Source organism: Streptomyces sp. SP17BM10, from assembly GCF_036322405.1.
In the GTDB taxonomy this organism is placed as follows: domain Bacteria; phylum Actinomycetota; class Actinomycetes; order Streptomycetales; family Streptomycetaceae; genus Kitasatospora.
The window spans coordinates 114527-219230 of the sequence record NZ_JAQYXB010000576.1 but is presented as its reverse complement, the minus strand read 5'-3'; the positions used below and the strand labels follow the sequence as shown (position 1 = coordinate 219230).

The 104704-nt window shown below is 73.6% G+C and carries 87 protein-coding genes, 1 tRNA gene and 2 pseudogenes (1 of these 90 only partly in view); 47 read left to right on the top strand and 43 right to left on the bottom strand.

Annotated elements, in window-relative coordinates; all coding sequences use genetic code 11:
* Window positions 1–207: pseudogene (locus PUR71_RS17130) on the top strand (hypothetical protein); the annotation flags it as partial.
* 306 nt (window positions 208–513) lie between these two features.
* Here the strand turns inward: PUR71_RS17130 and PUR71_RS17125 are convergent.
* On the bottom strand, window positions 514–987 hold the full coding sequence (locus PUR71_RS17125; protein WP_329927863.1) for a MarR family winged helix-turn-helix transcriptional regulator: 474 nt from the start codon (window positions 985–987) through the stop codon (window positions 514–516).
* Between the two features lie 69 nt (window positions 988–1056).
* On the opposite strand from PUR71_RS17125, the gene PUR71_RS17120 reads away from it, so the two are divergent.
* On the top strand, window positions 1057–1461 hold the full coding sequence (locus tag PUR71_RS17120; protein ID WP_329927862.1) for a VOC family protein: 405 nt from the start codon (window positions 1057–1059) through the stop codon (window positions 1459–1461).
* 110 nt (window positions 1462–1571) lie between these two features.
* Here the strand turns inward: PUR71_RS17120 and thrS are convergent, their stop codons facing one another.
* Entirely contained in the window at window positions 1572–2876 is a 1305-nt protein-coding gene (gene thrS, locus PUR71_RS17115) for a threonine--tRNA ligase (protein WP_329927861.1), read from the bottom strand.
* Between the two features lie 227 nt (window positions 2877–3103).
* Here thrS and PUR71_RS17110 point away from each other — a divergent pair, with 227 nt between their 5' ends.
* Entirely contained in the window at window positions 3104–3676 is a 573-nt protein-coding gene (locus PUR71_RS17110) for a GNAT family N-acetyltransferase (RefSeq protein WP_329927860.1), read from the top strand.
* A gap of 3 nt (window positions 3677–3679) precedes the next feature.
* On the opposite strand, the gene PUR71_RS17105 is transcribed toward PUR71_RS17110, so the two are convergent.
* Window positions 3680–4570 carry a LysR family transcriptional regulator gene (locus PUR71_RS17105; RefSeq protein ID WP_329927859.1) on the bottom strand — a complete coding sequence of 297 codons (891 nt, stop codon included), beginning with the start codon at window positions 4568–4570 and terminating at the stop codon, window positions 3680–3682.
* A gap of 140 nt (window positions 4571–4710) precedes the next feature.
* Between PUR71_RS17105 and PUR71_RS17100 the strand changes: the two genes are divergently transcribed.
* Entirely contained in the window at window positions 4711–5097 is a 387-nt protein-coding gene (locus PUR71_RS17100) for a VOC family protein (RefSeq protein WP_329927858.1), read from the top strand.
* 262 nt (window positions 5098–5359) lie between these two features.
* Here the strand turns inward: PUR71_RS17100 and PUR71_RS17095 are convergent, their stop codons facing one another.
* Window positions 5360–6085, bottom strand: a complete 726-nt coding sequence (locus PUR71_RS17095) for a leucine-rich repeat domain-containing protein (RefSeq protein WP_329927857.1) — start codon at window positions 6083–6085, stop codon at window positions 5360–5362.
* Between the two features lie 266 nt (window positions 6086–6351).
* Here PUR71_RS17095 and PUR71_RS17090 point away from each other — a divergent pair, with 266 nt between their 5' ends.
* Window positions 6352–6927, top strand: coding sequence for a 3'-5' exonuclease (locus PUR71_RS17090; RefSeq protein WP_329927856.1), 576 nt, complete (start codon window positions 6352–6354; stop codon window positions 6925–6927).
* Between the two features lie 52 nt (window positions 6928–6979).
* Here the strand turns inward: PUR71_RS17090 and PUR71_RS17085 are convergent, their stop codons facing one another.
* Genes PUR71_RS17085 through PUR71_RS17075 form a run of 3 tightly spaced genes read right to left on the bottom strand, consistent with a single transcriptional unit; the run spans window position 6980 to window position 10784 of the window.
* Window positions 6980–8155 (bottom strand): acyl-CoA dehydrogenase family protein, encoded by a 1176-nt coding sequence (locus tag PUR71_RS17085; RefSeq protein WP_329927855.1) that lies wholly within the window; start codon window positions 8153–8155, stop codon window positions 6980–6982.
* A gap of 18 nt (window positions 8156–8173) precedes the next feature.
* Window positions 8174–9403, bottom strand: coding sequence for a cytochrome P450 family protein (locus PUR71_RS17080; protein ID WP_329927854.1), 1230 nt, complete (start codon window positions 9401–9403; stop codon window positions 8174–8176).
* Between the two features lie 49 nt (window positions 9404–9452).
* Complete coding sequence (locus tag PUR71_RS17075; RefSeq protein WP_329927853.1) at window positions 9453–10784, bottom strand: FAD-dependent oxidoreductase; 1332 nt, start codon at window positions 10782–10784, stop codon at window positions 9453–9455.
* Window positions 10785–11096: 312 nt separating this feature from the next.
* On the opposite strand from PUR71_RS17075, the gene PUR71_RS17070 reads away from it, so the two are divergent.
* The 19 genes from PUR71_RS17070 to PUR71_RS16980 all read left to right on the top strand — a co-directional run bounded on the left by PUR71_RS17070 (window position 11097) and on the right by PUR71_RS16980 (window position 40417).
* Complete coding sequence (locus PUR71_RS17070) at window positions 11097–12290, top strand: epoxide hydrolase family protein (protein WP_329927852.1); 1194 nt, start codon at window positions 11097–11099, stop codon at window positions 12288–12290.
* Between the two features lie 89 nt (window positions 12291–12379).
* Window positions 12380–13765 (top strand): condensation domain-containing protein, encoded by a 1386-nt coding sequence (locus PUR71_RS17065; protein WP_329927851.1) that lies wholly within the window; start codon window positions 12380–12382, stop codon window positions 13763–13765.
* A gap of 62 nt (window positions 13766–13827) precedes the next feature.
* Window positions 13828–14676, top strand: a complete 849-nt coding sequence (locus PUR71_RS17060; RefSeq protein ID WP_329927850.1) for a TauD/TfdA dioxygenase family protein — start codon at window positions 13828–13830, stop codon at window positions 14674–14676.
* A gap of 155 nt (window positions 14677–14831) precedes the next feature.
* Window positions 14832–15845 carry an iron-containing redox enzyme family protein gene (locus PUR71_RS17055; protein WP_329927849.1) on the top strand — a complete coding sequence of 338 codons (1014 nt, stop codon included), beginning with the start codon at window positions 14832–14834 and terminating at the stop codon, window positions 15843–15845.
* Between the two features lie 16 nt (window positions 15846–15861).
* Complete coding sequence (locus PUR71_RS17050) at window positions 15862–16470, top strand: pyridoxamine 5'-phosphate oxidase family protein (RefSeq protein ID WP_329927848.1); 609 nt, start codon at window positions 15862–15864, stop codon at window positions 16468–16470.
* 73 nt (window positions 16471–16543) lie between these two features.
* Window positions 16544–17215, top strand: coding sequence for a cyclase family protein (locus PUR71_RS17045; protein ID WP_329927847.1), 672 nt, complete (start codon window positions 16544–16546; stop codon window positions 17213–17215).
* Between the two features lie 145 nt (window positions 17216–17360).
* Complete coding sequence (locus PUR71_RS17040; RefSeq protein ID WP_329927846.1) at window positions 17361–17696, top strand: YciI family protein; 336 nt, start codon at window positions 17361–17363, stop codon at window positions 17694–17696.
* Between the two features lie 106 nt (window positions 17697–17802).
* Window positions 17803–18633, top strand: a complete 831-nt coding sequence (locus PUR71_RS17035; RefSeq protein ID WP_329927845.1) for a phytanoyl-CoA dioxygenase family protein — start codon at window positions 17803–17805, stop codon at window positions 18631–18633.
* Between the two features lie 148 nt (window positions 18634–18781).
* Window positions 18782–23686 carry a non-ribosomal peptide synthetase gene (locus PUR71_RS17030; protein WP_329927844.1) on the top strand — a complete coding sequence of 1635 codons (4905 nt, stop codon included), beginning with the start codon at window positions 18782–18784 and terminating at the stop codon, window positions 23684–23686.
* Complete coding sequence (locus tag PUR71_RS17025) at window positions 23686–27906, top strand: type I polyketide synthase (protein ID WP_329927843.1); 4221 nt, start codon at window positions 23686–23688, stop codon at window positions 27904–27906. Before PUR71_RS17030 ends, PUR71_RS17025 begins: the two co-directional genes overlap by 1 nt.
* Window positions 27903–30218, top strand: coding sequence for a lantibiotic dehydratase (locus PUR71_RS17020; protein WP_329927842.1), 2316 nt, complete (start codon window positions 27903–27905; stop codon window positions 30216–30218). Before PUR71_RS17025 ends, PUR71_RS17020 begins: the two co-directional genes overlap by 4 nt.
* A gap of 111 nt (window positions 30219–30329) precedes the next feature.
* Entirely contained in the window at window positions 30330–30728 is a 399-nt protein-coding gene (locus PUR71_RS17015) for a VOC family protein (RefSeq protein ID WP_329927841.1), read from the top strand.
* 55 nt (window positions 30729–30783) lie between these two features.
* Window positions 30784–32142, top strand: coding sequence for a hypothetical protein (locus PUR71_RS17010; RefSeq protein WP_329927840.1), 1359 nt, complete (start codon window positions 30784–30786; stop codon window positions 32140–32142).
* Window positions 32143–32182: 40 nt separating this feature from the next.
* Complete coding sequence (locus PUR71_RS17005; RefSeq protein ID WP_329927839.1) at window positions 32183–33157, top strand: NADP-dependent oxidoreductase; 975 nt, start codon at window positions 32183–32185, stop codon at window positions 33155–33157.
* A gap of 202 nt (window positions 33158–33359) precedes the next feature.
* Entirely contained in the window at window positions 33360–35282 is a 1923-nt protein-coding gene (locus PUR71_RS17000) for an ABC transporter ATP-binding protein (protein ID WP_329927838.1), read from the top strand.
* Complete coding sequence (locus PUR71_RS16995) at window positions 35279–37063, top strand: ABC transporter ATP-binding protein (protein ID WP_329927837.1); 1785 nt, start codon at window positions 35279–35281, stop codon at window positions 37061–37063. The genes PUR71_RS17000 and PUR71_RS16995 overlap by 4 nt, the downstream gene beginning before the upstream one ends.
* A 65-nt stretch (window positions 37064–37128) precedes the next feature.
* The gene (locus PUR71_RS16990; RefSeq protein ID WP_329927836.1) at window positions 37129–38604 is read left to right on the top strand and encodes a M28 family peptidase; all 1476 of its coding nucleotides are present in this window, start codon (window positions 37129–37131) and stop codon (window positions 38602–38604) included.
* A gap of 158 nt (window positions 38605–38762) precedes the next feature.
* Complete coding sequence (locus PUR71_RS16985; protein ID WP_329927835.1) at window positions 38763–39101, top strand: YciI family protein; 339 nt, start codon at window positions 38763–38765, stop codon at window positions 39099–39101.
* Between the two features lie 2 nt (window positions 39102–39103).
* On the top strand, window positions 39104–40417 hold the full coding sequence (locus tag PUR71_RS16980) for an RNA polymerase sigma factor (protein WP_329927834.1): 1314 nt from the start codon (window positions 39104–39106) through the stop codon (window positions 40415–40417).
* Window positions 40418–40552: 135 nt separating this feature from the next.
* On the opposite strand, the gene PUR71_RS16975 is transcribed toward PUR71_RS16980, so the two are convergent.
* Both PUR71_RS16975 and PUR71_RS16970 read right to left on the bottom strand, forming a co-directional pair.
* Window positions 40553–40960: an SgcJ/EcaC family oxidoreductase gene (locus PUR71_RS16975; protein WP_329927833.1), complete on the bottom strand. Its 408-nt coding sequence runs from the start codon at window positions 40958–40960 to the stop codon at window positions 40553–40555.
* A 46-nt stretch (window positions 40961–41006) separates the two neighbouring features.
* Window positions 41007–41801 (bottom strand): TIGR03084 family metal-binding protein, encoded by a 795-nt coding sequence (locus tag PUR71_RS16970; RefSeq protein WP_329927832.1) that lies wholly within the window; start codon window positions 41799–41801, stop codon window positions 41007–41009.
* A gap of 299 nt (window positions 41802–42100) precedes the next feature.
* Between PUR71_RS16970 and PUR71_RS16965 the strand changes: the two genes are divergently transcribed.
* From PUR71_RS16965 to PUR71_RS16955, 3 genes are all read left to right on the top strand, one after another.
* Window positions 42101–42646, top strand: a complete 546-nt coding sequence (locus PUR71_RS16965) for a hypothetical protein (protein ID WP_329927831.1) — start codon at window positions 42101–42103, stop codon at window positions 42644–42646.
* A gap of 74 nt (window positions 42647–42720) precedes the next feature.
* Entirely contained in the window at window positions 42721–43254 is a 534-nt protein-coding gene (locus tag PUR71_RS16960; RefSeq protein ID WP_329927830.1) for a copper resistance CopC family protein, read from the top strand.
* Between the two features lie 33 nt (window positions 43255–43287).
* Window positions 43288–44001: a TetR/AcrR family transcriptional regulator gene (locus tag PUR71_RS16955; protein ID WP_329927829.1), complete on the top strand. Its 714-nt coding sequence runs from the start codon at window positions 43288–43290 to the stop codon at window positions 43999–44001.
* An 18-nt stretch (window positions 44002–44019) separates the two neighbouring features.
* Here the strand turns inward: PUR71_RS16955 and helR are convergent, their stop codons facing one another.
* Window positions 44020–46224 (bottom strand): RNA polymerase recycling motor ATPase HelR, encoded by a 2205-nt coding sequence (gene helR, locus PUR71_RS16950; RefSeq protein WP_329927828.1) that lies wholly within the window; start codon window positions 46222–46224, stop codon window positions 44020–44022.
* 154 nt (window positions 46225–46378) lie between these two features.
* Between helR and PUR71_RS16945 the strand changes: the two genes are divergently transcribed.
* Together PUR71_RS16945 and PUR71_RS16940 are read left to right on the top strand one after the other, a co-directional pair.
* On the top strand, window positions 46379–47371 hold the full coding sequence (locus PUR71_RS16945) for an ABC transporter ATP-binding protein (protein WP_329927827.1): 993 nt from the start codon (window positions 46379–46381) through the stop codon (window positions 47369–47371).
* Complete coding sequence (locus PUR71_RS16940) at window positions 47368–48381, top strand: ABC transporter permease (protein WP_329927826.1); 1014 nt, start codon at window positions 47368–47370, stop codon at window positions 48379–48381. Before PUR71_RS16945 ends, PUR71_RS16940 begins: the two co-directional genes overlap by 4 nt.
* A gap of 437 nt (window positions 48382–48818) precedes the next feature.
* On the opposite strand, the gene PUR71_RS16935 is transcribed toward PUR71_RS16940, so the two are convergent.
* Window positions 48819–49334, bottom strand: a complete 516-nt coding sequence (locus tag PUR71_RS16935; RefSeq protein ID WP_329927825.1) for a MarR family winged helix-turn-helix transcriptional regulator — start codon at window positions 49332–49334, stop codon at window positions 48819–48821.
* 270 nt (window positions 49335–49604) lie between these two features.
* On the opposite strand from PUR71_RS16935, the gene PUR71_RS16930 reads away from it, so the two are divergent.
* The 5 genes from PUR71_RS16930 (at window position 49605) to PUR71_RS16910 (ending at window position 54202) form a co-directional block, all read left to right on the top strand.
* The gene (locus PUR71_RS16930; RefSeq protein WP_329927824.1) at window positions 49605–50675 is read left to right on the top strand and encodes an alkene reductase; all 1071 of its coding nucleotides are present in this window, start codon (window positions 49605–49607) and stop codon (window positions 50673–50675) included.
* Window positions 50676–50786: 111 nt separating this feature from the next.
* A complete protein-coding gene (locus tag PUR71_RS16925; RefSeq protein ID WP_329927823.1) occupies window positions 50787–51692 on the top strand; it encodes an NADP-dependent oxidoreductase in 906 nt (301 codons plus the stop codon).
* Window positions 51693–51831: 139 nt separating this feature from the next.
* Entirely contained in the window at window positions 51832–52173 is a 342-nt protein-coding gene (locus PUR71_RS16920; protein WP_329927822.1) for a winged helix-turn-helix transcriptional regulator, read from the top strand.
* 29 nt (window positions 52174–52202) lie between these two features.
* Window positions 52203–52997, top strand: coding sequence for an alpha/beta fold hydrolase (locus tag PUR71_RS16915; RefSeq protein ID WP_329927821.1), 795 nt, complete (start codon window positions 52203–52205; stop codon window positions 52995–52997).
* 335 nt (window positions 52998–53332) lie between these two features.
* The gene (locus tag PUR71_RS16910) at window positions 53333–54202 is read left to right on the top strand and encodes a hypothetical protein (protein WP_329927820.1); all 870 of its coding nucleotides are present in this window, start codon (window positions 53333–53335) and stop codon (window positions 54200–54202) included.
* A 39-nt stretch (window positions 54203–54241) separates the two neighbouring features.
* On the opposite strand, the gene PUR71_RS16905 is transcribed toward PUR71_RS16910, so the two are convergent.
* Together PUR71_RS16905 and PUR71_RS16900 are read right to left on the bottom strand one after the other, a co-directional pair.
* The gene (locus PUR71_RS16905) at window positions 54242–55513 is read right to left on the bottom strand and encodes an RNA polymerase sigma factor (protein ID WP_329927819.1); all 1272 of its coding nucleotides are present in this window, start codon (window positions 55511–55513) and stop codon (window positions 54242–54244) included.
* On the bottom strand, window positions 55510–55881 hold the full coding sequence (locus PUR71_RS16900; protein WP_329927818.1) for a YciI family protein: 372 nt from the start codon (window positions 55879–55881) through the stop codon (window positions 55510–55512). The genes PUR71_RS16905 and PUR71_RS16900 overlap by 4 nt, the downstream gene beginning before the upstream one ends.
* A 215-nt stretch (window positions 55882–56096) precedes the next feature.
* On the opposite strand from PUR71_RS16900, the gene PUR71_RS16895 reads away from it, so the two are divergent.
* Window positions 56097–57596: an MFS transporter gene (locus tag PUR71_RS16895; protein WP_329927817.1), complete on the top strand. Its 1500-nt coding sequence runs from the start codon at window positions 56097–56099 to the stop codon at window positions 57594–57596.
* Between the two features lie 95 nt (window positions 57597–57691).
* Here PUR71_RS16895 and PUR71_RS16890 read toward each other — a convergent pair whose 3' ends face one another.
* The 3 genes from PUR71_RS16890 to PUR71_RS16880 all read right to left on the bottom strand — a co-directional run bounded on the left by PUR71_RS16890 (window position 57692) and on the right by PUR71_RS16880 (window position 61889).
* A complete protein-coding gene (locus tag PUR71_RS16890; protein ID WP_329927816.1) occupies window positions 57692–59716 on the bottom strand; it encodes a transglycosylase domain-containing protein in 2025 nt (674 codons plus the stop codon).
* Between the two features lie 214 nt (window positions 59717–59930).
* The gene (locus tag PUR71_RS16885; RefSeq protein ID WP_329927815.1) at window positions 59931–60959 is read right to left on the bottom strand and encodes a glycosyltransferase family 2 protein; all 1029 of its coding nucleotides are present in this window, start codon (window positions 60957–60959) and stop codon (window positions 59931–59933) included.
* Between the two features lie 198 nt (window positions 60960–61157).
* On the bottom strand, window positions 61158–61889 hold the full coding sequence (locus PUR71_RS16880) for an SDR family NAD(P)-dependent oxidoreductase (RefSeq protein ID WP_329927814.1): 732 nt from the start codon (window positions 61887–61889) through the stop codon (window positions 61158–61160).
* Window positions 61890–62090: 201 nt separating this feature from the next.
* Here PUR71_RS16880 and PUR71_RS16875 point away from each other — a divergent pair, with 201 nt between their 5' ends.
* On the top strand, window positions 62091–62957 hold the full coding sequence (locus PUR71_RS16875) for a LysR family transcriptional regulator (RefSeq protein WP_329927813.1): 867 nt from the start codon (window positions 62091–62093) through the stop codon (window positions 62955–62957).
* Between the two features lie 111 nt (window positions 62958–63068).
* On the opposite strand, the gene PUR71_RS16870 is transcribed toward PUR71_RS16875, so the two are convergent.
* The 8 genes from PUR71_RS16870 to PUR71_RS16835 all read right to left on the bottom strand — a co-directional run bounded on the left by PUR71_RS16870 (window position 63069) and on the right by PUR71_RS16835 (window position 69333).
* Entirely contained in the window at window positions 63069–63914 is an 846-nt protein-coding gene (locus PUR71_RS16870) for an SAM-dependent methyltransferase (protein WP_329927812.1), read from the bottom strand.
* A gap of 96 nt (window positions 63915–64010) precedes the next feature.
* Window positions 64011–64898: a substrate-binding periplasmic protein gene (locus tag PUR71_RS16865; RefSeq protein WP_329927811.1), complete on the bottom strand. Its 888-nt coding sequence runs from the start codon at window positions 64896–64898 to the stop codon at window positions 64011–64013.
* An 11-nt stretch (window positions 64899–64909) separates the two neighbouring features.
* A complete protein-coding gene (locus PUR71_RS16860; RefSeq protein WP_329927810.1) occupies window positions 64910–65908 on the bottom strand; it encodes a hypothetical protein in 999 nt (332 codons plus the stop codon).
* Window positions 65895–66833: a trypsin-like peptidase domain-containing protein gene (locus tag PUR71_RS16855; RefSeq protein ID WP_329927809.1), complete on the bottom strand. Its 939-nt coding sequence runs from the start codon at window positions 66831–66833 to the stop codon at window positions 65895–65897. Before PUR71_RS16855 ends, PUR71_RS16860 begins: the two co-directional genes overlap by 14 nt.
* A 10-nt stretch (window positions 66834–66843) precedes the next feature.
* Window positions 66844–67227, bottom strand: coding sequence for a CU044_2847 family protein (locus PUR71_RS16850; protein ID WP_329927808.1), 384 nt, complete (start codon window positions 67225–67227; stop codon window positions 66844–66846).
* Window positions 67228–67684: 457 nt separating this feature from the next.
* A complete protein-coding gene (locus PUR71_RS16845; protein WP_329927807.1) occupies window positions 67685–68488 on the bottom strand; it encodes a class I SAM-dependent methyltransferase in 804 nt (267 codons plus the stop codon).
* Window positions 68489–68512: 24 nt separating this feature from the next.
* A complete protein-coding gene (locus PUR71_RS16840) occupies window positions 68513–68806 on the bottom strand; it encodes a hypothetical protein (protein ID WP_329927806.1) in 294 nt (97 codons plus the stop codon).
* 86 nt (window positions 68807–68892) lie between these two features.
* On the bottom strand, window positions 68893–69333 hold the full coding sequence (locus PUR71_RS16835) for a nuclear transport factor 2 family protein (protein ID WP_443077467.1): 441 nt from the start codon (window positions 69331–69333) through the stop codon (window positions 68893–68895).
* Between the two features lie 109 nt (window positions 69334–69442).
* Here PUR71_RS16835 and PUR71_RS16830 point away from each other — a divergent pair, with 109 nt between their 5' ends.
* Complete coding sequence (locus tag PUR71_RS16830; RefSeq protein WP_329927805.1) at window positions 69443–70012, top strand: PadR family transcriptional regulator; 570 nt, start codon at window positions 69443–69445, stop codon at window positions 70010–70012.
* A gap of 207 nt (window positions 70013–70219) precedes the next feature.
* On the opposite strand, the gene PUR71_RS16825 is transcribed toward PUR71_RS16830, so the two are convergent.
* Entirely contained in the window at window positions 70220–70888 is a 669-nt protein-coding gene (locus PUR71_RS16825) for a hypothetical protein (RefSeq protein ID WP_329927804.1), read from the bottom strand.
* A 107-nt stretch (window positions 70889–70995) separates the two neighbouring features.
* On the opposite strand from PUR71_RS16825, the gene PUR71_RS16820 reads away from it, so the two are divergent.
* Entirely contained in the window at window positions 70996–71622 is a 627-nt protein-coding gene (locus PUR71_RS16820; RefSeq protein ID WP_329927803.1) for a TetR/AcrR family transcriptional regulator, read from the top strand.
* Between the two features lie 133 nt (window positions 71623–71755).
* Here PUR71_RS16820 and PUR71_RS16815 read toward each other — a convergent pair.
* Window positions 71756–71827: transfer RNA gene (locus PUR71_RS16815), tRNA-Glu, on the bottom strand.
* 126 nt (window positions 71828–71953) lie between these two features.
* On the opposite strand from PUR71_RS16815, the gene PUR71_RS16810 reads away from it, so the two are divergent.
* Entirely contained in the window at window positions 71954–72991 is a 1038-nt protein-coding gene (locus PUR71_RS16810; RefSeq protein ID WP_329927802.1) for a helix-turn-helix domain-containing protein, read from the top strand.
* Between the two features lie 530 nt (window positions 72992–73521).
* Here the strand turns inward: PUR71_RS16810 and PUR71_RS16805 are convergent.
* Window positions 73522–74400, bottom strand: coding sequence for an SDR family oxidoreductase (locus PUR71_RS16805; RefSeq protein WP_329927801.1), 879 nt, complete (start codon window positions 74398–74400; stop codon window positions 73522–73524).
* A 165-nt stretch (window positions 74401–74565) separates the two neighbouring features.
* On the opposite strand from PUR71_RS16805, the gene PUR71_RS16800 reads away from it, so the two are divergent.
* The 3 genes from PUR71_RS16800 to PUR71_RS16790 all read left to right on the top strand — a co-directional run bounded on the left by PUR71_RS16800 (window position 74566) and on the right by PUR71_RS16790 (window position 76387).
* The gene (locus PUR71_RS16800) at window positions 74566–75477 is read left to right on the top strand and encodes a LysR family transcriptional regulator (protein ID WP_329927800.1); all 912 of its coding nucleotides are present in this window, start codon (window positions 74566–74568) and stop codon (window positions 75475–75477) included.
* 65 nt (window positions 75478–75542) lie between these two features.
* The gene (locus tag PUR71_RS16795; RefSeq protein WP_329927799.1) at window positions 75543–75959 is read left to right on the top strand and encodes an SRPBCC family protein; all 417 of its coding nucleotides are present in this window, start codon (window positions 75543–75545) and stop codon (window positions 75957–75959) included.
* Complete coding sequence (locus PUR71_RS16790; protein WP_329927798.1) at window positions 75959–76387, top strand: MarR family winged helix-turn-helix transcriptional regulator; 429 nt, start codon at window positions 75959–75961, stop codon at window positions 76385–76387. Before PUR71_RS16795 ends, PUR71_RS16790 begins: the two co-directional genes overlap by 1 nt.
* 134 nt (window positions 76388–76521) lie before the next feature.
* Here PUR71_RS16790 and PUR71_RS16785 read toward each other — a convergent pair whose 3' ends face one another.
* From PUR71_RS16785 to PUR71_RS16750, 8 genes and pseudogenes are all read right to left on the bottom strand, one after another.
* Window positions 76522–77709: a CaiB/BaiF CoA transferase family protein gene (locus PUR71_RS16785; RefSeq protein ID WP_329927797.1), complete on the bottom strand. Its 1188-nt coding sequence runs from the start codon at window positions 77707–77709 to the stop codon at window positions 76522–76524.
* A 69-nt stretch (window positions 77710–77778) separates the two neighbouring features.
* Entirely contained in the window at window positions 77779–78651 is an 873-nt protein-coding gene (locus tag PUR71_RS16780) for an ABC transporter permease (protein ID WP_329927796.1), read from the bottom strand.
* A pseudogene (locus tag PUR71_RS16775) lies at window positions 78611–79386 on the bottom strand (ABC transporter ATP-binding protein). The gene PUR71_RS16780 and the pseudogene PUR71_RS16775 overlap by 41 nt, the downstream one beginning before the upstream one ends.
* Entirely contained in the window at window positions 79383–79787 is a 405-nt protein-coding gene (locus PUR71_RS16770; protein WP_329927870.1) for a MarR family winged helix-turn-helix transcriptional regulator, read from the bottom strand. Before PUR71_RS16770 ends, PUR71_RS16775 begins: the two are co-directional and overlap by 4 nt.
* Window positions 79788–79965: 178 nt before the next feature.
* Complete coding sequence (locus PUR71_RS16765) at window positions 79966–81036, bottom strand: NAD-dependent epimerase/dehydratase family protein (protein ID WP_329927795.1); 1071 nt, start codon at window positions 81034–81036, stop codon at window positions 79966–79968.
* Between the two features lie 10 nt (window positions 81037–81046).
* On the bottom strand, window positions 81047–81532 hold the full coding sequence (locus PUR71_RS16760) for a flavin reductase family protein (RefSeq protein ID WP_443077466.1): 486 nt from the start codon (window positions 81530–81532) through the stop codon (window positions 81047–81049).
* Window positions 81529–82005 carry an acyl-CoA thioesterase gene (locus PUR71_RS16755; protein ID WP_329927794.1) on the bottom strand — a complete coding sequence of 159 codons (477 nt, stop codon included), beginning with the start codon at window positions 82003–82005 and terminating at the stop codon, window positions 81529–81531. The genes PUR71_RS16760 and PUR71_RS16755 overlap by 4 nt, the downstream gene beginning before the upstream one ends.
* A complete protein-coding gene (locus PUR71_RS16750) occupies window positions 82005–87824 on the bottom strand; it encodes a type I polyketide synthase (RefSeq protein ID WP_329927793.1) in 5820 nt (1939 codons plus the stop codon). Before PUR71_RS16750 ends, PUR71_RS16755 begins: the two co-directional genes overlap by 1 nt.
* A gap of 381 nt (window positions 87825–88205) precedes the next feature.
* Here PUR71_RS16750 and cyaB point away from each other — a divergent pair, with 381 nt between their 5' ends.
* Window positions 88206–88760: a class IV adenylate cyclase gene (cyaB, locus tag PUR71_RS16745; RefSeq protein WP_329927792.1), complete on the top strand. Its 555-nt coding sequence runs from the start codon at window positions 88206–88208 to the stop codon at window positions 88758–88760.
* Window positions 88761–88851: 91 nt separating this feature from the next.
* Here the strand turns inward: cyaB and PUR71_RS16740 are convergent, their stop codons facing one another.
* From PUR71_RS16740 to PUR71_RS16730, 3 genes are read right to left on the bottom strand one after another with little or no spacing between them, the layout of a single operon-like run.
* Window positions 88852–89805: a carboxymuconolactone decarboxylase family protein gene (locus PUR71_RS16740; RefSeq protein WP_329927791.1), complete on the bottom strand. Its 954-nt coding sequence runs from the start codon at window positions 89803–89805 to the stop codon at window positions 88852–88854.
* Between the two features lie 2 nt (window positions 89806–89807).
* Entirely contained in the window at window positions 89808–91466 is a 1659-nt protein-coding gene (locus tag PUR71_RS16735; protein WP_329927790.1) for a GMC family oxidoreductase, read from the bottom strand.
* Window positions 91463–91993 (bottom strand): DUF5987 family protein, encoded by a 531-nt coding sequence (locus tag PUR71_RS16730; protein WP_329927789.1) that lies wholly within the window; start codon window positions 91991–91993, stop codon window positions 91463–91465. The genes PUR71_RS16735 and PUR71_RS16730 overlap by 4 nt, the downstream gene beginning before the upstream one ends.
* Before the next feature lie 642 nt (window positions 91994–92635).
* On the opposite strand from PUR71_RS16730, the gene PUR71_RS16725 reads away from it, so the two are divergent.
* Window positions 92636–93358: a helix-turn-helix transcriptional regulator gene (locus PUR71_RS16725; RefSeq protein WP_329927788.1), complete on the top strand. Its 723-nt coding sequence runs from the start codon at window positions 92636–92638 to the stop codon at window positions 93356–93358.
* Between the two features lie 152 nt (window positions 93359–93510).
* On the opposite strand, the gene PUR71_RS16720 is transcribed toward PUR71_RS16725, so the two are convergent.
* The 5 genes from PUR71_RS16720 to PUR71_RS16700 form a co-directional block, all read right to left on the bottom strand.
* Entirely contained in the window at window positions 93511–94923 is a 1413-nt protein-coding gene (locus PUR71_RS16720) for a cytochrome P450 (protein ID WP_443077465.1), read from the bottom strand.
* On the bottom strand, window positions 94920–95936 hold the full coding sequence (locus PUR71_RS16715; protein ID WP_329927787.1) for an enediyne biosynthesis protein: 1017 nt from the start codon (window positions 95934–95936) through the stop codon (window positions 94920–94922). Before PUR71_RS16715 ends, PUR71_RS16720 begins: the two co-directional genes overlap by 4 nt.
* Before the next feature lie 5 nt (window positions 95937–95941).
* Window positions 95942–97792 (bottom strand): CRTAC1 family protein, encoded by a 1851-nt coding sequence (locus PUR71_RS16710; protein ID WP_329927867.1) that lies wholly within the window; start codon window positions 97790–97792, stop codon window positions 95942–95944.
* A 123-nt stretch (window positions 97793–97915) separates the two neighbouring features.
* The gene (locus tag PUR71_RS16705) at window positions 97916–98890 is read right to left on the bottom strand and encodes a DUF1702 family protein (RefSeq protein WP_443077464.1); all 975 of its coding nucleotides are present in this window, start codon (window positions 98888–98890) and stop codon (window positions 97916–97918) included.
* A 109-nt stretch (window positions 98891–98999) separates the two neighbouring features.
* Window positions 99000–99992 carry a DUF1702 family protein gene (locus PUR71_RS16700; protein WP_329927786.1) on the bottom strand — a complete coding sequence of 331 codons (993 nt, stop codon included), beginning with the start codon at window positions 99990–99992 and terminating at the stop codon, window positions 99000–99002.
* 237 nt (window positions 99993–100229) lie between these two features.
* Here PUR71_RS16700 and PUR71_RS16695 point away from each other — a divergent pair, with 237 nt between their 5' ends.
* The 3 genes in view from PUR71_RS16695 to PUR71_RS16685 are tightly spaced (at most 23 nt apart) and all read left to right on the top strand, a layout consistent with a single transcriptional unit that may run on beyond the window.
* Window positions 100230–102002, top strand: coding sequence for a hypothetical protein (locus PUR71_RS16695; protein WP_329927785.1), 1773 nt, complete (start codon window positions 100230–100232; stop codon window positions 102000–102002).
* Between the two features lie 23 nt (window positions 102003–102025).
* The gene (locus PUR71_RS16690) at window positions 102026–103216 is read left to right on the top strand and encodes a hypothetical protein (RefSeq protein WP_329927784.1); all 1191 of its coding nucleotides are present in this window, start codon (window positions 102026–102028) and stop codon (window positions 103214–103216) included.
* A protein-coding gene (locus PUR71_RS16685) for a hypothetical protein (protein WP_329927783.1) crosses the window boundary here: on the top strand, window positions 103213–104704 show its 5' portion. The gene runs 1214 nt beyond the window's last position; the window shows 1492 of its 2706 coding nt (coding positions 1–1492); the start codon lies at window positions 103213–103215; its stop codon lies off the right edge, out of view. Before PUR71_RS16690 ends, PUR71_RS16685 begins: the two co-directional genes overlap by 4 nt.

Sequence of the window (104704 nt, the reverse complement as noted above, 5' to 3'; positions counted from 1 at the left end):
GCCAAGGTCACCATCAGCTACGGCGACGACCCGACCCAGTACCCGGCCGTCATGGCGGGCGGCGCGTTCGTCTACACGGCGGCCATCTCCACTGCCAACGACGCGAAGTCCTTCCCCCCGGACCCCTACGTCCACGCCTACAACGCAGACGGCAAGGAGATCTACAACCAGAAGACGCAGCCCACCGTCAAGGGCGCCCACCAGTAGGCGTCACCCCGGACGCGCACCGACGGGACGGCCCCGGCCCGGAGTGGGTCGGGCGGGCCTGGAGCGGGGAGGCCCACTCCAGGCCGCTGACCCCGACCTGACCCCACAGCGGTTCGGGCGGCATAACGACAGAACGGGGCGAGACCCCGGTGATCACTGAGCGTAAGAACGCCGTGATCACCTGGGTTCGCGCCCGTTCTCCTTCGGGGCACCCGCCAGGCCGCCGCCCGACACGCCGACCGCCGGGCGCTCTTGTGTGTCTCGGCGGCCCGGTGCAGCCGCTGATCGCGGAGGGGCCCTGGCGCCTCACAGGCCGAGCCGCCCCGCCGTCAGTCCGCCGTGGACGCGCAGCAGCAGCCCCTGGAGGACCTCCCGCTCCCGCGCGTCCAGCGGAGCGAGCACCTCGTCCTGCACCGACCGCGCCTCGGCGTCGAGTTCGGCGAGGAGCGCCCGCCCCGCGTCCGTCACGGACACCGACACCCGCCGCCGGTCGGCGCCGTCCCGGGCCCGTTCGACGTAGCCGCCGGCGGCGAGTCGGTCGGCGATCTTGGCGAGGTCGCTCGGGTCCAGGGCGAGCCGCGCGCAGAGGTCGCGCTGGGCGTGCGGCCCGAAGTCGGCGAGGGCGGCCAGCACGGCCATGTCCCACAACCGCAGCCCCCGCCCGGCCAGTCGCTCGCCGAGGCGGGCCCGCGCGGTGCGGCCGATCCGGGAAAGGAGGTAGGTGCTGAGGTCGAGCAGGCTCGGCGGCATGCCGCCCTCGGGGGACGCGGATGGGGTCATGGCCGGATTCTAAGGTCTCTTCCTATAGTGGGTCTGCACCTACTAATATTCGAAGCCACGGAGGCTCCGATGGACGCCCTGTACCCCCGCCTGCTCGTCACGCGCTTCGCCGAGTGCTTCGGCTTCTACCGCGCGGTCCTGCCGCCCCTCACCGGCGCCGTCCTGGTCAAGGGCGCCCCCGAGGGCCCGTACGCCAACTGGGACGTCGACGAGCAGGCCGTCCTCGTGCTCTACGACCGTGCCGCCATGGCCGCCACCGTCGGCAGCACCGACCTGCCCGTCCGGTCCGCCGCCCAGGACTCCGCGATGCTCGTCTTCCGCGTCGACGACGTCGACGAGGCGCTCGCCCTCTGCCTCGCCCACGGCGGCACCCTCGCCGTGCCGGCCACCGACCGCCCGGAGTGGGGCCCGAACCTGCGCAGCGCCCACCTGCGGGACCCGGACGGGCGCCTGATCGAGCTTCAGTCGTACTGACACCCCTCCGGCGGCCGGGGACTCGGCCGCCGCGCCCATTCGGCGGGTGGCCGGGTCCTCTTGACGATCCGGCACACCGCTGGCCGGCCGCCCGTGCGCATGCCGCCGGATCAGCGGGCGGGCTCGCTCTCCCACAGCTCCCCGCTGCACGCGGCCACCAGCGCGCCGATCCGGGCGAGCGCCTCCTCGACCGGCACCGGGTCGAGCCGCCGCCCGTCCCGCAGGCGCAGCGCGACGCTCCCGTCCGCCGCCTCCCGAGCGCCGATCACCGCCTGGTACGGCGCCAGGCGCGCCTCCCGGATGCGCGCCCCGAGGCTCCCGCGCTCCGGCCCGGCGATCTCGGCCCGCAGCCCGAGGTCGAGGCAGCGCCCGCGCAGCCGCTCGGCCTGCGGGACCTCGGCCTCCGAGATGGGCACCAGCACGATCTGGGCCGGCGCGAGCCACGCCGGGAACGCGCCGCCGTACAGCTCGATCAGGTGGGCGACCACCCGCTCGACGCTGCCGATCACGCTGCGGTGGACCATCACCGGCCGGTGCTTGGCTCCGTCCGGGCCGATGTAGTGCAGGTCGAACCGCTCGGGCTGGTGGAAGTCGATCTGGACGGTGGAGAGGGTGAACTCGCGCCCGGCGCCGTCGGCGATCTGGACGTCGATCTTGGGCCCGTAGAACGCGGCCTCGCCCTGCGCCGCCTCGAACGGCACGCCGGAGCGCTCCAGCACCTCGGTGAGCAGCGCGACCGCCCGCTCCCAGAGGACCGGGTCGGCCACGTACTTGCCGCCCGCGCCGGGCAGCGAGAGGCGGTAGCGGACGGGCGCGACGCCGAGCGCGCGGTGCGCCTCGCGGATCAGTTCCAGTGCGGCGAGGGCCTCGTCGGCGGCCTGCTCCGGGGTGCAGAAGACGTGGGCGTCGTTCAGCTGGATCGCCCGGACGCGGGTGAGGCCGCCCAGCACGCCGGACAGTTCGGAGCGGTACATGCCACCCAACTCGGCCATCCGCAGGGGAAGTTCGCGGTAGCTGTGCGGGCGGGAGCGGTAGATCAGCGCGTGGTGGGGGCAGAGGCTGGGGCGCAGCACCATCTCCTCCGAACCGACGTGCATGGGCGGGTACATGTCGTCGCGGTAGTGCGCCCAGTGGCCGGAGATCTCGTACAGCTCGCGCTTGCCGAGGACGGGCGAGTACACGTGCCGGTAGCCTGCGCGGCGTTCGCGGCCGCGGATGTACTCCTCCAGGGCGTGCCGGAGGGCGGCGCCGTCGGGCAGCCAGTAGGGCAGGCCCGCGCCCATCAGGGGGTCGGTGTCGAAGAGGTCCAGCTCGCGGCCGAGCCTGCGGTGGTCGTGCGCGGCAATGTGGTCGTGCGCGTCGGCGGCGGTGTGGACGTCGGCAGCGTGGACGTCGGCGGGGGCGTGAACGTTCATGGGGTGGTCTCCACTCGGGGGGCGGGGCGAGTGGATCCGGAAACGGCGAAGCCCCGGGGCACTCGCCCCGGGGCTTCGGACTAGGTCAGCAGTCAGCGCACCGGGACTCTCTCCGGCGTCGTCGTGGCGAGTGCAGCGCGCTTCATGGGGTCCACCATAGCGGTGGATCGGCCCGGCGTGATCTTTTTTTCGAACTCCCGGCCGCAGGCGCCGGGTAGGTTGATCCCATGACCTTGTCGACACGCAAAGCCACCGCCGCCGACCGCGCCACCGTGCTCGCCCTGATCGACGCCGCCCGCGGCGACGGACTCTCCCCGCAGGAGCGCGCGGAGCGGGGTTTCGTGCAGGGCCGCTTCGACGAGGACAAGCTCGCCGCGACGGAGGCCACCACCGGCGTCTACGTCGCCGAGGAGGACGGACGGATCGCGGGCGCCGCGCTCACCGCGCCCGCCTCCCCGGCGCTCGACGAGGGGCCGCCGCGGCGGACCTGGGAGGCCGCGCTGCACGCCGGGCTCGCACAGGACCGCTTCTACCTGTACGGGCCGGTGGTCGTGGATCCGGACTTCCGCGGGCGCGGGGTCGTGCGGAGCCTGTTGCGCGCGGTCGACGCGAACCTCCGCGACCGCTTCGACCACGGCGTCCTGTTCGTCGAGAAGTCCAACCACAAGTCGCTCGCGGTCCACCGGCACCTGGGCATGCGCGAAGCGGCGGAGTTCACCGTGGGCGAGCGCGCGTACGCGGTGTTCGTCTTCGCGTCCGGCACCTTCTGCGACCGCCCGGCGGCGACGCACGCAGTCTGATCCCTACCGCGCCGAGGCGGCCACCTCGGCCGCCGCCCGGACGAACTCGCGGACCCGCTCGGTGGTGTTGCCCTTCAGCCAGACCGGGCCGCGCTCGATCGGCGGGGCGTCGTGGATCGGGACGTAGGCGAGGTCGGGACGCGGGTAGTACTGGCGGCAGTGCTCGCCGACCGGCAGGACGCCGCGGCCCAGCGCGACCAGGCTGAGCATCTCGGAGAACGTCCCGCCGGACGGCCCCTTGGGCACGGGACGGCCGGACGGCGTGCGGTCGGGTGTGCGGTCCCGCTTGAACCCGATCGAGGTCACCGCCGGGTACTGCACCACCGGGTGGTCCGCGAGAGCTTCGAGCGACACCGACTCCTGCGCCGCCAGCGGGTGCCCGGCCGGCACCGCCAGGACGCGCCGCTCGGTCAGCAGCACCGGCCCGGTGGCCATGCCGTCGAAGGGGAAGGAGGCCACCAGGACGTCGACCGAGCCGTCCTCCAGGACCGACCGCGAGGTGGCGAGCTGCGCCTCCCGGACGTCCACCCGGCAGTCGGGGTGCCGCTCCCCGAACAGCGCGACCGCCCGGAGCAGCACCGGTGCCGTCCACTCCCCCATGAACGCGACCCGCAGTTCGCCCGTCACCCCCCGGCCGGCGTCCACCGCGCGGCGCACCGCCTCCTCCATCGCGGCCACCACCGGGCCGAGGTCCTCGGCCAGTCGCCGCCCCACCGGAGTGAGCCGGACGGACCGGCTGGTGCGCTCGAACAGCGGCGCGCCGATCCGGCGCTCCAGCTTCGCGACCACCTGGCTGACCCGCCCGGTGCTGAGGTTCAGCAGCTCGGCGGTCCGGCCGAAGTGCAGTTCCCCGGCGAGCCCGAGGAAGACCTCGATCTCCAGCCGCTCCAGCATGCCGCCCCCTCGTCGCCGCCTCCGGCATCGTTGACTTCCGCTCAACGATCATATGACGATCTGGCATTGATGATCACTGCCGGGCAGAGCATCGTTGATCCCGTCACCAGCGGAAACGACACTCCCGGAGCGGGCCACCCATGCGCGTCATCGCCTTCGACCACCTCGTCCTCAACGTCGCCGACATCGAGCGCTCCCTCGCCTTCTACGCCGGCCTCCTCGGCCTGGAGCCCGTCCGGGTCGACGAGTGGCGGGCGGGCAAGGTGTCCTTCCCGTCCGTCCGGGTCACCGCCGAGACCATCATCGACCTGGTCCACCGCCCCCGGCACGAGTCCAACGTCGACCACATCTGCCTCACCGTCGAGCCCCTCGACTGGCAGGAGGTCATCGACTCGGGCGTCTTCACCGTGCTGGAGGGCCCCGTCCCCCGCTACGGCGCCCGCGGCACCGCCACCTCCGTCTACGTCCAGGACCCGGACGGCAACACCGTCGAACTCCGTTGGTACCCGCAGGACGCCACCGCCTGAGCCGAGGGTCCCGCCCCGGACCCACGGGGGTGGACCGGGGCGGGACCCTCGGGAACGCGACTCGGCCCGCGGCGCCGGACGGACGACGGCCCGGGGTCCTGAAGGTCGTGGAACGGGAGCGGCCGGTGCCGGGCCCGGGCCGCCGCGGCCGGTCACGCGTTCGCCGTCGCGTCCTTCGCGGTGTTCGCCATCGCGGTCGTGGCCGCGGTCACCGTCTTCCTCCTGCGAAGCGGTCGGCGGGCCAGGGCTGACCCGGCCGCGCTCAGTACAGGACCTGGCAGCCCCGGGCCGTGAGGGCGTCGAGCAGGGCGGCGGCGGGGCTGACGGGGTTCCAGCGGAGGTCGAGCTTCTCCAGGGCGGGGAGGTCGGGGAGCCAGGACGGGAGGGCCGTGATCCGGTTGCTGCGCAGGTCGAGACGGCGCAGCACGGGGAGGGCGGCCAGGGGTGGCGGGACTTCGGTGAGGGCGTTCTCGCGGAGTTCGAGTTCGCGTAGTCCGGTCAGGCCCGCGACGGACGGTGGCAGCGTGCTCAACCGGTTGCCGCGCAGCCAGAGTTCGCGCAGGGCGTCGAGGCGGCCGATGGAGTCGGGGAGCGCGGCGAGCCGGTTGTTCTGGGCGCGCAGTTCCACCAGCGATGCCATGTCGCCGATCGTGGAGGGGAGTTCGCTCAACCGGTTGTCGCCGACGTTGAGGTAGCGCAGCGCGGTGAGGCGGCCGAGGGTGTCGGGGAGGGCGGTGAGCGCGTTGTCGTGCAGGTAGAGGAAGTCGCGCAGGCCCGTCAGATCGCCCACCTCGGCCGGCAGGGTGGTGATTCGGTTGTGGCCGAGGTCGAGGGTGCGTAGGCGCTGCAACGCGGCCACCGTGGGCGGCACGTGGGTGAGGCCGGTCTCGGCGAGGATCAGGACCGTCACGTCGGTGCGGTCCCACACGTCCGCCGGCACCTCCCCCACGGGGCTCCGCCAGAGGTTGAGGACGATGTCGGCCGTCACCGCGCCTCCCCGGCGAGCCCGGTCAGGGTGTCGGGTCCGCCCAGGGGGTGGTCGTCCGGCGTCGCAGGCGTGTCGATCACCGGGTCAGGTTGCCAGCGGTGCACCCGCCGCCGCAACTGCCCGCAGCCCGTTCACCGCCTCGCGGCGGGCGTGGCGGCGGCGCTGCGACCCTGCCCGGTGAGCCGGCCGACCGGGCAGCACCATGCCCGACGGGCGCGGCCGATAACCGATTGACCGCACCGGCGGCCGCTGCCCATGATCCCCGCATGGACGCGCGATTGCTGAACGTGGTGGACGTCGAGGCCACCTGCTGGGACGACCGGGTGCCGCCCGGGGCGGTCAACGAGATCATCGAGATCGGGCTGACCGTGGTCGACCTCGAAGCCCGCGAGCGCGTCGGGCGCCACCGGATCCTGGTGCGGCCGCAGCGCTCGGCCGTCAGCGCGTTCTGCACCGAGCTGACCGGGCTGACGCAGGGGGAGGTCGAGACCGGTCTGCCGTTCGCCGACGCCTGCGCGCTGCTCGTCGCCGAGCACGGCGGCCGGGAACGGGCCTGGGCCAGCTGGGGCGACTACGACCGCAAGCAGTTCATCCGCCAGTGCCGGGACGCCCGGGTGGCGTACCCCTTCGGTGAGGGGCACACCAACGCCAAGGCGGTCTTCGCGGACGCGTACGGGCTGCGCAAGCGCCCCGGCATGGCGCAGGCCCTGGAGCTCGCCGGCCTGCCCTTGCAGGGGCGCCACCACCGGGGTGAGGACGACGCCTGGAACATCGCGGCGCTGATCCTGGAGCTCGTCCGGGTGGACCGCTGGCCGGGGGACACACAGGACGCGTCGGCTTGAGCCACGACAGCACGCTGTCCCCGGGAAGCCTCCCGGGGACAGCGGAACGCGGTTACAGGTACATGGTGTTGGGCGCCAGCCCGCACAGCACGCGGCCGTAGAGCTCGGTGTTGGTCGCGGAGTGCATCAGGGCGTGCAGGCTCAGCGCGTGGAGGTCGCGGACGGTGCGCTGGAGCGAGCCGGTGAGGTAGAGGGAGCCGCCGCCGCTCGCGTCGCCGAGGGTGCGGGCGGTGCGGGTGGCGCGGTCGAAGACGCGGCCGAGGTAGGCGCGGGCGTGCACCCGCTCCTCCGGCGTCCACGGCTCGCCGGCCGCGCCCTTGGCGTCCACCAGGGCCGCCAGCCGCGCGGCGTGGCCCTCGGCCTCCTCGATCCGCAGCGCCGCCTCGGCGACCTGGAGGTGGGTGACGGGCGCCTCGCGCCGGGAGGCGTACTCGGTGTAGGTGATCTTCTTGTCGAGCTGCTCCAGGTACGTCGCGAGCGCCGACTTCGCGAGGCCGATCGCCGTGCCGGTGAAGGTCGTGCAGCCGGTCGCGATGAGCGGGGCGCGGTAGAGCGCCGACTCCGGGTTGAGCTTGGAGGCGGACTGCTCCTGGAGCACGAGGGCGAGCGGCAGCAGGCGGTCCTGCGGCACGAACACGTTCTCGGCGACGGTGGTGACGCTGCCGGTGCCGCGCAGGCCGGTGGTGTCCCAGTCGTCGACGATCGTCAGGTCGGACAGCGGGATCAGCGCCATCAGCGGCCACTGCGCCTGTCCGTCCGGCGTCGGTCCCATCGCGAGGGCGACCTGCCACGCGCTGTGGTGCGCGCCGCTGATGAACTGCCAGGCGCCGTTGACCACCATGCCGTCGGCGGCCGGGACGGCGGAGGCGCTCGGGCTGAGCACGCCGCACACCCGGACGTCCTCGCCGAACACCTCGTCCTGGACGTGGTCGGGGAACTGGCAGGCCATCCAGGCCGAGATCGACCACGCGGAGACGTTCCACGCCGCCGAGCCGTCGCCCCGGGCGAGTTCGGTCATCACCTCGACGAAGGTCGCGGCGTCGGTCTCGTAGCCGCCGTAGCGGGCCGGCACCCGCATCCTGAACAGCCCGGCGTCGGTGAGCGCCGCCAGGGACTCCTCGTGCAGCCGCCGGTGCTCGTCCCCCCACGGGGCGTTGGCGCGCAGGACGGGGGCGACTTCGGCCGCGCGGCGGACCAGCTCCGCGCGGGCCGGTGCGTTCGCGTTCATGGGGCTCCTTCGAGGTGGTCAGGAAGCGGGCGTCAGGCGGATGGGCAGCGTGGCGGTGCCGTTGAGCAGGAAGGTGCCCTGCGGCTGGACCTCCTCGGCCGGGACGGCGAGGGCCAGGTCGGGGAAGCGCTCGAACAGCGCGGGCAGCCCGATCGCGGCCTCCATGCGGGCCAGCGGCGCGCCGAGGCAGTGGTGGACGCCGTAGCCGAAGGACAGGTGCTCCTTGTCCGGGCGCGTGATGTCGAAGCGGTCGGCGTCCTCGCCGTGCCGGCCGCGGTCGCGCCCGGAGGCGGCGAAGCCGATCAGCACCGGGTCGCCCTTGGGGATCCGCACGCCCGCGATCTCCACCTCCTCGGTGGTGAAGCGGAACGGCAGCTGGGCGATCGGGGACTCGACCCGCAGGGTCTCCTCGATGACGTCCCGCCACGGCACCTTCCCGTCGCGGACCAGCGCGAACTGCTCGGGGTGGGTGAGCAGCGCCACGACGGCCTTGCTGAGCAGGTTGGTGGTCGTCTCGGAGCCGGCGCCGAGCATCAGGTGCAGGGTGCCCGCGAGTTCGGACTGGTTGAGCCGGGAGCCGTTGTCCCTGGCCTCGATGAGCATGCTCAGGAGGTCGTCGTCGGGCTCCTTGCGCTTCATCTCGATGAGCTCGTACATCGCGTTGTGCCAGGACTCGACGTTGGCGACGGCCTCCTCGTGGTTGATCGTCGTCTCGGTGTTGACCTCGCCGCCGCGCATCACGTCCCGGCGCATGTGCTCGGGGACGCCGAACAGCTCGCAGATCACCTTGGTGGGCAGCGGGTAGGCGTAGCGGTCCTTGAGGTCGACGACCTCGCCGGGCGCGGCGGTGGCGAGGTCGTCGAGGAGCTCGCCCACGATGCGCTCGACGCGCGGGCGCATGGCCTCGGTGCGGCGCATGGTGAACGCCTTGGCGGTGAGGTTGCGCAGCCGGGCGTGGGCGGCGCCGTCGCTGGTGGTCATGTTGTCCATGAGCACCCAGCCGATCAGCGGGAAGTCCTCGCTGATCTCGCCGTTCACGAAGGCCGGCCAGTGCTCGTGGGCGTTCTTGGCGAAGCGCTCGTCGTTGAGCACCTGGCGCACGGTGTCGTAGCCGACGACCGACCAGGCGCGGACGTCTCCGGGCAGGGTGACCTGCGCCACCGGGCCCTGGGCGCGCAGGCGTTCGGCCTCGGCGTGGACGTCCCGGCCGGTGGGGTCGAGCACGATGGGCTCTGGGTGGGCTGTCACGGGGAACCTCCGGTAGTTCCGTGTGCGGGTGGGTTCGTCAGAACGCGCGTCAGAGCGGGGGCCTGCGGGGCGCGCGCAGCACCCGGGTGACCACCGAGGGCCGCATGAGCGCCTGCGGCGGGTCGACCAGGCCGGCGGCGCGCAGGAACGCGGTGGAGAGGGTGCCGTCGTGGGCGGCGGCGGCCTGCAGGCGCGGCATGTAGAGGTTGGCCATCCGCACGGCGAGGGTGCGCCGGCCCCGGACCTCGGGGAAGCCGAGGTCGCCGCCGACGGCCATGTCCCAGGGGGCGTCGATGACGGCCGCGAGGTCGCGGAAGTACTCGCGCGGGCGGGGCGGGACGCCGCGTTCCAGGTGGCCGCGGAGCACGGTGGCGCCGATCGCGGCGACGGTCATGCCCTGGGCGTAGATGGGGTTGAACACGCAGGCGGCGTCGCCGATCGCGAGCAGGCCGTCGGGCAGGCGCTCGACGCGCTCGTAGTGGTGGCGGACGTTGGCGGGGAAGTGCATGGAGACCGGCTCGGTGATCATCCGGGCGTGTTCGACGGCCGCGTGGATCTCGGGGACGGGCATCGTCTTCGCGAAGGCGAGGAAGCCCTCCGGGTCGGTCGGCGGGCGCTCGCCGAGCAGGCCGTACAGGGCGAGGGCGTAGCGGTCGCGCAGGCGCACCAGCGTGGCGCCGCGCGGCCGGCCGGGGCCGGCGACGCAGACCAGGCCGGCGCCGTCGCCGATCGGGTCGACGGGCAGCGGGGCGGCGAACTCGGCGGTGGTGTAGGTGAGGTCGATCTTGACCCGCTCCTGGGGCACCTGCGGGTAGCCGAGCTCCCTGAGCCAGCGCGGGGTGCGCGACCCGCGGCCGGTGGCGTCGACGACGAGGTCGGCGGCGAGGACCTCCTCGGCGCCGTCGAGGGGCTGGACGCGCACGCCGGTGACGCGGCCGCGGTCCGGCGAGGAGTCGAGGCCGTTGATGTCGTGGCGGTCGAGGAGGCGGACGTTGGAGAGGGCGAGGACGCGCTCGCGCACCCGGGCCTCCAGCAGCGGGCGCTCCGCGGAGACGCAGATCAGCCCGGTCTCGGCCTTGCGGATCGGGCGGCCGGCGAAGTACCAGGTCAGTCCGGTGCCGAAGTCGCAGACGGGGACGCCGAGTCCGGCGAGCTCCTTGGTGAGGCCCGGGAACAGCTCCTCCAGCACCTGCTGGCCGCGGGCGAGCAGGCCGTGGACGTGCCGGCCCTGCGGCGCGCTGCGGCGGGGGGCGGCGGACGTGAGCGCGTCGCGGTCCACGACCGTGACCTCGCGGTAGGCGTCGGCCAGCAGGCGGGCCGCGAGCAGCCCGGCCACGCTCGCGCCCAGCACCACGGCCCGGTCACCGATTCGAGTAGCCACCGTGCTCCCCTCTTTGGAACGTCCGACGGCGGAAGGAGCAGAAGAAGCGGAAAAAGCGAACGGGAGCGCACTTCCGGAAAAACGGGAATCGACGGCGCACGGGAACGACTCGTCGAAACGGCGGCCCGAACCGGCACGCCCGGCCGACGGCACCATCATTGACGGCCCGCGAATGCGCCTCTACTTCCAGATTGCTCTGTCGCCGGGCGGTGCCCCGGTGATCCCTGTTTACCGCCGGAGCGCGCTGGTAGCGTCCCCGGGCGGCAGGGACGAAGGGCGGCGTGCCGCCCGCCGAATTGAGGAGGCCCGGAAATGCAGCCGTTCCGAATCGCCGTTCCGCAGGAGGACCTGGACGACCTCCACCGCCGCCTGGCCGCGGTGCGCTGGCCGGCCGAGGTGCCCGGGGCGGGCTGGGCCCGCGGGGTGCCGCTGGAGTACCTGAAGGAGCTCGCCGAGTACTGGCGCACGGAGTTCGACTGGCGGGCCGCGGAGGAGCGGCTGAACCGCTTCCCGCAGTTCCGCACCGAGATCGACGGCGCCACCGTGCACTTCCTGCACGTGCGCTCCCCCGAGCCGGACGCCACGCCGCTGATCCTCACCCACGGCTGGCCGGGGTCCGTCGCCGAGTACCTGGACGTCATCGAGCTGCTGACGGACCCGCGCGGCCACGGCGGCGACCCGGCGGACGCGTTCCACGTCGTCATCCCCTCGCCGCCCGGCTTCGGCTTCTCCGGCCCCGCGCCCGAGGCCGGCTGGGACGTCCCGCGGATCGCGCGGGCCTGGACGGAGCTGATGCGCCGGCTCGGCTACGGCCGCTACCTCGCCCACGGCGGCGACCTCGGCGTGTGGATCTCGCTGACCGCCGCCGCGCTCGACCCCGAGCACCTGGCGGGCGCGCACGTGACGTTCCTGCTGACGCCGCCCACCGGCCCGGAGGACCTGGAGGGCCTCGACGAGGCGGACCAGGCGCGGCTCGCCCACCTGGCCGCGTTCGAGACCACCGGCCGGGCCGGCTACATGAAGATCCAGAGCACCCGACCGCAGACCCTCGCCTACGGCCTCACCGACTCCCCGGTCGGCCAACTGGCCTGGATCGCCGAGAAGTTCCGGGACTGGACGAGCGGCGACTCGATCAGCCGGGACCAGCTCCTGACCAACGTCACGCTCTACTGGCTGACGGCGACGGCCGGTTCGTCCGCGCAGCTGTACTACGAGATGGCCGACATGCTCCCCGACGCCGCCCGCCGGCCCGTCGCCGGGCCGCCGCAGCCGGTGCCGCTGGCCGTCGCCGCCTTCGCGCACGACGGGAGCCTGCCGGTGCGGCGCATCGCCGAGCGGCGCTTCCCGAACATCGTCCAGTGGAGCGAGTTCGCCGAGGGCGGGCACTTCCCGGCCCTGGAGGTGCCCGAGCTCCTCGCGGGCGACCTGCGCTCCTTCGCCCGCGCCGTCCGGGCCCACGAGGCCGCCGCCGAGCAGCCCAAGCCGGCGCCCGACGAAAACGTCTGAAGTTTTTTCGCCGCCGTCGTCCAAACCGCGGTCCTCCCGTTCGTCGGAGTGTCGAACCCGCACTCCGACAGCCGAGCCGAGGAGACGACGTGCCGCACACCGAGGACGCAGCGCCGGTCCCGCCCGCCGGGCACCCCGGGGACGGGACCGGCCGCCACCCCCTCTCCAGCCAGCAGGAGCACTGGTGCGCCAACGCGGGCTCCGGCTCGTTCGGGCCCCGGTTCACGGTCTCCAAGGCGCTGCGCGTCACCGGACCGATCGACGTGGCCGCGCTCCAGGGTGCGCTGGACGACGTGGTGGCGCGGCACGAGGTGCTGCGCACGGTGATCGTGCGCGACGCCGAACCGCCGTACCAGCAGGTGCGCCCGGCCGGCCGGGTGCCGCTGCACGTGCGGGACCTGCCGGTGGCCTGGGCGCGGCGCGACGCGGCGGCGCAGCAACTGCTCGCCGAGGCCGAGTCGACGGCGCTTCCGGTCGAACGGCTGCCGCTGCTGCGGGCGTTCCTCACCCGCTTCGACGACCGGGACGCGGTGCTCGGCCTGGTCAGCCACCACACGGCGTGCGACGGCTGGGCGCTCCAGCTGATCCACCGCGACCTCGCCGCGTGCTATGCCGCCCGGACGACGGGCCGCGAGCCGGCCCTGCCGGCGCTGCGCCAGTACGGCGAGTACACGCGGTGGCAGGCGGAGAACCAGTCCGGCGACGCGGCGGCCGAGAACCTCGCGTACTGGCGCAAACGGCTGGACGGCGCGCCGTTCTTCACCCTGCCGACCGACCGACCGATCCCGGCCGAGCACACCGAGCTGTACGTCGCGCACCCCTTCCGCTTCGACGCGGCGACGACGGGCGCGGTGGCGGCGCTCGCCAAGGCCGCCCGCTGCTCGCGCTTCATGGTGATGCTGGGGGCGTTCGCCGTGCTGGCCGGCCGGATCTCCGGGGCGGACGACCCGGTCGTCAACACGATCGTGCACGGGCGGGGCCGGCCCGAGTACCAGGACACCGTGGGCCCCTTCCTCAACTTCCTGGCGCTGCGCACCGATCTCGCGGACGCGCGCACCTTCCGCGAGCTCCTGCCGGCGGTGCGCAACACCTGCCTGGAGGCGTACCACCACGAGGTGCCGATCCACTGGGTCGAGCAGGCCGTGCCGTCGCTGATGGCGCCGATGGCCGACCCGCGCAACTGCGACTTCATCTTCGGCTTCTCCGAGACGCTGGCCGCCTCGGCCGGGGGCGGGGACCCGTTCCTCATCTCCGAGGGGACGGTGCCGGTCGCCAAGGGCGAGAACGCGAGCGAGCAGATCCCGGGCGGCGCCGCCTGGAACATGGGCGTCGCGCCGTCGGGGGAGATCAGCGGGATGGTCCAGTACAACCCCGAGGAGTTCGACGAGGCGACGGTGGCCGGCTGGGTGGCCGCCTACCGCCGGATCGTCCTCGCCGTCCTCGCCGACCCGGAGCGCGACTGGCGCACCCTCTGACTCGCCGAGGGACCCGACAGAGGAACCCCGTTTGCGGAACCCCCACACGAGAGGTGCTTCCCGTGACGTCCTACACACTCGAACCGCTGGGCCCCGTCTTCGGCGCCCGCATCACCGGCCTCGACCTGCGCGAGGAGGTCGGCCGGGAGACGGCCGACCGGATCCTCGACGACCTCGTCCGCCACCGGGTCCTCGTCCTGCCGGACCAGGAGCTGAGCCACGCCGACCACGTCCGCTTCAGCCGGCTGTTCGGCCCGCTGGACGTCTACCCCGTCGCCCGGTACGTCGTGCCGGAGCACCCCGAGGTGCTGAAGATCAGCAACATCTTCGAGAACGGCGAGCCGATCGGTCTCTACGACGGGGACGACCAGGAGGAGTGGCACACCGACTACTCCTGGCGCGAGGTCATGAGCCGCGCGTCGCTGCTCTACTCGGCGATCGCCCCGGAGGAGGGCGGCGACACGATCTTCGCGGACAGCACGACGGCCTACGACGAGCTGCCCGCCGAGGTGCGGGAGCGGATCGACGCCCTGAGGGCCGTCCACTCCATGGCCCACCTCGTCGACCAGGAGCTCCTCACCAACCCGCACAAGAAGCCGCTCTCCGCCGAGGAGCGCGAGCGCACCCCGGACGTGGCGCAGCCGATCGTGCGCCGCCACCCGGTGACCGGCCGCCGCTCGCTCCTGCTCGGAAGCATGATCATCAGCGGGGTCGTGGGGCTGGACGAGAAGGAGGGCGCCGAGCTGCTGGACGACCTGCACGCGCACGCCACCAAGGAGCGCTACCTCTACCGCCACCACTGGAACGTCGGCGACCTCGTCATCTGGGACAACGACGCGACCATGCACACCCGCACCCCCTGCGACAGCCGCCACCACCACCGGCTGCTCTACCGCACCACGGTGATGTAACGGCCCGTCCGCCGTCGAGAAGCCGCACGTCCGTTTCCGCCCGATCCGCGCGGAACGAACCCTGCTCGAACGAACCGCAACCGCATTCTGGAAGATGCGGTCAGGCCGACCTGCCCCGGGATAATTCCCGGGGAGGGAAAACCCAGGAGGAATGCATGTCCGGGGCCATTTCTGAGAGCATCGCGCCGCCGCGCGCCGGGACCGGTACGGACGCCCAGTCCGGAAAGGAAAGGCGGCCGGTCGCGGAGGACCACACCGGCGCGGAAATCGCCGCCGCTTTTCCGGCGGCCGGCACCGAGCCGGACACCGCCGTCCGCCTCGCCCTGATGGAGCGGCTGCACCGCCACTACACCGGCTACCTCGGCGGCGCCGAAACGTTCCTGTCGGTGCCGCGCCTCAACGCCGACCCCGTCATCGTCGCCACCGAGGACGCCTGGCTGCGCTGGGAGGACGAGCGGGTCGACGAGGCGCTGCTGCCGCGCACCGCGCAGGGCCTCGCCGACTGGTTCGCCGACCTGCGCTCCCGGCACGTCCAGCCGGCGTTCTGCCGCTACCTCGCCGACGAGGCCACGATCGAGGAGATCGCACTGTTCTTCCTCGCCGAGGAGCTGGTCGACAGCCGCTTCGACGACCTCGTCGCCCTCGCCCAGCTCGGCGCGACCGGCACCAGCAAGCTCACCATGGCCGAGAACTACTGGGACGAGATGGGCGAGGGCAAGCTGGAGCAGATGCACACCCGCCTGTTCGAGCACTCGGCCACGTACATGCGCGGCCGGCTCGAACTCGGCGGCGTCGACGTCTCCGGCCTCGGCGGCAGGGAGGTGTTCGAGAACGCCAACCTGGTGCTCATGTACGGCGTCCACCGCCACCTGACGCCGCGCCTGCTGGCCGCGATGGGGCTCATGGAGTACACCGCACCGGTGCGCTTCCAGGCGATGGTCGACGGCTGCGCGCGCCTCGGCGTGCCGGACGACGTCATCCTCTACCAGCGCATCCACGTCCACGTGGACGCCGACCACGGCGCCGAGTGGCTGGAGAACGTGCTCACCCCGCTGGCCCACCACTCCCCCGAGGTGCTGCGCGAGATCGGCATGGGCGCGCTCACCCGCGAGCGCGTGGCCAACGCGTACTACACCCGGGTCTGGCAGCAGATGCGGGCGCTGCGGTGACGGTGGGGACGGCGCGGTGAAACCCGGGGAGTTCTACCACGACGGCAGCCGTGACCTCCAACGCCGTTTCGGCAGCGAGCAGTTGGCGGACCACCTGGCGCACAAGTACGTGCTGGCCGAGTTGGAGGAGGGCCACGCCGAGTGGATCCGCGGGGCCGACACCGTGTACGTCGCGACGATCGACCCCGACGGCTTCCCCGAGTGCTCCTACAAGGGCGGTCTGCCGGGCTTCGTCCGCGTGCCGGACCTGCGGACACTGGAGATCCCCAGCTACGACGGCAACGGCATGTACCGCACGCTCGGCAACGCCGCCGCCGTACGGCGCGTGGGCCTGCTGTTCCTCTTCCCGGCGCTGCGCGCCAAGCTGCGGGTCAACGGCACCTGCGAGGTGCTGACCGACCGCGACGCGCTGCACCCGCACCACGGCGCCGAGGCCGTGCTGCGGGTCGGCGTGACCGCGGTGTTCGAGAACTGCCCGCGCTACCTGCACGACCCGGTGACCGGTGAGCACTCCACGCACTGCCCGCGCCCCGGCCACCGCCCGCCCGACCCCGACTGGAAGCTCAAGCCCGAGTACGACGGGCTGCTGCCGGTCCACGACGAACCAGGAGCCGCCACCCCATGAGTGAGCGAAGCGAGCGAGTCGATGAGAGGTGCGCGTGGGCGAATGCCCCTGCCGAGCGAAGCGAGGTGGGCGCATGAGTGTGACCCGACGCACGGTCATCGACCTCTCCCACCCGATCGAAGCCGGCATGACCACCTACCCCGGCCTGCCCGGGCCGGTCATCTCCGACCACATGTCCCGCGCCGACTCCCGGCCCCGCTACACCCCCGGCACCGAGTTCCAGATCGGGCGCATCGAGATGGTCGCCAACACCGGCACCTACCTGGACACCCCGTTCCACCGCTACCCGGACGGCGCCGACCTCGCCGGCCTGGACCTCGCGCTGCTCGCCGACGTCCCGGGCGTCCTGGTCGACGCCACCGGCGCCGGCCGGGCCGTCGGCCCCGAGGCACTGGAGCGCCACGAGGTCGCCGGGCGGGCCGTGCTGGTGCGCACCGGCTGGGACCGGCACTGGGGGACGGACAAGTACGGCGACCCCGAACACCCCTTCCTCACCGTCGACGCCGTGCAGTGGCTGATCGCCGAGGGCGCCGCGCTGGTCGGCATCGACTCGGTCAACATCGACGACATGGCCGACCTCGACCGCCCCGCCCACACCCGCCTGCTCGGCGCCCGGATCCCGATCGTCGAGCACCTCGGCGGCCTGGACCGGCTGCCGGCGAGCGGCTTCCGCCTCCACGCCGCCCCGCCCCCGGTGGTCGGCATGGGCAGCTTCCCGATCCGCGCGTACGCCGTCCTCGACTGACACCCGCGGGTTGTCCGCCCTCGGATTGTCCATCCGCCGCCGGCCCGTTCGTCGGGTTCCCGGAGGGATCCGACAGCGGGTCCCGCACCCCGCGGCGCCGACGGACACCGGCGGCGGCGGACGACCCCGAGCGAGGAGACGGACCATGAAGTACCTGCTGCTGATCTGCGCCGACCAGGACGCCGAGGTCACCCCCGAGGACGACGCGGGCATGGCGGTCGGTACCGCCGACTGGGTGACCGAGATGGACGGGCGCGGCGTGCGGCTGGACGGCAACCGGCTGCGCCCGGCCGGGGACGCCACCTCGGTGCGCGTGCGCGGCGGCGAGGTCGTCGTCGACGACGGCCCGTTCGCCGACGCCGAGGGCCGGATCGCCGGCTACGACGTCATCGAGTGCGCCGACCTGGACGAGGCGATCGAGGTGGCCGGCAAGCACCCGGTGGCCCGTTTCGGCACCATCGACGTCCGCCCGGTCTGGTAGCCGCCGCAGCGTCCGGCCCGGCGGCCGCCGCACCGTCCGGCACGGACCGGACCGGCGGCGGCACGGCCGCGGCACGCACCCGAACCGAACGAGAAAGGCCTGAGCCATGACGCACGACACGGCCGGCACGGCCGCCGCACCGCTCGCCCCCGAACTCGTCGCGCGCTACCACCGGGACGGCTACGTGCTCCTGCCGCCCGGCTCGCTGGCCGGGGACCTGCTCGACGTGGCGCTCGACGAGCTCCCGTCGATCCTCGCCGCCGACGACCCCGGGCGGGTCCTGGAGCGCGACGGGCGGACCGTCCGCTCGGTCTACGGGCTGCACCGCACGAACCCGGCGATCGCCGCGCTCACCCGCCGCCCGGCGCTGCTCGGCGCCGTCCGCGGCCTGCTCGACGACGACGTGTACGTGCACCAGTCGAAGGTGAACATCAAGGCGCCGTTCGCCGGCGACCAGTGGGAGTGGCACCAGGACTACGTCTACTGGCTCACCGGCGACGGCATCCGGCGCCCCGACCTGGTCAACGTCGCCGTGTTCCTGGACGAGGTGACGGAGTTCAACGGCCCGCTCACCTTCGTCCCCGGCTCGCACACGGCCGGGCTGCTCGCCAGCATCGACGCCGACGGCATGCCGCTCGGCTACGAGGACGCGCCGGCCTGGGTGGCGACGCTCACCGCCGACGAGAAGTTCCGGGTGCGCCACGGCGTCATCGAGGAACTCGCCCGCGCCAACGGACTGGTGAGCCCCAAGGGGCCGGCCGGGTCGGTGCTGGTGTTCCACCCGAACATCCTGCACTGCTCGGCGGCGAACATCTCGCCGTTCCGCCGCTCGATGCTGATGTTCGTCTACAACAGCGTCGCCAACCGTCCCGAGGTCACCGGCCTGCGGCCGGACTTCCTCGCCGAACCGGAGCCGGTCGCACTCCAGCCGATCTGACGGACCATCAGCACATCGACTCACGGCGCAGTTGGGGGAACCATGCGGGACGCGGCCGAGCGGGTGACGGCTTGAGCGGGCGCAGCGAGCGAATCGTCGACGGGTGCGCGTTTCGCCGAGCGGCCGCCGAGCGCAGTGAGGTGGGCGCATGAGCGGCGGGGCCTCGGTGCTCCGCGGACCGCGGGTGCCCCACCGGGCGCCGTACGGGGTCCCGGGGCTGGTCCGCGACCAGCGGACGCGCACTCCGGACGCCGTCGCCTGCTCCGATCCCGGGCGGACCCTCACCTACGCCGAGCTGGACCTCCTCAGCGACGCGTGCGCGGCCGCCGTGCTGGGCGCCACCGGCGGGCGCCGGGGGCCGGTGGCCGTGCGGATGCCCCGGCAGGCCGACCTGCTGGTCGCGCTGCTCGGGGTGCTCAAGGCCGGCTGCCACTACGTGCCGGTCGCGGCCGACGAGCCCGCCGCGCGGGTCGCGGCCATGACCGGCGCCGTCCGGCCGCTGTGCACGGTCGTGGCGTCCGGGCACGAGAGCCTCGCCCCGGGCGGGGTGCCGGCCGTCACCGTGCCGCGCACGGCGCCCGCCGGATACGCGCCGCTGCGCGAGTGCGGGCCCGAGGACCCGGTCTACGCGCTGTTCACCTCGGGCTCGACGGGCACCCCGAAGGCCGTCCTGGTCGGCGCCGCCGCCCTCGCCAACCGCCTGTTGTGGATGGCGGGGCGATTCGGCCTCGACGGGCGCGACCGCGTCCTCCAGAAGACGCCGAGCACCTTCGACGTCGCCGGCTGGGAGTTCTTCCTGCCCGTGATCACGGGCGCCCGCTGCGTCTTCCCGCCGGCCGACGCCCACTACGACCCCCACCTCCTCGCCCGCGCCCTGGCCGACGAGCGCATCACCGTCTGCCACTTCGTGCCGACGATGCTGGAGGCCCAGCTGCGCCTGGCGCCCGTCGAACTCCCGTCGCTGAGGCTGGTGTTCTGCAGCGGCGAGGCGCTGGCGCCCGCGCTCGCCGCGCGGTTCGCGCAGTGGTCGGGCGCCGACCTGCACAACCTGTACGGGCCGACCGAGGCCGCGATAGACGTCACCCACTGGCCGGTGCCACGCGGGCTCGCCCCGGACGGGGACGTGTTCATCGGGGCGCCGATCGACAACGTCGACCTGCGGATCGCCGGGACGGACGGTTCCCCCGTCCAGGACGGCGAGCCGGGCGAGCTGTGGATCGGCGGCGTCCAGGTGGCGCTCGGCTACGTGGGCCGGCCCGACCTGACGGAGGCGGCGTTCCCCGTCGTCGACGGCCAACGCTGGTACCGCACGGGGGACTTGGCGTCGCTGGAGGACGGCCGGGTGCGCTACCTCGGCCGGATCGACGCGCAGCTCAAGATCCGCGGCGTCCGGATCGAACCGGCCGAGGTCGAGGCCGCGCTCACCGCTCACCCCGCGGTCGCCGCCGCCACCGTCGTCGCCCTCCGGCCCCCGGACGGCCTCGCCGCGGAGCTCGTCGCCGTGGCCGTGCGCGCCGAGGGCCGCGCGGACGCGGACCACGAGATCCTCTCCCACGTCGCCGAGCGGCTGCCCCGGGCCTTCGTGCCGCACGCCCTGCGCTGGGTCGACCGGCTGCCCCTCACCGCGTCCGGCAAGGCCGACCGCCGGCGCATCGCCGAGGAGACCGAGCAGTGGTGGGAGCCGGCGGCGACCGTCGAGGAGTCGGACGAACTCTCCGCCCTCTGGTGGGAGTCGCTCCCCGTCCCGGCCGACCAGCGGCGCGAGGACCTCGGCTTCCCGAGCCTCGGCGGACACTCCCTCACCGCCCTCGCACTGATCGCCCGGATCGCCGAACTGCGCGGCGTCGAACTGCCGTTGCCGCTGTTCCTGCGCGACGGCCTCACACTGGCCGACCTCCGGAAGGCCGTGGCCACCGCGCCCCGCAGCGAGCGCCCGCAGGCCGCCGAGGGCCCCGCCGACCACAGCCCGCTCACCCCCGTGCAGGAGCCGCTGTGGCTCCTCAACCGAGCCCTGGCCGACGACTCCGGCAACAACGTCGTCGGCACGCTGAGGATCCCCGTCGCCGTCGACGACGCCACCCTCCGCGCCGCCGCCCGGGACGTGCTCGGGCGCCACGACCTCCTGCGCGCGTCCGTCGACGTCACCGACGGCGTCCCCCGGTGGACGTACGCGCCCCACGCCGAACCGCGGCTCAGCGTCCGGGAGAGCGCCGACCCGCTCGACGAGCCGGCGGAGCGCGCCTTCGTCGCCGGGATCGCGCGGACGGCCATCCCGCTGGACCGCCCGCCGCTGCTCACCGTCGGCCTGCTGCGCGGCAAGGGCGAGGCCCTCCTCGTGCTCTCCCTCCACCACCTGGTGGCCGACCAACACGCCCTCGAACTCGTCGCCAGGGACCTCGCCACCGCCTACACCGCCCGCAGCCGCGGCCTCGCGCCGCAGTGGCCGCCCGCGCCCGCCTTCGCCGCCTTCGCCCACCGGCGCGCCGCCGCCGTCGGCTCGGACCGCTGGCACGAGGACCTCGCGTACTGGGAGGCGCTCCTGCCCGACGCCCCCGCGCACACGCCGCTGCCGTTCCGCCTCACCGGCCCGGTCGGCCCCACGCTCGACGGCCGCCGCACGGTGGCCGCGCTCGGCCCGGAGCTCACCGCCGCCGTCGACACCCTCCTCGCCCGCACCGGGCACACCCGGGCCACGTACGTCGTCGCGTGCGTCGCGACCGTCCTCGCCGCGTGGGCGGGCGAGCGGTCCGTCGCCGTGGGCGTGCCGGTCAGCCGGCGGCTCGGCCCCGGGGAGCAGGAGCTCGTCGGGCCCGTGCTCAGCACCGTGCCGCTGTGGCTCGACGTCGGGGGCCGGACCGGGCGCGACGACCTGCTCGCCCACGTGCGCGACCGCTCGCTGGAGGCGCTCGACCACCTCGCGCCGACGTTCCAGGCCGTCGTGCACCGGCTGGGGCTGCCGCCCTCGCCCCGGGACAACCCGCTGTTCCAGGTGTGGGTCAACGACCTCAGCCGGATCGGGCCCGCCCCCGCCTTCGCCGACGCGCCCGCGCGATGGGTGGACGCGTCGCCGCCCTACGCGCTGTTCGACCTCAACTTCTACCTCCGGCACGACCAGGAGGACGGGCTTCGGCTCGAACTCGTGGGGCGGGCAGGCCTGTTCGAGGATGCGGTGGTCGACGAGCTGCTGCGTCAGGTGGTCGGCGTCGCGGCGGCGTTCGCGGCGGACCGCGCGCCGTTCGACGGCCCTCGTCCCGTTGCGCCGAAGGCGTCCGACCAGGACCCGCCCGATCTCCTCGCGCGGATCCGTGCGGTCGCCCTCCGGGCCCCCGACGCCGTCGCCCTTCACTCGCCCCAGCTCGACCTGACCTACGCCGAGTTGCTCCACCGGTGCGACGAGGTGGCCGCCGCCGTCACCGCCGCGGGCGTCGCCCCCGGGGACGTCCTGGAACTGCGCGCCGACCGCTCCCCCGGCCTCGCCGCCGCCTTCCTCGGCGCCCGGCAGGCGGGCGCGGCCGTCGCCGTCACGGACGCCCACCTGCCCGCCGCCGCGCTCGCCGAACGCCAGGACCTCCTGCGCCCCAAGGCCGTCCTGACCCCCGACGGCGCCATCCGCCCCGGCGCCGGGGAACCGCGCCACCTTCCCGGCACCAGCCACGTCCTCTTCACGTCCGGCACCTCCGGCCGCCCGGCCGCCGTCGCGGTGCCCCCGGCCGCACTCGCCGGGACGCTCGACTGGTACCTGCGTGCCTTCGGCCTCGGCCCGGCGGACCGGATCGCCCTGCTGGGCACCATCGGCCACGACCCGCTGCTGCGCGACCTCCTGGCGCCCCTGCTCGCGGGCGGCACCGTCGTCGTTCCGCCCGAGTCCGTCTTCACCGCCCCCGACCGGCTGTTCGCGCTGCTGGACGACGAGCGCGTCACCGTCCTGCACGCCACCCCGGCCCTCCTCGAACTCCTGCTGTCCGGCCGGTCCGACTCAGGCCACCCCGGCACCGGCCGCCTGCCGCACCTGCGCCTGGTCGTCAGCGGCGGCGCGCCGCTCACCGCGGGCATGGTCCGCGCGCTGCGCGCCGTCACGGAAGCCACCGTCGTGAACGCCTACGGCGCCACCGAGACGCCCCAACTCGCCTCCGTCTGGCGGATCGACGCCGGCCAGGAGCCGCCCGCCGGGCTGCCGGACACGGCCGAACTGCCGGTCGGCACCGGCGCGGGAGCCGCCGAGCTCCTCGTCCTGCGACCCGACGGCGCGCCCGCCCCGGTCGGTCACACCGGGGAGGTCGTCGTCCGCTCCCCGCACCTCGCCGCGGGCTACCTCGACGGCACCGGCAGGGGCGACCGCTTCGACCCCGCCGCCGGCACCTACCGCACCGGCGACCGCGGCCGCCGCCACCCGTCCGGCGCGATCGTGCTGCACGGCCGGCTCGACCGCCAGCTGTCCGTCGACGGCTACCGACTCGACCCCGAACAGGTCGAACGCGCCGCCCTCGACCACCCCGCCGTCCGGCACGCCGTCGCCGCCCTGACCGCGACCGCCGCCGGCCACCTGCTGTCGCTCACCGTCCGCACCGCGCCCGGCGCCGCCGCCCCGGACCCGGCCGACCTCCGCTCGCACCTGCGCCGCCGCCTGCCGCGCTACGCGGTGCCCACCGAGATCCTGTTCGCCGACGGCCCGCGCGAGCGCGCCGCCAAGACCGCCGGGGCGCCGGTCACGGACGGCCCCGGCGGGGACGACCGGGCCGCCGCCGGACTGGCCGCCCTGGTCCGGGAGGCCATCGGCATCGACCTCCGGCCCGCCGACAACTTCTTCGACGCCGGGCTCAACTCGATGGCCGTCGTGCGCCTGCACGCCCTGCTGGGCGAGCGGCTGGCCACCGCCTTCCCGGTGACGGCGATGTTCGAGCACCCGAACCTCCTCGCGCTGGCCCGCTTCCTCTCCGGCCGCGCTCCGGCCGCGCCGCTCCGGGACGGTCCCCCCGCGCCCCGGTCGGCCCCACCGGCCGAGCAGCGGCGGCAGTTGCGCCGACGCATCCGACACGACCTCCAGGGGAACTGATGACCGACCAGCGCACGACCGACCAGAGCAGGTACGAACCCATCGCCGTCGTCGGGATGGCCGCCCGCTTCCCCGGGGCCCTCGACCTCGGCGCATTCTGGGCCAACCTCCGCGACGGCGTCGGCTCCATCCGCCGCGCCACCGACGAGGAGCTCGCCGCGGCCGGGGTGCCCGCCCGCGCGCTCGCCGACCCGCAGTACGTCAAGGCCGTCGCGCCGGTGCCCGAGATCGACGGCTTCGACGCCGGGTTCTTCGGACTCACCCCCCGCGAGGCCCGCATCTGCGACCCGCAGATCCGGCTCTTCCTGGAGTGCGCCCACGCCGCCCTGGAGGACGCCGGCTACGACCCCGAACAGCTCGCCGACGTCGGCGTGTTCGGCTCCGCCGGGCGCGGCCGCTACCTCGACCTGGTGCGCCGCAGCGAGGGCCGCGCCGGCCACGGCGGCAGCGGCGGCGACGGCGTCGGCGTCGGCCTCTCGCTGAGCACCTGGAACTCGACCGACTCGCTCGCCCCGCTGGTCTCCTACAAGCTCGGCCTGAACGGCCCGAGCCTCGGCATCGCGACGGCCTGCGCGAGCCCGCTGGTGGGCCTGCACCTGGCCGCCGCCTCGCTGCGCGCGGGCGAGTGCGAGCTGGCGCTCGTCGGCGGCGCGGAGGTCGAACTGCCGCTGGAGCACGGCTACTGGTGGGAGCCCGGCGGAAAGATCAGCCGCGACGGGCACTGCCGGCCCTTCGACGCCGGGGCGACCGGCACGGTCTTCGGCTCGGGCGCCGGAGTGGTCGCGGTCAAGCGGCTCTCCGACGCGATCGCCGACCGGGACCACATCCGCGCCGTGATCCGCGGCACGGCCGTCAACAACGACGGCTCCGCCAAGGCCGGGTTCGCCGCGCCGAGCGTCTCCGGCCAGTCGGCGGCGATCGCGGAGGCGATGCTGACGGCCGGGGTCGGGCCGGGCGACGTCGGCCTGGTGGAGGCGCACGCCTCGGGCACCGTCCTCGGCGACCCGATCGAGGTGGCCGCGCTCACCGCCGCCTACCGGTACCTCGGCGCCACGGGCAGCGGCGCCACGGTCCTCACCTCCGTCAAGGGCAACATCGGGCACCTCGGCCACGCCTCCGGGATCGCCTCGCTGATCAAGGTCGTGCTGACGCTGGAGCACGGGAGCATCCCGCGCACCCTCGGCCTGCGCACCGCCAACCCCGAACTCGCCATCGAGCAATCGCCGTTCGTGCTGCCGACCGCCGCGGTGCCGTGGCAGCGCCGGGCGGACCGGCCCCGGGTGGCGGCCGTCAACACGTACGGCGTCGGCGGCACCAACGCGCACGTCGTGCTGGAGGAGGCCCCGGCGCGCCCTGCGCCCCCCGCCGCGCCGGAGCGCCCGCGGATCGTCGTCTGGTCGGCGCGCACGCCCGCGGCCGCCGAGCGCTACCGGACCCGGCTCGCCGATCACTTCGCCTCCGCGGGACCGGACTTCGCCGCGAGCGTCGCCACCCTCCAGCAGGGCCGCACGACGCACCCGTACCGCGGCGCGGTGGTGGCCACCGGCGCCCGCGAGGCGGCCGACCTCCTGACGGCGGCGAGCGGTCCCGCCACCGGACCCGCCGGCAGCCGCATCGCGCTGCTGTTCCCCGGCATGGGCACCCAGCACCCGGGCATGGCCCTCGACCTCTACGAGCGCTCCCCCGCCTACGCCCGGGCCTTCGACGCCTGCCTGGACCTCTTCGAGGCCGAGGACGTGCCGCTGCGCGACCTGTGGCGGGACGCCGACGCCGGCCGGATCGCCGATCCGGACGTCGCCCAGCCGCTGCTGTTCGCCGTCGAGCATGCGCTGGCGCGGGCCTGGCACGCGTGGGGCGTGCGGCCGGGCGCCGTCCTGGGGCACAGCCTCGGCGAACTCGCGGCGGCCGCGGCCGCCGGGGTGCTCACCCCCGAGGACGCCGTGCGGGCCGTCGTCGCGCGCTCGCGGGCGCTCGCCGCCACGCCGCCCGGCGCCATGCTCGCCGTCGCGGCGGCGGAGGCGGACGTCGCGCCGCTGCTGCCGGCCGACGTGCACGTGTCGGTGGTCAACAGCCCGCGCATGGTGGTGGTCGCCGGGCCCGCGGACGCCGTCGCGCGAGCGGGCGCGGAGCTGCGGGGCGCCGGGATGAACGTCCGTCCGGTCCCGTTCAGCCGCGCCTCGCACGTGCCGCTCGCCGCCCCGGCCGCGAAGGCCTTCGAGGAGGCGCTGCGGGGGCTGCGGTTCGCCGCACCCGCCGTCGACCTGTACTCCTGCGCGACCGGCGGGCTGGTGAGCGACGCCGAGGCCACGGATCCGGCCTTCTGGGCGGGGCAGTTGGTGCGTCCGGTGCGGTTCGCGGACGCGGTGGCCGCGCTCGTGGGCACCGACGGGCGGCAGCTGCTGATCGAGTGCGGCCCCGGCCGCGCGCTCACCTCGGCCCTGCGCCAGCACCCCGCCGTGGACCCCGCACGCCACCGGGTGCTGCCGACGCTCGCCCAGCGCAGGACCGAACCGCTCGCCGACGTGCAGTCGGCACTGACCGCCGTCGCCGCCGTCTGGACGGAGGGGCACGCGATCGACTGGACGGCCGTCGAGGACCTGTCCGAGGCGGGCCGCGCGCCCGTGCCCGGGTACCCGTACGAACGGCAGCGGTACTGGGTCGACGTGGCGCTCGAGGAGGAAACCCAGCCGACTTCCGTCGACTCCCCCTTCACGCTCCCCAGTTGGCACGAACAGCCCCGAGCCGCGCACCGCCCCGAGCCGGCCGCCCGCACGGCCGTCACCGCCCTCCCCGCGGACGAGACGGCCGCCCACCGGGTCACCTCGGCGCTGCGCGAGGCCGGGTTGCGGGTCGTCCCGCTCACACCGGGCGACGCGTACGAGGACCGCGAGGTCGGCTTCGTCGTCCGCGAGGGCGAACCCCAGGACCTCGCCCGCGCCTTCCGCACCCTGCGCGAACGCGGCGTGACGCCCGGCCTGCTGGTCCACGCCGGCACCCTCGGACGGCCCGAAGACGCCGACCTGGCCGAGCAGTTGGCGGCCGGGCACACCGCCGCCACCGAACTGCTGCGCCAGGCCGCCGAGGCCGGGGCACCCGAACTCGTCGTCCTCACCGAGCACGCGGTGGACGTCAGCGGGCACGACCGGCTGCGCCCGGGCCACGCGGCGCTCACCGCGCTCACCCCGCTCGTCCCGCTCACCGGCGATGGCGGACAGGCCGGGGTCCGCCTGATCGACCTGGGCGGTTCCGTCCCCGACCGCGTCCTAGCCGCCGAGCTCCGCTCAGGCGGGGAGGGCGTGGTGGCACTCCGCGGCACCCGCCGCTGGGTCCCCACCGAACACCCGCTCGCCGTGACCCCGCCGGAGGGCCCCGCCCTCCGGCCCGCCGGCACCTACCTGATCACCGGCGGCACCGGCCGCCTCGGCGCCCGGGTGGCCCGCGGGCTGGCCGCGACCGGACTGCACCCGACGCTCGTGCTCGCCGGCCTCAAGGCGGCCGAACGGCCCGACCTGGTGGCCGAACTGGAGTCCCTGGGCGCCACCGTCGAGTCCGCCGCGTGCGACGTCACCGACCACGCGGCGCTCACCGCCCTCCTCGACGACATCACCGACCGCCACGGCCCCGTCCACGTCGTCCTGCACCTGGCCGGCCCGGCCGCCGACGCGGCCGAGGGCGACGCCTTCGGGCCGCGGGCGTTCGGCCTCGCGGCCCTCACCCGCGCCTTCGTCGGCCGTCCGGCGCTCGACCTGTTCGCGACCGTCACGCGGAGCCGCCCCGACGCCGCCGACGCCGTCCTCACCGCCCTCGCGGCCACCAGCGCCCCGCCGGCAGCCCGTACGCTCGTCGTCTCCACGCCCCTCCCCGCCGACCCGGCACTCCTCCTGGAGCTGCTGCAGTCGCACACACCGACGCACGTGACGATACGTCAGCTCACCGATGAGCCGCAGGCCGAGGCCGAAGCGGCGCCCACCACGGCCGTCCAGTCCGAGCGGGACACCACGACCACCCGCCTGCGCGAGCTGTGGACGGGCCTGCTGGGCTGGCCCGAGATCGCCGACGGCGCGGACTTCTTCGACATCGGCGGCAACTCCCTCACCGCGGTCGAGCTGGTCTCCCACATCCACGACGAGTTCGGCGTGGACCTCGGCATCGCCGCCCTCTTCGACTACCCCACCCTGGACGCCCTCGCGGCCCAGATCGAACGGAAGCAGGCGGCATGACCGGGTCCGACGGGCAGCACCTCGTCCCACTGAGAGCCACCGGCTGGTCCGTGTGGCGCGATGTCGTCCTGCGCAGCACCGGCTTCCCGGCCGACACCGTGCGCCCGCTCACCGACCCCGCGCTCGCGGCTGCCGCGGACGCCGACGACGCGGACGCCTACCGCGCCGAGTACGAGCGGGCCACCGCGCGGCTGTCCGCCGCCGTGCGCGGGGCGTCGACGACGCCGCGCTTCCGGGAGGCCGTCGCCTGGCAGAACCCGAAGCTGCTCAAGCTGTGCCTGGACAAGCTCGCGGCCGGCGAGCCGCGCAACGTCCGGGGGCGCAACCACGAGCTGGCGGTGGCGGGTTACCTCCAGCGGTACGCGCTGAAGAACGACACCATCGGCTTCGTCGGCCCGGTCGGCTGGGCCCGGTGGACGGACGACGGCGCGCCGCTCGCGTCACGCGTCGGGCCGGACTTCCTCGCCCGGCGCACGGTGTACTTCGAGATCTGGGCGGTCGACGCCGTCGCCAAGGCCCTTTCGGACGACCCTCGCGTGCGCCCGTGGCTGGCGCCGCGCCGGTTCGCCGCGCACCACCTCGCCGGCTCGACGCTGCTCGCTCCCGGCCGCCCGCCCGTACAACTCACGGCCGCCGAAGCGGAGTTGCTTTCGCTCGTCGACGGAGTCCGCCCGCTGCCCGAGCTCGCGGACGAGCTGGCGTGGTCCGAGTTCCCCGAACTCGGCGATCCGGCCGCGCTCCTGGCCGTCGTCGAGGACCTCGTCGCCCGCCGGCTGATCCGGCACGACGTCGTCGGCACGATCGAGGCGTACCCCGAGCGCTCGCTGGTCGCCCGCCTGGAGCGGATCGCCGACCCGGCGGCCCGGGCGCACGCGCTCGGCGTCGTGGCGCGGTTCACCGCCGCCCGGGACGCGGTCGCGGCCGCGGCGGGCGACGACGTCGCGCTGGAGGCCGCGATGGCCGGCCTCGGCACGTGCTTCGAGGAGATCACCGGCGTGGCCGGCGAGCGCCGCGCGGGCCAGACGTACGCCGGGCGGACGCTCGTCTACGAGGACACCGTCCGCGACGTGCGGGTCGACCTCGGCCCGGTGCTGCGCGACGCCCTCGCCGGGCCGCTGGCACTGCTGCTGGACAGCGCTCGGTGGCTGGTCGCCGAGGTGGGCCAGGAGTTCGACCGCTACCTCACCGACATCTACGAGCGCCGGGTCGCCCAGAACGGCGACCCGGAGGTGCCGCTGGCGGCGATCCTGAGCCTGGCGACGCCGCAGCTGTACTTCAACATCCGCGGACTGTCCAAGCCGGCCCGCCGCGCCGTCGACGAGTTCCAGCGCCGCTGGGCGGACGTGCTGCGGCTGCCGCCGGACGCCGAGCGCGTCGAGCTGCGCAGCGAGGACATCGCCGCTCGGGTGGCCGAGCTGTTCCCCGCGCGTCCGCTGCCGTGGCCGACGGCGGTGCACCACTCGCCGGACTTCATGCTCGCCGCCGCGGACGAGGAGGCGGTCGGGCGCGGGGAGTTCCTGCTCGTGCTCGGCGAACTGCACCTGTCGTTCAACACCATGGAGAGCCGGGTCTTCGTCGAGCAGCACGACGACCCGCCGGCGATGCTGGCGGCGGCCGAGGCGGACATGCGCGGCAGCCGGATCTACGGGATCATGAACCGGGACGTGCCGGGCGTGAGTTCGCGGGTGTCGCCGCCGTCGGCGCTGCTGTCGCCCGAGTACACGTACTGGACGATGCACCCCGAGGCGGTGACGCCGCCGGGCCCGATCATGCCGGCCGCCGCGCTGTTCGTGCGCCGGGAGGGCGAGCGGCTGGTCGTGCGCTCGCGCGCCGGCTCGTTCGCGGCCCCGTTGGCGCACGTGGTGGGCGAGCCGCTCGCGGCGGCGGCGATCAACGCGTTCAAGCCGGTGGCCAAGGCCCGCCACAACCCGCGCATCACCGTCGACCGCATGGTGGTGGCCCGGGAGTCGTGGAGCTTCCCGGCGGGCGAACTCGCCTGGGCCGCGGTGAAGTCCGAGCCGGAGCGCTTCCGGGCCGCCCGCCGCTGGCGGCTCGAACAGGGCCTGCCCGAGCGGGCGTTCTACAAGGTCCCGGTGGAGGACAAGCCCGCGTTCGTCGACTTCACCAGCCTGGTGCTGGTCAACATCCTGGCCAAGGCGGTGCGCCGGTCCGTGGAGGAGGAGAACGGCTCCGTCACGCTGACCGAGATGCTGCCGGACGCGGACGGGCTGTGGCTCCGGGACGCGCAGGGGGCGCGGTACACCTCGGAGTTCCGCATCCTCGCCGTCGACGGGGCCGCCCGCGATCTGTAGCCGGCGGGGTGTCCATCCGGGCCGCCCGCGTTCGTCGTGGGGGTGGCCCGCCGGGAGCGGACGGGCACCCGCACCACGCACGAGCGACACGAGAGACCTGAGGAGCACCACATGATCAAGGCCCTGAACGAGATCGAGGTCATCACCCTCTTCGTGGAGGACCTCCCCGCCACGAAGAAGTTCTACCTCGACGTCTTCGGCCTGGAGGTGGTCTACGAGGACGGCGAGTCCGCCGTCCTGAAGATGCGCAACCTGATGATCAACCTGCTGGAGGTCGGCGAGGCGCACGGCCTGGTCGCGCCCGCCCCGGTCGGCGGCCCGGAGACCGGCGCCCGCGCGCTGCTCACGATCAACGTCGCCGACGCCGAGGCCGTCTGCGCCGAGCTGGCCGAGCACGGCGTGGAGCTGCTCAACGGCCCGGTGGACCAGCCGTGGGGCCGGCGCACGGCGACCTTCGCCGACCCCGCCGGGAACGTCTGGGAGATCGCCCAGGAGCTGACCCAGCCCTGACCGGCCCGCCCGACGCCGGTCTCCAGCAGCCGACTTCTGAGAGAGGACCCCGTAGATGTCGAAAGTCGTCGAGCTCATCGTCCCCAACAGTGCCGAGTACCACCTGCGCAACCCCGCCCTGAACCTCACCGGTGAGGAGCGCGAGCGGGTGGTGCGGTTCAGCGGCACGTACGAGTGCGAGCACTCGGTCTTCTGGAGCACCGCCCCCCGGGTCCTGGTGCTCCCCCTCGGCTGGAGCCGGCAGTGGTTCGACGACATCCACCGGACGCTGGGCCTGGACCCGGTGCCGGTGGTGTCGCCGGCCCGGCGCACCGGGCTGCTGGTGGAGGACTTCCTGAAGGACGGCGACGCGCAGGCGCGGCTGCGCGAACTGCTGGATCCGTACGAGGTGGTGAGGCTCCAGATCGTCGGCCCGACCGACGGGACGTACCTGCTGGCGGCGCTGGTGCGCGGCTGGGGCAAGGCGGTGGAGCTGGACCACGTCGACGAGGACGCCTACTGGGCGAGCCTCTACCTGGACTCCAAGATCAGTCCGCTGGACCTGGCCCGCGAGCTGCCCGGCATCAACGTCGCCCCGGGCATGGTCGCGGGCAACTGGGTCGAGCTGCGCGGCGGCCTCAAGGCGATGACGGCCCGGTACGGCACGGTGATCGCCCGCACGCTGTTCGGCGTGGCCGGCGACGGCTCCGGCGTGGTCCGCGACGCGCCCGGCGCCGTCGAGGAGTTCCTGGACAACGCGGCCCGGGACTCGTTCTTCGCGTTCCCGATCCTGATCCAGCGCTTCCAGGAACACGCCGAGGGCGTCGGTTGCCCGGCCGCGGACATCCTGATCGGCGAGGACGGCGTCGAGGACGTCGTGTGGTGCGCGCTGACCGTCGAGCACGGCTACTCCTTCCGCAGCGTGGACGTCGGCGTCGGCGCGCTGCCGCCGGAGTGGGGCGAGCGGCTCACCCAGGCCGCGCACGAGGTCGGCGCGGCCGCGCACAAGCTGGGCTACCGCGGCTGGATGTGCATCGACTGCGTCGCCGGCTCCGACGACCGGCTGTACATCACCGAGATCAACGCGCGGCGCAGCGGCTCGCTGCACGCGGGCGGCCTGCTGCGGATGTGGGGCGCGGAGAAGGAGCTGACGCTCTCCGCGCACTTCATGCTGCAGGTCGCGGAGGGCACGACGTACGAGGACCACATCCGGCCGGTCTTCGAGAAGCTGTGGGCGGACGGGGTGAAGGCGTACCCGACGAGCGTTCGGGCGCTGCCCTGGCCGGACCCGATCGTCGCGGTCATCGCGGCGGCGCCGACGGCCGCGCAGGCGCAGGCGATCGTCGCCGGGATCAAGGAGGGGATCGACGCGCGGACGGCCGCGGACGGCCTGACGGCCGCCGCCGACTCCGCGTACGGGCCGGGCAGAGCGTGAGACCGCGGGCGGGTCGCCCGCCGTACAGGGGGAGGTTCTCGTGAGGCTCGGTCGTGAGGTGCACCTGGTGTCCCGGCCCGCGGGCCGGTTCCCGCAGGCGGGGGACACCAGGGTGGTGGAGGTCCCGGTCCCGGAACCGGGACCCGGCCAGGTGCTCGTCCGCAACCTGTTCATGTCGGTCGATCCCGGGCTGGTCCTGCGGATGAACGACCTGAGCGAGCTCGACATCCCCGACTTCGCGGTCGGGGCGCCGATGTGGAGCGACGCGATCGGCGAGGTCGTCGAGACCGCCGACGAACGGCTGAGCCCCGGGGACATCGTCTGGCACCGGTTCGGCTTCCGCGACTACGCGGTCGCGGAGGCCGGCGAGTTCCGCCGGGTCGACCCGGACGCCTACCCCTCGCTCACCCACCACCTGTGCTTCGGGCTGACGGCCTACGTCGGCACCGAGGTGGCGCAGATCCGGCCGGGCGACACGTTCTTCGTGTCCAGCGCGGCCGGCGCGGTGGGCAGCATGGCGGGCCAGCTGGCCCGGCTGCGGGGGGCGACCCGGGTGATCGGCTCGGCGGGCACGCCGCAGAAGGTCCGCTACCTCAGGGAGAGCCTCGGCTTCGACGAGGCCTTCGACTACCACGAGGGCGTGCGGCCTCGGCTGCCGGAGCTGGACGTGTACTACGACAACGTCGGCGGCGCCCACCTGGAGGCGGCGATCGACGCGATGCGCCCGCGCGGGCGGATCGTCATGGGCGGGCGCAACGAGGAGATCCGCACCGGTTCCTCGGAGGGCCCGCGCAACATGATGGCCGTCATCGGCAAGCGGCTCGAACTCCTCGGCTACTACACCTTCGACCACCCCGAGCTGTTCCCGGTCTTCGACGAGCGGTTCCCGAAGTGGGTGCGCTCGGGGGAGATCGTCGTCGCCGAGACGATCGTGGACGGCCTGGAGAACGGCGTGAGCGCCGCCGTCAACCTGATGCACGGCGCGTACGTCGGGAAGGTCGTGCTCCGCCTCTGACGGCACGGGCGGGCCCCACCGGAGCGGCACTCCCCGATCGGCGCGGGTGTCCATCCGGCGGGGCCCGGTTCGTCGCAGTGGCGGCAGTGGCAGCGGTGGCGGCGTGACCGGAACGCTCCCGCGCGACGGCCGAGACACCCCACCGGAGACACGGAGGAGCGATGGCGAAGGTTCTGGAACGCGGCGCCCGGGAGCGTGCGCGGTGAGCGCCCCGCAGTCGGCGGGCGCTCGGAGCACGGCGGCCCGCCTGGTGCGCGAGCGGCTGGAGATCTCGGCGCTGACCCGCCGCGCGGGCGCCGGGCTGATCGCCCTCGACGTGCTCGTCAATGTGCTGCTGGGCGCGCTGCCGGTGGTGTTCGTCGTCGCGACGGCGGTGGTGCTGGGCAAGGTGCCCGCGGCGATGGCCGGCGGCCTGGACTCGCCCGCGTGGGACTCGCTGCTCGGCGCGTTCTTCGTGGCGGCGGCGGCGTTCATCGGACAACAGGTCGTGGCGCCGGTGCGCGAGTCGGTCGGCGAGCTGGTGGCCCGACGGATCGACGGCGAGGTGATCGACGACGTGATCGCCGCCGCGACCGGTACGACGAGCGTGGGCCCGCTGGAGGACCCGCAGGTCGTGGAGGACCTGCGCACCGCCGCGCGCGAGCTGGAGACCTGGGTGCAGAGCCCGGGTCAGGCCTGCGCCGGTCAGCTCGCGCTGATCGGCCGCTACACCCAACTCGCGGGCTACGCCGGGGTGGTGGGCGCCGTCTTCTCCTGGCTGGCCGCGGCCGGGCTGGTCGTCGCCGTGATGCTGTTCCGCTACGGGCTGCGCGGCGGGCTGCGCAAGTACGCCGACGTCCGCTTCGAACTCGACGGCGCCGAGCTGAAGAACGACTACCTGCGCGAGCTCGCGATCTCCTCCGGCGCCGCCAAGGAGATCCGCGTCTTCGGCCTGAACGGCTGGCTGCGCGGCTTCTGGGGCTCCTCCTACCGGGAGTGGCTGGTGCCGCTGTGGGCGGCCCGGCGCCGCATCTACCTGTGGCCGTTCGTGTGGTTCACCGCCTGGGGCATGGCGGTGACCGCGACGGTGATGGCGCTCGTGGGGCGCGGCGCGGCCGGTCCGGGCGCCGACCTCACCCTCACCGACTTCGCCCTGGTCGTCACGGCGGCGCTCAGCGCGCTCAACCTCGGCGAGTTCTACCGCGAGTCGGACCTGCCGACGGCCGTCGGCATGCACGCCTACGGCGCCACCAAGAGCTTCCTGGGCCGCCTCGCCGCGGAGGAGCCCGTTAAGGCCGCGGCCGTCGCGGTGCCGGAACCGGCGCACACCATCACCTTCGAGAACGTCTCCTTCCACTACCCCGGCGAGGACCGCGTGATCCTCGACGGCCTGGACCTCACGCTCACCGTCGGGCGGTGCACCGCGCTCGTCGGCCTCAACGGCGCCGGCAAGACGACGCTCGTCAAGCTCCTCGCCCGCCTCTACGAGCCCACGTCCGGCACCATCAGGCTGGACGGCGTCGACATCCGCAGCTACCCCGTCGAGGCGTGGCGCGCCAAACTCGGCGTCATCTTCCAGGACTTCGCGCGGTACGAGGTCTCCGCCGCCGACAACGTCGCCTTCGGGTCCGTCGCCCACCGCGACGACCGCGCCGGCGTGGAGGCCGTCATCGACGCCGTCGGCCTGCGCGAGGCCCTGGACGGGCTGCCGCGCGGCCTCGACACCCCGCTCGCCCGCCACCTCGACGGCGGCGGCGACCTCTCCGGCGGGCAGTGGCAGCGCGTCGCCCTCGCCCGCGCCCTGTTCGCGCTGCGGCACGGCTCGCCGGTCCTCGTCCTCGACGAGCCCACCGCGAGCCTGGACGTCCGCGCCGAGGCCGGGTTCTTCCGGCAGTTCACCGAACTCTCGCGCGGGGCCACGACGCTGCTGATCTCGCACCGCTTCTCCACCGTCCGCCAGGCCGACCACATCGTGGTGCTGGAGGGCGGCCGGGTCACCGAGCAGGGCAGCCACGACGAGCTCCTCGCCGCCGAGGGCCGCTACGCCGCCCTCTTCCGCCTCCAGGCGGACCGCTTCACCGACGCCGACGGCACCACCAGCGACGACGAGACCGCGAGCACCGAAGCAGCCGGGAGCACACGATGAAGGAGACCCTGTCCGGCACCTGGCGGCTGCTCTCGATCGCCTGGAAGGTCGACTGGCGCAAGACCCTCACCGCGACCGTCCTGATGATGGCCGGCGCCGTCGCCGCCCCCCTGCTCGCCGCCTTCCTCGGCCTCATGACCGACGCCGTCGTCGAGGGCCACGGCGCCACCGCGGGCGGCTACGGGATCGTCGTCGCGGTCCTCGCCGTCGTCACGCTGTCCTTCGGCAACTTCGCCCACGTCGCCTACTTCGAACTCGCCGAACTCGCCGAACAGCACTTCGTCGAGGACCTGATCACCCTGTCCAACGGCTCCGAGGGCATCGAGCACCACGAACGCTCCGACTACGCCGACCTGGTGACCGTCCTCCAGCCCGAGAGCCGGCGCTTCCCGAACGCCTTCCAGGCCCTGTTCAGCCTGTTCGGGCTGATCCTCGCCGTGGTGTTCACCGCCGTCCTGCTCGCCCGGCTCAACCCGCTGCTCCTGCTGCTGCCGCTGGCCGCCGTCCCGCCGCTGATCGCCGGCCGCAAGGCCGAGGCCGTCACCGACCGCGCCAGGACCGCCACCGCCGAACCCACCCGCATCGCGCTCAACCTCTTCCGTCTCTCCGCCAACGCCCGCTACGCAGGCGAACTGCGGGTCTTCCGGATGAGCGGCGAACTGCGCCGCCGCCACGCCGAACTGTGGGACACCACCAGCCGCGGCCTGTGGCGCGCCAACACCCGCGCCGCCGCCGTCCGCGCCGGCGGCCAGAGCGTCTTCGGCCTCGCCTACATGGGCGCCATGATCCTGGTGATCCGCGAGGCCGTCTCCGGGCGCCACGGCGTGGGCGACGTCGTCCTCGTCATCTCGCTCGCCACCCAGGTCAACCGGCAGGTCGCCGCGGCCGTCAACCTCCTCGGCGACCTCCAGCGGATGACCGGCACGCTGCGCCGCATGGACACCATGCGCGACCTCGTCGCCCCCGCCGACACCCCCGCCGCGCGGCAGGCGCCCCCGGAGCGCTTCACCCGCGGCATCCGGCTGGACGACGTCGACTTCGCCTACCCCGGCACCGACGCCCCGGCGCTGACCGGCGTCTCGCTCGCCCTGCCGGCCGGCTCCACCGTCGCCGTCATCGGCGAGAACGGCGCCGGCAAGAGCACCCTCGTCAAGCTCCTGTGCGGCCTCTACCGCCCCACCCGCGGCCGCATCCTGCTCGACGGCACCGACCTGCGCGAACTGCCCACCGAGGAGTGGCGCGAGCGGATCGCCGCCGGCTTCCAGGACTTCGTCCGCTTCGAGCTGCCCGCCCGCCACACGGTCGGCGTCGGCGACCTGCCCCGGCTCGACGACGACGCGGCCGTCCGCGAGGCGCTCGACAAGGCCCACGCCACCGACGTCGTCGGCCAGTTGTCCGACGGCCTGGACACCCAGCTCGGCACCAGCTGGACCGAGGGCGCCGAACTCTCCGGCGGCCAGTGGCAGAAGCTCGCCCTCGGCCGGGCCCTGATGCGCGAGGCCCCGCTGCTCCTGGTCCTCGACGAACCCACCTCCGCGCTCGACCCCGAGGCCGAGCACCACCTCTTCGAGCGCTACGCGACCCAGGCCCGCACCCTCGGCGCGTCCACCGGCGCGATCACGCTCCTCGTCTCGCACCGCTTCTCCACCGTGCGCATGGCGGACCTGATCGTCGTCGTCCGCGACGGCCGCGTCGTCGAGACCGGCGACCACGCCTCCCTCATGAAGGCCGACGGCCTGTACGCGGAACTCTTCGAACTCCAGGCGCTCGCCTACAAGTAGCCGATCGCGAACGAGTCGGCGCGCCTGGCGACCTCTCCCACACACCCGTTCCCAGGAGGAACCCCTTGCGAAGATGGACCGCCCTGCTCACCACCCTGTTGACGGCGATGGCGCTCGCGGGCGCGGCCACGCCCGCGAGCGCCGACGACGGCGGCGACCCTCCCGACCTGGCCCTCGCCAAGGGCGTCACGACGCGCGGCATCATGACCCACGTCCGCGCCCTCCAGCGAATAGCCGACCACAACGCCGGCCTGCGCGCCTCGGGCACCGCCGGGTACGACGCCGCCGCCGACTACGTGGAGCGCACCCTGCGCCACTCCGGCTACGACGTCCAGGAACAGCGGTTCACCATCCCGTACTACCGGGAACTGGGCCCCGCCGCACTGACCGAGGTCTCACCCAACGCCGTCACCATCAAGGCCGACACGTTCGTCTACTCGGGCAGCGCGGACGTGACGGGCACCGTGGTGCCGACGACCAACGTGGTCGTCCCGCCGACGCCCCAGCCGAGTTCGGCCTCCGGCTGCGCCCCCGGGGACTTCCCCCCGGTGCCCGCCGGAGCCGTCCGGATCGCGCTGATCCAGCGCGGCGGCTGCGGCTTCGCGCCGAAGACGGCCAACGCGCAGGCGGCCGGCTACAAGGCCGTGATGATGTTCAACGAGGGCCAGCCCGGCCGTGACGGCCCGCTGACCGGCACGATCGGCGGGCCCACCGGCATCCCGGTGGTGGGCCTCGACTACGCGAGCGGACTCGCCCTCTACCAGGCGGCCACGTCGAGCACCGGCGCGACCGTCCACCTGGTGACCAGGACCGAGCAGAACCCCGACGCGCCGACCCGCAACATCATCGCGGAGACGCGCGGCGGCGACCCGAACCACGTCGTGCTCGTGCACGCCGAGCTCGACGCCCTGCCCAGCGGCCCCGGGATCAACGAGAACGGCACCGGCGTGGCGGCGGCCCTGGAGATCGCGCGGCAGCTCGCGCACCTGCGCGTGCCGCCGCACTACAAGGTCCGCTTCGCGTTCTTCGGCGCCGAGGAGACCCGCGCCTTCCGCGACGCCAGCGGCGCGGTCGGGCTCCAGGGCTCGCTCCACTACGTCGACACGATCGGCCCGGCCGGGGTGGCCAAGATCCTCGCGGCCGTCCACCTGGACTCGATCGGCTCGCCGAACTACACCCGCTACGTCTTCGACGGCACCGGGCCGGCCGGGTCCGACAAGATCACGAAGCTGTTCACCGACGCGTTCGCCGCGCGCGGCATGGCCACCGACCCGCACCCGCCCACGACGTTCGACGGCGACGCCGACTACGGGCCGCTGATGAACGCCGGCGTCCCCACCAGCGGCCTGTTCGGCGGCGCGGCCGAGGTCAAGACCGCGGACCAGGCCACCAAGTACGGCGGCACGGCGGGCCAGGAGAACGACCCGTGCTTCCACCAGGCCTGCGACACGATCAAGAACGTCAACCGCACCGCGGTCGGCGACTTCGGCGCCGCGGCCTGGACGGTGGTGCGCGAGCTCGCCACCAAGGGCCTGAGCTGAACGCGGTTCCCCCCTGTCCAGAACCGCTCCCCCTGTTCGTCGTGGGAGTGCGGTGACGGACGGTCCGTTCCGGCCGCCCGGTCCGATCACCGGGCGGCCGGTACCGGTTCCACCCTAGAATCGGTTTGCCGCGCATCCGTCAACTGGGAGTTGGAGCCATGAAGTTCATGCTCTTCGTCTGTGTCGACAAGGCCGCCTACGAGGGCGAGCCGCAGAAGCCGGTCGAGCCCGACGAGCCGATGCCCTGGGCCGACGAGCTCGACGCGGCCGGCATCCGCCTGCACGGCGACGAGCTGAGCCCCTACCACGCCGCCACCACCGTCCGCCTGCGCGGCGGCGAGGTCGTGCTCGGCGACGGCCCCTTCGCGGAGACCAAGGAGGTCATCGCGGGCTACGACATCATCGACTGCGCGGACCTCGACGAGGCCGTCGAGATCGCCGCCCGCCACCCCGTGGCCGAGTACGGCGTGATCGAGATCCGCCCCTTCCGCGGCTGAGCGTGGACGTCGAGTCCGCCGTCGCGGCCACCTTCCGGGCCGAATGGGCCCGGGTGGTCGCGACGCTGATCCGCACCACCGGCGACTGGGACCTCGCCGAGGAATGCGCCCAGGAGGCCTTCGCCCAGGCCCTCGCCCGCTGGCCGCAGGACGGCGTGCCCGCCCGGCCCGGCGCCTGGATCGTCACCACCGCGCGCAACCGCGCCATCGACCGGCTGCGCCGCCGCAAGGTCGAGGCCGTCAAGCTCCAGCAGATCGCCGTCGACCTGCGCCACGAGGAGGAACGGGCCCCCGCCGAGCCCAACGACATCACCGACGACCGCCTGCGGCTCATCTTCACCTGCTGCCACCCGGCGCTGCCGCTCGTCTCCCGCGTCGCCCTCACCCTGCGCACCCTCGCCGGCCTCACCACCGCCGAGATCGCCCGCGCCTGCCTGGTCTCCGAACAGACCATGGCCAAGCGACTCGTGCGCGGCAAGGAGAAGATCCGCCACTCCGGCATCCCCTACCAGGTGCCCGGCAAGGAACTCCTCCCGCAGCGCCTGCCCGGCGTCCTCGCCGTCCTCTACCTGCTCTTCAACGAGGGCTACGCCGCCTCCACCGGCGCCGACCTGCTGCGCCCCGACCTCTGCGGCGAGGCGATCCGACTCGTCCGCCTCCTCGCCCGCCTGATGCCCGACCAGCCCGAGGTGCTGGGCCTCGGCGCCCTCATGCTGCTCCACCACGCCCGCCGGGACACCCGGGTGAACCCCGACGGGGAACTCGTCCCGCTCGCCGACCAGGACCGCTCCCGCTGGCGCCGCGAGGAGATCGACGAGGGCGTCGCCCTGCTGGAGTCGGCCCTGGACCTCGGCGAGGTCGGCCACTACCAGCTCCAGGCCACCATCGCCGCCTGCCACGCCACCGCCGCCTCCGACGCGGACACCGACTGGTCCGCGATCGCCCACCTCTACGCCCGCCTCGCGAGCCTCGCCGCGTCCCCCGTCGTCGAGCTCAACCGTGCCGTGGCCGTCGCGATGGCCGAGGGCCCCGCGGCCGGCCTGGCCCTGGTCGACGAGCTCGCCGCCGGCCGCGAGCTCAGCGGCTACCACCTCCTGCCGGCCGTCCGCGCCGACCTCCTGCGCCGCCTCGAACGCTGGGACGAGGCCGCCCACGCCTACCGCCTCGCCCACGACCTGGCCACCACCGACACCGAACGCAAGTACCTGGCCCGCCGCCTGGAGGAGGTCGCCGCCTGCACGGGCCGACCGTCACGGAGCGGCGCGTCTCCCTTTCGTCCCGCTCAGCCGCGTCCCGCGGCGCCGACCTCCTGGTGATGCCCGGCTCGGGGAACGCACGGTGGAGATGCGCGCCGACCGTCCTGGCCGTTCCGGCCGCCCCGGGCGGCCGACAAACGCAGGACGGTCCGCCGACTTCCCGTCGGCGGACCGTCCAGAGCCGTTCCGGTGCCGCTAGCCCGCGTGGATCGGGGTGTTCTGGTACCCGGCGACGCGCCACTCGCCGCCGTCCTCGCGGGCCAGCATCCACGTCGCGCGGATCGCGCGCTCGCGGGCGACCTCGGTCTCGCCCGGGGCGAGGACGCCGCCCTGGGTGACCACGAGGGCGAAGTCGGGTCCGTGGAACTTGGCGGCCAGCGGATCTCCGGTCACCCGGGTGCCCTTGAACGGGCCCGCGTAGGCCTGGGCCATGAACGTGCGGATGGCCTCGCGGCCCTGCAGGAAGACGTCCCCCGCGAGGATCAGGTGGGCGTCCTCGGTGAAGAGGTCGGCGAAGGCGTCGTGGTCGTGTTCGGCCCACGCGGCGACGATGCGCTGCGGGACCTCGACGGCGGCGGCCTGGTCGGAGGTGAGCTCGGGCATGGCGGATCTCCTCGGTGGTCGGTACGGAGTGGGGGCCGGCGGCGCCCTACCTGGCGAACTGTCCCGGGGTGCGGCCCTCGCCGGCCGGGCCGCGGTAGGCCTGGGCGATCTCGAGCCACGCCTCGGCGTCGGCGCCGCTGGCGGTCACCGCCAGGTCGTCGGGGTGGCGGCGGCGGGTGACCAGCAGGCAGAAGTCCTCGGCGGGCCCGCTCACCCGGTCCGTCGCGTCGACCGGGCCGTACGCCCAGAGCGCGCCGGAGGGCGCCGTGATCTCGAAGCGGAACTCCTGGTCCGGCGTCGGCAGCTTCCGCGCCTGGTACCCGAAGTCCCATACCCGGACGGCGAATTCGACCAGCGGCCGGAGCCGGTCGGTGCGCGGGCGGTCCACGCCGAGCGCGTCCGCGATGTCCTGCCCGTGCCCGAACAGCTCCATCATCCCCGCCGCCGCCAGCACCGGGGCCGGGATCGGCCGCACCAGCCACGGCACCAGCTCCCCGGCCGGCACCTCCGCCAACGCCTTCTCGGCGGCGGCCCGTTCGGCCTGCCACAGCGCGTACAGCCGCTCCGGCGGCTCCGCGAGGTACGGCAGCAGCGCGGTCTGCACCGCCCCGTCGAAGTCCCCGCCGATCCGCGACACGATCGCCCGGAACGCGTCCGGCGCCGCGGCCGCGGTCCCGGCCATCTTGAAGGTCGCCGCCAGGTGGGCCACCTGGTGGGCGATCGTCCACCCGGGCGCCGGCGTCGGCAACCGCCACTGCTCCTCGTCCAGGTCCGCGACGAGTCGGTCGATCTCGCCGCCCTCGGCGCTCAGCGCCGCGATCACGTCCTGCGGGTCCGCCATCCTGTGTCCGTCCGTCCTGGTCTCGTCACCGGGGCGCCGGCAATCCGACGTACCGCCGGAGCCACGCCGCACCGAACCGTGCGATCAACGAACTTCAGTATGTCCCGGCCGAGTTGCCCCGCCTTCTCCGATCGTGCGGTGCCCCGGGGCGCGCCCCGCGGCGCCCCCGCACGCCAAGTGCGCAAGCTCGAAGACGGATGCGGATCCCGGCATTTGGCAGGGTGGTGTACCGGCGTGGCACAGGCCCCGCCGCACGACGGTAACCCCGCCCCTACGCATCCGCCCCACCGGGAGGACCCATGAGGACGAAAGTGGTCCAGCACCACCGGGCCCTGCTCAACCTGTTCCTGATCGTCGTCATCGGCCACTGGACGGAACACCTCGTCCAGGCCTACCAGATCTGGGGCCTCGGCCGACCCGTCCCGAAGGCCCGCGGGGTCCTCGGGGAGTTCTACCCGTGGCTGATCACCTCGGAATGGCTGCACTACGGCTACGCGATCGTCATGCTGATCGGCCTGTTCCTCCTGCGCCCCGGCTTCGTCGGGCGGGCGCGGACCTGGTGGAACATCTCCCTGGGCATCCAGTTCTGGCACCACATCGAGCACCTGTTGCTGCTCCTCCAGGCCCAGACCGGCCACTTCCTCTTCGGCCGCGCCGCGCCGACGAGTATCCTCCAACTGGTCTTCGCCCGAGTCGAGTTGCACCTCTTCTACAACACGATCGTGTTCATCCCGATGGTCGTGGCGATGTACCTCCACCTGCGGCCCAGCCCGGAGGAGGCGCACGAGATGACGTGCAGCTGCCACGCCGTCGAGCACCGGCCGCTGGCCCCGACGGGCGCATGACGCTCGCCCAGCACTCCCTGGGGAGAGCACGGAGGACCCGGAAGCCGAGCGCGACGCGCGCGTTCCAGCGGCGGATGGCCGCCGGCCTCGCCGTCCTGGTGCTGCTGCTCCTGGCCGTCGCCTGGCTGAGCTCCTCCAAACCGCTGCGGCTCGACACGGTCACGCCCGCCGACGGCACCAGCGTGGGTTCCCCGCCCGCCGAGGTGGTGCTGGCGTTCGGCGACGAGCTCCGCACGAAGTCCGTCTTCGTGCGGGTGACCGACACCGACGGCACGGCCGTCGACAGCGGCACACCGCGGCTCGACGGGCAGCGCGTGATCACACCCGTCACGATCTCCCGGCCGGGCGCCTACGTCGTCACCTACCGGCTCGCCCTGACTTCGGGCGAGGAGACCTCGGGCGTCACCGGTTTCTCCGTCGGCGCCCCCGCCACCGGCCCGCAGGGCGACACCGGGGCCGCGTCCGGCCACGCGCACGACATCGACGGCGTCTGGAACGCCGCCCTGCTCGTCGTCGACGCCGTCCTGCTGCCGGCGGCCGTCCTGCTGATGATCCGCCGCCCCCGGGTGCGCCGCAGAGCCCGCCCGGCCCCCTCCGCAGAGCCCTGAGGCCTGAGGACGACCCCTGGAGACCACACGCCGATGAGCCCCCGCCGCCGCGATCCCGCCGCCCGTCCGGCCCTGCTCGACATCGCCGCCCGCCTCCTCACCGAGGAGGGTCCGAAGGCGCTGTCGGCCCGGCGGATCGCCGCCGAGGCGGGGAGCTCGACGATGGCCCTCTACACGCACTTCGGCGGGATGAACGGCCTGGTGCGCGCGACCGTCCACGAGGGATTCGCCCGGCTGCAGCGGCACTTCGACCGGGTCCACCGCACGGCGGACCCGGTCGCCGACCTCGCCGTCCTCGGCTTCGCCTACCGCTGCAACGCGCTCGACAACCCGCACCTGTACGGGGTGATGTTCGGCGGGGCGCTGCTGGGCGGGTTCTCGGTGGGCGAGGAGGACCGGCGGCACGGCCGCTACACGCTGACGGGCGTGGTGGAGAGCGCCGCCCGCTGCATCGAGGCGGGCCGGTTCCGGGCGACGGACCCCGGGCTCGTCGCCCACCAGATGTGGTCCGCCGTGCACGGCCTGGTCACCCTCGAACTGGGCGGCTACCTCCTGTCCCCGTGGAACGCCGAGAGCTGTCTGCTCGCCCAGCTGACGGCGCTGATGGTCGGCGTCGGTGACAGCCCGTCGGACGCCGCGGCCTCGATGGCCTCCGCGCTGCTGCGGATGCCGACCGAGGTCGCGTCGCACGACGACGGGCCGCGGCAGGACGTCCCGGTCGATCCCGCGGACGTCGGCAGCTCGTGAGCGGGACGTGAGGAGGAGTCAGGAGCTCGTCAGCACCACCAGCCGCTGCGTCGCCCGCGTCATCGCGACGTAGCGGTCGACGGCGCCCTCGATCCCGTCCCCGAACGCCTGCGGGTCGACGAGGACGACCAGGTCGAACTCCAGCCCCTTCGACAGCTCCGGCGTCAACGACCGCACCCGCGGCCGCTCCTCGAACGAGGGATCCCCGATCACGCACGCGACGCCCTCGGCGTGCTCGGTCAGCCAGGCCTCGAGGACGGACTCCAGCTCCCCGACGCCCCCGTGCACGACGGGGATCCCGCTGCTGCGGATGGACGTCGGCACGTTGGCGTCCGGCAGCGCCGCCCGGATCACCGGCTCGGCCTCGGCCATGACCTCTTCCGGCGTCCGGTAGTTGACGCCGAGCGAGGCCACCTCGATCCGGTCGAGCCCGGCGCGCTCCAGCCGTTCGCGCCACGGCTCGGTGAAGCCGTGCCGGGCCTGGGCGCGGTCGCCGACGATCGTGAAGCTGCGGGACGGGCAGCGCAGGAGCAGCATCTGCCACTCGGCGTCGGTGAGTTCCTGCGCCTCGTCGACGACGATGTGCGCGAACGGGCCGGCGTACGGCTCCGGGTCGGCGACGGGCTCGGCGGCGTCGACGTCGACGAGGCTGTCGCGCAGGTCCTGCCCGCGCAGCATGGTGACGGCGCCCTCGCCGTCCTCGTCGGCTTCGAGGATGTGGTCGATGACGTCGGCCATGCGCGCGCGTTCGGCGGCGAGCGCGGCCTCGTGGCGGCGCCGGCGGCCGGCGGCCTCGCGGTCGCCGAGACGCCGGCGGGCGGCGTCGAGGAGCGGGAGGTCGGAGACCGTCCAGGCCTGGGCGTCGGCGCGCCGGAGCCGTTTCACGTCCTCCGGGGCGAGCCAGGGCGCACACAGGCGCAGGTAGGCGGGCACGGTCCAGAGGTCGCCGACGAGGTCGGTGGCGTCGAGCATCGGCCAGGCGCGGTTGAGGGCGGTGACGAGGTCCTTGTTCTGGCGCAGCGAGCGGCGGAACACCGCCGGGGAGAACCCGGCCTCGTCCTCGTCGTCCTCCGTGGCGTCCGTCTTGTCGAGGAGGATCCGGACGAGTTCCTCCCAGATCTGCTCGCGCGCCTCGTTGTGCGGGGTGCCGGGTTCGGGCGCGGCGAAGGCCTCGGCCCAGTCGTCGGCGCTCAGCCAGAGGTCGTCCCAGTAGGTCTCGACCGTCATGCCCTCGGTGGGCGGCTCCTCGTAGATCGCGACGGCCTTCTCGACGGCCTTGACCAGGTCCGCCGACGACTTGAGGCGGGCGACCTCGGGGTCCGGCTCGGTGCCGGCCGCGGCGCCCTCGGGCACGAGGTCGCGCAGGGTGCACGTCCGCACGCCCTCTTCGCCGAGGCTCGGGAGCACGTCGGAGACGTACGCCAGGTACGGCTGGTGCGGGCCGACGAACAGCACGCCGCCGCGCCGGTGCCCGAGGCGCGGGTCGGAGTACAGCAGGTAGGCGGAGCGGTGCAGGGCGACGACGGTCTTGCCGGTGCCGGGGCCGCCGTCGACGACGAGGGCGCCGCGGGATCCGGCGCGGATGATGGCGTCCTGGTCGGCCTGGATGGTGGCGAGGACGTCGCGCATGCGCTCCGAACGGTTGCTGGCGAGGCTCGCGATGAAGGCGGACTGGTCGTCGAGCGCGGCGCGTCCGTCGAGGCCGTCGGCGGTGAACACCTCGTCCCAGTAGTCGCCGATCCGCCCGCGCGTCCAGCGGTAGCGGCGGCGGCTGGCGAGGCCCATCGGGTTGGCGTGGGTGGCGGCGAAGAACGGTTCGGCGGCCGGGGCGCGCCAGTCCAGGAGCAGGCGGCGGCCGTCGCTGTCGGTCAGGCCGAGGCGCCCGATGTACACGGGCTCGCCGTCGTCGGCGCCGACGACGTGCCCGAGGCACAGGTCCGCGCCGAAGCGGCGCAGCGCGCGGAGCCGGCCGGTGAGCCGGTGGACCTCGGTGTCCCGGTCCAGCGCGCCCCGGCCGAGGCCGCCGGGCGCGCGGCGCACCGCTTCGAGGCGCTCGGTCAGTTCGGCGATCGTCTGCTCCAGGCTCTCCGCGATGGCGGCGAAGTGCGCCTCGTCGCGGGCGATCAGCGCCGGGTCGGCCTTGTGGGCGAGCCGTTCGGGAAGGTCGAAAACGCCGCCGGACAGGGGGTAGGTGGCATCGGTGGAGGACAAACGCGCACGCACTTCGTGAATCTCCCGTTTCCGCAGTTCTCGGCGTTGAGGCGGTAAGTCTGCGGGAGGAGGGGGGCCTTGCCGCAAGGCCCCCCTTGCGCTATACGTTGAGAGTGGCAAGAGGTGGGTGTTCGTGCGCGCCTGCCCGTAACCGCTTTGGTTGAGCATGGGTACTTCGACCGGCACCGGCGATCCCGTCATCACCGTCTCCGGCCTCCGCATGCGCTACGACTCCTTCGAGGCCGTGCGCGGCATCGACCTGGAGGTCCGACGCGGCGAGGTGTTCGCGTTCCTCGGCCCGAACGGCGCCGGGAAGACCACGACCGTCGAGATCCTCGAAGGCTACCGCCGCCGCACCGGCGGCGACGTGACCGTCCTCGGCGAGGACCCGGCGCACGCCGGGCCACCGTGGCGGGCCAGGATCGGCGTCGTCCTCCAGGAGTCGCGGCCCGAGCGGGACCTCACCGTCGCCGAGTGCCTCCGGCTCTACGCCGGCTACTACCCGTCACCGCGCGGGATCGACGAGACGATGGAGCTGGTCGGCCTGGCCGGTCAGGCCGACGCCACCGCCACCCGCCTCTCCGGCGGCCAGCGGCGCCGCCTGGACGTGGCACTCTCGCTCATCGGCGACCCGGAACTCCTGTTCCTGGACGAACCCACCACCGGCTTCGACCCGTCCGCCCGCCGCGCCGCCTGGGACATGATCGCCGGACTCCGCTCACTGGGCGTAACCGTCTTCCTCACCACCCACTTCATGGACGAGGCCGAGCACCTCGCCGACCACGTCATGGTGATCTCCGAGGGCCGGATCGTCGCCTCCGGCCCGCCCGGCACCCTCGGCGGACGCCAGCGGGCCGCCGCCGAGATCAGCTTCACGCTGCCGCCGGGGGCCTCCGTGGCCGCACTGCCGGGGCCCGTGCGGGATGCCCTCGTGGCCGTCCGTGCGGACGGCACCGGCGGCGCCGACCACACCCTCCTGCGCTCCGCCCGTCCGCTCGCCGTGCTCGGGCCGCTGATCGCCTGGGCCGAGCACGAAGGCCACGACCTGCCCGACCTGGAGGTCCGCCGCCCGAGCCTCGAAGACGTCTACCTGGCGCTCACCGAACCGGGAACGGACGCACTGCACCCCGAGGCGCCACGGCATTCGGAGGCCACATGATGGCCGCCACCCGGGCCCGCAGCTCCGCCCGCGACGCCGTACGCCTCGCGCTGCACCAATTCCCGTACGACCTGCGCGCGTTCCTCCGCAACCCGCAGTCGCGGTTCTTCACGCTCGCGCTCCCGGTGCTCTTCCTGATCATCTTCGCCTCGGTGTTCGGCCGTCAGAACAACACCGTCCAGGTCTCCGGCGGCGCCATCGACACCTCGGTGTACTACGTCCCGGGCATCATCACCCTCGGCATCATCGCCGCGTCCTTCGTCAACCTGGTCATCTCGGTGACCGCCCAGCGCGAGTCCGGCGTCCTCAAACGCCGCCGCGCCACCCCCGTCCCGGCCGCCGCCGTCATCGCCGGCCGCACGCTCACCGCGATCGTCGTGTCGATCGGCATCACCGTCCTGCTGCTGGTGATCGGCTGGGCCGCGTACGGCGCCCACGTGCCCGCGCGCACCGCGCCCGCCCTCGCGGTGGCCGTCATCGTCGGCACCGTCTCGTTCTGCTGCCTCGGCTACGCGCTGACGTCCGTCATCCGCAACGAGGACGCCGCCCAGCCCATCACCCAGGCCGTGATGCTGCCGCTGTACTTCATCTCCGGCGTCTTCATCGCGACGTCGATCCTCCCACTGGCTGACCGTCGTCGGCGACGTCTTCCCCGTCCACCACCTCGTCGAAGCGCTGCTCACCGCCTACAACCCGCACACCACCGGCGCGGGCTTCGCCGGCACCGACCTGCTGATCGTCGCCGCCTGGGGAGCCGCCGGCCTCGTGGTGGCGCTGCGCCGGTTCAGCTGGCTGCCGCGCGGCACGTAGGAGCCCGCACCCGGGAGCACGCCATGCCTACCGAAACCCAGACCCGGCAGGGCCGTTGCCCCACCCACGGAACGGTGGAGGCCACCAGGGACCTGCCCACCGTCACCTTCCCCTGGATCGTCAACTGGATCCGCCGCACCCTCGCCGAACGCCACCCGTACCGCTGCCCCGAGTGCGGCGCCACCGTCGCGGTGCCGTAGCCGCAGCCGGAAAGGTCGCGCCCGTTGTCACAATGCCCACCAACTCGCTCTGACCTGGCTCTGACCTGGCCCAACACCGTCCAGGTGTTCAGGTCGCCGCCCGCACCGTCCCTGCGCCGCCGCCAGGGCGTGCTCGGCGATGACGAGGCAGTGGCGGTGTGAGTGGGGCGAAGAAGCCGGGCCTGCTGTACGCCGGGTAGGCATCAGACCCGATCGACGTCGACGGGCAGGTGCCGGTCGGCGCCAGCCTCCGCGACCGTGGCGCAGGCGGCGAACGCCTCCTCGGGCTGCTTCCACGGGTCGGGGACGTCCTGGCCGTCGAGGTACAGCCGCAGCTTCGCCCGCTCGCGCCGTCGCCGACCGACGGTTTGCCCAGCGGTCGGCGGCCGGCCTCCTGCGGGAGTGGGGGTCGGTCGGCTCTTCGCCGTGGTGCGCCGTCAGGTTCCGAGCTGTGCGGCGGTGCGGGTGAGTCGCTTCTCGATGTCTTCCAGGGCGCGCAGGACCGCGGCCTGTTCCTCGTCGGTGGTGTCGCCGGTGGTGGCGTCTTCGAGCTGGCGCCACAGCTGTTCGACTTCCTTGCGCAGCGCATGGCTGGCGGCGGTGGCCTCGATGACGGAGGCGCGTTTGTCGTCGGGGCAGGGTGAGCGGCGGACGAAGCCGGCGTGTTCGAGGCGGCGGATGGTGCGGGTCATGGTGGCGGCGTCGGAGTCGAGCAGACGGACGAGGTCGACCTGCCGCTGTGGGCCGAGTTCCCACAGCTGCATCATCACCAGCTCCTGGCCGGGGTGCAGGCCCACGCGGCGCAGGAGGTGTCCGGCGATCATGCGGTGGGTGCGGGCCACCCGGAAGATCGCGTGACTGATGGGTCCTCCGCTGGCTGCTGAGGGCAGGGGGATGGTGGCGTCGGCCGAGGCCGGGGAGTGGCCCTCGCTGCTGGTTGCGGACTCCGCCATGGTCTCTGACACTCCTGCCTCGCGATGAAGGTTGCTCAAACAAGATACCTCTTCCGGTCCAGGATCTCCCGATTCGCTCTCTCGCCCTCCATGCACAAGCCGCCCCTTACAAGGGGATCGCAGGCTGCTGTGATGCGCATCACATCCTTTGCGGAATGCTGCTGGGGCGTTTTACTGTTCGAACAGGTAAATCGGTCGGGTCGCATCGGACCCCACCAACCGAGGCCGCCACCGGCCGCTGCAGCACCCACAGCTCGAAGGGCTTTGATCATGACCACCGCTTTCGATCCGATCGTCCTGGGCGACCGCCGCCTGGCCAGCCGCGTCGCGATGGCGCCGATGACCCGCAGCCGCGCCTACAGGCCCGGCGCCGAACCCACCGAACTGATGGCGACGTACTACGCGCAGCGCGCCACCGCCGGCCTGATCATCACCGAGGGCATCCAGCCCTCGGCGGTCGGCCAGGGCTACCCGAACACCCCCGGGCTGCATTCAGCCGGGCAGGTGGCGGCGTGGCGGACGGTGACCGATGCGGTGCACCGCGAGGGCGGGGTGATCTTCGCGCAGCTGATGCACACCGGCCGGATCGGCCACCCCAGCCTGCTGCCCGACGGCGTGGTCCCGGTCGCGCCGTCCGCGGTGGCCGCCAAGGGGCAGGTCTTCACCCACGAGGGGCCGAAGGACTTCGTCACGCCCAAGGAGCTGAGCGAGGCGGAGATCCGGCAGACGATCGCCGACTTCGCGAACGCGGCGCACAACGCCATCGAGGCCGGGTTCGACGGCGTGGAGCTCCACGGCGCCAACGGATACCTGATCCACCAGTTCCTCGCCCCGAACACCAACCGGCGCACCGACGCCTGGGGCGGCGAGGTCGAGGGCCGGATCCGCTTCGCCGTCGAGGTCGCAACGGCCGTGGCCGAGACGATCGGCGGCCACCGGGTCGGACTGCGGATCTCGCCCGGCAACCCCTACAACGACATGGCCGAGGACAACCCGGCCGAGACCTACCAGGCACTGATCGAGCGGATCGCGGGCCTGGACCTGGCCTACCTGCACCTGATGGAGGGCCCGGACCGCGACCTGACCGCGCGGCTGCGCAAGGCCTGGCCCGGCACGTTCCTCCTCAACCCCTTCACCCACCCCGACGTCACCGGGCCCGAGGCACTGAAGCTGATCGAGGACGGGACTGCGGACATGATCGCCTACGGGGCGCTGTTCCTGGCCAACCCCGACCTTCCCGCCCGCCTGGCGGCCGGCGGCCCGTTCAACACCCCGGACCCGAGCACCTTCTACGGCGGCGACCACCGCGGGTACACCGACTACCCCGCTCTCGCCGGCTGACCGCGCAGCCCGGGGCCCGCGACCCGCTGCTGCCGGGCGTTCCACCCTCCCCGACCCCACTCTTGTGATGTGGATCACTTCGCATCCGCGTCCTCTCCCCTGGAGCCTTCGATGTCCAAAGCGATCACTTTCTCCGAGTACGGCGCGCCCGAGGTGCTACGGCTGTCGGAGGTCACCCCGCCGGAGCCGGGCCCCGGCCAGGTCCGGATCAAGGTCAAGGCCGCCTCCGTGAACCCGCTCGACATGAAGATCCGGTCCGGCCTGATGGCCCGCATGGTCCCGGCCGACTTCCCGGTGATCCCCGGCCTGGACGCGGCCGGTGTCGTCGACACCGTCGGCGCGGGAGCCGACGCGACGGTGGGGGACGAGGTCCTCGGCGCCACCGTGGGCGGCAGCTACGCCGAGTACGCCCTGCTGGAGCGGCCGGTGGCCAAGCCGGAGTCCCTGTCCTGGGAGGTCGCCGCCTCGCTGGTCACGGTCGGCCAGACCGCGGCCCGGGTCCTGGACCAGTTGGGCGTGCAGGCGGGCCAGACCCTGCTCATCCACGGCGCCGCCGGCAGCGTGGGCGTCATCGCGGTGCAGCTGGCCGCCGCTCGCGGCATCGCCGTCATCGGCACCGCCGCCGAGCGCGACCTGGAGCGTGTCATCGCCCTCGGCGCCACCGCCGTCCTCTACGGCGACGGCTGGGCGGAGCGCGTGAAGTCCGCGGCCCCGGGCGGCGTGGACTTCGTGTTCGACACCTCCGGCGCCGGCCTGCTCGCCGACTCCGTCGCCCTGACCGGCGACGCGGGCAAGGTCATCACCATCGCCGACATGACCGCCGCGCAGCACGGCGTGCGCTTCAGCGCCGGCACCTCCGGGCAGGGCGGGGAGTCCCTGCCCGAGCTGGTGCAGCTGGCCGCCGCCGGGAAGCTCACCGTGCCCGTCTGGCGCACCTACCCCCTGGCGGAGGCGGCCGAGGCGCAAGCCGACCTGGAAGCCCACCGCAACCAGGGCAAGGCCGTCCTGATGCCCTGACCTCCATGCCGCCGCCTCGCGTCGCTGGAACGGGCGAGACGGCTCCGGGGCCGCAGCCGGCATCCCCCGGCCGACTGCGGCCCACCCGACCCCCAACGCCCTGGCATCAGCTGCACCGACACGACGGAAGGCCGAACCGATGGCCCTGGCCAACCTCCCCGTACCGACGGCGGATGTGGACCTGGCCTCCGCATTCGCGGTGCTGGGCCAGAAGTGGAACGGGATCATCCTGCACACTCTGGCCACCCGCCCCGCCCGGTTCGGAGAACTGCACGCGGCGATCGGCTCGATCAGCAGCAAGATGCTCGCCGACCGGCTGCGCGAACTGGTTGACGCCGGGCTCGTCACCCACGCCCAGCTCCCGCCCGGCCCCGCCACCTACACCCTCACCGCGGACGGCCGCGCCCTGCTGCCCTCACTCGAACAGATCCGCCGCTGGTGGCAGCAGCGCACTCGGGCCACCGCCGCCGACCCCCGTTGATCACCACCACTCGGAAGGACCGATCACTCATGTCCGCACGCAACCTCCCCGAAGCGACCTTCGCCCGCACCCGCCTGGGCTCCGGCCCCGGCCTTGTCCTGGCCCACGGCGCCGGCAGCAGCGTCGCTGGCACCTACGGCCCGATCCTGGAGGGCCTGGCCGCCCACCACACGGTGGTCGGCGTCGACTACCCGGGCAGCGGCGACACCCCCCGCGCCACCGCCCCCCTCGACATCGACGAGATCGCCGACCAGCTCGTCGCTGCCGCCGTCGCCGAGGGCCTGGACACCTTCGCCCTGCACGGCTACTCCCTCGGTGGCCCGGTCGCCATCCGCGCCGCCGCCCGCCACCCCGAGCGCGTCACCGCCCTCGTCCTGACCGCCACCATGGCCCACCCCAACAACCAGCAGGCACTGACCCTCAGGGTTTGGGGCAAGCTCGCCGCCACCGGCGACCGCCGCCTGGTCAGCGAGTTCCTCTTCCCCCACGCCCTCAGCCCCCAGGCCATCGAGGCCATGCCAGCCGAGCAGCTGGAGCAGGTCATCACCTACGCCGCCGCCGACATCGCCGACGGCACCGTCGAGCAGGCCGACCTCGCCGCCCGGATCGACGTCCGCGACGACCTCGCCGGTATCCGCGTCCCCACCCTGGTCATCTCCACCACCGCCGACCACCTCGTCCCGCCCGTCCTGCACCGCGAGCTTGCCGAGAACATCCCCGGCGCCCAGCTCGCCGAGATCCCCACCGGCCACCTGCCCATGGTCGAGCGCCCCGAGGAATGGCAGAACCTCATCACCGACTTCCTCGCCAAGCACAGCAGCTGACCAGGCACCAGCCCCTGCGCGAACACCAAGGCCCGCTCGCAAGAGCTGAGGGGGCTGCCGGCCTTCAGACCCGGCAGCCCCCTCAGCACCCCAGCCCGACCGCCGTCGGCAACCGCGGCACCAGGGCGACACGCCTTTCAGCCCCACCGCGCACGCGGCCCCCGTCCCCGGAACCAGACCGCCCGCCGTCGAGGTCCACAAGAAATCCCCCGGAACCGGCCCTACCGTCGGCCCGCGCGGAACCGCGCATCACCGCATGCCGCCACCACTCTGTCGCCTGGCCACTCCACGCGCGTCGGCGCAGCCGCCACCACCCAGACCTGGATGGAACCCGAATGCCCAGGACAAGAACCCACCACGCTCAGGCCGGGCGAACCATCGCCGCGGCGCTCGGCGCCCTGCTGCTCACCGCGTGCGGCGCCCAGCCCCCGCTCCAGAGCACCACCGGCACTCACACGCCATCAGCGTCAGTCGCCAGCCCCACCCGTGGGGGATTCACGGTCTACGACACGACCTTCTACGCCAACCTCGACCTCGAGCAGATCGGTGTCGTCAAGGCCGACATCATCTACGGATCCGCCGTCGCCGCCCTGTCCGGACAGCCTGATCCGGGCGGGACACACAGCGGCCCGAAAGCCGAACTCGCCCTTCCCGCGAAGGACGCCTACCAGCAACTGATCCGCCAACACCTCGGCGCCCCGGGGCCACTCGTGCTCGACTACGAAACGCTCTACCTCAAGGGCACACCCGAGGAGGCTCAGCGGCACTTCCAGAAGCTCTCGACCCTGCTGCAATGGACCCACGAGGCCGCGCCCGGCAAGCAGATCGGCTTCTGGGGCCTGCTCGGTAACACCCAACCGGTGTACTACCCGCTGGCGCGCACCCTCGCCGACCACGAGGACGCTTTCTTCCCCGATCTCTACACCTTCTCCCCCGACTCAGACAGCTGGCAGCGCAGGCTCGACCGCGACCTCTCCGAAGCCAAGCAGATCGCCCCGGACAAGCCCGTCTACCCGTTCCTGTGGCCCGAGTACCCGGAACACACCCAGAACGCAGACCAATACCTACCGGCGGACCTCTGGGCATATGAACTGACGACATGCGCCAAGACAGCCGACGGAATCGTGCTATGGGGAGGGGGCGCCAACGGCAACCACGACCAGGCGTGGATCGACACCACGAAGCAGTTCCTGTCACACCTGTGATGGCTCCAGTCCAAGAAACGGGCGATACCGCCCGCGGAGCTACGGCCGCAGCCGGGCCGCCCGCGACTCCAGGTAGCGCTGTTCGGCGGTGCTCGCCGTGGCCCTGGCCGCGCGGCGGTAGTGCTCGTGGGCCGCTGTCGTGTCGCCGATGCGTTCCAGGAGGTGGGCGCGGACGGAGAGGAGACGGTGGTGGGCGGCCATCCTCGGGTCGGCGTCGAGGGTGGCGAGGAGGGCCAGGCCCGCCTCGGGGCCTTCGGTCTCGGCGAGGGCGATCGCGCGGTTGAGGGTGACCATCGGGTTGGGGGCGATGCGTTCGAGGATCAGGTAGAGCGCGTACACCTGGTGCCAGTCGGTCTCCTCGGCCGTCGCGGCGGCCGCGTGCGTCGCGGCGATCGCGGACTGGAGCTGGTACGGGCCGAGGGCGGGGCCGGCCAGGGATGCCTTGGCGCGGGCGAGGCCCTCGTCGAGCAGGGTGCGGTCCCAGGCCGTCCGGTCCTGGTCGGCGAGGGGGACCAGGTCACCGGCGGACGTCGTACGGGCCTCGCGGCGGGCGTGGGTGAGGAGCATCAGGGCGAGCAGGCCGGTGACCTCGGGGTCGCCGGGCAGCTGGGCGTGCACCGTGCGGGTCAGGCGGATCGCCTCGCGGGCGAGGTCGGGGCGGACGAGGTCGGCGCCCGAAGAGGCGGTGTAGCCCTCGTTGAAGATCAGGTAGAGGACGTGCAGGACCACCCGCAGCCGCTCCTCGCGCTCCTCGCCCTCGGGGAGCGCGAAGGAACTGCCGGCGGCCTTGATGCGCTGCTTGGCCCGGCTGATCCTGGCCGCGAGCGTGGCCTCCGGGACCAGGAACGCGCGGGCGATCTCGGCGGTGGTCAGGCCGCCGACCGCGCGCAGGGTCAGGGCGGTCTGGGAGGCCGCGGTGAGGGTCGGGTGGCAGCACAGGAACAGCAGGACGAGCGTGTCGTCGGTGTCCGGAACGTCCTCGGCCCGCACCTCGAACGCCGTCGCCGCCTCGCGTTCGCGGCGCGCGTGGTCGCTGCGCATCCAGTCGACGAGGCGGCGGGAGGCGACCGTCACCAGCCAGCCGCGGGGGTTGTCCGGCACGCCCTCGTCGGGCCACTGCACGGCGGCGGCGAGGACGGCCTCCTGCACGGCGTCCTCGCAGCCCTCGAACTGTCCGTGCCGCCGCACCAGCGTGCCGAGGACCTGCGGCGCGAGTTCACGCAGCAGGTCCTCGAACTCGTGCACCGCAGTGCCGTGCGGACGGTCGGGGGTCGTTCCGGGGGTCGTTCCCCGCGTCTTGCCGTGGGTCATGCCTCCAAGTGTCCGTCGGAGAACATGACCTGGCGCACCTCGACCCCCAGTCCCGGGATCGCGGCGTCGGGGATCTGCGCCGCGAGTTCGATCGCGCGCTCCTTGTCCTCGCAGTCGATGAGGTAGAAGCCCCCGAGGAACTCCTTGGCCTCCAGGAACGGGCCGTCGGTCACCACCGGCTGCCCGTCCCGGACGGTCACCACGGCCGCCTGGGACGGGTCCACCAGCGCCTGGGTGACGATCAGCTCGCCGGACTCCTTCAGCGCCTCGATGAACCGGCCGTGGCCGGCGCCGATCGCCGCCTTCTCCTCGTCGGTCAGCGCGTCCAGCACGGCCGGGTTGATGTGCAGGCCGATCACGAACTTCATCGCGTGCTCCTCGTGGTGCGCGGACCCCGGCGGGGCCCTCTCGACCGGTTGGTCGGAGCCGCCGGCGCCGTCTTGACATCGTTCGGGACGTTCCCCGGAGAAATTTCCCACGACTTTTTTCCCGCCGCACGGCCCACGGGCGTCGACGGGCGTCAAGAACGCTCCCCCGGCTCCGACCAGCCTGCGCAACGTACGGAGATCCGGAGGTTACGAAGATGCGAGTCGAACGGGCATGGCCGGCCCTGGCCGTCCTGATGCTGCCCACCCTGCTGGTCGCGATGGACGTGACGGCGCTGCTGCTCGCCCTCCCGCGGCTGAGCGCGGACCTGGGTGCCACCAACGTCCAGCAGCTGTGGATCAGTGACGGCTACGGGCTCACGGTGGCCGCCCTGGTCATCACGATGGGCACCCTCGGTGACCGGATCGGCCGCCGGCGGCTGCTGCTCACCGGCGCCGCGGCGTTCGCGGTGCTGTCGGTCGTGGCGGCCTTCGCCACGGACCCGCTGGTGCTGATCGTCGTCCGGGCGCTGCTCGGCGTCGCCGGGGCGACGCTGGCGCCGTCCACGCTCGCGCTGATCACCAACCTGTTCCGGGACGGGCGGCAGCGCGGGCGGGCCATCGCGGTGTGGGCGACCTGCCAGTTCGCCGGGGGCGCGCTCGGGCCGGTGCTCGCCGGGTTCCTGCTCCAGCACTTCTGGTGGGGATCGGTGTTCCTGGCCGCCGTGCCGGCGATGGCGGTGCTGCTGCTGACCGGGCCGTTCCTGCTGCCGGAGTTCCGCGGCGACCGGTCGGGGCGGCTGGACCTCACCAGCGTGGGGCTGTCGCTGGTGGCGGTGCTCCTGGTGGTCTACGGGCTCAAGCAGCTGGCGGCCGGGAGCGCGCCCGCCGTGCCGTCTGCGGCCCTGGCCGTGGGCGCGGCGATCGGCACACTGTTCGTACGGCGCCAACTGCGCCTGGACACACCACTGTTGGACCTCCGCCTGCTGCGCAGCCGCCCGTTCACGGCCATCCTCGTCGCACTGGTGTTCGCCGGCGTCGCCATGGCCGGGACGGGCCTGCTGGTGACGCAGTACCTTCAGAGCGTCCTCGGCCACTCGCCGCTCGCGTCCGCCGTGCTGTTCGCCCCGATGGGCCTGGCCGTGGCAGTGGGCACGATGGCCTCGCCGCTCCTGGCCCGGCGGGTGAGCCAGCCGACCGCGATCGCCGGCGGGCTGGCGCTCTCCGCGCTCGGCGGGCTGCTGCTGACGGCCGTGGACGGCCCCGGCAGCCTGCCGCTGGTCGTCACCGGCGTCGCCGTCCTGGCGCTCGGCACCGGCCCTCTGTTCGCGCTCGGTACCGGGCTCGTCATGGGCTCCGTCCCGCCGGAGCGCGCCGGATCGGCCGCGGCGATGTCGGAGACCGGCAACTACTTCGGCGGCTCGCTGGGCTTCGCGCTCCTCGGCGCGCTGGCCGCGGCGGTCTACCACGCCCGGACACACGGCACGTCCGACTCCCTCGCAGGCGCGGTCGCCGCCGCCGAGCACCTTCCGGCCGGCCAAGCCACGGACCTCCTGCACACCGCGCGGGAGGCGTTCACCACAGCGCTGCACGTCACCGGTGCCGTCGCGGCAGGGATCTTCGCCGGCCTGGCCGTCCTGACGTACGCGTTGCGCCCGAAGGTACCGGAACCCCAGGCCGCCGCAGCAGCCCCCGACTACGAGGCCACCCACGCGTAACAAACGGAAAGGCCCCGCCGCTCCCCCGGTACGGGTGAGCGGCGGGGCCGCGACAATCCGTCGCCGCGACAATCCGTTGCCGCAGCAGTCCGCCGTTACGGCAGCGGCACCGTCGTCAGCGTGCCCGCCGGCACGCCACTCAGCGCGCCGTCCATGGCACCGCTCCAGATCGGCCCGGCCAGGGTGCCGCCGAAGGCCTGGTCGACGGTCTTGCCGCCGATCCGCTGCCCGTCCAGCGGCTTCTGGACGGCCGTGTCACTGACGACCGTCGCGCCCGCCATCTCGGGGGTGTACCCCACGAACCACACCTGGCGGCTGCCGTTCGTGGTGCCCGTCTTGCCCGCGCTGTCACGGCCGTCGAGACCGGCCGGCTTGCCGGTGCCGTCCTCGACCACGCCCTTGAGCATCGTGGTGACGGTGTCGGCCGTGTCGGAGGACATCACCGAGGTGCAGTTCGCGCCCGGCACCGCCAGCTGCTTGCCGTCCGGGCCGGTCACCGAGGTGATCGCGGTCGGCTTGCAGTAGGTGCCGTGCGCGGCGAACGTCGCGTACACGTTCGCCATCTCCAGCGGGGTCAGGGAGTTGCTGCCCAGCGTCATCGACGGCACGACCTGGAGCTTCTCGCCACCGGCCTGCGCCGTGATGCCCAGCTTGTTGGTCATCTGGGCGACGGAGCACAGCCCGGCGTCGGCCTCCAGCTTCGCGAAGTAGGTGTTGACCGACTGCGCCATCGCCGTCTTCATGTCGAACTGGCCCTTGAGGTTCGGGCTGTCGTTGTGCAGCGTCTCGGTCGACGGGAACTTGCCGCCGTTGCAGTCCTTCATCGCCGGCCACGGGATGCTGTAGTCCGTCGTGTAGCTCTGGTTCGGCGCGATGCCGGCCTCCAGGGCCGCCGCCGCGACGATCGGCTTGAACGTCGACCCGGTCTGGAAACCGGACCCGCCGCCCATCGACTTCTCGACGTTGTAGTTGATCTGCGTCTCGTGCTTGGAGTCGTCGACGCCGTACGGGCGGCTCTGGCCCATCGCGAGGATCTTGCCGGTGCCCGGCTGGACGATGCTCATCGCCGTCGCCGCCAGGTCACCCGGGTTCACGTGGCTCGTCACCGAGTCGTTGAGCGCCGCCTGGGCCTTGGGGTCGAGCGTCGTGTGGATCTGCAGGCCGCCGCGGTTCCACAGCGCCTTGCGCTCGGCCGCGTTCTTCCCGAACGCCGGGTCGGTCAGCACCACCTGGCGCGCGTAGTCGCAGAAGAAGCCCTCACCCTGCTTGGCCGTGATGCAGCCCTGCGGCGACGCCTGGATGTTCAGCCCCAGCGGGCTCGCGATCGCCTGCTGCTCCTGGTCCTTGGTGATGTGCCCGAACTCGGCCATCTTCTTCAGCACGGTGTCGCGCCGGGTCTTGGCGTCGTCCGGGTGGGCCACCGGGTCGTAGCCGCTCGGCGACTGCTCCAGGCCCGCCAGCAGCGCGGCCTGCGGCAGGGTGAGGTCCTTCGCGTGGACGCCGAAGTAGCGGTGGGCCGCCGCCTCGACGCCGTAGGCGTGCTGCCCGAAGTACGTGATGTTCAGGTAGTTGGTGAGGATCTGGTCCTTGCTGAGGGTCTCCTCGACCTTGATCGCGTACTTCAGCTCCTGGATCTTGCGGCCGACCGTCTGCCGCTGCGCCTCCTGGACCTTCGCCGGATCGTCGCCCGCCTCCTCCACGAAGACGTTCTTCACGTACTGCTGCGTGAGCGTCGATGCGCCCTGGCTGCTGCCCGTGGCGGCGTTCTTGTTCAGGGCCCGGAGGACGCCCTTGAGGTCGATCGCGCCGTGCTCGAAGTAGCGGTTGTCCTCGATGTCCACGAGGGCCGTCTTCACCAGCGGGGAGATCTGGTCCCCCGGGACGATCGTGCGGTCGCGGTCGTAGACGGTGGCGATGACGCCGCCCTGCGCGTCGTAGATCGTCGAGGCCTGGGAGAGCGGCGGGGTCTTGAAGTCGTCCGGGAGGTTCTGGAAGTCGTCCGCCGCGGACTGCGCCCCGAGCCCGACCGCCCCCACGGCCGGCAGGGCTATGCCCGCCACGACCACCCCGGCTATGCCGCTCACACCGAGCAGCTTCACACCGGCCCCGAGCTTGTTCACACCTGTTCCCCGCCGCTTCTCTCGCATGCCGCGACCATACGTGCACGACATGAGAGAACCGAACAGAAGTCCGCGCAGCACTGTCACCTGTTTGTCACAGCCTTGCTACGAGGCGGAATGCGGGCCTCCCCGGGCCGGGAGCCCTCAACGCAGGCCTCACCACCCACGGCCACCGCACCGGCTGGGGCGTCCTCGCCCCGCGGGCGAGCCCGGGTCAGCGGCGGGCGGCCTGGCGGGTGCGGCGGACGATGCGGTGGAGGCGCTGGAGCGCCACGAAGCGTCGCATCCGGTCGGCGAGGGTCAGGCTGTACTTGAGGCGCAGCTGGGCGTTCAGGCCGGCCAGTTGCTCCGTGCCGATGGCGCCGAGCAGGCGGCTGACGTGCCGCTGGTAGACCTCCCAGTACGGGCGGTCGCCGTCCGGGAGGGACCAGAAGAACATCGGGATCTCCTCGACCAGGCAGTTCCGGTCGTAGGCGCGCAGGTACTCGGCGTACTCCGGCTCGGGGCGGGCCGCCAGCCACTCGCGGACGAGTTCCATGGAGCGGACCCGGTCCATCAGGCCGCGCGGGTCGGTCTTGCGCTGGGTGATGGACAGCGCGCCGTCCTCCCGCACCCGCCAGTGGTAGATCGGCTCGGAGATGACGTCGACCCGCTCGGCGAGGAAGTGGTGCGGCACGCTGACCGGTGCGTCCTCGTACAGGAGGCCCTCGGGGTAGAGGATGCCCGCGCCGTCGAAGAAGGAGCGCCGGTAGACCTTGTTCCAGGCGGTGCGGTCGGTGACGAGCGCGGGCAGTTCGCTGATGTGGGTGCGCAGCCGGGTCTCGCGGAAGGCCCGGCGGTGGCCGTGCGAGGGCGTGAGGCCGCTGGTGCGCAGCCGCATGGCGTTGCCGGTGGCGAAGTCGGACCCGGTGTCGTCCAGCGTGCGGATCATGAGCTGGTACGCGTGCGGCGGCAGGGTGTCGTCACTGTCGACGAAGGTCAGGTACTCGGTGCCGGGGGTGAGGTGGCGCCAGCCGGTGTTGCGGGCGGCGCCGAGGCCCTTGTTCGTCTGCTGGACGAGCCGGAAGCGCGGGTCCTGTTCGGCGTAGGCCTTGGCGAGGACGGCGCTGTCGTCGGTCGAGCCGTCGTCGACCATGACGCACTCGAAGTCCTCGAAGGACTGGCTCGCGATCGAGTCGAGGCACTCCTCGAGGTAGCGCTCGACGTTGTAGACCGGGACGACGACGGACAGACGCGGGGCCATGGGGCGGCCTTTCGCTCAGAGGCGGACGGGCCGGGCAGGGCCGGCGATTCCATCACCTACAGTGATCTGCGGTGGCTCCAGTGTAGGGAACACGCACGATCGTTGGGCCAACAGCGGACGGATTGCAGTTTGCGTTCCGGTGCTGCCGCCGTGTCCGCGGCCGACCGGGGTCGGGCCGCGGAGCCACTGCGCCGGCGCTCACCAGGGCACGACCTGCCCCTGGTGGTCGACGAAGTGCAGACCGGTCCTGCCCCGGTGCCGTTCGATCGTCTCCGCCACTCCGGGGACGCTCTCCTCGACGCTGAGATCGGCTTCGGGGCCGCCGAGTTCGGTCCGCACCCAGCCCGGGTCCATCAGGATCAGGGTCCGGCCGCCCGCGGCGTGCCGGGCAGCATAGCAGCGCATGAGCTGGTTGAGCGCGGACTTGCTGGCCCGGTAGAGATCCTGGCCGCCGTCGGTGTTGAGGGTGAGGCTGCCCTGGTCGGAGGACATGACGCCGATGGTCCCGGCCGGCGCGACCAGGGGGCCGAGCACGTCGACGACGCGCATCGGGGCGAGCGCGTTGGTCACCATGACCTCGGTGAACATGTCCGTCGGGACGTGCCCGATCGGAAGGTCGCCGCGGGTGATCGCGGCGTTGACGAAGAGCAGGTCGAGGGTGCGCCCGGCCGCCGCCAGCCGGTCACGCAGGGCAGCGATCAGGTCGGGATCGGTCATTTCCAGGGATTCGACGGTCAGACGTCCTCCGGACGCGTCGGCCAGGTCGTGGAGGCCGGTCCGGCGCTCGCCGCGGACGGTGCCGATGACGTCCCAGCCGCGGCGGAGGAGTTCGGCGGCGAGGCCGAGGCCGAGGGTGCGGGAGGCGCCGATGACGAGGGCGGTGCTTCGGGTGTCGGTGCTTCGGGTGTCGGTGCTTCGGATGGCGGTCATGATCCGAGTCTCCGGGGCCGCCCCGGCGGCCGTCCAATGCCCTTTCGAGCGCATTGATGCCGTGCGGGCATCGGTGCCCGGCGGCCGTGAATCGACACGGATCGGACGCGAGTCGGGCGCGAGTCGGGCGCGAGTCGGACACTGCTCGGATGCGGATCAGGTGTTGATCGGGCATTGATCGGGCCTTGGTAGCGTGCGGACATGGACCTCGACCTGCGCAAGCTCCGCTACTTCACCGCGGTCGCCGAGCACGGGCAGTTCGGCCGGGCGGCCCGGGAGCTGTTCATCACCCAACCCGTGCTCAGCCGGCAGATCCGGGCGTTCGAGCAGGAGTTGGGCTGCGAACTGTTCACCCGGACCACGCGCAGCGTCGAGCTGACGGCGGCCGGGCGGCAGCTGTACCAGGAGGCGCAGCGGATCACGACGGCGGTGGACGCCGCCGTCCGCCGCGTCCAGGAGGCCGCGCGGGGCGAACGGCGGCTCGTCGTCGCGTTCTCCCCCGGCCTGCACGTGTCCGAGGCGATACGGGAGTTCAGCGCGCGCCACCCGCACGTGACGGTCGACGTCCTCCCGCTGCGCTGGTGGGAACAGGACGCGCCCCTGCGCGACGGCCGCGCACACGTCGGCTACCTGCGCCACCCCTTCGACGCCACCGGTCTGCGGACCGTCCCGATCGGCCGCGAGACCAAGGTCGCCTGCCTGCCCGCGACCCACCGGCTCGCCGACCGCGCGAGCCTCACCACCGCCGACCTCGCCGGCGAACCGGTCCTCGACGCCCGGACGCGGCGCACCTCCTCCCTGGACGAGAAGTTCGAACTCATCGCCTCCGGCCAGGGCATCGCCCTCGTCCCCGTGAGCATCACCGGCTCCTACTCCCGGCCCGACCTGCGCTACCTCCCCGTCACGGACTCCGCACCGGTCGAAACCTGCCTGGCGGTCCCGCAGGGCGAGCAGACGGACCCCGTACCGGAGTTCCTGTCCATCGCCACGACGGCGCTGCGCCGCGCCGGATCACCCACCGGTCACGGCTGCCGGCTTGAGCATCCTCGTACGGGTCCGGCGACCTGACGCCTGGCCTGACCGACGAGCACTGACCCGCCTCCGAGCCCCGGATGCCCCGGGCCGCTTCCCTCGCCCAGGGGCTGGTTGCAAGCCGGCGCCGGTCGCGGGCCCGGACGGTCAGTCGCGGCGGGCGTGGAAGATGCCCCAGGCCAGGTCGCCCGCTCGGCAGGCGGCCACCCACAGGGGGAGGTTCTCCAGCAGGCCCTCCAGGTAGGCCGGGCCGACGAGGCCGCGCAGGGTCTCGGCCTGGCGGCGGGTCTCCTCGTCCAGCCGGACGTAGTGGGTGAGCAGTTGTTCGGTGCGGTCGTCGAAGTCCACGCCGTTCAGGCCGACTTCGGGCAGTCGCTTCTCGTAGTAGCCCGGGGTGGCGAGGCTCTCCACCCGCAGGCGCGCGACCACGTCGTACAGCGACTCCGGGGCGACGTCGTCCGCCGCCATGACGTCGGTGAAGACGAGGTCGCCGTCCGGCCGCAGGACGCGGGCCACCTCGCTCAGCAGGCGGTCGCGGTCGGGGCTGTGGCAGAACGCCTCCTGCGACCACACGACGTCGAAGTGCCCGTCGGGGAACGGGACGTCCTGGAACGAGCCGGTCACGACGTCGATCAGGCCGCCGAGCCCGCGCTCCGCGTTCGTGCGGCGGTGGCGCTCGTTCTGCGGCTCGCTGATGTTGAGCGCGGTCACCCGGCAGCCGTACGTCCCGGCCAGGAAGCGGGTCGGCCCGCCGTACCCGGAGCCGAGGTCCAGCACCGTGACCCCCGGGGTCCGCAGGCGGTGCGCGACCTTCGCCGCCGCCCGTTCGCAGGTCCGCCGGGAGGCCGTCCCGACCGGCTCGTGGGCGTCGAGGTAGATGCCGGTGTGGATGTCCTCCCCGCCCCACACGGCGGAGTAGAACCCGTCGACCTCGCTGCTCCCGTAGTACCGCCGCGCCGTCTCCACCGCGTCCGCGATGCTCTCCTCGGCCATGCCGCCGCACCCTCCTCGCGCCGTTCCGCTACCTCTTGGTCACTTTACGTGACGTGAACGGCGGATCGCAGGCGAACCGGCGGGACGCTCCCCGCGTCATTTCGCGCAGAGGTTGTCCGAGACACTGATCAGCGGCTGGAACTCCTGGCGCAGGTTGTCGTCCGTCACGTCGGCGCCGAAGTTGAAGTTGCTGCGCAGTTCCGTCACCCACGCCTGGCTCTTGACGTACGCGTCGAGCCGGCCCCGCAGCCACTGGCAGGCCGAGGTGTGCCCCGGGGGCAGCGCGGCCACCAGCGTCTGCACCCGGCCGAACCTGCCCTCCGCCATGACGTAGGGGGTCTGGCCGTTCACCTTGACGTTGACGGCCATGCCGCGCAGGACGAGGTAGTCGGAGACGAAGACGTCGGCGGTGCCGTCGTCCAGCGCCTTCAGGCAGTCGTCGGGGACGAGGGCGTCGACCGACACCTTCGGCTTGACCTCGTTGTCGATCAGGGCGCGGGCGGTGGTCCTCGCGATGGTGCAGACGCGCAGCCCGGACAGGTCCTCCTGGCGCTGCACCTTGATCGTGGAGGCGGCGGCCGGCAGGAGGGCGCCCAGCGGCGTCTTCAGGTACGGCCCGGCGAGGTCGAACTTCTGCTCGCGGTCGGCGGTGTCGGAGATGTCCGCCACGACGACGTCGACCCCGTTGTGGTTGGTGTTGCCGTCCAGCAGGGCGTCCTGCCAGGTCTGGGCGGAGAGCGGGACGGAGGAGTAGTTCACGCCCGCGTCGCCCAGCACCTTGGCGACCAGCCTGGGCTCGAAGCCCCGGAAGATGCCGTTCGGGTCCTGCACGGACATGCCCGGGGCCGCCGTCTTGAACCCGACCCGGACCGTCCCGTCGAAGGGCGCCGGCCGGACCGGTCCGGACGAGCAGGCGACGAGCACCAGCGGCAGGACGACGGCGACGGCGACGGCGAGCATGCGCAAACGGCGAACGGCGATCACGGCGGAACCCCTCAGCCCTTGAAGTCGACGGTGCCGGTGTTGATGAGCAACTTGCAGTGGTCGGGAGTGTTCAGTGTGAGCTTCAGCGTCAGGCTCGTCCGGCCCTTCGGCACGCTCGTCTGGACGACGTAGTCCAACGGCAGGTCGGGCAACGTCTGATCCCCGATCGTCACGTCCACCGTCGTCTTGGGGCAGGCACCGCCGCCCGGGTTCGGGTCGCTCAGGTTCAGCGCAAGCACCAGGCGGGTGCTTCCGGCGGGTACGTCGACGGTGGCCGCCGCGACCTTCTTGCCGTCGCCGCTGTCCAGCGAGAGCATCGCCGTGTCCCAGGGCACCTGCTCTGACACCGTCGGCCGATCGTCACCAGCCGGGACGACGGCCCAGATCACCGCCGCGAGGACGGCAGCGGCGGCAACTCCCCCGACCAGCCACCACCTGCGGCGGCTCCCCGTCGCCGGTTCCTCGTGTTCCCGCTCCGCAGGCTGCTCGCCGCCGGCCGGCGCAATGACGACCGTGATGGAGCCCGGAAGCCCGGGGATGCCGTCGCAGAACTCCCGGATCTGTGCCTGCGACCCGCCGACCACCAGCCACGTGAACTCGCTCAGCGGATCCGGGATCCCGGGAGCCGTGCTGCTCCCCCAGCCCTGCGTCAGCAGCAGACCGCCGTTCTCCAGCAGCCATTCCTTGAAGGCGTCCGTGTGCCGCGAATCGAGCACGGCGTTGAAGAACCGCAGCCAGGAGACCGCCCGTTGGCCGCCCGCGAGGCGTCGCGCCTCCTCGTAGAGCGCCCGGCGCGCCGCGGGTGCGTTGCTGTGCTGGATGCACGAGCGGGTGATCCGGGTGAGGTGGGTGTGCGTCGCGTTGTCGAACGTGACCTCGAACTCCACGACGCCCGGCGCCTCCCGGATGCTGTGCACCAGGTCGGCGCGCCGGTCCCCGTTCTCCAGCAGCGGGATCTCCTTCAGCGCCGCCGCCAGGACGTGCACCGCGCGTTCGTCAAGCTGCCGCATGTGTGCCGCCTCCACAGCTCCCCGCGAGCAGGGCCTCCAGGTCGCCGACCGCCCGGTGCCCGCCGGCCAGCCGCCGGACCGCCGCGACCAGGGCGCGGAGGGCGACGCAGGGGGCGAGGTTGTCGAGGCAGGCGCCGGCGATCAGCTCCAGGTGGGGCAGGGCGAGCGAGTCGCCGCGCGGGCGGATGCCCTGGTCAGGGGGCAGTGCGTCGTTGATCCGGCGGACGAGGTCGTGGCGTGCCCGCTCGTCGTCGAACGCGGGTATCCGGAACAGCGCGTCGGCCCACTCCTGACGGTCGGCCGGCGGACGCGCGGCAGTCGGGACCGCGGGAGTCGCCGGCAGGTCCAGCAACGCCCGCAGCTGCCCGACCGGGGTCATCCACCCTCCCACCGGGTCGCCGTCGTCCTCGGTCCCCTTGACCACGCCGACCACCTGCCCGGCGCCGGGGGCGACCACCATGCTCCCGCTGAGCCCCTTGCGGATCCACCCGTTCACGAGCCGGACGAAGCCGCCCGACAGCCCGGCCACCGTCAGCCGCGCGCTGTCCGGCTGCACGCCGTCCGCGGGGGTGGCCGTGGTGAAGCCGTGCGCGGAGAGCTCGGTGCCGGCCGGCGCCTCCGTCGTGGCGAGGACGGCGACCGGACGTCCCTCGCGGACGGGTGTGCGCAGCACGGCGAGATCGGGCGCGGGGTAGTAGGCGCTGCCGGCGGGCCGGGCGGGCGGCCACAGCTCGACGGAGAGCACCTCCTCCGCGCCGAGCACGCCGTGCACGGTGACCGGCCCGCTCACCTGTCCGGTGTGGACGACGTGGGCGCAGGTCACGACGAGTCCGGGGGCGACGAAGAACCCGCTGCCCAGGAACGTCGTGGCGCCGTCGGCGAGCCAGACGGCGGGGTCGTGCGGGCCGCCGGCTCTCAGGACCATGCGGGCCGCCCTACGCGGTGGCGGCCGTGCCGGCGGTGGCGTGGTCCCAGGTGAGCCGGACGTTCAGGCTCGCCTCGCCGCCCGCCTCGGCCAGCACGCCGATGAGCCGCCCGGCCTGGACGGAGAGCGTGACTCCGAACTCCACCTCGAACGAGGACGGGTCGCCGCACTTGACGGCGGTGTCCCTGGCCCACTGGCCGACGGCCTGCACGGTCTCGCGCACCTGGTCGAAGGTGTGCCGCACGGCGGTGGAGACGGCGCCGGCGTCCCCGGCGTCGCGTCCCGCCCGGCCGTCCCGGACGGCGGCGTAGACGGTCGTGCCGTCGCCGAGGTGGACCTCGATCGTCTCGGAGGTGGAGCCGGTGGAGCCCGCGGAGCCGGTGGAGTCAGCCATGCACGTCACGTCCCTAAGAGGTCGAATTGCGGTGCACATGCGCCTGGTCCGGTCGCGTCCGATCAGAAGTGTGGCTGATGAGGCGTCAGATCCGTAGGCGGCTAGTCAGATTAGCGCATCCAATTGCCCGCCCCAGCACGCACCCTGCACCCCTGTCACCGGATCGTTACCGCCGACGGACATTGCGGCCGGTTCGCGGACGAAGTCCTCGGCCGACCGCCGCCACATCGCCTCCGGCCGGGGTGTTGGCGAGGAACAGTTCGCGGCTGCGGGCCTCGCTCCAGGGCACCTGCCCCTCACCGTCGTACCGGGAGGCGAGGCGGTGGGCGTGGGCCCGGAGCGTCAGCTGCCGGTAGAGCGGGCCGCGGGCCTTGCCGATGGCCCGCGCCAGGCCTTTCCACGGCTTGGAGTCGACCGGGTTGGCCGCGAACCCGCCGGAGAGGACCCTGACAGGTGGTCAGACGCGGCGGCCCCAGGCCGAGACCAACGGAGCGGTGGCCAGGTCGAGCTTTCCGCTCTCGACGGCGGCGAGGTGGCGGTCGATCTCCTCGTCCGTCGCGAGGCCCTTCTCGACCAGGAGGGCCCGGACGTGCCGCACCGTCGAGGCCTCCAGCACGGCGCACGCGGGCGAGGTGATCGGGAAGTACGCGTCGGCCCGCACGTCGGCGAGCCCGGCCTCGCGCAGCACGCGCGGCAGGGTGCGCCCGTAGGCGAGGTCGGCGCCGCGGGCGGCCATCAGCTCGCGGAAGCCGTTGCGCAGCCGGTTGGCGAGCCGCTGCTCGGGGCCGGACTCGTCGGGGCAGATCAGGGGCATGAGCGCGGGGTCGGCGTCCTCCAGGAGGAGCCAGCCGCCGGGGCGCAGCGCGCCCACCATGCGGCGCAGCGCCTCGGCGCGGTCGGGCACGTGGACGAGGACGAGCCGGGCGTGCACGAGGTCGAACCCGCCGGGCGGCGGCGGGTCGGCGACGACGTCGTGGGTGAGCACCTCGATCGGGCCGCCGGCGATGCCGCTCGTCCACGACACGTCGATGTCGGTGGCGACCACCGTCCCGGTCGGGCCGACGCGCTGCGCCATCCCGAGCGGGAGGGACGGGCCGCCGGCGCCGACCTCCCAGACCCGCATGCCCGCGCCGAGTCCGAGCCGGTCGACGTGCCGGAACGTCACCGGGTCGAAGATCTCGGCGAGGGCGCCGAAGCGGACGCCGGCCTCCTCCCGCCGGTTGTCGAGGAGGTAGCCGGTGTCTTCGTCTCGATCAGCCATGCGCCGATTCTCGCAGAGGCCGTTTCACAGGCCGCGGATCGCATCCCCCAAGTCGGGGCCGTAGGGCGCCCAGCAGTGGATGGAGCCGTCGGAGGCCAGGTCCCCCATGTACCAGTCGTCGCCGGCCTTCACGAGGCAGAGGCCGTGGAAGGAGATGATGATGCTCGGCCGGAGGGCCTCGCACCCGGCGCTGCCGTACACCTCGACGACGACGAGCCGGGCGAGGGACAGCAGTTCGGCTTCGGAGTCCCCCGAGGCGGTGCGGATGCGCTCGATCGTCCAGCCCTCGGGCAGTCCGTCCTGGTCCTCGTTCGTCACCGCGCGATCGTACCGGGGTCCGCTCACGGCCGGCCGGCCGTGATGAGGCCGAGGTGGCCGTCGAAGCGGCGGTAACGCAGCCACCGTCACTGCGCGGGCGCCGGGACGAGTCCGTCGGCGACGAGGCCCGCGAAGACCGCCTGCCCGAGCGCCTGGACGGCCGACTGCGGGCGGACCATCACCGTGAACTCCTTGATCCGGCCGTCGTCCGCGAAGTGCAGCAGGTCGATGCCGTGGATCTGCTTGCCGGCGGCCGTGGCCCGGAAGAGCAGCACGGACGTGTCGGCCTCCGTCCCGTCGGCGCTGGTCTCCGCGGTGCCGGTGTGGTGGCCGACGTAGCGGAAGTCCTCGAACGTGCGCAGCAGGACCCCGAACAGACCCATCACCATCGGCTTCCCCTCGAACGGGGTGAACTTCACCGGGCTGTAGAAGCGGATGTCATCGGTGAACAGGTCGTCCATGGCGGCGAGGTCGCGGTTCTCGACGGCGGCGCGGAAACGGTCGGCGGTCGTGGCCGTGGCGGTCACGGTGCACTCTCCTGGCGGGCTAGAGGTACTCATGAATGTGACTAGTCAGTTTCATGAGTACCATGGACGGCGTGTCCGGCAACAGGGGCGAGTGAAGGGAACCCGGGCGATGGCACTACGGCACGCCGTGCTGGCCGCGCTGCTCGACGGCGAGACCAGCGGCTACGAACTGGCCAAGACCTTCGACCTCGGCGTGGCGAACTTCTGGTACGCCCAGCCCCAGCAGCTCTACGCCGAGCTGACCCGCCTGGAGAAGGACGGCCTGATCACCGGCCGCGAGATCGTCCAGGACAACCGCCCCACCAAGCGGGTCTTCCGCGTCACCGACCGCGGCCTCGCCGAACTCGACGACTTCGCCGCCGCGTCCGCCAAGCCCTCGTTCGTCCGCGACGACCTGATGGTCAAGGTCCGCACCGCCGACCACGTCGACCCCGCGACCCTCATCGCCCGGCTCGTGGAGCGGGCCGCCTTCGCCCAGGCCAAGGTCGACCTGTTCGAACGCCTGCTGAGCACCATGCGCGGCGACCGCACCGAGGACGACTTCCTGCGCGACGGCGAACGCATCGGCCCCTACCTCACCTGCCTGCGCGGCCTCGCCTTCGAACGCGGCAACCGCGACTGGTGCCACAGCACGATCGCCACCCTCCGCATCCGCGAGGCCGCCCGCGCCCGCCGCTGACGGCCTGGGCGACGGCCACACCGGGGACTCGGCCACGCGCCGACGCCCCCGGGCCTGGCGCCGGCGGGGCGGCCCCGGGTGCGGGGCTCCCGTACCGGAAGGGTCATCGCCCGCCCTGCCGGATCGGCCGCGGCACCTCGTTCGTCACAAGCCGACGGCGGCGGGTGCCCCGGGCACCCGCCGCCGCTCCGCGCTTCGGTTTCCGGGTCAGGCCGCCCGCTCGGCCGCCGGGCGGACCAGCCGGCTCCGGACCGCCCACGCCACCGCCCCGAGGACGAAGCCGTAGACGGACACCAGCCCGTGGCCGTTCTCCTGGGCGATCCACATCGCCAGGCCCAGCGCCGGGACGCCGGCCGCCAGGGCGATCTCCTTCGGCACGCGGGTGCGGGTGAGGAAGGCGATGGCCAGGGTGGCGCCGAGGAAGTAGGTGGCGCCGGAGCTGCCGGCGAAGTTGCGGGGGTCGGTGCTGGGGCCGTCGCCGAGGCCGAGCAGGTCGTCGCTCCGGCCGGGCAGCAGGATGCCGGCGAGGAAGAAGCCGAGCGTGAGCGTGCCGCCCCAGTACCAGTGGGCGAGCGCGGCGACGGCGGCGAGGGTGACGAGGTTCCACAGGCCGCCGAAGAGGCCGCCGTTCTGCATGAACACCGAGGTGAACTCGCGCCACCAGCCCGACTTGGCGGGGTCCGCGTCCAGCGCGTCCATGGCGCCCGACCAGACCAGCTGGAGCACGACGCCGCCGACCGCGAGCGCCGTCAGGACGATCGCCGCCCACGGCAGCGGCCGCCCCCGCAGGGTGTCCCGGCCGACCACCCCGAGCCCGCAGTTGACCATCATGACCATCAGCGCGGCCGTGGTCACGTTGAACAGGATCGCCCCCATGCCCGCCCTCCCCCCGGTTCGGCGCTTTCCAACGCCGTTCGAAAACGTGTGGCGCAAACCTAGCACAGCTTTCGAACGGTGTTGGAAAACGCGGTACCGTGGGCCGCATGAAGCTCACCAAGGAGCGCATCGTCGACGCGGGCATGGCCGTCTTCGCCGAGGTCGGCTATCAGAACCTGTCCATGCGCCAGGTCGCCGACCGTCTGGACGCCCACGCCGGCAGTCTCTACTACCACGTGCGCGGCAAGGACGAGTTGCTCGCCCTGATGGCCGACCGGGTCTGCCGCGCGGCCTACGACGCGGGCACCGAAGCCCTGGCCGCCCTCCCCGCCGACGCCTCCTGGCAGGACCGCGTCGAGGCGCAGGCCACCACGCTGCGCCGGAGCATCAAGCGGCACCCCGGCGGAGCCCACCTCCTCGCCGAGAGCCCCGGCATGCTCAGCTCCGGCGCCCTCTCCCTGATGGAACGCCTGCTCCGCACCCTCCTCGACGGCGGCCTCCCCGCCGACCACTGCGGCATCGCCGCCGACACCCTCCTCAGCCACGCGACCGGCTTCGTCCTCCAGGAACAGGACCAGCCGTCGGCACCCCCGCCCGTCACCGCCGAGCTCCACACCGACCTGTGCGAGCGCTTCCCCCTGGTCATGGGCCCGTTGATCCCGCGCGTCAGCCAGGACGAGAAGTACACCCGGAGCATCCGGCTCCTGTGCACGGGCTTCGCGGCGCTCTCCTGACCGCGGCCCGGCTCGGGAGCCCGGCGAGCGCCGGGTCGATCGGGCAACGGCCGCGACAACTGGCCGGTCGAAAGCCGCAGGGGCGGAAACGGCGCAGGGGCGGGAGCCGAAACCGACTCCCGCCCCTGCGAGTTGGAGCGCCGGGCCCGAATCGAACGAACCCTTCCCGCTGAAAGCGGGCGTGCTACCACTGCACCACCGACGCCTGACCGACCGGCTCCCGTTCGCTTCCGCGACCGCGTCCCGTCGACGAATAAGAAGTTACCAGCTCATGATCGGAAGAGGAAAATCGTGAGGCGACGGGGACGGGAACGAGGGAAGGGAGCGGGGATTGACCGGGAGTACGGGGACCGTGTTCCGGGGCGACGACCTGCCTGCGGAGGACCGTTTCGACTGCTGGCGGGAACTGGTCGGGCGGACCAGGGACAGCGAGATGACCAGCGCGCACGCCCACGACTTCGAGGCGGAGATGCGGCGGTTGGAGCTGGGGCCGGTGACGCTCCTCAAGTCGTCGTTCCCGCCGGCCCGGTTCCGGCGGTCCGCACGGCGGGTGCGCCAGTCCGACCGCGAGGTGTGCCACCTGACGCTGGTGCTCGGCGGATCCCTGTCGCTGACCCGCGACCCCCGGGCCGGGACGAACGTGTTCGAGCCCGGCGAGCTGACGGTGCTCGACAGCTCGCACCCGTACGACGTGCGGGCGATCGCCGGCCGCGCCACCGAGGGCGCCGGCCCGCAGGCGCCCCGGACCGACGCCCTGGGCATCGACTTCCCCATGTCCATGTTGCCCCTCCCCCGGGACCGGGTGCGCGACCTGATGGGCCGGGGGTACTCCGGGCACCAGGGCACGTGCGCGCTGCTCGCCGACTTCCTGGTCGGGCTCGACCGCCAGGCCGCCCTCCTCGGACCGGCCGAGGCGCCCCGGCTGGGCGCCGTCGTGATCGACCTCGTCGCCGCCTGGCTGGCCAGGGAACTGGACGCCGAGGCCGCGCTGCCGGACGACGGCCGGCAGCGGGCCCTGGTGGAGAACGTCCGGACGTACATCGGCCGGAACCTGCACGATCCCGAGCTCTCGCCGCCCGTGATCGCCGCCGCGCACCACATCTCCGTCAGCTACCTGCACCGCGTCTTCACGCAGCAGTCGGAGGGTGAGACGGTCGCCGCGTGGATCCGCCGCCAACGGCTGGAGAGGGCCCGCCAGGAGCTGGCCGATCCCGCGCTGCGCGCCCTGCCCGTCCAGGCCGTCGCCGCCCGCTGGGGCCTTCCCCGCGCCTCCGACTTCAGCCGGGCCTTCCGGGCCGCGTACGGGGTCTCCCCGAGCGAGCACCGGCGCACCGCTGCTGCGGGGAAGGCGAGGGACGCGGGCGAGTAGACGCAAAGCGCAGGAAGTGTCGACGCAGTGCCAACACGGCAGGTCCGCGACCTGGCAGCCTCGTCCCCGGGGAAAACGGCGCAGCGTCGCCGTCCACCCGGCGCCGGGCTCGATCCCACCCGGCGCAGCCAGACGGGCCGGCGGCCCGGTACGCCACAGGGGAGCGTGCCGGGCCGCCGTGCTGCGTCGGCCGACGGGAACGTGATGCCGGCTCAGGCCCTCGGCAGCGCGCCCGGCGCGTGGACGCCCCGGCGGCCGCCCTGGTGGACGGCGGTGGCGTCGGCGGCCCGGTAGATGCCGGTGCGTTCGTTGCCGGTGCGCTTCGGCTCGTCCTGCCAGCGGAGGTGACCCGTCGCCAGGTCGTGGGCGCAGCCGCGGTCGTTCGTCCCGATGTAGACGGTGTCGGTGGTGGCCGTGACGGCGTTGCCCCCGAGGCCGAGGCCGCGGGGGACGGCGGCGGTCCAGCGGCACTGGCCGGTTTTCGCGGTCTGGTTCCCCGACGGCCGGTTCGGTCGAGGTCGTGGCCCTGGTCAGTCGAAGTAGTGGCCCTGGTCGAGGTCCTCGACGAGGCCGGGCTCGACGGGCTGCCACCCGAGGAGGTCGCGGGTCAGGGCGGCGGACGCCGACTGGTCGACACCGAGGAGGGCGCCCAGGAAGCCGAACTCCTCCGGCGGGAGCGGGCCCGTCGGCACGCCCAGGCGGCGGCCGATCACCGTGGCCAGCTCGCGGATCGGCACGCCCTCGTCGCCCACCGCGTGCAGGACCGATCCGGCCGGGGCCTCCTCCAGCGCGAGGCGGTAGAGGCGGGCGGCGTCCCGGACGTGGACGGCGGGCCAGCGGGTGGAGCCGTCCCCGACGTACCCGGAGACGCCCTTCTCCCGGGCCAGGCGGATCAGGGTCGGGACGAACGCGTGGTCGCCCTCGCCGTGCACGCTGCGCGGCAGCCGGACGACGGACGGGCGCACGCCCCGGGCCGCGGTGTCGAGCGCCGCGCGGGCGTTGGCGTCCCGGCCGGCGGCCGGGGAACCGGGGGCGGCGCAGTCGTGCTCGGTCGCGGCGCGGCCGGGTACCCCGGGTGTTCCGGAGCTGACGACGAAGGGCTTGCCGGTGCCCTCCAGCGCGGCGCCCAGCGCGGCGATGGCGCGCCCGTCGACGCGGACCGACTCCTCGAAGCGGCTGAAATCGTGGATGAACGCCAGGTGGACGACGCCGTCGGCGGCCGCCGCGCCGGCACCCAGGCTCCCGGGGTCGTCGAGCGCACCGCGGTGCACCCCGGCCCCGGCCGCCTCCAGGGCCGCCGCGGACCGCTCGGAGCGGGCGAGCCCGACGACCGCGTGGCCTGCGGCCAGCAGTTCGCGGACGACGGCACCGCCGATGAAGCCGGTGGCGCCGGTGACGAACACGCGCATGATGCATTCACTCCTCGTGGGAAGGGCTCGGTGCCTCCAGCGTCGGCCGGTGGGCCGCCCGCCGTCCAAGTCCCGTTCCGGATCACGCAATACGGATCAGGCATCACCGCAGGTCGAAGCGGTGGTCGGCGGCTGCCCCCGGAAGCCGGGGCGTACGCTGGGGGCATGGCCGACCCCGTCCCGCCGGACCTCGACCTCCGCCTGGTGCGCTACTTCACCGTGGTCGCCGACCACCGCAACTTCGGCCGCGCCGCCGCCGAGCTGCGCGTCGCCCAGCCCTCGCTCAGCCGGCAGATCCGCCGCCTGGAGCAGCAGCTCGGCGCGCGGCTGCTCGACCGCACCCCGCAGGGCAGCCGGCTCACCGAGGCGGGCGAGGTGTTCCTGCCCCGCGCCAAGGCGCTGCTGCGCTCGGCCGCGCAGGCCGCCGCCCACACCCGGGCCGCCGCCGAGCCGAGCCGGATCACCGTCGGCTACACGGCCAACCTCATCGTCACGCCCGCCGTGCGCGAGCTGCGCCGGCGCCACCCGGACGCGGACGTGCACACCCGGCACCTGGCCTGGAACGACGCCCGCCAGGCCCTGCTGGACCACCGGGCCGACGCGGTCGTCACCCGCCTGCCGCTCACGACGGACGGGCTGCACGTGACCGTCCTCCACGACGAGCCCCGGGCCCTCGTGGTGCCGGTCGGGCACCGCCTCGCGGGCCGGGCGTCCGTCACCCTCGACGACATCGCCGACGAGCCGCTCCCCCGGGGCTCCGACCCCGCGTGGAACGCCTTCTGGCGGATCGACCCCCGCCCGGACGGCCGCCGGGCGCCTGACGGGCCGCTCGTGGCGGCGAACGAGGACAAATTCGAACTCGTCGCCGACGGCCGGGCGGTGGCCCTCGTCCCGATCGGCCCCGGGCGCTCCGCGCCGCGCCCGGACCTGGTCGTCGTCCCGATGGAGGGCGTCGAGCCGAGCCACGTCGTCCTGGCGGTGCGGGCCGGGGAGCGCGGCCGCCTGGTCGCCGCGTTCCGCAAGGCGGCGGAGGCGCTGCTGACGGGCGACCCTGCGGGTGGCGCCCTGGAGGTATAGACTACGCACAGATAATCTACGGACAGATTACTGGACGGATCGACTCTTCCTTTCGGAGGCGCCCCATGTGGACGTACGAGCACAGCGTCGAGACCGATGCCACCCCCGAGGCCATCTGGCGCCTGTGGGCCGACGTCGACCACTGGGGCGCGTGGAACGCCGACATCGTCAGCGTCCGGATCGACGGCCCGTTCGAGGCCGGCACCGGCATCGTCATGACCCCCTGCGGGCAGGACCCCGTCCACCTGCGCATCGCCGAGGCCACCACCGGCGAACTCTTCGTCGACGAGGCCAGGATCGACGGCCTCGTCCTGCGCACCACCCACCGGCTCGACCGCGGTGAGCGGCTGCGCACCAGGGTCACCTACCGTCTGGAGATCACCGGCGAGACCGTCGACCTGACGGGCCCGCAGCTCGGCCCCGCCGTCACCGCCGACTGGCCCGCGACCATGGCCGCCCTCGTCGCCCTGGCGCGCGGCTGATGCCGGCCGGCCCCGGCGACAGTCCCGGGTTCCTGCTCTGGCACGCCACGCTGCGCTGGCAGCGCGACATCGCCGCCGCGCTCGGCCCGCTCGACCTCACCCACGTCCAGTTCGTCCTGCTCGCCTGCACCTGGTGGCTCAACTCCCGGGGCGAGCACCCCAACCAGCTCGCCCTCGCCCGCCAGGCCGGCACCGACGTCAAGATGACCTCCCAGGTCCTGCGCGCGCTCGAGACCAAGGGCCTGATCGAGCGCGAGGTCGACCCCGCCGACACCCGCGCCAAGCGCCTGCGCATCACGGCGACCGGCGCCGACCTCGCCCCGCGCGCGATCGCCGCCGTCGAGGCCGTGGACGAGGAGTTCTTCCGCCCGGTGCCCCGCGAGGACACCCTGACGCTGCTCCGCCGCCTGGCCACCCCCGAGGCGTGACTCCTTCCAGGCCTTGGTGCGCCGGAAGGCGGCGCCTCGTCGGGCGGGCAGGCGGGGCAGGTCCTCACGGCCGATCCCGATGACCCGGCCGAGCCCCGCCGGCGCCGAGCCGGCGAACCTCTGCGGTCACTGCATCAGCCGCCCAGGACCCCGCTCGCGCGCAGTGCGGCGATTCGCTCGTCCGGGTAGCCGAGGGAGCGCAGGGCCGTGTCCGTGTGGGCGCCCACGGCGGGGACCGGGCCCATGGGGAGTTCGGTGTCGGCGAAGGTGAACGGGGGGAGCAGGCCGCGGACGTCGCCGACGGGGGTGGCCACAGGGCGCCAGCGGTCGCGGGCGGCGAGTTGGGGGTGGTGGAGGAGGTCGGCGACGTCGTTGAGGCGGGCGGAGGCGATGGCGAGGGTGTCCAGGAGTTCGATCGCCTCGTCGGCCGTCATGGTCGCCGTCCGGCCGCCCACCAGGGCGTCGACGAGCCGGCGGCGGCGCACGCGGGCCACGTTGGTGGCCCACTCGGGATCGTCGGCGAGGTCGGGACGGTCCAGGAAGCCGGTGGCGAAGCGGGCCCACTCGCGGTCGTTCTGGATGCCGATCATGACCTCGCGGCCGTCGGCCGTCGGGTAGGCGTCGTACGGCGCGATCGCCGGGTGGGACAGGCCCGCGCGGCCCGGGGAGTGTCCGGCGCCCTGGGTGTAGTGGAGTTGGTGGCCCAGCCACTCGGCGGTCGCCTCGAACATCGACACCTCGACGGCGGTGCCCCGCCCGGTGCCGGCCCGGCCGACCAGGGCGGCGAGCGTCGCGGTCAGCGCGTACATCCCGGCGGCGATGTCCGAGCTCGGCACGCCGGTCTTGGCGGGCCGCTCGGGCGGGCCCGTCACCGAGGCGAGGCCGGACTCGCACTGGATCAGCATGTCGTAGGCGCGTTTGTCCTGATAGGGACCGCCGGAGCCGTAGCCGGAGAGGTCGACGGTGATCAACCGGGGGTGCCGGGCCCGCAGTTCGGCGGAGCCGAAGCCCAGACGGGCGGCGGCTCCGGGGGCGAGGTTCTGCAGGAAGACGTCGGCGCCGGCCACCAGGTCGGCCAGCACGGCGCGGCCCTCCGGCGCCTTCAGGTCGAGGGCGACCGACTCCTTGCCGCGGTTGAGCCAGACGAAGTGGCTGGCCAGCCCGTCGACGCTGTGGTCGTAGCCGCGGGCGAAGTCACCGCCGTCCGGCCGCTCGATCTTCACCACCCTGGCCCCGAGGTCGGCCAGGTGCCTGGTCGCGAGCGGCGCGGCCACCGCCTGTTCCACCGCGATCACCGTGACACCCGCCAGCGGCAGTGACACCCGGACTCCCTCCGTCGAGAACGGATCAGGACCTACCCGGGTGCGGCGGGGTTCAGTCTCCGACGGGGTTCAGCGCGCGAGGCGGCCGAGGAGGGAGGACGCGGCGGCGATGCCGAGGAGCGTCGCGAGCGTCAGCACCGCGAAGTCGAGCGGGAGGTGGGACGGGGTGCCGATCAGCAGGCCGCGCAGGGCGTCGACCTGGTAGCTGAGCGGGTTGGCCTTGCTGACCGCCTGGAGCCAGCCGGGCATCAGGTCGACGGGGTAGAGGGCGTTGGAGCCGAAGAACAGCGGCATCGTGATGGCCTGGCCGATGCCCATCAGGCGGTCGCGGGTCAGGACGATGCCGGCGATGGCCATCGAAAGGCACGAGAAGAACGCCGAACCGAGCAGCACCGCGACGACGACGCCGAGCAGGCGCAGCGGGTTCCACGTCATGGCGACGCCGAGCGCGGCGGCGATCAGGACGACCACGGCGGCCTGGAGGACCGCCTTCACCCCGGCGGCGAAGGCCTTGCCGGTGACGAGGGCGGCCCGTGGGGTCGGCGTCACCAGGAGCTTGGTGAGGACGCCGGAATCCCGCTCCCAGATGATCATGATGCCGTAGAAGATCGCGATGAACATCGCGGACTGGGCGATGATGCCCGGCGCGAGGTAGTCCAGGTAGGGGATGCCGCCGGTCGGGATGGCCTTCAGGCGGGTGAAGGTCTCGCCGAAGATCAGCAGCCAGAGCGCGGGCTGGATCGCCCGGGTGTAGAGCTCGGTGCGATCGTGGCGCAGCTTCTGCAGTTCGACGGCGCACATCGCGACCACCCGGGCCGGCACGACGCGCCAGCCGGTGCGGGCGCGTGGGGGCACGAGCAGCAGGCCGAGGTCGGGGCCCGCAGGGGCCGGTCCGACGGGCTCAGCCGACGCGGCCGGCTGTGCGGCGGGTACGGCGGACATCGCTGAAGTCTCCTTCCGCGTTCTCGGCGCGGGTGAGGTCACGGCCCGCGAAGTGGCGGAACACGTCGTCGAGGGTGGGGTCGGACTGCGCCGCGTCCTGTTCGCGGAGCTGTGCCTTGAGCTCGTCGGGGGTGCCGAGGGCGCGGATGCGGCCGCGGTCCATGAGGGCGATGCGGTCGCAGTGGCGCTCCGCCTCGTCCATGGCTCGTCGAGGACCAGCAGGCGCGGGGCGCTGACCAGGGCCTGGGCGAGTTCGAGGCGGCGCACCATGCCGCCGGAGTAGGTGGCGGCCATGCGGTCGGCGACCTCGGCGAGGTCGACGGCGGCCAGCGCCTGGGCGACCCGCGCGGCGAGTTCGGCGCGCGGCACGTCGAAGACGCGGGCGAACAGGGCGACGTTCTCCCGCCCGGTCAGCCCGGACTCGGCGGACAGCTGCTGTGGCACGTAGCCGAGCGTGCGGCGCACCTCCATGCGGCGCCTGGTCGCGTCGTTGCCGAAGACCCGCACCATGCCGGCGGCCACCGGGAGCAGCGTGGTGATCGCGCGGATCGTCGTGGTCTTGCCCGCGCCGTTGGGGCCGAGCAGGCCGAACACCTCCCCGGTGCGCACGGTGAGGTCGATGCCGTCGACGGCCTTGGTGGCGTGGGCCTTCCCGCGGCCGTGGTGGAACGTGTACTCCAGGCCGCGGCACACCACCGCGTCCTCCGTCGAGCCGGTCGTCGTCGCGTCGGTCATCGCCCGTCCTCCCCCGGCAGGGTGCGCAGTCCCTCCGCGACGCCGCGCAGAGCGGGAAGTGCGGCGGCCAGCGACGCCCGGTCCGTGGCGGGCAGGGCCGCCACCAGGTGCTCCATGAGGGCCGTGCGGCGGGCGCGCCAGGCGGCGATCCGTTCGACGGCCTCCTCGGTCACGTAGAGCAGGGCGGCCCGGCGGTCGGCCGGGTCGACCTCGCGGCGCAGCAGGCCCAGGCCGACGAGCTGGTTGACCAGCGTCGAGACCGAGTTGCCGGCCAGGCCGAGCTCCTTGGCCGCGTCGGACACCCGCATCCCGGGGGCATGGGTGGCCAGGCGCAGCAGTTCGACCTGGGCGCCGCGCAGGCGTGGTTCGGTGAGGCCGTCGCGCAGGCGGCGGCGGACCATGCGCTGGATGCCGACGAGGAGGGTCGAGAACTCGTCGGCCAGCGTGGCGTCGAGCGGGTCGAGGGGTTCGGCGTCGAGTGGTTCCAGGGCTCTCGCACTCACGTCTTCATTTTATCTCTCAATGAGAGCTATCTGTCGAGAGTGGCGCCGCAGGCCGGTCGACCGGCCGCCGGAGCCCCTACCGGGTGTCGACCGCCGGCCGCCCGTCCAGCTGGTGGGCGCCCAGGGCGCGGCCGGCCTGGCGTGCCGTCAGCAGGCCGCGGTCGTGGAGCCAGCGGATGGTGTCCCTCATCGTCTCGGCCGTCGGGCGCGGGGCGAGGCCCGCGGTGCTCGCGGTCGGGGTGACCGGGCGGGCGTGGGCGCAGGTGTAGATGGCGCCGTACTCGGCCGGGATGTGCCAGGGCCACAGTCGCTGGGCGGCCGTCGCGAGGGCGCCGACGGGGAGCATCGGGGCGGCCGGGAGGTGGAGGGCGGGGAGGGCGCGGCCGGTGACCTCGCGGAGGGTGCGCAGGTAGGTGCGGGTGGGGAGGTGGCGGCCGGGGGCGAAGTGCCGGTTGGCGGCGGGGGTTTCGGCGATCGGGTGGGTGGTGAGCAGGTCGGCGTGCAGGCGGGCGGTGTCGCGGACGTCGCCGACCGGGAAGCCGCCGAGGGGCCACAGGGGCATCAGGCCGCGCAGGGTGTTGCGCAGCCGGGTGTTCTGGTCGCCCGGGCCGGGGTCGTTCGGGCCGAGGAGCGCGGGTGGGTAGGAGACGAGGACGGGGGCGCCGTCGGCCTGGTGGCGGCGGGCGATGCGTTCGGCCGCGGCCTTGCTGGCCATGTAGGCCTCGCGCGGCCGGCCGACGGGGCTGTCCGCGTGCAGCGGGCCGCTCCCGGCGGGCAGCAGGGCGACGACGCTGGAGACGTGGACGACGCGAGCGGCGCCGGCCCGGCGCGCGGCACCGAGGACGAGCTCGGTGCCGCGCGCGTTGGTGGCGCGCATCGCCGCGTGGTGACGGCTGTCGAAGGAGTAGACGGATGCGGCGTGCAGGACGGCGTCGGCGCCCGCGACCGCCCGGCGGACGTCGCGCTCGACGGTGACGTCGCCCGCCACCAGGCCGACGGCGGACGGGTCGACGGCGAGCGCCGTCAGACCGCGCTCGGCGGTGCCCGGGTCGCGGGCGAGGATCCGCACCCGGTGGCCGCGGCGGACGAGCTCCGCGACGGAGTGGACGCCGACGAACCCGGTGCCGCCGGTCACGCACACCAACATCCCTGTCTCCTCAGTCGGTTCGGTGGAAGCGGCCGCCGTAGAACAGCAGCGCCCGCTCGTCGGGGGCCCGGTCGGTGGCGAGCACCTCGCCGAGGAAGATGGAGTGGTCACCGCCCTCGTGGACCTCGGCGAGCTTGCACTCCAGCCAGGCGAGCGAGCCGGCCAGCAGCGGCGCGCCCGTGAACGGGCCCGGCCGCCAGTCGACCTCGCGGAACTGGGCGGCCCCGAGCGGGCGGGCCCGGTCGGCGAAGTACCGTGCCAGGCCCTCCTGTTCGGCGCTGAGCACGGAGACCGCGAAGGAGCGGACGGCGGTGATGGCCTCGTGCATGACCGCCGTGCGGGACACGCAGCACAGGACCATCGGCGGCTCCAGCGACACCGAGGTGAAGGAGTTCGCCGTCATCCCGTGCACACTGCCGCCGCCCGTGGTGAGGACGGTGACGCCGGTCGCGAAGCCGGCCATGGTGGCGCGCAGGTCCGCGCCGGCCCCGATCACCGCGACCGCCCCGCTCCGGACGTGCCCGCCGGCGCGGCCGCTCGCGACTGGTCGGCGTACGGGGCGAGCGCCAGGCGCAACTCCGGCGGCACGAGCGCGGGGACCGTGTGCGTGTTGGGGCCGCGCATGCACGCGATCCGCTGGCGGCCGCGGGCGACGAGGAGTTCCTCGACGCCGGCCAGGCGCACGTAGTCGAAGCTGAACTGGAGCTGGGTCTGGGTGACCTCCTCCAGCCGCATGCGGACCGAGAGTTCGTCGAACGCGGTGATCTCGGCGAAGAACTCGCACTCCACTTTGAGCGTGAACAGCTTGAGGTCGTCCTGGAGTTCGGCGAGCACCCCGGGGGCCTTCTCCTTGAGGAACATCTCCCGGCACCGACCCTGCCAGCGCAGGTAGTTGACGTAATAGACGTTCCCGACGAGGTTGGTCTCCTCGAAGCCGACGGTGTGCCGGATCTCGTAGTAGGCGGACATCACTCCCCCTTCCCGGCGAGGACGGCGAGGACGACGGGTTCGTCGCGGTCGGTCACGGTGGTCGCCCAGGTGGCGATGGACGCGTCGCCGGCCGACAGGACCACCCAGCCGGAGCCCTCGATCCGGTCGAGGGTGAGGGCCTGGCCGGTGGCGGCGGACTTGCGCAGGCACTCCAGCGCGCACCAGACCCGGGTGGCGGCGAGGTCCGGCGGGCAGCCGGCCTCGGCCACCAGCAGGTCGCGCAGCGGGAGTTGGGCATCGCCGAGGAGGGCGGCCCAGTCCTCCTCGGTGCGTGGCAGGACCGTCTCGACGTCGCAGGCCAGCCGGGCACCGCCGGCGCCGACGACCGCGAGCGTCAGCCCGCCGCTGTGCGAGGCGGACACCGCGTGACCGTCCAACTCCGGCTTCCCGTCCGGCCGGTGGATCAACTCGGCGGGGGCGCCGAGCGCCCGGGAGACGGCGACGGCCGTGCGGGTTCGCCGGTCGGGTTCGTCCCCCGCGGCCTCGACGACGACGGCGCGGCTGCCGCCGAGCACGCTCTCCAGCCGGCGTTCGAGGTAGGAGCCGAGCATGGCGGGCACCCACGGGCCGGCGCCGTCGCGCTTGCGGACGGCGACGAGGGTCAGGCCCTCCCAGCGCTCGACCACCCGGCCGTCGGGGGTGCGGACGTCGAGGTCGTAGACGTAGGTGTCGCCGTCCTGGCTGCGTTCGCGGGCGTCGAGGACGACGAACTCGGTGTCCTGGTCGGAGGGTTCGGCGAGCCAGAGGCGTTCGATGCCGCGCGGCAGGAGGGTGGCGTCGGGGACGCAGCACTGGAGGGCGTGCATCATCGCGTCGCGGGTGCCGGGGTCGGCGAGGACGTGGTCCTGCGGGAGGTAGGCCGCGAACCAGGGGGCGGGCGTGGTGGTGGAGACCTCGGCGACGGCGTGCCGGGCGCTCGCGCGGCGGTAGTCCAGGAGGCGCTGGAAGCGCTTGCCCTGGAACAGGACGCAGCCGTAGAGCTCGGTGACCGGGTCGACGGGGACGGCGGGCAGGTCGAAGGCGGCGGAGCGCGGGCCGGCCGGCACGGCGGTCCGGGGGTAGCGCAGCCGGGCGCGGAAGTGGTCGGCGGCGAAGCCGGTGTCGGCGGTGCGCAGGACGACGTCGACGGTGCCGGCGTCCTGGACGAGGGCGGCGACGCGCAGCGTGGTGGAGCCGCCGGGGCGCACCGCGATGGGCCGCAGGAACTCGACGTCCTCCAGCACCGGCGGTCCGGCGTGTCCGCCGACGGCGCCCGCGACCTGGGCCATCGCCTCCATGCCGAGGACGGCGGGGAAGAGGAGGTCGCCGTCGAGCTGGTGGTCGAGGAGGTAGGGGTCGCTGCCCTCGGTGAGTTCGGCCTCGGTGACGAGCTCGACGCCCGGGTAGTGCGCGAGGACGCGCTCGACGAAGCGGCCGAGCGGCAGTTCGGGCCGGTCGAGGGCGAGGGTGGGCAGACCCGCGGCGCGTCCGCTGACGACGACGGCGGGCCCGGCGGCCGGGTCGGCGAGCAGTTCGCGCAGGACGCGGATGCCCTCGTCGGTGGAGATCGGGGTGATGCCCTCGCGCATCAGCGACTCGACGACGCCCAGGCGTTCGCCCATGCCGGCGCCGGACCACACGGACCACTCCACGGCGAGGGCGCGGGCCCGCGGGTGCTGTTCGCCGAAGCGCAGGGTGAGTTCGGTCATCCAGTCGTTGGCGGTGGCGTAGTGCGCCTCACCGCGCAGGCCGGCGCGGCCGATGATGGAACCGAAGGTGACCAGGAGTTTGAGCCGGTCGGGCACGACGGCGGCCAGGACGGCGGACAGGCCGCCGGTCTTCGGGGCGAGGGTGCGGCGGAAGTCGTCGGCGGTCAGGGCGGTGAGGGCGGCGGGCTCGTTGCGGCCCGCGCCGTGCAGGACGGCGGTGACCGGGCCGAGGGCGCGTTCCAGGCGGTCGACGGCGGCGGTGACCTGCGCGGCGTCGGTGACGTCGGCGCGCTCGTAGCGCAGGCGCAGTCCGGCGGCGGTCATCCGGGCGAGGTTGGCGGCGAGTTCGGGGTCGGCGCCCGGGTCGGCGCGGCCGACGAGGGCGAGGGCGGCGCCGGAGTCCCGGGCCATGGCCAGGGCGCACTCGGCGGTGATGCCCTTGCCGCCGCCGGTGACGAGCAGGACGTCGTCGCCGTCGAGCGGGGTCGTCAACGGCCCGTCCGGTGGCGTCAGCGGGCGCAGCACGGGCACCGTACGGGTGCCGTCGGCCCGGTAGCGGACCTCGCGGAAGCCGGTGGTGGCGGCGGTCTCCGCGACGACCAGGGCAACGGCCTCCGGCGCGAGGGGGTCGGGGAGTTCGACGACGGTGGTGGGGACGGACGGGTGCTCCAGGTGGAGCGTCTTGGCGAGGCCGGTGGCGCCGAGGCGGTGCTGGACGACGACCAGGCGGGTGCCGGCCGGTGCGGTGGCGGCGGCCCGGCCCGCGGCGAGGAACAGTTCGACGTCGTCGGGGCCCGCCTCGAGGGGCAGGCACAGGAGCACGCCGTCGCCGAGGCCGGCCCCGGCGAGGGCGGTGCGCAGCGGCTCGGCGAGCGGATGGCCGGGTGTGCCGAAGGCCGTCCAGCGGCCCGTCGCCCCCGTGGCGGCGGTCGCGGGCAGCGGCGCTTCGACGTGCTCGACGACGAACGGGCGGACCCACGGCGCGACGCCCGGGACCTCGGCCGCCGGCGCGGCGCCGTCCTCGGCGGTGCGCGCCAAGCCGTCGATGAGGTCGGCGAGTTCGCCGAGGCGAACGGTCGCGTAGCCGGTGGTGGCCTCCAGGGCGGGCAGGCCGAGCGCGCGGGTGACGTCGTTGACGATCTGGCCGACGGTGATCGAGCTGAGGTGCAGGTCGTCCATGGGGTGGGTCGAGGAGGTGACGGACTCCAGCGGCAGCTCGACGCGGTCGGCGGCGAGGCGGCGCAGGAGGTCCAGCGTGGACTCACCGGTGGCCTCGACGGGCGTGGCCTCGGCGGGCGCCTCCGTCGAGGGGAGCAGCGCGGCGTCGATGGCCGGGGCGGACTCGCAGGGGCTCGCGAGGAAGGTCATGGCGCCGTCCGCGGGCAGCGGGCGGATCAGCCGGCCGGCGAACAGCGCGTCGGTCCGCACGGGCGCGCCGAGCACGTGGGCGGCGGCGACGACCCGCAGCAGCGGGCCGAGGGAGGGGCTGTCGGTGTCGACGGCGAGGACCGGGCGCTCCGGAGCGATCTCGGCGAGCAGGCCGGACAGCACCCGGCCGGGCCCGACCTCGACGACCAGGTCGGCGTCGGCCGCGGCGACGGCTGCGGCCTCGTGGAAGCGCACCGGAAGGGACACCTGGTCGCGCAGCAGCGTCCGGAGGTCGGTGTCCGGGTCGAGCAGGTCGCCGGTGACGGTGGAGGCGTACGGGCGGGCGGGCCGGGCGAAGTCGACCTCGCGCAGCCGCTCGGCCATCGCGCGGGCGGCGGGGGCGACCAGCGGGGAGTGGAAGGCGTGCGAGACGTTGAGCCGGGTCGCGGTGACGCCCTCGGCGGCGGCCCGCCGGCAGACCTCGTCGACGGCGTCGGCCGGGCCGGAGACGACCGTCTGCCGGGGGCCGTTGTAGCCGGCGACGACGACGTCCAGGCCCGCGGAGAGGCGCTCCACGTCGTCGGGGGTCGCGGCCAGTCCGGCCATCGCGCCGCCGCCCCGGCTCGCCTCGGCCATCACCCTGCCGCGCACGGTGGCCAGGCGCAGCACCTGCTCCTCGGTGAGCGCGCCGGCCCAGTGCAGCGCCGTGAGTTCGCCGAGGCTGTGGCCCACTGCGGTGGCGGCGCGGACGCCGAGCGCGTCGAGGACGCGTAGCGCGGCGAGCGAGCCGGCGACGATGCGGGGCTGGGCGACGCGGGTGTCGACGTGGTCGGCGCCCGGCGGGAGGCCGGCCAGGCGGTAGACCTCGTCGGCGGCGGCGAAGCGGCGGCGCAGCGCGCCGACGGCGCCGCGGCCGGAGCCCTGGCCGGGGAACAGGTAGGCGATCCTCGGCGGGGTGCCGGTGGAGGCGCCGAGGAACACGCCTTCGCTGGGCAGGAACGTGGGCAGGGACGTGGGCAGGGACGTGGCTGGGGACCTGGGCAGGGACCCTTCTTCAGCGCCCGCGTCGAGCAGGGCCACGAGCCGCTCCAGCGCGCGGACGGCGTCGTCCGGCGAGGTCACGACGAGCGCCGCCCGCACCTGCGCCCCGGTCAGGCGCGTTGCCGATCCGGCGGCCAGGTCGGCGAGTTCGGCCTGGGCCAGTTTGGCGACGATGCCCAGCAGGCGCCGCGCCTCCTCGCGCAGGCCGTCGCGGTCGCGGGCCTCCAGGAGCAGCAGTTCGGCGTCCTGACGGCCGGCCACCAGCCGCCCGGTGTCGGCGTCGACGGCGGTGCGGCGGTGGGCGCCGGGGACGGCGGCCACCGCGATGTGGGTGTTGATGCCCCCGAAACCCATCGCCGAGACGCCCGCCCGGACGGGCTGGTCCTCGGGCCACAGCTCGGCGGCGCCCGGCACGTACAGCGCGGCGCCGTCGCCGAGCAGGCCCGGGTGCGGGTCGTGGTGGCCGGTGCCCGGCGGGATCACCTGGTGGTGCACCGCGAGCGCGGCCTTGATCAGGCCCGCGACGCCGGCGGCGGCCTTGGTGTGCCCGAAGTTGCCCTTGACGGTGCCGAGCGCGGCCGGGCGGGCCCCGGGGGCGGCGGCGCGGCGGGCTGAGGACAGCGCCTCGATCTCGGTGGCGTCGCCGAGGGCCGTGCCGGTGCCGTGCCCCTCGAAGTAGGAGACGGTCTCGACGCCGTAGCCCGCCTGCTCGTAGGCGCGGGCGATGGCGAGCCGGTGGCCGCCCGCCTCGGGGCGGGTGATGCCGCCCTTGCCGTCGGAGGAGACGCCCCAGCCGGCGATCGTCGCGTAGATCCGGCGGCCGGCCGCGAGCGCGTCGTCCTCGCGCATGAGCACGAGCATGCCGGAGCCCTCGCCGGGCCAGAAGCCGTTGGAGTCGCGGTCGTAGACCTTCATCTCGCCGGTGGCCAGCGCGCCCGTCTTGGCGAAGCCGATCACTTCGAACGGGTCGATGGACAGGTCGACGCCCCCGGCGATCGCCACGTCGAGGTCGCCGTCGGCGAGCGAGCGGGCGGCGGTGATGACGGACAGCAGCGAGGAGGAGCAGGCGCCGTCCACGGTGTACCCGCCGCCGCGCAGGTCGAAGTGGTTGCAGATCCGGCCCGCGATGGTGTTCGCCAGGCCGCCCGCGAGGGAATCCTCGTCGATCGGCGGGAAAGGCGCCTTGTAGGCCGGTTCCAGTTCCGCCAGGAACTCGGCCGCCGCCTCTTCGGACCAGCCTTTCCCGGTGAGCGCCGCGGCGACCGTCCGGCGCACGTAGGGCCAGCGCAGGCGCATGATGTTGGCCCGCGAGAATTCCCCGGTGAGGCTGTTTCCGACGACGACTCCGGTGGATTCGACGGGGAGTCCCTCGCCACCCGGGAATCCCGCGTCGGCGAGCGCCCTGGCGGCCGTGTCGAGGGCCAGCCAGTGCGTCAGGTCCGTGGAGCGGTACGTGCTCCCGGCGACGCTGTAGGCGACCCGGTCGAACGTGAAATCGCGGAGCACCGCGGCCTTGCTCGCGTAGAATCGGTCCGGCGCGGTCCGGTCGGCCGACCAGTAGTCGGCGTGGTTCATCCGCTCGTCCGGCAACCGCCGAAATGCCCGGCGCCCGCCCAGGACGTTCTCCCAGAGTTCGTTCGGGGAATTCGCGTCCGGGTACCTGAGCCCGATTCCCACGATGGCGACCCGCTGGCTGCTCACGTATTCACCGCCCCTTGGATCCGAATTGACGACCCGCCGCCCGCACCGGGACCGGCCTGCCGTATCCGAATCAAGGCTGCCCGGCCGGGGCCCGGGTGTCTACTTCGAGCGTGCTTTGCCGCTGCTCCGCGGCGGGTTATTGCATAACAGCATTGCATAACGGCATTGCATAACGGCGTCATCCGTTGTTCCATAACGGCGTCATCAAATTCGAGGGCCTGCGGGGCTTTTCGGCCAACTTTGCGACGGCCCTTGAGTGGTCCGCCGTTCAGGTGAACTGCGCGCTTTGGCCGACGTGCTCGCGGCCAAGCCGCGATCATCTCTGTCCGACGCACCATCAGCACGCCACCGGCAGCCGCCCGCACGGACAGGGGAACGCGAGTGAAGTACATCGAGGTCGAGCAGAAGTACCGGCTCCTCAGCCCGCCCGACGACCTGCGGGCCGCCCTCGCCGGGCGCGGCGGCAAGCCCGGCGAGCCGTCCCGGCAGGTCGACACCTACTACAACGCCCCCCACCGGGACTTCCTCGCCGGCGAGGTGGTCTCCGAGTGGCTGCGGATCCGCGAGGGGGACGACGGGGCCTCGGTCAACTTCAAGCTGTTCCACCCGGTCGGGGCGGCGGTGACGACCCACTGCGACGAGTACGAGAGCGCCGTCGAGGACGCCGAGGCCCTCCGCCGGATCCTGGCCGCGCTCGGCTTCACCCACCTCACCGTGGTCGACAAGGTCCGCGAGGAGTGGACGGCCGACGGGATCGCCGTCGCCTTCGACACCGTGGCCGGCCTGGGCGACTTCGTGGAGTTCGAGTTCAAGGGCGAGGCGGGCGGCGTCGCCGAGGCCACCGCGCGGATCGAGGAGTTCATCGCGGACCTCGGCGTCCGCCTCGGCGACCGCATCCTCATCGGGTACCCGCACATGACCCTCGGCCTCGCCTGAGCGGCGCCGGAACGGACCCGGACGCGGCGAAAGCCCCCGTCCGCCGGACGGGGGAGCGTCCGGGCGGGCGGGGGCTTCCGTCAGCGGCGGGTCAGGGAACCAGGCGGGCCGCCAGCAGGCGGGCGGTGGTGAGGGACGTCCAGGCGGTCAGTTCGATCAGCTGGGCGTCGGTGTGACGGGCTGCCGCGATGACGGCGTCGTCCACCTGGTACGCGGCCTTCGCCGTCAGGAGGGCGAGCCGCCCCGCCGCCCGGTGTTCGGGGGGCAGGGACGAGAGCGCGGGTTCGAGCCAGGCCCTGCTCAGGCCCGGCGGGGTGCCGTCCCACGCGGCCAGTTCGGCGGTGACCAGTTCCCGGACGGGGGCCGGGACCGCCCGCTCCCCGCCCTCGTCGATCACCGCCGCCGCCCGCGCGAAGGCGCCCGCGATGCTCGGGGTGCCGGCCGCCCACCGCAGGTCCTCGGGCAGCCGGGCAGCGGGGAGCAGGTCGAGCGACCCCCCGGGCGAGGGCGCGGCGTCGGCGCCCTGCCGGGCCAGCCGGCCGAGCACCGCCCGCGCCGCCCGGCGGGCCGCCGCCGGGGCCCCGGGCGGCATCGGACTGTCGCCCAGGAACAGGCTCACCATCCGGTTGAGGTAGTGGAAGGTGGCGGCCACCCCCACCAACTCCGGTACCAGCGAAGGGGACAACGGCTCCATCGCACTCTCCCCCGCGGAGCCGCCCAGCGCCTCGATCGCCGTCGTGTGCACCTCGACGCAGTACGGGCACGCGTTGGCCCGCGAGACGGCCGCGGCCACCGCCTCCTTCTGCGCCCGGTCCGCCCGGCCCGCCGCGACGAGCGTCTCGCGCAGCATCGTCCACGCCGCCGCCAGCACCTCCGGGGAGGGCGCGTGCAGGGCGACGGGCGGTGCGAGCACCCCGAACTCCCGCTCCACCTCGGCGTAGACGCGCGCCACCGGGGCCCCCGCCCGCGCGGGGCGGACGGGGGCGACGTGGCGGACCTGGCCGAGGGCTCCCCTCAGGGCGACACGGAGAAGTGGCGCTGCCACGGCTACTCGCCCAGCAGGCCGGGCAGCTGGGACTTCACCCCGCGCCGCCCGGCGGTCTCGCCACCCGGGCCGGGCGCGCCGTACTCGACGTCCACGCCGCGTTCCCGGGCGGCCCGCACGATGCCGGGGACCGCGCGCTCGGCGAGGGCCGAGATGGTGAGCGCCGGGTTGACCGTCAGGGCGGCCGGTACGGCGGAGCCGTCGGTGACGAAGATGCCGGGGTGGCCGCGGAGTTCGTGCCCGTCGTCGAGGGCGGAGGTCTCCGGGTCGTCGCCGATGCGGCAGGAGGCGAGCGGGTGGACGGTGTAGGCGCCGACGACGTCGTTGGTCCAGGGCATCACGCGGGCCAGGCCGTCGCGTTCGAGGATGTCCTTGACGGCGGCGTCCGACTCGGCCCAGCCGCGCAGGGTGCTCTCGGTGGGCACGTAGCCGATGGACCCCCGGCCGAGCATCTGCTGGGAGATGCGGACGGCGTTGCCGGTGGGTGGCGGCGGGCCGAAGACGCCCTCGTTGTCGTCCTCGACCATGGTGAAGATGGTCAGCCAGGACTGCCACTGCCGGACGAGCTCCTTCTTCTCCCGTCCGAACCAGCTGGGGCCGGTGGCGTCCGGCACCTGGGCGAGGATGGTGCCGAAGCCGGGCGGGAAGTAGAGCTGTTCGAGCGAGTAGCGGGAGCCGACCGGCCGGGAGCCGTCGAGGGTGTCCCAGCTGGCGACGACCGGGCCCTTGCCGATCTGGTTGGCGCCGTAGGGGGCGAGGCCCTCGCCGCGGCCGAGGCCGAGCAGGTCGCGGGCCTTGTCCTCGTCGACGACCGCGGTGTTGAGGCGCTCGCCGTTGCCGGAGAAGTAGCGGCCGACGGCGTGCGGCATCCGGCCGAGGTCCGGCTCGGAGCGCTGGAGGATGACGGGGGTGGCGCCGGCGCCCGCCGCCAGGACGACGATCTTCGCCTCGATGACACCGCTCTCGTGGTGGACGCGGTAGTCGACGTCGTCGATGACGTTGTAGTGGACGCGGTAGCCGCCGTCCTCGGTGCGGGTGAGCTTCTGGACCTCGTGCAGCGGCCGGATCTCGGCTCCGTGGGCGAGGGCGGCGGGCAGGTAGTTGAGGAGCAGCGAGCGCTTGGCGTCGAAGCGGCAACCGGCCATCATCCAGTTGCAGTTGGTGCACTTGGCGCGGTCGACGGCGGCGGGCACCGGGTTCGCGGTGCGGCCGGCGTGCGCGCAGGCGGCCGCGAACAGGCCGCCCGCGTAGGTGACGTCGTTCCAGTCCTGCTGGGTGATCGGCAGCGCCTCGGCGACGCGGTCGTACCACGGTTCGAGGACCTCGCGGCTGACGGCCTTCGGCCACAACCGTGCGCCGGCGGCGTCGACGCGGTCGAAGACGAAGCGCGGAGCGCGCGGCATCGCGGCGAAGTAGACGACGCTGCCGCCGCCGACGCAGTTGCCGCCGAGCAGGCTCATCCCGTCGCCGACGACGAAGTCGAAGATCCGGGTGTAGGAGGAGCCGAGCAGGAAGTCGTGCTCGAAGTCGCCGGCCGTCAGCCAGGGGCCGCGCTCCAGGACGGTGACCTTCGCGCCGCCCGCGGCCAGGTGGTAGGCCGCGATCGCACCGCCGAAACCGCTGCCGACGACGAGGACGTCGGTCTTCTCCGTGGACGTCATGCCGGGCTCCCTGTCGCCGTCGTGTCAGGGTGGATCTCGGCCAGTGGGCGGCCGTAGGAGAAGTCGGGGAACCGCCACAGGGCGTCCTCGCCGGGCTGGAAGAAGCCCATCGCGAGGAGGCCCGGGTGACCGGCCGCCATGGCGTCGGTGGTGTGCAGGTGGGCCGCGGTGTCGAAGGCCATGTTGCTGAACAGGGTCAGCAGCACCCACAGCTCCTTCTCGGGGTGCCGGGGCGACGTCAGCTCCCGGGCCAGCGCCGTGCGGTCGTCGAAGCCGAGCGCGACGAACGGCGGGACGTCGTCGTCGAGCGCGAGGCCCCGCCCGTCCGCGAAGGCGCGGGCGTGGCGGTTGAGCGCCTCGGCGTAGTCGTCCAGGGCGGTGGAGATCCCGGTGGCGGGCGTCTCCAGGAGCTCGATCGCCCCGGCCGCCACGGCGCCGCCGCCGGCCGAGACCCCGGCCACCGCCCGGTCGTCGGGTGACCTCTTCTCGCCGGGGACGATGGTGTCCGCGAATGCCTCCAGGGTCATCGTTCGAGCCCGGTACTCATCCGATATGTCGGAGCGCACTGGCGTCTCCTCGGGTTCGTGGGTGGGAAAGCCGGGGGCCGGGACCGGTGCACCCCGTTCGGAAACCGGAGCAGGGGCACCGCCGCCCCCCGTTTCGCAGGCGCGACGGCAGTATCGTGCATGCGAACCACGCGCCCGCGCATCTTCGGCGTTGCTGCTCCGACGGTCCGTCAGTTGTACGGACTTGCCGCGTACTTGCCATGTCCGCTTCTTCCGTGTTGCTACCTCGATGGCAATACGCCGGAGTAGGTATTCCGCCACTGGCCGAGGGCATGCCATGAATATGACGGGCTCTTGTTGCGCCTGACATGCACTGCTACGGTCTTCATTCATCACGGACGCGCAACTTCCGATCATGGCGGTCCCAGGGCGACCGAGACCGCCCGCCAACCCGCGGTGAAGAACCGCTGAACGTTCCCGGGCGGAGGGGGGTGGGTTGAACATGGGCACTGACGCTGCCGAGGGGGGGACCAGACGACAGCGGTTATTGCTGGTCAGGTCGGCGCCAGGGCATCACAACTGTCGAACCGAAAGCGGCTCCTAGAATCTGGGGTAGCAATGAAGCCGGCTATCGAACAGGCCGTGACTCGCGCCATCGAGACCATGCAGGAAAACATTGGTGAGATACTCACCATTGACGACATGGCGCGCGCCGCGATGTACAGCAAATTCCACTTCTCGCGAGAATTCCAGCGCGTCACGGGGGTGTCACCCCGGCGGTTCCTCTCCGCGATCCGGATACAGGAGGCCAAACGTCTCCTGCTGGAAACGACGTTCACCGTCACCGAGATCAGCCACCACGTCGGGTACAACAGCGTCGGGACGTTCAGTTCCCGCTTCGCGGCCAGTGTCGGCATCTCCCCCACCATGTTCCGCCAACTCGGCGGCTACACCCCCGGGATCGGCGTCGAGGGCCACGCGGCCGACGAGACGTCCTCCGTACGGGGTGAAGTCCGCAGCGCCGTCGCCGGGTTACTCGGACAGGTGTTCCTCGGCCTCTTCCCCACCCGCATTCCCCAGGGCCGTCCGGCCGGCTGCGTCGTCCTGCCCGGCCCCGGGCGGTACCGGATCGACGGCGTTCCCCCGGGGACGTGGTACCTGCTGGCGCACTCGGTGCCGGCCGCCTTCGACGAGGTCCTGCTCGGCGAGCAGGAGGTGTTCGTCGGCTCGGTCGGGCCGATCGAGGTGCGCGCGGACGTCCCGGTGATCCCGGCCGACCTGGTGATGCGGCCCAAGCACACGGTCGACCCGCCGGTCCTGCTGGCCCTGATGGACGTCCGGACGGCCGCCGTGCGCGCCGGCCTGGCGCGAGCCGGCACCGGCTGACAGGTCTTCGCGCCGCCGTCGCCGGGCAGCGGACGGCGGGAGGGACCGGCAGCCGACGGGACGACCGCGCACGACAGAGGGGCCCACCGAGCACGATGGGCCCCTCGTCGGTTCCCCGGGACTCCCCGGAGTGCGGCTACCCCGCGGGCCGCTCAGCCCCGGACACGGTGCACCGTCATCGGCAGCCCGCCGCCCACGCGCAGCGACAGCATCGGCTCGGGCACCACGCGGTGGCCCGGCACCTTCGCGAGCCGCAGCTCGCGCACCAGGACGGCGATCGTGAACGTCGCCTCCAGCAGCCCGAGGTGGCTTCCCACGCAGAACCGCGGGCCCGCGCCGAACGGCAGGTAGGCGTAGCGCGGTCGCTCCGGCCCCGCGCCCTCCGGGCGGGGCCGGTCGGGGTCGAAGCGGTCCGGGTCGAACTGCTCGGGGGCGTCCCAGAACGCCGGGTGGCGGTGCAGGGTGTACGGGCAGATCAGGACGTCCGAGCCGGCGGGCACGTGGTACCCACCGATCTCGTCGTCGGCCTGGGCCTGCCGGGGCAGGATCCAGACCGGCGGGTAGAGGCGCATGACCTCCTCCACCACGCGGGAGGTGTACCGCAGCCGGTGCAGGTCCTCGTACTCCGGCGGGCGGTCGCCGAGGACCTCCACGGCCTCGGCGTGGAGCCGGTCGAACACCTCGGGGTGGCGGTCCACCAGGTAGAACGTCCAGCCGAGGGTGCTCGCGGTGGTCTCGTGCCCGGCGAGGAGCAGGGTGACGATCTCGTCGCGCAGCCGCCGGCGCCCGACCGCGGGGTCGGGCTCGCCGCGGGCCGAGTCGATGATCAGCGACAGCGCGTCGTCGCCGGCCGCGCCGCCGTCGCGGGCGCCCCGCTCGGCGACCAGCGCGTCGACGACGCGCTGGAGTTCGGCCCGTGCCCCGCGGAACCGCCGCTGCGTGGGCAGCGGGATCCAGCCGGGCACGGCGCCGAGCGTCACCATGTCGAACATGGCCTGGTCCTGCACGGCCTCGAACTCGTGGCCGATCGACTCGAAGGCGCCGAGGTCGGTGTCGAGCAGGGTGCGGCCGAGCACGCCGAGGGTGAGCCCGGTGAGCTCCTGGACGAGGTCGACCGGCCGGCCGCCCTCGAACGCCCGCAGGCGGGCGAGGAGTTTGCCGGCCTCCTCGGCGACGGCGGCGGCCTGCCGGCTGATCCGCTTGTGCTGGAACACCGGCTGGATCGCGCGGCGCTGCTCGCGCCACAGCTCGCCCTCGCTGGTGAGCAGTCCGTCGCCGAGGGCCCGGCGGGCCTGGATCAGCCCGATGCCCTTGTGGTAGTTGGCGGCGTTGTCGGCCAGGACGTGCTTGGCGTGGTCGGGGTGGTTGAAGAAGTAGAGGGTCTTCGGGCCGATGGAGATGCGGACCGCGTCCCCGTACTCGGTGGCGGCCGCCCGCATCAGGGCGAGGCGGTCGCCGGCGAGGCGGCGCAGCAGGGTGGGGGCCGCCCGGCGCGGAGGGCCGGGCGGCACCCGCCGGGAGGCCTCGTCCCGCCTCTCGACGGTTCGCTCGCTTCGTCCGCTCACGCCGCGACCTTTCCGGCCACCGCCGTCTTGCCGGTCGCGCTCGCCCGCAGCCGGGTCGCCCGCTGCTCCTCCTGCCCGCGGTCGCGGAAGTGGACGTACCAGAGGTAGAGGCCGCGGATCAGGCAGGTGAGCGCGGTGGCGAAGAAGATGCCGTACGCGATGTGGGCGATCATGAACAGGGCGTAGATCAGGGCGACTCCGGCGCCGAAGGCCATCTGGTTGGCGGGCTTGGAGGGCGTGGTGCCGGGGTCGGTGATCATGTAGTTGGTGAAGAGGACGAACGCGACGCCCGTCATCATCGCGAGGCCGCCCTGGATCGACGTGCCGAAGATGAGCCCGCGCAGCACGGCCTGGAGGGCGAAGGCCGACAGCCACGCGAGGATGAGCCACATCCGGCCGGTGAGCTTGGCGTTGAGGATGGTGCCGGACATCAGGATTCCGAGCACGATCAGCCAGCCGAACGGGGTGTTGACGTGCTCGGTGAAGTGGTACGGCGGGGCGATGCTGGCCCACGGGAAGAGCACGAGGATCGCGGCGATGCCGAAGTTCGACGGGTTCATGTAGTGCCGCAGCCGGCCGCGCACCGGCACCCGCAGGACCCACTTGGCGCTGACCGCGAAGACGACGCCGAACATCATGACGAAGACCCGGTCGTTGACGTAGGTCAGCATGTTGAGCGCGAGGCCGGTGATGTGCGAGGGGTAGAGGAACTCCAGCACCCCGGGCAGGCCGTTGCCGAGGAAGCGCGGACGCCGGCCCTCGACCTTGGCGCCGACGAGCTCCAGCGCGATCTCGGTCGTGTAGGCGGTGGCGAGGGCGATCAGCGGCCAGGTCCAGGGCTGTTCGAAGCCGAGGACCGTGTAGCCGAGGATGTTGAAGACCGTGATCGAGATCGCGAAGCGGCGCAGCGCGATGACGACCTTGGGCTCGTGCCGGGAGGCGGTGGCCGCCTTGCCGGTGGCCGCCGGCGCCGTGGTGGCCGCGGGCGCCGTGGTGGGGACTGTGTCGGTCATGTCGGTCACTTCTCCTTGGCCTGGCTGCCGAGCTGGAGCGAGTGCCACCCCGGGGCGAGCGTCACGGTCTGCTGGTGCACCTGGCCGTCACGGTCGCGCCACTGGAGCTTGACCGGCATCGGACCGGTGACGCCCTTGCCGAGGCCGATGTGCACGTAGTGGCTGCGCTTGCCGGAGTGGCCGCTGCCGCCGTCGACGCGGTCGACGAGCTTGCGCCCGTCGGGGGTGGTGACCTCCACCCCGGCGCCGATCGCCGGGGATCCGGGGGCGGGCATCGGCCCGGCGGCGCCGGGGGTGTCGTAGGTGAGCCGCAGGCCGAGGTAGGAGCCGGTGTCGGGGCTGTCGTTGCGGTAGAACACCGGGGCGTCCCACTGGCGGGCCACCGCGAAGTCGAGCTTGCCGTTGCCGTAGGCGTCGCCGGTGGCGATGCCGCGGGTGGGCACGGGCACGGCGAGGCCCAGGCGGCCGGCGAGGTTGCTGTAGTGGCCGTCGGCGCCCTTGACGAAGAAGCGCAGGGTCTGGTCGCCGCCGATGTCGTCGCCCGCCTTGACGTTGGGCCACCACCACGGGTTGTCGAGCAGGGCGTCGTTGGCGGTCGCGAGCTCCTGCAGCTGCGGCCAGCGGTTGGTCTCGCCCTTGACGAAGCCGGTGGCCTGGACGATCGAGAGCTGCCCGCTGTTGTCGAAGTCGCCCAGCTTCACGTCCCAGCCCCAGCCGGACCACGCGGTGCCGTCCTCGGCGCTGCGGTCGACGAACGGGGCGGTGCCGTTGGAGAGCTGGGCGCGCAGGTCGGCCTGGTCCCGTGCGGTGTTCATGAACTGGAAGTTGCTCTCCTCGATGCCGAAGGAGGTGGTGATGTTGCTGACGAACAGGTCGTAGAGGCCCTTCCTGCCGGACAGGTCGCCGAAGTCGACGCCCATGCCCTTGAAGGAGTCGTTGCCGAGGATCTTGGACTTGGGCGTGGAGCCGTCGCGCGCGCCGGTGACGAGGTCGAACTTCGGGTGCCCGGGGGTGGAGACGTTGTGCAGCAGGCGGTCGTTGCCGAAGTCGTTGGCGACGTAGAGCTCGGGCAGTTGGTCGCCGTCGAGGTCGATCGAGCTGGAGGCGAGCGACCAGCCGTGCTTGGCCTCCGTGGGGAAGGCGTCGTCGGAGCACTGGAACGCGGCGGCGGACCTGTCGGCCGTGGTGCCGCCGGTCCAGCGGCAGACGTACTTGCCGCCGCTGTTCTGCGCGTGGGACATGGAGTGGTTCATGACCACGCCGCCGCTGACCCGGTCGTCGAGGACGGGCCCGTCGGGGAAGTAGTTGCCGATGAAGAGGTCCTGGTGGCCGTCCCCGTCGAAGTCCGCGACGGTCGCGGTGTTGGTGTTCCACTGCGCGCCGGTGTACGTGCCGTCGGTCGCGTTGGGGCCGGGCACGAGCTCGGTCGGCTCGAAGGCGTGCGCGTCGAGCGTGGTGGCGTCGGGCTTGGCGAGGTACAGGATCGGGGTGCGGCCCCAGTAGTAGACCAGCAGGTCGGTGCGGCCGTCCTCGTTGAAGTCGCCCGCCGCGCAGCCCATAGGCGCGATGTAGTCGTTCATCGGCAGCGGGGACGGGTCCAGCGCGAACGGCGCGTAGTGCGTGCCGTCGGAGCCGGGCACCGGCGTGACGTCGACCTGGTCGGTGCGGGTGTCGACCAGGCACAGGTCGCCGGACTTGCCGGTGCCGCGCAGGTCCGTCATGGTGATGGCCGCGCCGACGGAGGAGATCCAGGCGCGGATGTGCTCGTAGTCCTGGTTGACGGTGCGGATCGTCTGCTGCTTCTTCGCGGGCGGCAGTTCGATCGGCAGCGGTGTGAAGTGGAAGCGGCTCGCCATGGTGTCCTGCTCGGCGGCCGACGTCGTCGGCGGCAGCACCAGGAAGTAGCCGGCGACGACCGCCAGCACGGCGATGATGCCGGGCAGTTGCAGGCGGACCCGGCCAAGGAGGGTGGGCACCGGTCAGTTCCTTCCCGTGGTGGCGAACGTGTCGGCGATGGCCCGGCGCCAGGTCTCGAAGGACGGCACCGGGCCGTTCGCACGGCCGGTGGGGCGCAGGTCCTGGGTGATCTTGGCGGCCGCGGCGGCGGAGGTGCCGCAGAGCACCTCGGCGGCGAGCTCGGTGTGCGGGCCGAGCAGCCCCGCGTGGATGCGGGCCTCGCAGGCGAACGCGGCGCCCTGGGCGACGATCGCGCGGTGCGCGCCGGCCCGCTCGCGGAAGTCCCGCAACTCCGCCTCGTCCACGCCGCCCGCGTAGGCCGCGGCCAGGCCGGCGCCGCCGTACAGGTCGGAGTGCCGGGACTCGTGGAACCGCTCGATCAGCCCGGCGACGACACGCGGGTCGGTGCCGCCGACGAACCACAGCGCCCGGCCGATCCCCTGATCGATCGCCCGGTTCACGTACCCGGGCGAGTCGTCGGCCGGCCACGGGAACGCGCGCTCCCGGAAACGGCCGTGGACGTAGCGGTCGGTCGCGAAGTACGCCTGGTGGAATCCGTAGCCGTCGAGCACCAGCCAGCGCAGCAGGGGGTCCAGTGCGGTGATGTCCGGCCAGCGGAAACGCGGCAGCCGCGCCATCGCCCAGCCGATTCCGACGTACACCATGTAGTGGTGGTCGGCCCCCCGCCCGGCGAGGAATCCCCCCACCCAGCCGCGGCCCTGCAACGGCAACCCGTCCAGCATGGCGAATCCCATGCCGGCCCCCTCGTAGGCGAAACCTCGGAATCGGTCCGGGACGGTTTCCAGCCGGTGCTCCGCCTCGGCGGGCGCACCGGACTCCACCGCGTACGCATAGCCTTCGAGGAAGCGGCTCCCGACGGTTTCGAGGAGTTCCCGGGCCTCCGGCGACTTCTCGTGGAAACCCCGCTTGGCCAGCTTGGTCTCGGCGGTGTTCGGCGTCAGCACGCGCCGCCGTAATGTCCGCAACGGGCTTGGCACTCTGCTCTCCTTTCCGTGGTACGGAGATTGACGAGCCTTACCCTGGATAATTCCCGTTCCGGCGGACGGCCGCTTCTTCGCGAATGCTCTGGTCCTTCTCCTGAAATGCTCAGCCGGCGCCTTGGCCGGGCCCTGCGAACCGCTTGCGCACGTTCGCCCGCCACGCCTCGTAGGCGGGCGGGTCGGCGGGCGAGGCCGCGTCGGCGAACACCGCGCACTCGTCGCCCAGCGCCGCCGCGTCCGCGACCGACAGGCCGGTGAGCGCCAGCGACGCCTCCTCGCCGTGCTCGGGGACGAAGCCCGCGTACGCCCGCGCCTTCGAGGCGAACACCGACCCCTGCGCCAGCTCCGCCCGGTGCTCGCCGGCTTCCTCGCCCAGCTCCGCCAGCTGCTCGCCGCCGCACCCGCCGGCGAACGTCGCCGCGAGGCCCACCCCGCTCCACAGGTCGGCCTGCCGGTGCGGGGCGAACCTGCGTACCGCCGCCGCCACTTGACGGTGCTGCGCGCCGTGGATGAACCACAGCGCCCGCCCGATCCCCTGGTCCACCGCCCGCGGGAAGTAGCCCGGCGCGCCCTGCCAGGGGTAGGGGCTCGGCACCCGCTGCTCGTCCACCCAGCGCCGGGTGTGGAAGTAGGCGAGGTCGAAGCCGTACCCGTCGACCGCCAGCCAGCTCATCGTCGGGTGGTAGGGCGTGCCGGACAGGTCCGGCAGCACCTTGGGCCACAACCGCCGCGGCAGGCGGGCCATCGCGAACCCGATCCCGATGTACGCCAGGAAGACGTGCGGCTGCCCGGCCCCGGTCAGGAGGTCCCGGGTGCGGTGGCCGCGGCCCATCGCGTCCAGGACGGTGAAGGCCATCGTCGCCCCCTCGAAGGCGAACCCGCGCTGTTCCGCGTCCACCAGGCGCAGCCGGTCCTCGACCTCGCCCGGCCCCTCGGCCTCGATGCCCCACTCGAACCCGCACACCACCGCCTGTGGCACCGCCTCCAGACGGCGCGTCACCGGCGAGGCCGCCACGGGGAAACCGCGCCGGGCGAACGTCACCTCCGCCGGCGAGGGCGCCAGTACCAGCCGGCGCAGCGTTCCCAGGACCGTCGGCATGCTTCTCCTCCGCCCCCCGCCGTCCGATACGGCGGCACGGTTACATGCTCGGCGGCCGGTCCGGCCTGCGGCATCTTCCGCGTTGCGCTGCGGCCGGGTGACCGGTCCGTACTGTTTGAGCGAACGGCCCTTACCCGAGGGGGTGTTGTGCCACGATGAGTGCCCCGACGGGGAGGCGGTGGTTTTCGGCCGTTCTCTGCGCCGGTCCGTGCTCGCTCGTCGACCGGGAGGCCAGAAGTGATCGGGGGCACGTGTCCGGTGTGCCATGGGCCGGAGAACGGAGGCGAGTTCTGCACCGGCTGCCGCTGGCGCCTGGAGGGCGAGGTGTTCCTCGGCGGGCCCACCCCGGACGACCTCCGCCGCGAGGAGGAGGCGCTCGCCGCGGCCCGCGCCGAGTGGGACGAGCAGGCCGCCGCCCTCGCCGCCGGCGACCCCGGACCGGCCGGCGAGCCGGGCCCCGCGTGGGACCGGCTGTTGGAGGAACTCGTCGAACACCCGGACGCCGTCCTCTGGTTCGTCGAACTCACCGACGAACGCGTCGGGTTGATCCGCGCCGAGGCCGACCGCAACGGCATCCCGCACACCGTCGACATCGGCGGCGCCGCCTGGAGCGACCTCGCCCCCGGCTTCGCCGAGGACCCCGCCGACCGTGCCTTCCAGCTCGCCGGCGGCATCGGCACCCACCCACCCGTCGACCGCACCGCCCTCGACGACGCCGTCCGCCGCCTGCTCGGCACGCTCCTCCCCCACGGGCGGCGCCACCGCACCGTCCTGCTCACCCAGCGCCCCGACTGGCCGCTCCTCGCCCGTGCCGCCGAGGCCGCCCGAACGCTGCGCGCGCCCGACGCCCAACTCGGCCCCGTCAGCGGCGGAACGGCCGGAGTCCGCCTGCTCCTGCGCGGCGCCCCCTTGCACCGCGACCACTCCCTCGTGCTCGCCGACGTCGACGCGCTCAGCGGCGCCGTGCGCCCCGAGGCCAAACTCCTCTTCCCGGCCGGTGCCCGGCTGCGCCCCGGCGAGACCGTCACCGTGCCGGTCACCGTCCACGGCGGGGTCGACGCGGACACCCTCGTCACCCTCCCCGTCGTCGCCGCCGGCAGCGGCACCCCGCACGACGCCGTGTCCACCCACGGCGTTCGCCTGCCCGCGCTGCGCTCCGCCGACCTCACCTTCGTGCTGCACGGCCCCGGCGAGGTCGAGGTGCTGCTGCCCGACGGCTCCGCCGCCGAGCCCGTCCGCGACGACCTCGGCACGATCATCGCCGCCCTCCCCCGCCGTCTCGCCCGCCCGCCACGCCTGCACCTGCTCCTCGCCGTCGAGCTCGGCTACGGCGCCTCGCCCGACGAGGTCACCGCCCGTCTCGACTACGCGCGCGGCCTCGTCACCGCCCTCAGCGGTCCCGAGGGCGCCGCCGCGGGCGTCGACGTCGGCCTCGTCGGCTACTACGACCACCACGTCCGCGAGAGCCCGTACGCGCCCCGGAGCACACTGCTCGACAGGCTGCCGCTCGGCCCGCCCGCCGCCGCCCTCGCCGCGCTCGACCGCTGGCGCCCGCAGCGCCGCTGCCGGGACACCGCCTCCGCCCTGGAGGACGCCCTGAAGGCCGCGCGACAGCTGGCGACCGCGCCGCCCTGGGCGCCGCCGGGCCGCGCACGCCCGCAGCGCACCGTGCTCGTCCTCGGCGCCCGCCCGCCCTGCGAGTGGGCCGAACACGGCCAGGGCCCGGTACCCGCCTGCCCGCTCGGCGTCGACTGGCGCGCCGAGCTGGCCGGACTGCGCGAGGCCGGAGTCCGCGTGCTCGCCCGGCGGGACGGCCCGGCAGGCGGGCGCCCGGCCGAACTCGCCCTCCAGCCCCTGTGGGACCACACCGAACTGGCCTGGCGCACGATCGGCACCGACGGCACCCTCCCGCCCGGACAGCCGCCCGCCGCGGCCGCCCTCGACCTGCTCCCGCCCTGGCACGTCGACGGGCCGCCCTGCCGGCTGGCCCTGGCCCGTTCCCTGCTCTGACCGTCGCACCGAGGAGACCCCTGATGTCCAAGCTGCCCGACCCCTCGTCCGAGCACGGTGCCGCGGCCCGGGACGTCCTGCCGCCGGAGCCGGACGCCGGACCGGCCTGGGAGGGCCCGCACACCCAGGGCGGACCGGGCCTGCGCCCCTTCGGCCCGCCCAGCGGCCCACCCCAGCCCACCATCCCCGACGGTTACCCCGCCGCGATCCCGTCCGCGCCCGGCCCGGCGCAGGACGGCAACCTGCCCCCGCTGCCACTGCCCTCGCCGCCCGGCGCCATCGGCCCCGACGGGCCGGGTTCCGTGCGCATCGGCCTGTGGGGGGCGCCGCGCTCGGGCAAGACCACCTTCCTGTCCTCCCTGCCGATCGCGGCCATCCAGCACAACCGGCACGGCAAGGGGAACTGGGTCATCAGCGGCATGACCAAGGAGGCCATCGAGTTCCTCAACCGCGGCATGCGCCTGCTGGCCGTCGACCGCGGCTTCCCCGGGGCCACCGCCGCCACGTCGGGCATGAGCTGGGCGTTCCAGGGCGAGGAGCCGCGCAAGCTGGCCGGCACCCGGCAGGTCGGCTTCGTGCTCGACATCCACGACGTCAGCGGCGAGGTCTTCCGCCCCGAGCACCCCAGCCACGAGGCCATCGTCGACCAGCTGGCCTCCGCCAACGGGCTCGTCTACCTCTTCGACCCGCTCCTGGACCGCGAACACGCCACCCAGAGCCTGGACTTCTTCTACGCGACCCTCAACGCGATCACCAGCCGCGTCCGCGACAGCCGCGCCATGATCAACGGGCGGCTGCCCCACCACGTCGCCGTGTGCGTCGCCAAGTTCGACGACCCGCTGCTCTTCCGGCCCTCCGTCGAGGCGCGCTGGGTCACCCAGGACGGCGTCGGCGCCCGCATCCCGCGCGTGCCCGCCGAGGCGGCCGCCGGCTACTTCGCCTGGATCTGCGACACCTTCCGCGGCTCCAGCGCCTCGCTCGTCCGCGACGCCCTGAACGCCTACTTCCTGCCGGAACGCATCAGCTACTACGCCACCTCCGCGATCGGCTTCCGCCTCAACGCCGACGGCATCTTCGACTACCGCCTCTACGCCAACGTCGAGCAGGTCGGCGGCAAGCCCCGCATCGCCGCCTCCCCGCAGCCCATCAACGTCCTGGAGCCGCTGATCGACCTCGAACGCCGGATCCGCTCGCGCAAGATCAAGCTGCGGTGACCGCCGTGCAGCCACCCGACCCGCACCTGCCCGACCCCCACCGGCCGGGGCCCCACCCGCCCGGCCCCCAACTGCCCGGTCCGCAGCGCCGGCCCGAGCAGCGCCAACGCCCCGGCGCCACCGAACCCGTCAGCGCCCACTGGGCCGTCCTCGGCAAGCACCCCGGCCGGGCCATGGGCTACGAGCTCCTCGCCGCCAGCCTCGACGAGGACCGCGCCCGCCGCTACCTGTGGGGCGCCCAGACCGGCACCCCCGAGGTGCGCCGCCCCGACGAGACCGGCGGGCTGCCCTGGCGCGTCTTCCTCAGCGGCGTCGAGGGCGAACGCACCGCGGCCTGCGCCCTGATCGAGCAGAGCTGGGACGGCACCAGCGACGGCACCGGCGCGCCGATCATCACCTCCCGCCTCCTGCTCGTCGAGTGGTCCCAGGGCGCGGCGCGTGGCCTCACCTGGTCCGCGCTCGCCGACGCGGCGGCCGCCGTGCGCTGGCCGGGCCCGGAGGAGGGGCCGGCCCGGCCGCTGCGCCTCGACCTCGGCACCCTGTCCGTCGCCTCCTCCTCCGCCGAACTCGCCGCCGTCATCGACGAGGTGGGCTTCGAGTGGACGGCCTGCGTGGCCGCCCTGCTCACCGCCGGGCAGCGGATCACCGTCACCGCCGACGGCCGCGACCTGCCGACCCCCGAGCAGCGGGTACGGATCGTCGACGCGGTCGCCGCGCTGCTGCCCTACGGCTGCCGGCACTGGCTCAGCGGCGCCAGCTGGACCGGCGACTCCGACCACAAGGTGCAGCTGACCTTCGCCGAGAGCGCCCGCACCGGCCGCACCGCCGTCCGCTTCGGCGCGCCCACGGCCCGGCCCGCCGATCCCGGCGCCGCCGCGTACCTGGCCGAGCTGACGCGCCTGCGCGCCAAGGGCTGGACCAGCCGGGAGCTCGTCGCCCACCTGCTGGCCGCCACCGCGCCCATCCACTGGACCGACGGCCCCGGCATGCTCCGCGTCCTGCGCGAGGTCGACCTCGTCGACGCCGTGCTCGCCGCGGTCCGCGAGGGCACCGCCCGGATCGAGGACGTCGCCCGGGTGTTCGAACTCCAGGGCCTCGGGCGCCTCGACGCCGACGGCCGCCGGGACCTCTGCCTCTTCCTCGCCCGCACCGCCCGCCCCGGCGGCCCGGACCGGCGCGACGAGCACGCCGTCCGGCTGCTGCGCGATCACTGGTCTCCCGAACTGCCGGAGTGGATGGCCGGATCGGTGCTGGCCGACCCCGACCCCGACCGCGGCTTCGACCGGGCCTTCGCCTGGCTCGACCTGCTCCGGGAACTGCACGGCCCCGGGTCGGGCTCCTTCGGCGAACTGCTCGCGGCGCTGATCGACCAGCGCCGCCCCGGGCCGGTCGCCGGGTCCCGCCAGCGGTGGATCGCCGCCGTCATCCTGGCCGCCCAGCTGACCTTCCGCGACGAGGCCGCACCGGCCGACGGCGTCCTGATCGCCC

Coding starts and splice junctions, on each gene's coding strand:
- PUR71_RS16925 (WP_329927823.1), top strand. CDS start 50,787: ATGTCCAAAGCGATCACTTTCTCCGAGTACGGCGCGCCCGAGGTGCTA.
- PUR71_RS16730 (WP_329927789.1), bottom strand. CDS start 91,993: ATGACCCTGGAGGCATTCGCGGACACCATCGTCCCCGGCGAGAAGAGG.
- PUR71_RS16965 (WP_329927831.1), top strand. CDS start 42,101: ATGAGGACGAAAGTGGTCCAGCACCACCGGGCCCTGCTCAACCTGTTC.
- PUR71_RS16765 (WP_329927795.1), bottom strand. CDS start 81,036: ATGTTGGTGTGCGTGACCGGCGGCACCGGGTTCGTCGGCGTCCACTCC.
- PUR71_RS16870 (WP_329927812.1), bottom strand. CDS start 63,914: ATGGCCGAGGAGAGCATCGCGGACGCGGTGGAGACGGCGCGGCGGTAC.
- PUR71_RS17035 (WP_329927845.1), top strand. CDS start 17,803: ATGACGCACGACACGGCCGGCACGGCCGCCGCACCGCTCGCCCCCGAA.
- PUR71_RS16875 (WP_329927813.1), top strand. CDS start 62,091: ATGGACCTCGACCTGCGCAAGCTCCGCTACTTCACCGCGGTCGCCGAG.
- PUR71_RS16825 (WP_329927804.1), bottom strand. CDS start 70,888: ATGGGGGCGATCCTGTTCAACGTGACCACGGCCGCGCTGATGGTCATG.
- PUR71_RS16770 (WP_329927870.1), bottom strand. CDS start 79,787: ATGGTCCGCCGCCGCCTGCGCGACGGCCTCACCGAACCACGCCTGCGC.
- PUR71_RS16820 (WP_329927803.1), top strand. CDS start 70,996: ATGAAGCTCACCAAGGAGCGCATCGTCGACGCGGGCATGGCCGTCTTC.
- PUR71_RS16975 (WP_329927833.1), bottom strand. CDS start 40,960: ATGCCCGAGCTCACCTCCGACCAGGCCGCCGCCGTCGAGGTCCCGCAG.
- PUR71_RS16985 (WP_329927835.1), top strand. CDS start 38,763: ATGAAGTTCATGCTCTTCGTCTGTGTCGACAAGGCCGCCTACGAGGGC.
- PUR71_RS17030 (WP_329927844.1), top strand. CDS start 18,782: ATGAGCGGCGGGGCCTCGGTGCTCCGCGGACCGCGGGTGCCCCACCGG.
- PUR71_RS16955 (WP_329927829.1), top strand. CDS start 43,288: ATGAGCCCCCGCCGCCGCGATCCCGCCGCCCGTCCGGCCCTGCTCGAC.
- PUR71_RS17040 (WP_329927846.1), top strand. CDS start 17,361: ATGAAGTACCTGCTGCTGATCTGCGCCGACCAGGACGCCGAGGTCACC.
- PUR71_RS17010 (WP_329927840.1), top strand. CDS start 30,784: ATGTCGAAAGTCGTCGAGCTCATCGTCCCCAACAGTGCCGAGTACCAC.
- PUR71_RS16700 (WP_329927786.1), bottom strand. CDS start 99,992: ATGCCGACGGTCCTGGGAACGCTGCGCCGGCTGGTACTGGCGCCCTCG.
- PUR71_RS16845 (WP_329927807.1), bottom strand. CDS start 68,488: ATGGCTGATCGAGACGAAGACACCGGCTACCTCCTCGACAACCGGCGG.
- PUR71_RS16995 (WP_329927837.1), top strand. CDS start 35,279: ATGAAGGAGACCCTGTCCGGCACCTGGCGGCTGCTCTCGATCGCCTGG.
- PUR71_RS16850 (WP_329927808.1), bottom strand. CDS start 67,227: ATGGCTGACTCCACCGGCTCCGCGGGCTCCACCGGCTCCACCTCCGAG.
- PUR71_RS16855 (WP_329927809.1), bottom strand. CDS start 66,833: ATGGTCCTGAGAGCCGGCGGCCCGCACGACCCCGCCGTCTGGCTCGCC.
- PUR71_RS16880 (WP_329927814.1), bottom strand. CDS start 61,889: ATGACCGCCATCCGAAGCACCGACACCCGAAGCACCGACACCCGAAGC.
- PUR71_RS16945 (WP_329927827.1), top strand. CDS start 46,379: ATGGGTACTTCGACCGGCACCGGCGATCCCGTCATCACCGTCTCCGGC.
- PUR71_RS16710 (WP_329927867.1), bottom strand. CDS start 97,792: ATGGCGAGCCGCTTCCACTTCACACCGCTGCCGATCGAACTGCCGCCC.
- PUR71_RS16780 (WP_329927796.1), bottom strand. CDS start 78,651: ATGTCCGCCGTACCCGCCGCACAGCCGGCCGCGTCGGCTGAGCCCGTC.
- thrS (WP_329927861.1), bottom strand. CDS start 2,876: ATGAACGTTCACGCCCCCGCCGACGTCCACGCTGCCGACGTCCACACC.
- PUR71_RS16795 (WP_329927799.1), top strand. CDS start 75,543: ATGTGGACGTACGAGCACAGCGTCGAGACCGATGCCACCCCCGAGGCC.
- PUR71_RS16960 (WP_329927830.1), top strand. CDS start 42,721: ATGGCCGCCGGCCTCGCCGTCCTGGTGCTGCTGCTCCTGGCCGTCGCC.
- PUR71_RS17090 (WP_329927856.1), top strand. CDS start 6,352: ATGGACGCGCGATTGCTGAACGTGGTGGACGTCGAGGCCACCTGCTGG.
- PUR71_RS17120 (WP_329927862.1), top strand. CDS start 1,057: ATGGACGCCCTGTACCCCCGCCTGCTCGTCACGCGCTTCGCCGAGTGC.
- PUR71_RS16930 (WP_329927824.1), top strand. CDS start 49,605: ATGACCACCGCTTTCGATCCGATCGTCCTGGGCGACCGCCGCCTGGCC.
- PUR71_RS16970 (WP_329927832.1), bottom strand. CDS start 41,801: ATGGCGGACCCGCAGGACGTGATCGCGGCGCTGAGCGCCGAGGGCGGC.
- PUR71_RS17070 (WP_329927852.1), top strand. CDS start 11,097: ATGCAGCCGTTCCGAATCGCCGTTCCGCAGGAGGACCTGGACGACCTC.
- PUR71_RS16935 (WP_329927825.1), bottom strand. CDS start 49,334: ATGGCGGAGTCCGCAACCAGCAGCGAGGGCCACTCCCCGGCCTCGGCC.
- PUR71_RS16735 (WP_329927790.1), bottom strand. CDS start 91,466: ATGACGTCCACGGAGAAGACCGACGTCCTCGTCGTCGGCAGCGGTTTC.
- PUR71_RS16725 (WP_329927788.1), top strand. CDS start 92,636: ATGCAGGAAAACATTGGTGAGATACTCACCATTGACGACATGGCGCGC.
- PUR71_RS17045 (WP_329927847.1), top strand. CDS start 16,544: ATGAGTGTGACCCGACGCACGGTCATCGACCTCTCCCACCCGATCGAA.
- PUR71_RS17125 (WP_329927863.1), bottom strand. CDS start 987: ATGACCCCATCCGCGTCCCCCGAGGGCGGCATGCCGCCGAGCCTGCTC.
- PUR71_RS16690 (WP_329927784.1), top strand. CDS start 102,026: ATGTCCAAGCTGCCCGACCCCTCGTCCGAGCACGGTGCCGCGGCCCGG.
- PUR71_RS16860 (WP_329927810.1), bottom strand. CDS start 65,908: ATGCGGCAGCTTGACGAACGCGCGGTGCACGTCCTGGCGGCGGCGCTG.
- PUR71_RS16895 (WP_329927817.1), top strand. CDS start 56,097: ATGCGAGTCGAACGGGCATGGCCGGCCCTGGCCGTCCTGATGCTGCCC.
- PUR71_RS16940 (WP_329927826.1), top strand. CDS start 47,368: ATGATGGCCGCCACCCGGGCCCGCAGCTCCGCCCGCGACGCCGTACGC.
- PUR71_RS16920 (WP_329927822.1), top strand. CDS start 51,832: ATGGCCCTGGCCAACCTCCCCGTACCGACGGCGGATGTGGACCTGGCC.
- PUR71_RS17020 (WP_329927842.1), top strand. CDS start 27,903: ATGACCGGGTCCGACGGGCAGCACCTCGTCCCACTGAGAGCCACCGGC.
- PUR71_RS16915 (WP_329927821.1), top strand. CDS start 52,203: ATGTCCGCACGCAACCTCCCCGAAGCGACCTTCGCCCGCACCCGCCTG.
- PUR71_RS16805 (WP_329927801.1), bottom strand. CDS start 74,400: ATGCGCGTGTTCGTCACCGGCGCCACCGGCTTCATCGGCGGTGCCGTC.
- PUR71_RS16885 (WP_329927815.1), bottom strand. CDS start 60,959: ATGGCCCCGCGTCTGTCCGTCGTCGTCCCGGTCTACAACGTCGAGCGC.
- PUR71_RS17015 (WP_329927841.1), top strand. CDS start 30,330: ATGATCAAGGCCCTGAACGAGATCGAGGTCATCACCCTCTTCGTGGAG.
- PUR71_RS17025 (WP_329927843.1), top strand. CDS start 23,686: ATGACCGACCAGCGCACGACCGACCAGAGCAGGTACGAACCCATCGCC.
- PUR71_RS17100 (WP_329927858.1), top strand. CDS start 4,711: ATGCGCGTCATCGCCTTCGACCACCTCGTCCTCAACGTCGCCGACATC.
- PUR71_RS17085 (WP_329927855.1), bottom strand. CDS start 8,155: ATGAACGCGAACGCACCGGCCCGCGCGGAGCTGGTCCGCCGCGCGGCC.
- PUR71_RS17110 (WP_329927860.1), top strand. CDS start 3,104: ATGACCTTGTCGACACGCAAAGCCACCGCCGCCGACCGCGCCACCGTG.
- PUR71_RS17055 (WP_329927849.1), top strand. CDS start 14,832: ATGTCCGGGGCCATTTCTGAGAGCATCGCGCCGCCGCGCGCCGGGACC.
- PUR71_RS16900 (WP_329927818.1), bottom strand. CDS start 55,881: ATGAAGTTCGTGATCGGCCTGCACATCAACCCGGCCGTGCTGGACGCG.
- PUR71_RS16800 (WP_329927800.1), top strand. CDS start 74,566: ATGGCCGACCCCGTCCCGCCGGACCTCGACCTCCGCCTGGTGCGCTAC.
- PUR71_RS16715 (WP_329927787.1), bottom strand. CDS start 95,936: ATGACCGACACAGTCCCCACCACGGCGCCCGCGGCCACCACGGCGCCG.
- PUR71_RS16830 (WP_329927805.1), top strand. CDS start 69,443: ATGGCACTACGGCACGCCGTGCTGGCCGCGCTGCTCGACGGCGAGACC.
- PUR71_RS16905 (WP_329927819.1), bottom strand. CDS start 55,513: ATGACCCACGGCAAGACGCGGGGAACGACCCCCGGAACGACCCCCGAC.
- PUR71_RS16910 (WP_329927820.1), top strand. CDS start 53,333: ATGCCCAGGACAAGAACCCACCACGCTCAGGCCGGGCGAACCATCGCC.
- PUR71_RS17105 (WP_329927859.1), bottom strand. CDS start 4,570: ATGCTGGAGCGGCTGGAGATCGAGGTCTTCCTCGGGCTCGCCGGGGAA.
- PUR71_RS16755 (WP_329927794.1), bottom strand. CDS start 82,005: ATGTCCGCCTACTACGAGATCCGGCACACCGTCGGCTTCGAGGAGACC.
- PUR71_RS16790 (WP_329927798.1), top strand. CDS start 75,959: ATGCCGGCCGGCCCCGGCGACAGTCCCGGGTTCCTGCTCTGGCACGCC.